Genomic DNA, 115,343 nt, shown 5'->3' on the forward strand with positions numbered 1-115,343 from the left:
TTTTTTCACCGATTCTGGCAAGCAGTTTCGTAGGTCCATCCGGTATCGTGAAAAGTACCATTATTTGTTTTGTACCAAGAATTTTAGTAGGTATTGTACCTTACTTTGTATACAAGGGAATTGTAAAATTAGTTTCCGGTGAAAGAGAAAAAGCAGGAAAGGTTGTCTGTAATCTGGTAATCAGTGCACTGTTATTAGTAGCAGTTCATGCGTTTATCGGAAAAGGAATCGAAATGAAAAATGCAAATACAATCGGATGGATTGTAGGAGCAGTAGTTGCAGTTATTTTCTTTGTAGTTGCACAGGTTGGTATCAAGGCAAAAGAAGGTGCATTTTTGGGATATTTGTATGCAGGTGTAAGCGGTGCCTTGGTAAATACATTATTAGTAATGCCAATGATTTATATTTTTTACAAAGAAGACTATGCAAAAGCGTTAAAAGTAAGTGCAAATGCAGTAACAGGCGTTATTTTAGGTGTTATTAGTTTTAACGGAATTATTGAAGCAGTAGTAGCTGCAATTTTAGTAGCAGCTATTGGAATGGTACTTCGCAAAATCAGCAGGAGGTAGTTATGTTAAAAGGAAAGCATGTATTACTTGGAGTAACCGGAAGTATTGCAGCATATAAGATTGCCAACTTAGCGAGCATGCTGGTAAAGCTTAATGCAGATGTTCATGTAATTATGACAAAGAATGCAGAACAGTTTATTTCACCGGTTACCTTTGAAACATTAACAGGAAATAAAGTAATTGATGATACCTTTGAGCGAAATAGCGGATATCATGTAGCACATATTGCCATGGCTGCGGAGGCAGATATTGTAATGATTGCACCGGCTACAGCCAATGTAATTGCAAAGTTAGCACACGGAATAGCAGATGATATGCTGACATCCACCATGTTGGCATGTACTGCACCGATTTTGTTATCTCCCGCCATGAATACACATATGTACGACAATCCTGTAACGCAGGAAAATATGAGAAAATTAGAAAGTCTGGGCTATCAGTTGATAGAACCGGCAGCAGGACATTTGGCATGTGGTGATACCGGAAAAGGAAAAATGCCGGAGCCGGAGATGTTATTAGATTGCATTTTACAGGAAATTGCCTGTGAAAAAGATATGGTAGGAAAAAAGGTGCTTGTTACTGCCGGACCTACCAGAGAATCTTTAGACCCGGTACGATATATTACCAATCATTCTACCGGAAAAATGGGATATGCTATTGCAGAAAATGCAGCAAGGCGTGGAGCAGAGGTTACATTAGTAAGTGGACCGACACAGTTGAAAAGACCACGTTTTATGAAGGTAATAGACGTTACAACAGCAGAGGAAATGTTTCAGGCAGTAAACGATGCATTTGATACACAGGATATTATACTGATGGCAGCAGCAGTGGCAGATTATCGACCTACCACTGTGGCAGACCATAAGATTAAAAAGTCAGATGGTGAAATGAACATTCCATTGGAACGCACAACCGATATTATTGGAACATTAACACAGAGGAAAAAACAGCAGTTTATTTGTGGATTTTCCATGGAAACCCAGAATATGTTGGAGAATTCCAGAGCAAAGTTGGCGAAAAAGAATCTGGACATGATTGTTGCTAATAATCTAAAAGTAGCCGGAGCCGGATTTGGAACGGATACCAATATTGTTACAGTGATTACAAAAGATGCTTGTGAAGAACTTCCGATAATGAAAAAAGAAGAAGTAGCAGGAGCACTGTTTGACCGGATTTTAAGCCAGTTATAGTGAGAAAATTATGAAATTTTATTTAGCACCATTAGAAGGAATTACCGGATATATTTATCGAAATGCTTACGAGAAATACTTTCATAATGTAGAGAAATATTTTACACCATTTATTAGTCCCCATACCAAGCGATGTTTGAACAGCAGAGAAGAAAAGGATATTCTTCCAGAGCATAATCAGGGAATGAAGGTAGTGCCACAGATATTGACCAATAATGCCACAGATTTCATTCGCATAGGAAAGACACTTCAAGAGTATGGATATGAGGAAATCAACCTGAATCTGGGGTGTCCTTCCGGAACAGTGGTATCCAAGGGACGTGGGTCAGGATTTTTAGCTTATCTGGAACAGTTAGATGCTTTTTTAGAGGAAGTTTTTGAAAATCTGCATATGAAGATTTCCATAAAGACCAGAATCGGAAAAGAAGATGCAGAAGAGTGGAACAGGTTGCTTTCCATTTATAATCAATATCCAATGGAAGAATTGATTGTGCATCCAAGGATTCAGACAGATTTTTATAAAAATAAGCCTGATTGGCAGGCATACGAATATGCAGTAAAGGAAAGCAAAAATCCATTATGTTACAATGGAGATATTTTTACCAAGTCCGATTATGAACAATTGTTGAAAGAGTTTCCAAACACAGAAAAAGTGATGCTAGGAAGAGGAATTATTTCCAATCCACAGCTAATAGATATGTTTGAATCACAAGAAACTAAGCTAGATAAGAAGAAATTGAAGGCATTCCATGATGAAATATGTAATGGATATGAAGAGATATTTTCCGGGGACAGAAATGTTTTGTTTAAAATGAAAGAGCTGTGGTTTTATATGGGAAACCTTTTTCAAAATAGCGAAAAGGATATGAAACAGATTAAAAAATGTCAGAGTCTCGCCCAATATCGTAGTATAGTAGATAGAATTTTTGCATAATAACTTAAAAATACATTGTATTTTTAGATATTTCAGGATATAATAGGTATATAGTACTGGAAACGATGCATGTAGGAGGAGGGGCTTTTTATGACGAAGTATAAGAGAAGTTCTTTTGAAGTAGAAGCAGAGTTATATGAAGTTGGAAAGGGTTTGGAAGATGGTTTTATGCCATGGACTTCCGTGGTGACAAATGGTTGGATTGTCACAGATAAGTTGGTGAAGATAAGAAGAGAAGATGGCGTAGTGGTGTGTCCTTTTATTCAAAATCGACGGGGACTTATTTTTGTTCGTGAAGGAGACTATATTATCAAGGAAAAAAACGATGAACGCCATGTATGTGGTTCTGATAAGTTTGCAGAACGATTTCAACCAATTTAAGACAGTGAAGTAAGTATAAAGGCTGTGCGCTAAGGTAGCGTACAGCCTTTTGTTATGCTATAATAATGTCTGCAATAGATAAAAGATGTGGCTGCTTGCAGTCTAAGGATTTTATCTATTAGCTGACTAAACAGACATGAGCAAGTAGGGCGAATAGCCCGAATTGTGAGTGGATGTTAGCAGTTTCGAAAGCTTGAAAAGCGGAGAAACTGCGTTATTATTATATGAATAGCCAGTAAATATAGAAAGAGGTTAGCAAAATGGCATTGCAAATGGTATTTGGAGGTTCCGGCAGCGGAAAGTCCAGTTATGTATATGAAAAAGTATTAGCACAGGCAAAGGAACAACCGGATAAAATGTTTTTTGTAGTAGTTCCGGAACAGTTTACCATGCAGACCCAAAGGGAACTGGTGAGCCGTCAGGAACAGCATAGCATAATGAATGTAGATGTGGTGAGCTTTCCACGTTTAGCATATCGTATCTTTGATGAACTTGGTCTTGGAAATATAAAGATATTAGAAGAAACAGGAAAGAATCTGGTACTTCGCCGCGTGGCAGAAGAGAAACAGGATAACTTGAAATTGATAAAAGCAAGTATGAAAAAGACAGGATATATTACAGAGGTAAAGTCTGTGATTTCTGAGTTGACACAGTACCGAATTTTGCCGGAGCAGTTAGATACCTTTGTGGAGGATGAACGTCAGACTCCATTGTTTCGCTATAAAATTGCAGATATTCAGACCATGTATCGGGGATTTCAGGAGTTCTTGAAAGATCGGTTTATCACAGCAGAGGAATTGTTAGAAGTATTAGCAGAAGAAGCACATCGTTCCAAACTTTTGAAAAATGCAGTTTTTGTATTGGATGGATTTACCGGATTTACCCCAGTGCAGTATTATCTGTTGGAGGAATTAATGAAAATAGCAGATGAGATTCTAGTGACGGCAGCATTGGATGAACGAGAGGATCCATATCAATGTGATGGAATCCAGGATTTATTCTATATGACAAAAAAGACGGTAGAGAACCTTGGAAAAATTGCAGAGAGAACCCATACAGAAGTATTGGAGCCTTATTGGACACATCATGGAAATCATACCAGATTTCGGGAGTCTGAGGCATTGTTGTGCTTAGAGCAGAATCTGTTTCGACAAAATCCAATACCTTTTTCTAAGAAAACGAAAGATATTTCTATGTTTTCTCTATTGAGTCCAAGACAGGAGCTTCATTTTATTGCACGAGAAATGAAGCGTTTAGTGCGTGAGGAAAATTATCGTTATAAGGATATGGCAGTGGTATGCGGTGACGTAGAAATGTACGGCAATTATGTACGAGAAATTTTTGAACGATATGATATCCCTGTTTTCCTGGACACTAAGAAAAATATTGTGTTCCATCCCATGACGGAATTTTTAAAGAGAGCATTACAGGTACTGGAACAGGATTTTTCTTATGAATCAGTAATTGGTTATCTGAGAAGTGGATTATCTGGTTTTAACATGGAAGAAACAGATTTATTGGAAAACTATCTTTTGGCAGGTGGAATCCGTGGATGGAACAAGTGGCAACGAAAATGGGTGCGCCGCGCGGGTACAAATAATGAGGAAGAACTAGAGCAGGTAAATGCTTTACGTGAACGTCTGATAGAACAGTTTACTTCCATGAGAGAAGTGTTTCAAAAGAAAACAAATATTACTGAGAAATCAAAAGCATTTTATCAGTTTATGGTGAATCTGCAAATTGAGGAACAGTTGCAGGAGTTCAGTAAACGTTTTGAAGAAGAGGGCGAAACTGCACTGGCAAAGGAATATGTACAGATATATCGAATTGTCATGGATTTATTAGATAAAATGGTAGAGCTGTTAGGAGAAGAACAGTTGACGCTTCGAGAATATCGAGAAATTCTGGAGGCAGGTATAGAAGCAGCGGCAGTAGGAATTATCCCACCGGGATATGACAGAGTGATTTTTGGAGATATTGAACGAAGCCGTTTATCTGACATTAAAGTGCTGTTTTTTGTAGGAGTAAATGATGGAATCATTCCAAAAGCAACGGAACACGGTGGAATTATTTCACAGTCTGATAGAGAATGGTTTGCGCAAAATGAAATGGAGCTTGCACCTACCGACAGAGAACGAAGCTTTATACAAAAGTTTTATTTGTATTTGAATCTTACAAAACCATCACAGAAGTTATATGTTACATGGTTTCGGGTAAATTCAGAAGGAAAAGAAACAAGAAAGTCCTATTTAGTAGGAATACTGCGAAAAATGTTTCCAAAAGTACAACCGGTAAAGGTGGAACAGGTTAGTGGCATGGAACAGATTGTAACACCGGAAAGTAGTATGGACTTTTTTGTGCAAGGACTTCGCATGGCAAAGCACGGAGATGTTTTGCCGGAATGGAGGGAATTATATCAATGGTATGCAGCCAGGGATGAGTGGAGTCAAAAAGCAGCGGACTTTTTGGCGGCGGCTTTTTATCAATATCATCCAATGCGTATGGGAAAAGAAATCACTCGTGCTTTGTATGGAAAAGTTTTGGAAAACAGTGTTACCCGATTGGAACAGTTTTCTACCTGTGCGTATAGTCATTTCTTACAGTATGGCTTGAAGTTAGAGGAGCGTAACTTAGGCGAGTTTGCGGCAGTAGACATGGGAAGTATGTTCCATGAGGCTTTACAACGATATTCCGTGGCAATGGAAAAGGCAGGCTATCATTGGTTTGATGTGCCAAAAGAGGCGCAGGAAAAGTTGATACAGCAGGCTGTGGAAGAAACCGTAAGTATGGCGGCAGACACTGTGCTATTAAATGATGCCAGAACAGCATATTTGGTGGAAAGAATCCGAAGAATTTTAAAACGAACCATAGAAACCATAGCAAATCAGATTGAAACAAGTCATTTTTCACCGGAGGGGTACGAGATTTCCTTCTCCTTTGCAGAAGATTTGCAGGCAGTAAACTTCTCCCTAAATGATGAAGAAAAAATGCGGCTAAAGGGAAGAATCGACCGTGTAGATACCCAAAAGACGGATCAGCAGGTTTATGTGAAGGTAGTGGATTATAAATCAGGAAATCGGGATTTTCAGTTGTTATCCCTATATCATGGCTTGCAGTTACAGTTGGTAGTTTACATGAACTCTGCATTAGAGCTTTTGAAAAAGAAGTATCCGGACAAAGAAGTAGTTCCGGGTGGAATGTATTACTATCATTTAGATGACCCGGTGGTAGAAGGAACCAGCAATCAGACAGAAATTGAGATTAAAGAAAAGATTTTAGAAGAATTAAAATTAAAAGGTGTTGCTGCGGAAGAAGCAGATGACAGTGTAAGTAAAAAATCACAGAAAGCGGAAAAAGAAGAGTTTCAAGTGCTTTCTAATTTTGTAAATCACAAAATACGAGACATCGGACAAAAGATTTTTGATGGAGATATCGAAACAAATCCATATCAATTAGGCGACAAGACGGGATGTGATTATTGTCCTTATGCGGGAGTTTGCGGATTTGAAACGGATATGCCGGGGCGGGAATACCATAAGCTTGAAAATATCAAGGATAAAGAAGAAATTTTAGCACGGATGCGAAAGGAGATATAAGATGGGATGGACAACAGAACAACAACAGGTAATTGACTTAAGAAACCGCAATCTCCTTGTATCTGCGGCGGCAGGTTCCGGGAAAACAGCCGTATTGGTAGAACGTATTATTCAAAAGATATTAGATAAGCGGCATCCGGTAGATATTGACCGTCTTTTAATTGTGACCTTTACCAATGCAGCAGCGGCAGAAATGCGAGAGCGTATCGGCGCAGCCATTGAAAAAGCATTAGAGCAGGAGCCGGAAAATGTACATTTGCAAAAGCAACAGACCTTACTTCATAATGCACAGATTACTACCATTCACAGTTTTTGTCTCTATGTGATACGAAATTATTTTCATCGTATCGAGTTAGATCCGGATTTTCGTGTTGCGGAAGAGGGAGAGTTAAAACTGTTAAAAAGTGATGTCTTAGATGCTGTATTAGAATCTTATTATGAACAGGGAAAGCCGGAATTTTTAGCACTTTCTGAAACCATTGCCACAGGGAAAACAGACGAACCGTTAAAGGAAGCCATTTTAAAACTGTATGAATTTGCCATGAGTTATCCATGGGTAGAACAGTGGTTAGAAGACTGTAAAGCACCTTATCAGGTGAAAAGTTTAGAAGAATTTGAGACACTTCCCTTGGCAAAAGAGTTAGAAATCTATCTAGGGGAACTGGCAGGACAGTGGAAGGCACAAATGGAAAAATGCCGTAATATCAGTATGGAATCGGATGGACCACAGATGTATACTCCATTGTTAGAGCAGGAAGCAGCGGCAATGGGGCAGGCGGTATCATGCAGCACTTATCAACAGTATTATGAGGCAATTCGGGGTATTTCCTTTGGAAGACTTCCGGGAGCAAGGAAGTTTGAGGGAGATGTACAAAAAAAGGATCAGGTACAAAAACTGCGTAATGAAGTAAAAGCCTCTGTGAAGAAAATTACAGAGCAATTCTTTTTTCAGGCACCGGAGATGATAGTAGAAGAACTGGGCAAAAATGAACCTATCGTTGCAATGCTAATCGAAGTAACGCTTACCTTTGAAAAGGCTTTTTCCGAAAAGAAACGGGAAAAGAATATGTTAGACTTTAATGATTTAGAACATTTTGCGTTGCAGATTCTAGTGGATAAAGAGAACAAAGAGCCTACCAAAACAGCAGTAGAATTGCAGAAAAACTACGAAGAAATCATGATAGACGAATATCAGGATTCAAATTATGTGCAAGAAACGATTTTAAAATCCGTAGCAGGAGAAGCCCAGAATTGTAACAATATGTTTATGGTAGGAGATGTGAAGCAAAGTATTTATCGATTCCGTATGGCAAGACCGGAGCTTTTTATGGAAAAATATCATACTTATACCTCCAAGGAAAGCGACAATCAAAAGATTGACTTGCACAAGAACTTCCGAAGTCGTCCACAGGTATTAGAGACAGTCAATGATGTGTTTTATAAGATTATGAAAGAAGACATTGGAAACATTACTTATGACCCACAGGCAGCATTATATCCGGGGGCACAATTTAAAGAGGCAGAACCGGGAATGTTTGATACAGAGGTTTTGGTAATAGAGCCGGACTCAGAAAATCAGGACACAAAAGAGCGGGAGCTTGAGGCAAAGGCAGTTGGAAATAATATCCGAAAGCTTATGAGACATCAGTTGGTGACAGATAAAGAAACCGGAGAGCTTCGTAGTGTAAGGTATTCGGATATGGTGATTTTACTTCGTAGTCTGAACGGTTGGTCAGATACTTTTGTGAAAATATTAGGTGAAATGGGGATTCCGGTAAAGGCAACTACTGGAACCGGATATTTTTCGGCAATGGAAGTGCAGACAGCATTGAATTTATTGCGCGTACTGGATAATCCAAGGCAGGATATTCCAATGGCGGCGGTACTGGCATCGCCTATCGTAGGGCTTAACGGAGAAGAACTTGCGATTATTCGAACTGAATTTCCAAAGCAGAAGTTTTATGAAGCAGTTATGCAATATCGTTTGGAAGAAGATTCTCAGGAGAAAAAGACTGCACTTTCCGAAGAAAAGCAAAAGCGGCTAATAAAGTTTTTAGAATTGCTGGAAAAGTATCGTTTTAAAATCAGTTATACACCAATTCATGATTTGTTGTATCAGGTGTTAGAGGAAACCGGATATATGGCGTATGTGTACGCGTTGCCGGGAGGAGAAGTAAAGAAGGCAAATCTTGAAATGTTAATGGAAAAAGCCATTGCTTATGAAAATACCAGTTATCGAGGTTTATTTCACTTTATCCGTTATATGGAACAACTGCAAAAATATGAGGTGGATTTTGCACTGGCAGATGTTGGCGAGCAGGAAAATGTAGTGCAGATAATGAGTATTCATAAAAGTAAGGGATTGGAGTTTCCGGTGGTGTTTGTATCGGGACTTGGAAAAATGTTTAATACCCAGGATATCCGGGAAAAAATTGTACTTCATCCACAGCTTGGAATCGGCATGGATTACTTAGATGTGAAACGCAGAGTAAAGACACCGGGAATTACCAGACAGTTTTTAGCAAGAAAAACCGGAATGGAAAATACCGGAGAAGAACTGCGAGTGCTCTATGTGGCAATGACTCGTGCAAAGGAAAAGTTGATTTTAACAGGAACCATGAAAAAGGCAGAAGAAAAACTGGCAGGAATGATGTCCGTAGAGATGGCAGATGGATTCTTGAGCTTTTTAACCCGACTGGGAACGAATACCTTTTTAAGTTTTCTGCTTCAGGCGTTTTTCTGTTATGGAGAAAAATATCCAATTACCATATTGAAACAAGCGGAGCTGGAAAAAGAGGAAGAAAAGCAGGTAGTAACAGATACATTAACGCAGTTAGAGGTATTAGCCCAGTTGCAGCAAAGAGATGAAATTCAGGCAGAACAAATAGAACGGCGTCTTTCCTATGAATATCCTTTTGCAGAAGAAGAGGATATGAAAACAAAGGTATCCGTGTCGGAGATTAAGCATCGCGCAATGGATCGAATTATGGCGGAGGAAACCATGGAGCCAGAACAGAAGTCAGAAAAAGAATTTGAACACTACATTCCTGCATTTATGGAAGGAGTGCAGGAAGAAAATCTAGGAGCAAAGAGAGGAACTGCAACGCATCGAATTTTAGAATGTTATGATTTCACAAAAGAACCAGAGGAACTGGCAAGCCAATTAGAGCAAATGGTGGAAGAAAAGTTAGTAGAGCCGGAAATGGTAGAATTGGTAGATAAGAAGAAACTGAAAAAGTTCTTAGAAAGTCCTTTGGCAAGAAGGATGCAGCAGGCAGCTAAAAATGGAAAACTTTATCGAGAAAAACCATTTGTTATGGGAGAAACTGCAAAAGATGTGTTAGTAGATTCTAAAAGTCAAGAAATGGTATTGATACAGGGAATCATTGATGTATTTTTTGAAGAAGAGGGAGAAATGGTGCTCTTAGATTACAAGACAGACCGAATCAGGACAGGAAAAGAGTTGGCAGAGCGTTATCGGGCACAGATTCAGTTATATAAGAGTGCTATCGAAAGAGCCACCGGAAAAAAAGTAAAGGAACAGCTATTGTATTCCTTCTGTTTAAGTGAGGTAGTAGAATTATAAAGAAACTGTAAATGAAAATTACAGAAAATAGCAAAAGGAAGATAGAAATAAAATAGAAACAGAAAATAAAAGAAAAACAGAAAAATAAAATAGAAACAGAAAAGTAAAAGAGAAACAGAGGAAGATAGAAGAGAAATGAAAAGTAGATTGATATTAGCATCCGGTTCTCCACGCAGAAAAGAATTATTAGAACAGATTGGGGCGGAATTTGAGATTATTCCTGCAAAGGGAGAAGAGGTCATTACCAGTGATATTCCATCTCAGGTAGTGATGGAACTTTCCACGCAAAAGGCAGAAGAAGTGGCAGGAAGATATAAGGAAGAATTAGGAGAAGGAAAAGGAAGTGGAGAAGAAAGAGGGAGCGTAGAACCCAAAGACACCGTGGTAATATTAGGTGCAGATACCGTTGTGGCATATGAGAATAAGATTCTTGGAAAGCCCAAGGATGAAGCAGATGCTGTTAGAATGTTGCAGATGTTAGCAGGGAATACCCACAGTGTATTTACGGGTGTTACCCTTATCATAGAAAAAGCAGGGAAAGTAGAAAAGAAAACTTTTTTTGCAGAAACAAAAGTAACAATGTATCCAATGTCAAAAGAGGAGATTCAGGCATATGTGGCAACAGAGGAACCAATGGATAAAGCAGGTTCTTATGGAATTCAGGGAAGATGTGCGGCATATATTGAACGAATTGAGGGAGATTACAATAATGTGGTAGGACTTCCGGTGGCTTTGGTGTACCAAACACTGAAAAAAATAATTGACTTTAATACGGTGGTGCACTAAAATGTAAGAAAACAAATTTTGGGTGAGTATAAGTAATTAAGTAAGAGGAAATTTCAAATATCTGCCAGTCGGCAGAGTGCTGATTCAGTAGAAGAATCCAAGGAAAGATATATTTGAATATAGTTACAATTCGCCTGAAATTGTGAAAACAGAAGGAAGGAGTAAAAAATCAGGTGACGATTTGCCAGTTACAGAATAAAATAAAAAGTTTGAAAAGAAAGATTACAGAACACGAAAGTGAAATGGCATCTTGCAGATATCAAATAGAATTACATGAGTGTGTGCTGGAACGTGTGCAGAATACCCGAAACCAGTTTGAAGAAGTTCTGTGTACCAGAAAAAATAAAGTCAAAGGTATGCAAGATAAATTCAGTCATATGTCATTTGTTGCCGGATATCAGCAAGATTTGGCAGGTTTCATGGAAGGAACGGAATATCAGCAGGCAATGGAAGGATATTGTCAGGCAGAGTGGAGTATCAGAAATAGCCTGAATCATTTAATCTGCCACGAAAATGATTTAAAATATGAAATTCATATAAAAGAGGAAGAAGTAGAACAACTGGAAAGAAAAGTAAGACAGATGGAGGGGATAAGATGAAAGCCGGAGAAACATTGGGTTATGATCTGATTGTTGAAGAAGAGGAATTACAGACACAGCTGCAAAGGATAAAAGTACAGGCGGAAAGTTATGAAGAAACCATAGGACAGTACATAGAAATGCTAAAGAATACTGTAAGTGTTTCGGTAACAGAAGGAAATACAGCCCAAAATCTGAAAGCCTTTTATCTGGAGACACTTGGTCTGAAAGGGGAAATCCAAGAGATTATCAATATGATAAATGGGCTTACCATGTCTTATCAAATCAGTCTGGATGAGGCAGACAGTTATTTATATTAGGAGAACAGAATGAAAAAGATACAGATTGACAAGCACAGGCTGAGATATGATATTGAAAGAATGCAGAGTCTGCAACAGACATTCGGGACAACTTTATCACAGTCAGCCCAGGCGCAGGAGCAGGAAAGCAAGGGAAAGATGCCACAACAGGTGCAGGATGCGGAAACAAATCTGAAAACAGTCTCGGATAACCTGAATCAGCTGATGATAAAAACAGTGGAGGCATTAAAGAAAGTAGAAACAAGAATGGAGAATGCAGATAAGGCAGCGGCACGCGCTTTTGAAACAACAAAATAGTCGGGAGGAAAAATGAAAAGGGATTTTTCGCAGGAAAAGATAGAAGAATTGTGGTCGGAAGCCACGGAGTCATGCAGTGTTTATCTAAAAAGTCTGGCAAATATTACAGATTTGGAGGAACTGGGACTGCCGGAAGTTGTTGTTAATATCAAAATCAGTGAGCGGTATGTAGAACAACTGGAAGAAAAGGAAGTTCTAACCATAAATAAGCTGGCAGAGATTATTACAAATGTAAAAGAGGTAGATAAGACATATGCTGGATATCTGAAAACACTGAATGAACAGTTAGAAGCGTATGGAAGAAAAGTACAGGCACTAACAGAAATGTTACAGCCGGAGAAACTTTCCATGAGTAATGGTTCCTATATGCGGGAACTACTTGCCATAGGAAGAGAATATCAGGAGGCAGCCAATAACAGTGAACTGATTAAGGTAGAGATATGGCTAACTCCCGGACATAAAATGAGTGAAGAAGAAATCGCGGAGGCACAGGAGGTATTAGACCGGTATTTTGCAGAAGGAACAGAAGCAGAAAGAAGGTTTTTTGCAGATGAATACACATTGATGGAAGAACTTGCAGAAGATGATTGGTCAGATGCAGAATGGCGAAGGTATCAGTTAATGTCTGCATTGTATACCAAACTGGATAGTATCAGAAGTGTTACTACAGGTGCAATAGAAGGAGTTCCTTTTTGCGGAAATCTGTTTGAATGGTCAGCAAGAACACAGGCAAGGGTTCGTGGGTATCAGTTTGAAGAATTATGTTCCATGGAAAATATTTTTATAAACAGTCATACACAGCACCCTTATGCTACATTTGTAGGAAATATGACAGGAGGTCTGCTGACCTATAACATGGCATCAAGTGTGGCAGGACATATACCGGGACTGGCACAGAGAATAGGAGGTTGGTCGGAAAGACTGTCTACCTTTCCCATTCTAAGGCGAATAGGACAAGACCACTTGAGTAATATCATAGGAGCTACCATTGTAGATACCGGAGCATTTACAGTGCCAAAGGCGATAATAGATATCTATAACGGAGAAAGTTCAGAGACGGTATTTCGAAATGCGGGGGTAGACATAGGGCGAAATGTATTGTTTAATATATTTGGTGAAGCGGTTAGCGGAGCTGTAGGGAGAGTAGTGCAGAGGTTTAATGGTGGCTTAAATTCTGTAGATGATATATTTATAGAAGGGAAGAAAGCATTCAATAATTTTGACATTGATAATGCGTATGTAAAGCCTAAACACTTATCAACAACAGGAGGAAATGGTCAAAAATTTATTGGAGCGAGTAAAGCAGAGGCTGAATGTATTTTGAAAGATGCATTATCAAATGGTAAAATTGTTTCGATAACTGATAATGGTTTGACTAAGTCAGGAAATGTAAGTTATGAAATTGTAATAGATGCATTAAAGACAGTAGGAACCAAAGGTGAGCATTTGGTGAAAATCGTAATTTCAAGTGATGGAGGAATGCTAAGTGCATACCCAATAAAATAATAAACAGGAAGGAAAAATATATGGACGTATTAAATAAATTTTTGCAGGCAGAAATAAATTCAAAAGAGTATTATAATAGTATTACAAATTTCATTAATCTATATGAGATAAGAAAGGGTGAATTTGAAGGAAATGAGTATATTATTATGAAGGTGGATAGAGATAATTTTATAATATTCCCTGAGTATGATGATGGAGAAGCTGGAATACAAATTCCGTTTTCATTCTCAATATATAAAGATAGATTGTTGGATGCGATTAATAGTTATGCTCAAGAGAAGGGAATTATATAATTAGGGTTAGATTTCGAAAGATGAACTATCAAAACATTTGAGATAGAGGTTAATGGAGAAAAGATTACTCAAGGTAATTGGAAATTTATATTTGCTCAGCCAAGACAAACAGGACAGTTGCCGGTAATAAAACATGCACAGTTTAATGGATGGCATTAGGAAGTACAAGAATATGCAAAACATAATAAATATGAAATTAGAAGAATATATTCCTTTGAAGATTATATTTACTAAGGATGAGGAAGCGGTTGAATATATTTCATATTCAAAAGATAAAACTTTTTCATTGGAATTTACAGTGGTATAAAGAGTAGGTTATTAAAAAGAATAACGCTACTACTTTGCAAGGATTTTGATAGTAGTATGTTAGAAGTAATAAGTAAATTATTTGGAGAGTAGGTGAAATAATGGAAGGGATAACACAATTTATAAATGATTGGGACTCTATTGGATTTTTTCCAATGGCTCCCCAAGATGAATACATTAATGAAATAAAAAAGATAAATGAATTTATTTGCTCTAATTACAGTTTACAAGTTCATACATTGGCACAAGAAATAAATAAAATATTTGCAGAAACATTTGGAACAGATGTTTATGATGAAGACTTAGAACAATGTGCAATAATTGCAAAAAAAATACTAATGGTGGAGATGTAATAGCGTTATTTGGCGAATTAGGGTGGAAATATTATGATTTGGAAAATAATATTGAATATTTGCCTTTAGGAGATAATGATAATTTTGATTGGCAAAAAAGAGTTATTTCAGATAGTGAATTAAAGGAAATAATTAATAATAAGCAAGAAAAATCTGAACAAATAGGTCTTAATTTGTATTATCAAAATTCTGGTGTAGGTATAACATTGTTAGCTAAAAATACCAAAGAACTAGTAATTGGTTTAAGTATTAATAGAAGAACAGTTGAGAATAGTCGTGACTCAATTACTGATGTAGGATGGTACTTTAAGCATATAATACAAGAGTTAAATAAAAAAGGGTGTCCTATTGACAATGTCAAATTCGAAGAATATGTAGATTAATATGTTTATTAAATTTAGAATGAGGTTCTGAGCAAGTAAAAGATGTGTTTGAAAAGTATGAAAGGGAATACAATATGGTTTGCTGAAAAACAAATTATATTTCAATGAAAAGATAGCAGAGATTGTAGAATTTGAAAAATGTGTGGTAATAAGAAATAAGTATTCCAATGAAAATCCTACAAATAATTTAGTTGCATTTGATTTTGATGGAAATAAAATATGGGAAAGTGATGATATCATTAAGCCTTTGGCACCTAAAACTATTGTTTCAATCGGAAAAAAAGATTGCAAGTGTATAAGTATAATTACATTTACAGGATTGAATTTGTTGATTGAAGTAGAAACGGGTAAAATTATGGATAAAAAAATAACAAAATAAAAGCACAATTTTTATGAGTAATGCGGTATATCATAGAGGATATTTTGGAGATGAAGTAGAAATGATTATAGATAATGATGAAGAAACTTGTTGGAAAATATGTTTTTCATTTTGCCACAAAGTATCGTATGAAACAGATGCTAATAAAAGAAAGATTGCTAAGGTAAATATGAAAAAATCACAACTTGGTTATTTTGGGCGAAATATTTCTGTTTGTGAAAGTAAAAATGCCAACTTCTTTCAACAAAAGGGGCAATGTATCGTAGATTTATAGAAAGTGTTGGCATAACAAGAAGACCTAATGCTAGACCATAGGAGAAAAGTTTATGTATGGAATTGATATTTTTGAAAATATAAATATGCTGATGCAATATTCATCTATTAATTCCCGAAACTTAAGAAATCAAGCATTGAATTTTTCTGCAAATCATATTATGATGAAATAAGTGAGTTTTGTCTCATAAAAAGACAAATAAAAGGAGAAAAATCCATGAATCAGTATGATAAAACATGTGTTACATATTTTTTTGAACATCAATCTCAACTTTTTGGGAAAAATATATTAGAAGATATAGAAGAGGCAGAAGAATTTTTAGAGGATTGCATGGCAGTGGTATGTAAGAATCTTAAAGAAGTCAGAGCTTTTTTTGAAGAAGAAGGAGCTGATATTGCAGAAATGAATAACGAGGAGCTAAAGGACGCAGCAGAAGTATTTACGTTGCCGGATGGAAGATTTCTAGTAGTAGAAGGATAGGTGAATCGGAATGAACGAGTATGATGTGATTATTATTGGTGCAGGACCTTCAGGAATTTTTTGCGCATACGAGTTGATTAATAAAAGACCGGATATGAAGGTCTTGTTAATTGAAAAGGGAAGAAGAATTGAAGAGCGTCAATGTCCAAAACGTAAGACAAAGGTTTGTGTGGGATGCCAGCCGTGTTCCATTACAACCGGATTTGCAGGTGCTGGAGCATTTTCAGATGGAAAATTATCTTTGTCACCGGATGTAGGTGGAAATTTACCGGAGATTTTAGGATACGAAGAAACCGTAGCATTGATTCATGAGTCTGATGATATTTATCTGAAATTTGGAGCAGATTCTAAGGTCTATGGTGTGGATAAGGAAAAAGAAATCCGTGAGATTCGCAGAGAAGCAATCAATGCGAACTTAAAATTAATTGAATGTCCAATCCGTCATCTTGGTACAGAAGAGGGATATAAAATATATAGCAGACTTCAGGAGTATCTGTTAGAACATGGCGTAGAAATGAAGTTTCGTACCATGGTAGAGCAGTTGATAGTGGAAAATGGCGAAGCGAAAGGTGTAGTTACGGAACAGGGAGAAACCTATCTGGCAAATGAAATTGTGTGTGCAGTAGGAAGAGAAGGTGCAGACTGGTTTAGTCATGTCTGTAAAGAGCAGGAAATTGAAACACAGGTGGGAACGGTAGATATCGGAGTGCGTGTAGAGGTGCGTGATGAAGTCATGGATTTCCTGAATAAAAACCTCTATGAGGCAAAGCTGGTATACCATACACCGACCTTTGATGATAAAGTGCGAACATTTTGTACCAATCCTTCCGGAGAAGTAGCTACCGAGTATTACGATAATGGTTTAGCAGTTGTAAATGGTCATGCGTATAAGTCAAAGGATTTGAAAACAAATAATACCAACTTTGCATTGTTGGTATCTAAGAACTTTACAAAACCATTTAAAACACCAATCGAATACGGCAAGCAGATAGCACAGTTATCCAATATGCTTTGTGATGGAAAAATTATGGTACAGACTTTTGGAGACTTTAAAAGAGGAAGACGTACTACAGAAGAAAGACTTTGTCGTAACAACTTGATACCTACCTTAAAAGATGCAGTACCGGGAGACTTATCTCTGGTATTCCCACATCGAATCATGGTGGATATTGAAGAAATGATTATGGCATTGGATAAGGTAACTCCGGGAATTGCCAGTGATGAAACTCTTTTGTATGGAGTAGAAGTTAAGTTTTATTCTAATAAGGTAGTAGTAAACAAAGATTTTGAAACAAATATCAGAGGACTTCGGGCAATTGGCGATGGAGCTTCTGTTACCAGAGGTTTGCAGCAGGCATCAGCAAACGGAATCAGTGTGGCGAGAAGCATTTTGGCAAAAATGGAAAAGTAGATAAAATAGGAGAGGCGAATGAAAAGAAATAAAGTAAGAGCAATGGCGGCAGCCCTTCTTATGAGTATAGCAGTTAGCGGTTGCAAAATAGGAAATACACAAATAGAAGTAAGTTCAGGATTTACCGGAAGTGAAGTGTTCAAGATAAAAGATGAAGTGTGTACTCTTTCGGAAGCAAAAGTATTTCTTACCAATTATCAAAATATTTATGCGGATATGTATGGAGTGAATCTTTGGAAACATAAATTTAAAGATAATGAATTAGAAAAGTATGTGAAAGATATCACAGTGTCTCAGTTGGCACAGATTATGGCAATGGATTTTCTGGCAGAGGAAAAGGACATTTCACTAACCGAAGAAGAACAAGGGAAAATTAAGGAGGCAGCGAAAGCCTACTATGACTCCTTAAACGATACAGAAAAAGAATATATGCATGTATCAGAGGGGGACATTGAAAAGTTGTATGAACGGTATGGCTTGGCAAATAAGTTATACACACAGTTAACCGGTGACGTGAATGCAGAGGTTAGTGATGATGACGCAAGAGTCATGGAAGCAGACTGGATTTATGTTACAGATGAAAATGTTGCCAATGAAGTTCAAAATCAGTTAAATAATGGTGCAGACTTTATTTCTGTAGCAGGAACATATAACGAAGCAGCAGAAATAGAAGTTTCTTTTGGACGAAACGATGTTCCAAAAGAGGTGGAACAGGTAGCATTTTCCTTAGAAAACAATCAGGTAAGTGGAATGATTCCTGTGGATAATGGCTGGTATTTCATAAAATGTATCAACAATTACAACCAGGAATTGACGGATGCTAATAAATCCGTGATTTTAGATCAACGAAGAAAAGAAGCCTTTGATGATGTCTATAGTGAATTTTTAAAAAAGCTCCCATCTAAATTTAATGACGATGTATGGAAAGAAGTAAAAATAGAGACAGATAAGAAAATCACTACAGATAGTTTTTTTAAAACCTACGAAAAATACTGCAATTGGTAGTATAAAAAGATGAAAGAATGCGAAAGGTTAGACATTTTTTCATCTTTTTTTAATTTTTTCCTAACCAAGTGAAAAAAACACCGACTATATATATGAAAAAACGTTTTTAGGAAGAATGAGTATGCATACAAAAGAGTTATTAGAACAATTAAACCAAGAGTTGTTGGACAAACTCTATGGTTTTTCTTATCCTAGATGTCAGAATCAGCATGAGGCAGAGGATTTATGTTCAGAAATCATGGTACAATTAGTAAAATCCATTCAACGGGGAATTCAAGTTGAAAAATTTGAACCCTTTTGTTGGAAAGTTGCACGAAATGTGTATGCTGATTTCTGTGAAAAAAGAAAAAAACAGCAGATGTTGGTAGTAACCCAAGAGGAGTTTGAACAACTACCGATGGTGCAGGTAAATCCAGTAGAAGATTACCTGACCGATAATCAGGAAAAAGAGCAAATGGAAGAAATCATGCATCAGATAGCATTTCTCGGAAAGATGTATCGGGAGGTTATGGTGCAATATTATCTGGAAGAAAAGAAAGTTTCAGAAATAGCCCAAAATCTTGGAATTTCAGAGACTACAGTAAAACAAAGATTGTTTGCAGCCAGAAATACCATAAAAAATGAAATGGAACAAGGAAGGAAAAAGAAGATGCCGGTATTATTAAAACCTATTTATATGTTCTTTGAGGGAACCGGAAATCCGGTGGGAAACGACCCAACAACAAAGGCAGAGCGGGTATTGTCTCAGATGGTACTTTATTTATGTCGAAAAGAAGAACAGAAAGCTTCCGATATTGCAAAAAAGTTAGGAATTCCTTTGATTTATATTGAAGATGAACTGGAAATTCTATGCAAAGGGGAAAACGGAACGTATGGATTACTTCGTAAGGTGGGAAAAGATAAGTACCTATCCAATATTATTGTATTAGAAAAAGCAGAATGTCAGGAAATACGAGAAAGTGTATCAGGAGAAATATATGAACTGATTGAACAACTTAAAGTATTTCTTAAGGTACATGGAGAACAAATTTTGGGATTGACTTATTACGGAACAGAATTTGAACTGCCATATATTTTTTGGACAATGGTTGTGGTGTTGGTCTGGAATATGATTCAGCCGGAGTATTTAGAAATTATGGAAAAAGAATACTTCCCCAATGTTTCGGCTCCGGACAGACCGTATACGTCAATCGCAATTATAGGAGGAGAAAATATAGAAGAAGAAATGCGAGAACTTTTCTATGGTGCAGATGGGATTGATGCTAAAAATATCTGTGGTTATCAAAAGGTATCATTTTATAATACCTATGGAAAGCGAGTAGAGGCAAAATTTCATTGCGGAGAAAATATTGCCTTAAATCAAAAGCTATTATTGACAATTCGTTCTGCTAAGGGACTTGCCATAGATAGTCTTACGGAAGAAGAAAAAGAGTATGTAGCTAAGGCAATTGCAGATGGATATATCATAAAAAAAGAAAATATGTTATATCCGGGAATTGTAACGGTACCGGGAAAAACCCATGATGAAATGGTTAAAATAGCTCAGACATTTATTGGGGAAAATATAGACATTTTGAAAAAAATGTATGGAAATCTTGCAAAGAAGATAAAAAAAGTAGTACCGAAACATTTAATCCCGGAGTATAAGATGTTAATAGCAATGGTAAGTTCTCAAATGACAGAAATGGTAATAGAAGAAGGAATTCGACAGGGAATCTTAAGTACACCGGTAGTGAATGGAAATGAAGGAACTCTATTGGTAATAGAAGAGTAAAAGAATAGAAACAGAAAAGCAGGAGGAATTTATGGAAGAAAAGAAGTATAAGACCCTTCCGATGGTAAAACGTTTAATGGTAAATACCGCAGAAAGGGACAAAAAGCAATTTGGGCGCATTGCAGTGTTTACCATTGCAGCAGCTATTTATCCATTTTTAGGAGTATTTTTACCTAAGATTGCCATTGGAATTTTAGAGCAAAATAAAAAAGATGCCGGAAAAACATTGCTTTTGGCAATGGCGGTTTATTTTGTAGTGGCAGGAATACTGGGATTTACCGTTAGTTATCTTCGTCAGGTGATTTCGGTACACAACATGCGAATTCGCATTCACTATTTAGGAGATACTTTCCGAAAACTAACTACCATGGATTATAAATATACCGAGAATGCAAAGTTTTTTGAGGAAAATGAGAGAGCATTAAATGCAGCGAATAACAATGAGGAGGGAATAGAAGGTGTTTCTAACCGACTGTTTCAATTACCGGCAAAAATAATTACCATTGTGGGAATGTTTGTATTGGCAGGAACCTTGAATCCCTGGATTTTGCTGGTATTGATTCTTCATGTATTTGTTACCATGTGGGTGTCTCGTATGAGTCATAATTACAGTTATTCTAAAAAGGAAGAGGAGGCAAAGGCATCTCGTAAGATAAATTATTATTATAGAACAACCCATGATTTTTCTTTTGGAAAAGATATTCGTATCTATAATTTTCGTGACCGTATTTTGAAAAATTATCAGGAAGAAATTAAAGCATTGACGGTTTTAAGAGGAAAGATTGCAGGACGAGAATATTTACTTGGATTTGCAGGGATTTTCACATTGTTACTTACCAACGTAGTGATGTATGGAATATTGATTTATCAGGCATATTACGGAATGCCGATTAGTTCCTTTACCATGTACATTTCTACCATCACAACCCTTATGGCATCTATGTTAGAACTAGGAACAGATGTTACATTTGTTATTAATCAGGGACAATATGTAGGGGACTTTTTCCGTCTTATGGATGAATCATTGATAGACGAAGGTGGAAGTGCTACAAAGCCAAATGAAACATTGGAAATTGTATTTGACCATGTAAGCTTTCGTTATCCCAATACAGATACCAATGTATTTACGGATTTGAACTTTACCATACATAAAGGAGAACGTCTTGCCATTGTTGGAGTAAATGGTGCCGGAAAGTCTACCTTAGTAAAACTGATGACAGGATTGTTTGAACCAACCGAAGGACATATTTATATTAATGGTACCGATATTGGAAATTACAGGAAAAAAGAACTGTATAGTCTGTATTCTGCTGTATTTCAGGATGTAAATATTCTGGCATTTACATTGCGTGAAAATGTAGCATGTAAGTCAGAAAATGTAGATGATGAGCGAGTAAAAACCGCCTTAGAAAAGGTAGGATTGTGGAAGAAAGTAGAAAGTTTTGAAAAAGGATTAGACCAGATGATGTTAAAGGTAATTGATGAAAACGGAACAGATTTTTCCGGTGGAGAACGTCAGAAATTGTCTATTGCCAGAGGGCTTTATAAGGATGCACCAATGGTTATTATGGATGAGCCAACAGCAGCACTGGATGCGTTAGCAGAAGCAGAGATTTATGAAAACTTCAGCAGTCTGGTAGAGGGAAAGACAGCCGTATATATTTCTCACCGTTTGGCAAGTACCAGATTCTGTGACAAAATTGCATTGTTTGACCATGACGGGTTAAAGGAGTATGGAACGCATGATGAATTGATGGAGCGTCATGGAAGTTATTATGAGATGTTTACCGTACAGGGAAAATACTATCAGGAGGAGGCAGAAGCAGTATGAAAAAACTAATACATTTCTTTAAAAGTGTGTGGAGTGTATCTCCGGGATATATTTTTCTTTTGGTAATCTCAGCACTGACAGATGGAGCAAAATTATTTTTGAATGTAATACTGCCAAAATATCTGGTAGATGAATTATTGGGAAACAGAGATGTAAATACCTTATGTTTCTTTGCAATTTTAATTGTTGCAAATAACGTAGGAATGACGTTGTTAGCCAATACCTGGAAATGTTTGATGGCAAAAAAAGAAACCTATGTGAAATACAGCATGAACAAAGTAATGGCAGAAAAAATTATGAATTTGGAATATTCTTACCTGGAAGATCCGTATTATCTGGATTTAAAGGAAAGAGCAGTATTTGCCATTGATAATCAGAATGCCATTGCCATGTTGATTCAGAGTTTCTCAGAGGCATTTAGCGGATTTGTAACGCTGATTGGTTTGATAGCAATTATGGCAACTCTTGGACCTGTATTACTTATTATTCTTGCAATTGGAATTGTAGCAATGCTTTTGATTTCTTCCGGACTTTCTAAGTATTATGTAAAAATGACACAGGAATTGATTCCCATTAACCGCAGATTTGGTTATTATCTGAATCTTGCATGGGATAAGCCATGTCAAAAGGATATCAGACTTTATGATATGGAAAATATGATGGAAGAACGATTGCGTGGATATACCGATGAGACTTGTGACTTATTTGAAAAAATATTCAAAAAAATGGGTTCTACTTCTGGTGGATTAAGTGTTATCAACGATGCAATAGCAGCCATTTGTTATGCTTATGTGGGAATAAGAACCATTTCTACCACATTTGGACCAAAGATTTCCATTGGTTCTCTTACCATGTATGTGTCTGCGGCAATTAACTTTTCTACCTCTGTCATGGCATTTGGACAAAGTGTCATTAGTACCATGCAGCATCTTTCCTTTTTAGATCCATATATGGAATTTATGTCTCTTGAAGAAGAAACTATGGACAAGGGAAAAGAGAAGTTTGAAGGACCGGTAGAAACCATTGAATTTGAGCATGTAACTTTTACCTATCCAAAAGCAGAAAAGCCGGTACTTCATGATATTTCTTTTTCTGTAAAGCGTGGAGAGAAGATTTCCATTGTGGGATTAAACGGTGCCGGAAAGTCTACCTTGGTAAAACTTATTTGTCGTATGTATCAGGCAGACAGCGGTGTTATTCGCATCAACGGAAAAAATATTTACGATTACGATTATCTGTCTTATATGAAGTGTATTGCAGCAGTTTTTCAAGATTATCGCTTATTTAACTTTACCATCGCAGAGAATATTTCCTGCCAGGAAAAGAATGCAGATTTGGAGAAAATCAATCATCTCATTGATGAAGTAGGATTACGTCAGAAAATAGATAACTTAAAAGACGGTGTGCAAAGTCGTTTTGGAAAAGAATATGATGAGAATGGTATTGAAATGTCAGGCGGAGAAGGACAAAAGATTGCTATTGCAAGAGCTTTATATAAGGAATCGTCCTTAGTTATCTTAGATGAGCCTGCCAGTGCCTTAGACCCCATTGCAGAGGCAGAAATCTATGAGAAATTTAACAATTTAGTAGAAGATAAGACGGCAATTTACATTTCTCACCGTATGTCATCTTCTATATTCTGCGATAAAATATTAATTATTGACGGTGGAACAGTAGCGGACTTTGATACACACGAAAATCTGATGAAGAAAAAGGAAAGCTTGTATTATAAGTTATTCCATTCACAGGCAGAAAATTATAAGTTAGAAGAAGTGTGATTCTTAACAGAATAGTATAATTTTTAGAATAGAAAAGAGCGGTAGTATTTCAGAATATCTCGGAAATGCTACCGCTCTTTGGGGGTTATTTTGCTAACAGCATCATAATTTCATTGCTTCGTGCAATGAATTTTGCCATAGCATCTGGAGTTAATGGCTGATTGCCTAACAGAGCTAAGTCATAAAGCTGTTCACAGAACATAGGAACATGTTCGGAGTCCTTATGCTCTAAGATGTATTTTACTAAGTCATTATTGGCATTTAAGACTAATGTGCAATCATTAGCACCAAAGTCCATACCTGCCATACCGTACATCTTCATCATATCCTGCATACGACGACCTTCTTCAGAAAGGGTGATGACAGAAGAGATAGAAGCATTCTTCAGTTTTTCTACAGAAATCTTTAAGTTATCATTCTGCAATGCCTTATGGAAGATTTCGGTTAAGGTTTCGTTTGCTTCTTTTAATTCATCTTCGGAAGTTTCCTCTTTCATCGAGTCTGTTACATCAGCATCGATACGAACAAACTTAATCTTTTCATTTCTACGCTCTAACTGTGTAATGAAAGAAGTATCAATGTTGTGGTCTAAGATAACAGCGTCCATACCTTGCTCTTTGAACATATTGATGTACTGTCCCTGCTGTTTGGTATCTGTTACATAGTAGATAGGTTTTCTGGTATCTTTTTCTTCCGCATTTTCATTTGATTCAGCGTTTGTATTTTCTGCATCTTTGTTCTCAGTGTCTTTATTTTCGGTATCTTCTTCTACCTTCAAGCACTCTGGAAGAGTAAGGTACTTATTATCTAAGTTTTTGAAAAGAATGTAGTCATTCATCTTGTCACAGAATTTTTCATCCTTTAAGCAGCCAAACTTGATGAATGGGCTGATGTCATCCCAGTATTTCTCATAAGTTTCTTTTTCTGTTTTGCACATACCGGTCAGTTTATCAGCAACTTTCTTGGTAATGTAATCAGAAATTTTCTTTACGAATCCATCATTCTGCAAAGCACTTCTGGATACATTCAAAGGTAAGTCCGGGCAGTCGATGACACCTTTTAACAACATTAAGAATTCCGGAATAACTTCCTTGATGTTATCGGCAATAAACACCTGATTGTTATATAACTTAATAGTTCCCTCAATAGAATCGTACTCTGTATTGATTTTCGGGAAGTATAAGATACCTTTTAAGTTAAATGGATAGTCCATATTTAAATGAATCCAGAACAAAGGCTCTTTGTAATCCTGAAATACCTTACGATAGAATGCCTTGTAGTCATCATCGCTACATTCATTTGGATGTTTTGTCCAAAGTGGAGCAGTATCATTTAAGGCAACCGGGCGTTTCAAGATTTTTGCCTTTTCCTGACGAGGAGAAACTTCTACCTGTTCTTTGGTTCCGTCTTCCTTTTCTTTTTCTTCGTATTTTGCTTCTTCTACAATATTTTCAATTACAGTATCTTTTTCAGTTACCTGATCGGCAGGAATGGTTTCATATTCCGGTTCTGCATTTTCTTTCTTTAAAAAGATTGGGGTAGGCATGAAAGAGCAGTATTTTTCAATGACTTCTCTTGCACGATACTCATTGGCAAATTCCAGACAATCTTCATTTAAGAAAAGAGTTATGGTAGTACCAACGGTATCTTTGTTACCATCCTGCATATCAAATTCCGTACCGCCGTCACATTCCCAGTGAACAGGAGCAGCGTCTTTCTTATAAGAAAGAGTGTCAATGTGTACTTCGTCAGCTACCATAAAAGCAGAGTAGAATCCCAATCCGAAATGACCGATAATCTGTTCATCGCTTGCTTTGTCCTTATATTTTTCTAGGAAATCAGTTGCTCCGGAAAATGCAATCTGGTTGATATATTCTTCTACTTCATCAGCAGTCATACCAATACCATTATCTACGAATTTTAACGTTTTTTCTTCTGGATTTACGAGTACCTGAATCTTAGGTTCATAGTCCTGAGGAAGTTCGTATTCGCCCATCATATCCAGTTTCTTTAATTTAGTGATAGCATCGCAACCGTTTGAAATCAATTCACGGTAGAAAATGTCGTGGTCAGAATACAACCATTTTTTTATAATAGGAAAAATATTGTCACTGTTAATGGAAAGGCTTCCATGTTTGTTACTCATTTGTCAACACTCCTTTGGGTTAATTGTTTTTTTATTGTTATGCTTATTACGATTTACAGAGTTTCCACGAACCAAAAATAACTATAAATCATAACTCTCTGAAAAAAATTGTAATACTGCATTTTGTAAAAGTCAATAGAAAATTAGCACTCTTTTACAATGAGTGCTAACAAAATGGCGGAAAGCCAGGAAACTAGCGGGATTATGAAATTATTAAAAGTTTATAAAGTGGAAAAGAGTTGACCGAAAAGCGTTGAGATAGTAAAATAAGAAACGGTTGGTTAGAGTTAGAAAGAGAGGCAGAAAGAGGAGAAAATGGAAAATCAGTTAAAAGGAAGTATGGTAACAGGTAATCCAACAAAGGCATTAATCGCATTTACACTGCCAATGGTAGGAGGAAATCTGTTTCAGCAGTTTTATAATATTGTAGATTCAATTATTGTAGGAAATGTAGTAGGGGAGGATGCGTTAGCGGCAGTTGGAGCATCTACGGCAATTACCATGTTATTTGTTATGGTAGCTATTGGAACAGGAATCGGGTGTTCGGTTGTGGTTTCCCAGTTGTTTGGTGCAAATCAACTTGCCAAGATGAAAACAGCTATTTCAACAGCCCTATTATCCATTCTTGGATTTAGTATTTTGTTAAGTATTCTGGGAATGGCAATTAACAAAGGGATATTAAGACTGATGGGAACACCGGATAATATTTTCCCAGAGGCATCGGCATATTTACAGATTTATTTTTACGGTTTTGTATTCTTGTTCTTGTATAATGCATTTTCCGCTATTTTTAATGCATTGGGAGATTCCACAAAGCCACTGTTGTTTTTAATGTTTTCTTCTATATTAAATATCGGATTAGATTTATTTTTTGTGGCGAAACTTCACATGGGAGTTGCAGGAGCTGCTTGGGCAACCTTGATTTCACAGGCAATTTCAGCAGTACTTTCCTTTGGATTTCTAATGAGTAAGTTAAAAGGAATAGAGACAGAGTACTTTGCAAAGTATGATGTTGGTATGTTAAAACGTATGGTAACAGTAGCAATTCCTACCATTGTTCAGCAGTCTATTGTGTCTGTGGGGATGCTTTTAATACAGTCCGTGGTAAATCGCTTTGGTTCTACTTTTATTGCAGGATATACGGCAGCAGTTAAGATTGATGGGATTGCCATTACACCAATGGTAGCAGTTGGAAATGCAGCATCTACCTATGTGGCACAAAACATGGGAGCAAGAAAACCGGAAAGAATCAGTCAGGGGTACCGAATTTGCCTTACCATGGCAGCGGGAATCGGACTTTTTATTGCAGTAGTATTGCATTTCGCAGGCGAAGAGGTTGTTGGGTTATTTATGGATTCTGCTAACAGTGCAGGAGCAATTTCTATTGGAGCAGAATACTTGAGTATTGTTTCGCTATTCTATTTCATTATGGGAATTATGAACGTAAGCAGTGGAATACTGCGTGGGGCAGCAGATATGAAGTGGTTCTTGGCATGCAGTCTGTGTAATCTGGCTACCCGTGTGGTTCTGTCCTATGCGTTGGCTGGAATAACAGCAGGAAAAATTATTATGTGGGCAAATCCAATCGGATGGTCTGTAGGATTGATAATAGCAGTATTCCGTTACTTCCAGGGGGGCTGGAAAAAGAGAGTGCTGATATAGAAAAAGTTGGTATGGAAAATCGTTATAGTAAAGTGATTCACACAGGAGGTTTGAAAACATGAAGGAAAAGGACAATTCTAAAAAGATAATAACTATTCCAAATGTGTTAAGTTTATTTCGGTTGATATTAGCAGTTGTTTTTCTGGTAGTATATTTACAGGTAAAAGACCAAAAAGGATATTATATTGCATTTGGTATTCTGGTATTATCGGCAATTACAGATGTAATAGATGGAAAAATAGCCAGACATTTTCATATGGTAAGTGATTTTGGTAAGATTTTAGATCCCTTTGCAGACAAGCTGACACAGGGATTCGTTATGCTGGCATTAGTTAGCAGATATCCGGCGATGGTAATAGAAGTGGGGATTTTTGTAATGAAGGAAGCTTACATGTCTTTCATGGAACTTAAGGTCATAAGTACAACCGGAAAAAATAATGGGGCGTTGTGGTTTGGAAAATTAAACACAGTGATTTTATATGGAACATCTATGATATTGATTTTGTTCTATAACATCCCGGTTGTGTTAGCAAATATTTTAATTGGTGTATGTTGTATTTCTATTTTGTTTTGCTTTTATAAATACCATAGGGAGTTTTTACGAATCTTAGCAGAACATGCAAAAAACAAGGAACAGTAAGGAGAAAAGGTATGGGAAAAACGATTAATTGGGCAATCTTAGGAACCGGTGTAGTAGCAAATGAAATGGCACAGGCTTTGAAAAATGCAGGAAAAAAAGTGTATGCAGTAGGAAATAGAACGCATGAAAAAGCCATAGCATTTGCAGAAAAGTATGGAATTGAAAAAGTATATGATGATTTTCATGAGATGTTTTCCGATGAGGAAGTAGATGTAATCTATATTGCGACACCACATAATACACATATAGATTTTATGACAGAAGCATTTTCTTACGGAAAGCATATATTGTGTGAAAAAGCCATTACGTTAAATCGTGAGGAATTAGAAAAGGCAGAAAAACTTGCAAAAGAAAAGCAGGTAGTGCTTGCAGAAGCCATGACTATATATCATATGCCGCTTCACAAAAAGCTGCGTAAAATGGTAGCAGATGGTACGATTGGTGATGTGGAAATGATTCAGATTAACTTTGGAAGCTTCAAAGAATATAATATGGAAAATCGTTTCTTTAACCCAAATCTTGCAGGAGGCGCTTTGTTAGATATTGGTGTGTATGCCATATCTTTAGCAAGATGCTATTTGAAATCCAAGCCTAGTAAGGTGATTTCCATGATGAGAAAAGCACCGAGTGGTGTAGATGAAATGTCCGGTATTGTGATGCAGAATGATGAAGGACAGATGGTAGTAATTTCCTTATCCTTACATACAAAGCAGCCAAAGCGTTGTAACATATGTGGAGAAAAAGGCTATATTGAAATATATGATTATCCAAGAGCAGAAGAGGCTAAGATTGTTTATACAGAAAGTGGAGCGGTTGAAACCATAAAAGAGGGAGAAATGAGCCGTGCACTTCAGTATGAAATGGAGGATATGGAAAAGGCAATTACAGGAAATGACGAAGATATTTTGCTGGACTATACAAGGGATGTCATGGAGCTTATGACAGATTTGCGAAAAGAATGGGAGATGTATTATCCGGAAGAATTACAGGAAAAATAGAAGAGAAGAAAGAATGTGGCTATCGGACTGAGTGATGATTTTCATCAGTGCGATAGCCACATTTGTTATATTAAATGCAAAGTATTCAGTTTGATTTACATGTGCAAACTTATAAATCTAGCATATATAGAAAACTGTTTCTATCAGGATAGACATATGAAATCGGCAAATCTATAGTGTCAATTTTACGAAATCTGGCATTTTCGTAGAACTTGTGTGTTGCATGAGCAACGGAAGGGGTATCCAAAATGATGTGCTCTACGTTTGCTGCTTTAGCAAATGCAATCAGTTTTCGATATAAAGCCAGCCCTACTTTTTGTGAACGAGTTTCTATTTGCATGGGAAAAACCTTCACAATTTTCAATTATTGCTACTTGCATTTTACAGTTTGTAATATACTCCTGTCAAGAAAGTAGTTTTGTTCTTCCAAGTCTGGATGGAAGATTGATAAGTAGAAAACAATGGAAGATATAGGAAAAAAACTAGGAAAACCTTATAATTAGAATAAATGAGATATTTGTCAACTTGATTACATGAGACATTTGTATATAATAAAAATAAGATTTCTTAATGGGAGAGAAGAAACAAATGAAGAAAAGTGTAGATGGGAAACGAATATGGGGAATCATAGAATTAGCTCTGTTTAATTTTATATTTTTAGGAACAGAATATATGTTTGATAATATGATAGCCTACACAACCAATTCAAAAGACGTAGTGTTGGCACAAAGTTATATTCTGGGAATCAGCGTGTTAGGATTTGTTCTTTATCCGGTGATACGAAAGATTTTAGCAAAACGGGCAAAGGAGATTGGCTTTTTTCTTATTTCCACCATTAGTATTGTGTGTATCTTTGTCATGCAGTGTCATACTTCTTACGGGATGACATTGACAGCAGGGTGTATAGGATTTGTATTATTGGGAGTTGTTGGAAGTGCCGTGCATTATTTATTGGCAGTTATTCTTCAAAATGATGAAAATCTGGCAAAGACAGTGGGAATAGCCTATGCAGTGGGATTGTTACTTCAGTTTCTTAATAATAATTTAGTACATAATGATACTGTTGAAGCCATTGTTCTATCAGTGTTTTGGGTAATATTCATTCTGATATTATTAAGACTGGATGACCATGAGCAAATAATGGTAAAAGAGGCAAAAAAAACGTTAAAAAATCCTACAATAGCAGGTGTTATTTTAATAGTAGGAGTAGTGTTGATGACTTGTATATTTGCAACATTAGATAATGCAGTAACGTTGATACATGCAGCGGGAAATGTAGATATTGAACAGTGGCCACGATTACTCTTAGCTGTAAGTGGACTGATAGCAGGAGTATTATTTGATATAAAAAAACGGCGTTACATGAATATCATTATGTATTGTGTCACACTGTTGTCTACCATATGTGTGTTGATTATTGTATCAGGCGGAACATTTTTAATTGGGCTAATAGTATTTTATCTTTCTGCGGGATTTTTTGTTGTGTTTTTTACGACGGGATTTATGGAATTATCTTCTTATATGAAAGTACCACAACTTTGGGCAGGAATGGGACGTGCAATTAATAATATCTGTGCAGGAATTATAGGTACAGCATCTATTTCGCTAATCCAATCTGGAAATAGTATGTTTATAAGTATGATAGCACTTGTTCTATTTGCACTAATTAGTGTGACTATGTTTTTATATGCAGGACAGTTGGAAAAAGAGGATTATCAGGAAGAAAAAACAGAAGTACAAGAGGAAAATGAGAAAGAAAAACTTTGGAAATTTTCCAAAGAGTTTGGACTTACGGTACGGGAGCAAGAAGTACTTCAAGTATTGCTTACCTCAGATGATAGTGTGCAGGAAATTGCAGAGCAACTTTTTATATCAAGGGCAGCATTATATCGACATATTGCAATATTGAATAAAAAAACAGAAACAAAGTCCAGAATAGGGTTAATGCAATTTTATTATGCCTGGAAAAATAAAAAATGATAGGAGATGGTTTTATGAAACAAAAAAGAAGGAGAATGGCGTGGATACTTTCTATGGTTATGATATGCTCTCTGTTTATGGGAAGTGTTCAGCTAAAGGCAGTAGCAAAAGGTGTGGGGACAACATTTACAGTAAACATAACGGATACCACAAATACATCAGGAAATCTGGTAGAGTATATGCTTGATGGAGAAGCGGATTGGAAAACGGCAACTTCTGGAACTTCAATTGATATTAGTGATAAGTCGAATATAACTGTAAAAGTTACCAAAGCAGAAGGAGTTCGAGTATCGGCTACCAGTACAACTTGGGTAGATTGCATGGGTGTGACAGGAAGTGTTGGCCAGAGATTTGATTTAGAAGATGGACAGTCTTATACATTGGGGATTGCATTTACAAAGGATGGTGGAAATAATCCGAATCCAGGAGAAAATCCGGAGCCGAATCCCAATCCACAGACTACCGGATTGAATTTTAGACTTTCTTATCAAAATCAGGCAACTGGAGAAGTTATTTATAAGTTGTCAAATGATGGAATTAATTGGACAAATGAAGAAAAATTAACAAAAAGTAAGGAAAATATTGATTTTGTAACAGATGGTTATAAATATATCTCTATTAGAGTTACAGGAGATTTTTTTGATGGGTACTTTAGAGAGAATGATAGGGGATTAAATATTGACTATAAAGCATTAATTAGCGAAAACGGTCAACAATTTGAATTAAACCCACAGTCTGTATATGAATTTCAGATAGACTTTGACAAGAAAAAGACGATTGTTTGGAGTGAAGATAGTAACTTTGGAGATGATGCTGTTGTAGCAAATGGAACAGTAGATATTTTAAAAATTAATGGTCAGGCTTGCAAGAATGAACAGAATGGAAATGGTGGGTATGTGCAACTTCTGCCGGGAGATGTTGTTACCATTCAGTTAAAACCAAACTATGGATATCAATTAAAAGAAGCATCTTTAAACGGAACAACCATCGTTGCCCAAAATGAGGTTAGCACATTTACATTTACTATGCCAGATACTAATTTGCATTTAGCAGCATTATTTGTAAAAACAGAAGATCAGGTAGATTGTTCTAAGAGTCAAGTGGTACAGAATGTGTCTATTACAAATGGGAAAAATGCGGCAGATAGCGGAAATTTAAAAATGACGGTAGCTGATAACAGTAATTATGCAATCGATGTAACAAGCGCAGTAAATGGAAATTCAGTTACGAAAGTGGCATCCGTAGATCTCACATTGGATAATGTGGTGAGCAAGGGAAATGATACTTATTGGGAAAATAATATTACCGAATTTCAGGACGATATTACTGTAGGTTTAAAATTAGATTCGGCTTCTCTTGCAGATGGAGAGACATATAGTGTAGTCAGAGATCATAATGGTAGTTTGACGGAACTTCCGGTAATATATGATGATTCCACAGGCACTTTATCCTTTGCAACCAATCAGTTTTCTACTTATACGATTGTGAAAAAGCAGGCAACGAAAACGACAATGCCTGGCACAGAAAGGAAAAATAGTGCTGGAATGAAAGCAGTAAAATCCGCACAGGCACCTAAGACAGGAGAGACAACTATTCCATATATGTGGTTTGTTATAGCAGTTTTAAGTGGAGTAGGAGCAGTATATTTTGGTAAGAAGAAAAAGATAGTGAAATAAAATGGAATAGGAATAAAGAAACTCCTCTGGATGTGTTATGTTAATGATAATGAACACATTCAGAGGAGTTTTATATTATCTGAGTTTATACATCTGCTTCTTCTTGTATTTTAGCTAAGTTCTTCTGTGCAGTAGAAAGCATTAACTTAATACGGTTCAACTGGTTTACTTCAGAAGCACCCGGGTCATAGTCAATGGCTACGATATTTGACAGCGGATACTGATGACGTAACTCCTTGATAACACCCTTTCCAACAATGTGGTTTGGCAGACACGCAAATGGCTGTGTACAAACAATGTTGTTGGTTCCTGTATGAATCAATTCTAACATTTCTCCGGTTAAGAACCAGCCTTCACCTGTTTGGTTTCCGTGAGAAACGATTGGTGCAGCATACTTTGCCAGTGTTTCAATATGAGCTGGTGGATCAAAATGTTTACTCTTTTCAAATTCGTCTCTGGCAGCACTTCTTAACCACTCAATTGCCTTAATTCCGAGGTTTGCAGTACGGGCAGAAGATTTCTTCATACCTAAGTTCTCTGCTTTGAAATTGGTGTTGTAGAAGCAGTAGAGGAAGAAGTCTGTAAGGTCAGGAACAACTGCTTCAGCACCTTCTGCTTCCAGTAATTCTACCAGATAATTGTTTGCAGCTGGTAAGAATTTAACCAGAATCTCACCTACCACACCGACTCTTGGTTTTTGAATATCCAGCATAGGAAGATTGTCAAAGTCACGAATGATTTCACGACAGTAACGTTTAAACTTCCGATGAGAAAGCATTTTTGTGGTAGATACAAAGTCAATACATTTCTTTTTCCATTTTTCATGAAGAGCATTAGCAGTACCAGGAACAGCCTCGTAAGGGCGAGTACGGTACAGGCAACGCATGAAAATATCACCAAATACTAAAGCATAAAGACCATGCTGAATCAATGGGATAGTGAGCTTGAATCCCGGGTTATCTTCCAAACCACTTAAGTTAATGGAGATAACAGGAATATCCGGGTATCCGGCTTTTTCCAATGCACGGCGGATAAATCCAATATAGTTAGAAGCACGACATCCACCACCGGTCTGGGAAATGATAATCGCGGTTTTGGTTAAATCATATTTGCCGGATAATACTGCATCCATAATCTGTCCAACGACCATTAAGGACGGATAGCAGGCATCATTGTTAACGTAACGTAAACCGATGTTGACAGCATCTCTACCATCATTGTCAAGCACCTCCAGATTGTAACCGGCAGCCTGGAAGGCAGGTTGAATCAATTCAAAGTGAATTGGAGACATCTGTGGGCAGAGAATGGTATAATTTTTTCTCATTTCTTCGGTAAATACTACACGGTTGTAGTTAGAAGGAACAATGGTACGCTTGGTATGTTGTTTTTCCTTTACACGAATAGCGGAAAGGAGAGAACGAATACGAATGCGCGCAGCTCCTAAGTTATTTACTTCGTCGATTTTCAGGCAAGTGTAAATCTTTCCTGATTTGGATAAAATATCATTTACCTGATCCGTAGTAACAGCGTCTAATCCACAACCAAATGAGTTAAGCTGAATTAAGTCTAAGTCATCTCTTGTTTTTACAAAATTAGCAGCAGCATAAAGTCTGGAATGATACATCCACTGGTCCATAACAATCAAAGGGCGTTCCACTTTCTGTAAGTGGGAAACCGAGTCTTCTGTTAAAACTGCAATACCATAAGAAGTAATAAGTTCCGGAATACCATGATTGATTTCTGGGTCTACATGATAAGGACGTCCTGCTAAAACGATTCCTCTGTGTCCGGTTTCTTCCATGTATTTTAAGGTTTCTTCTCCCTTACGGCGAATATCTTCGCGCATATCTGCCAGTTCCTGCCATCCGGCATCTACAGCAGCCTTTACCTCGGCAGCCGGAATAGAGAATTCTTTTTCAAAAACAAGCTGTAACTGTTTGGTTAATGCATCCTTATTACCAAAGGACATAAATGGATTCAGAAAACGCATTTGACCGGAAGTAATCTCATCTACATTGTTCTTAATATTTTCTGCATAAGAAGTTACAATCGGACAGTTATAGTGGTTGTTTGAGTCAGGAAACTCATTTCGCTCATAAGGAATACATGGATAGAAAATAAAGTCTGCATGATTCTGTATAAGCCAGGATACATGTCCGTGTGCCAATTTTGCAGGATAACATTCAGATTCACTAGGAATGGATTCAATACCCATTTCGTAAATCTTTCGTGTAGACTGCGGAGAGAGCAGTGTACGGAATTTTAAGTGTTTAAAGAAAACAGCCCAGAAAGGATAGTTTTCATACATATTTAACACTCTTGGAATACCAACAGTTCCACGGACTGCTTCCGTTTCAGATAACGGTTCATAATCAAAAATACGTTTATTCTTGTATTCAAACAAGTTTGGAATCTGTTCTTTGTTCTTTTCTTTGCCAAGACCACGTTCACAACGGTTACCGGTGATAAACTGACGATTACCGGAGAAACGGTTGATAGTCAAAAGACAGTGGTTGGTACATCCCTGACAACGTACTAATTTTGTATCTACTTCCAGATTTTCGATTTCCTCAATAGAAAGCATAGTAGTAGCAGGATTATCTTCAAAACGTTCTCGTGCGATAAGTGCGGCTCCAAAAGCTCCCATGATACCGGCAATATCCGGTCTTACGGCTTCACAACCGGAAATTTTTTCAAAACTTCTAAGTACGGCATCATTATAAAAAGTACCACCCTGTACTACAATGTGTTTTCCAAGGTCACTGGCATCTGCTACTTTAATAACCTTAAATAAAGCATTCTTAATAACAGAGTAAGCAAGTCCCGCAGAGATATCGGAAACCTCAGCTCCTTCTTTCTGTGCCTGTTTTACCTTAGAGTTCATAAATACAGTACAACGGGTTCCGAGGTCGATAGGATTTTTCGCAAATAAGGCTGCCTGTGCAAAATCTTCTACGGAGTAGTTCAAAGACTTGGCAAAAGTCTCGATGAAAGAACCACATCCGGAAGAACAGGCTTCATTTAACTGAACACTGTCTACGGTCTGATTTTTAATCTTAATACATTTCATATCCTGACCACCAATATCCAGGATACAATCTACATCCGGATTGAAGAATGCAGCAGCATAGTAGTGTGCAACGGTTTCAACTTCGCCATCATCCAGCATAAAGGCTGCCTTTAATAAAGCTTCACCATAACCAGTGGAGCAAGAATGGACAATATGAGCCTTTTCCGGTAATAAGTCGTAAATCTCACGAATGGCAGTTGTTGCGGTAGCAAGTGGATTTCCGTTATTACTGCTATAAAAAGAATAGAGTAAAGAACCGTCTTCCCCAACTAATGCAACTTTGGTAGTGGTAGAACCAGCATCAATTCCAAGGTAACAGTTGCCTTCATAAGTAGAAAGGTCACCGGTTACTACATGATGTTTGCCATGGCGTTTGGAAAAACTGTCATACTCTTCTTGAGAAGCAAACAGTGGTTCCATACGTTCTACTTCAAATTCCATATGAATATCAGAGGAAAGTTTGTCCAGAATCTCATCTAATTCCATAGTAACTTCCGGCTTGCAGTTTAAGGCAGAACCGATAGCAGCAAAAAGATGGGAGTGGTCCGGTGCAATTACATGTTCATCATCCAAATTTAAAGTACGGATAAAAGCCTTCTTCAATTCAGAAAGAAAGTGAAGAGGACCACCAAGGAAAGCAACATGTCCACGAATTGGTTTTCCGCAGGCAAGACCGGAAATGGTCTGGTTTACCACGGCTTGAAAGATAGAAGCAGACAAATCTTCCTTAGAAGCACCTTCATTAATCAATGGCTGAATATCTGTTTTGGCAAATACACCACAACGCGCAGCGATTGGGTAGAGTGCCTTATAATCTTTTGCATATGTATTAAGTCCAGGCGCATCTGTCTGAAGCAGGGATGCCATCTGATCGATAAAAGAACCGGTACCACCTGCACAGATACCATTCATACGTTGTTCTACATTACCACCTTCAAAGTAAATAATCTTGGCATCTTCTCCACCAAGCTCAATGGCAACGTCTGTCTGAGGAGCATAGTCCTGTAATGCTGTTGAGACAGAAATAACTTCCTGTACAAATGGAATTCCAAGGTGTTTTGCTAAGGTAAGTCCGCCGGAACCGGTAATTACCGGAGCTAAACGTAGATTACCAACTGCCTCCTTCGCCTTAGACAGTAAGTCAGAAAGTGTTTCGCGAATATTAGCAAAGTGTCGCTCATAATCAGCAAACAACATTTCATTTTGTTCGTTTAAAACAGCAATTTTTACGGTAGTAGAGCCAATATCAATGCCCAACTTGTGTAAATTTTGATTTTCCATAATATAACCTCCAACACTCAAACTGGCAAGAATATGCAGTTGAGCTATGTTTACAAAGTGTAAAAATATCATGTTTCTACCTATTTATATATCATAGTAGAAATCAAACAAAGTTTATTATACGACAGGAACTTACAAAAAACAATTTATTTCGTATTTTTTTATAGAATGTTTAGATTTTCTCTTGTCCAATATATGCAGTATATGCGAACATAGAACCGTTTTGGAGAAACAGAATATAATATGCTAAAAAGAAAAGTGGAGAATGTTATGGCAAGAGAAACTGGAAATATTCCAATTGGTCCGATTTATATGGGAAGAACCTGTAGGGGAATGGTACATGTAATTGAAGATGGAGATACACTTTATAATTTAGGGAAAAAATATCATGTAAGTGTAACGCAACTGATGTTTGCAAATCCCTATGTAAATGTATATAACCTTCAGGTAGGGGATGAATTGTGCATCCCAACCCGCATGCAACCAAGAAACGATATGCAACCAAGAAATGATATACAGTCAAGAAATGATATGCAGTCAAGAAATGATAATGATATGCGCACAAGACAGAATATGCAGCCGGAAGATGAAAGACGAATGAGAGACGAGGAACGCATGAGAGAAGATATGCGCATGAGAGAAGATATGCGCATGAGACAGAATATGCAGCCGGAAATAAATTCATATGAAGAAGGGGAAGAGTGAATTTATAAACTTTTTATGAAACAGTAATCGGTTTCGTTGACAAAGTTTTTGGCAAAACCTATAATAATACCTATATGAAAAATGAATGAAAAGACAAATGAGGTGTATTATGAAATTCTTAAATAAAATGGAGCGAAAATTCGGAAAGTATGCCATCCAGAATTTGACATTTTGGTTGATTGGATTTTATGTTTTGGGCTATATTATTGAGTTTACAATGCCAAATGTAGTTAGTTACTTAACATTGGAGCCATATTACATTATGCATGGAGAGGTTTGGAGATTAATTTCATGGATTCTGATACCGCCATCTACCAGTATGATTTTTTTAATTTTTATGCTAATGTGTTATTATTTTATCGGGATATCAATCGAAAGAGTCATCGGAACATTTCGATATAACGTGTATATGATTGGTGGAATATTGCTTACCGCTATTTCAGCTATGGCATTATATGGAATCAATTATTGGATAACAGGTAAATTATTAATTGGTATTGGAGGCTATTATAGCACAAATTATATCAATATGTCTTTATTCTTAACATTTGCGGTGTTATTTCCAAATGTTCAATTTCAATTATATTTCTTAATCCCAATTAGAGCAAAATGGATGGGATTGATAGAATTTATCTGGGCTGCGTTTTCCTTTATCAGTGGAAATTTAGCAGAAAGAGTAGCTATTTTAGCATCACTGGCAAACTTTTTGATTTTTTACCTAAGTACCAGAAATTATAATAGAGTATCACCAAAGGAAATTCATAGAAAACAGGTGTATCGGCAGCAAATGCGTCAACCACAAGGAGTTACCAGACATAAATGTGCGATTTGCGGAAGAACAGAAAAGGATGGAGACAATTTAGAATTTCGTTTTTGCTCAAAATGTGAGGGAAACTATGAATATTGTCAGGAACACTTGTTTACGCACCAACATATAAAGCGTAGTTAAAAAGGGTCATCCATTGACAAACAAGATATAAAATTTTATAATGGACATAATTGGTAAAAGACTGTTTTCCAACAGTCTTTTACATTTACGCGAGTAGCGAAGAAAATCGAGTGCTTGCATGAAGATTTGAAGAGTATCGCGATAACTTGAGAAACTCGCAAAGCGTGTTTCTCATAGTTTTTTAAAAATGTGCAGGACCAGGAGGAACACAAATGGAAAACGAAGTAGTTTCCAAGAATTTTATTGAACAGATTATTGAGGAAGATATCAGGGAAGGACATTGTAAGACGGTAAAGACCAGATTTCCACCGGAACCAAACGGATATCTTCATATAGGACATGCTAAGTCTATTTTATTAAATTATGGGTTAGCTCAGAAATATAACGGACAGTTTAATATGCGTTTTGATGATACCAATCCAACAAAAGAAAAAGTGGAATTTGTAGAATCAATCAAAGAAGATATTAAATGGCTGGGCGCAGACTGGGAAGATAGATTGTTCTTTGCCTCTGACTATTTTGACCAGATGTACGAGGCTGCGGTAAAGCTGATTAAAAAGGGAAAGGCATATGTTTCTGATTTGACAGCAGAAGAAATTCGAGAATATCGTGGAACATTAACAGAGCCGGGAAAAGAAGACCCAAATGCAAATAGAAGTGTAGAAGAAAATTTACAGCTTTTCACAGAAATGAAGGATGGAAAGTATGCAGATGGAGAAAAAGTATTAAGAGCAAGAATTGATATGAGTTCTCCGAATATCAACATGAGAGATCCGGTTATCTATCGTGTGGCACATATGACACATCACAGAACCGGAGATAAGTGGTGCATTTATCCTATGTATGATTTTGCACATCCAATCGAGGATGCTATTGAAGGAATCAGTCATTCTATTTGTACCTTAGAGTTTGAAGACCACAGACCTTTATATGATTGGGTGGTAAGAGAGTTAGAATATCCAAATCCACCAAAGCAGATTGAGTTTGCAAAACTGTATCTTACCAATGTAGTAACCGGAAAGCGTTATATTAAGAAATTGGTAGAGGATAAAGTGGTTGACGGATGGGATGATCCAAGATTGGTATCTATTGCAGCATTACGAAGAAGAGGTTTTACACCAGAGTCTATTCGTAAGTTCGTAGAGCTTTGCGGTATATCTAAGGCTAATAGTTCTGTGGATTATGCTATGCTTGAGTACTGTATTCGTGAGGACTTGAAGTTAAAACGTTCTCGTATGATGGCAGTATTAGATCCGATTAAATTAGTAATTGATAATTATCCGGAAGGACAAGTAGAATATTTAGATGCAGCAAATAACTTGGAAAATGAGGAACTGGGAACACGTCAGATTCCATTCTGCCGTGAATTATATATTGAACGTGATGACTTTATGGAAGAGCCACCTAAGAAATATTTTAGATTATTCCCGGGGAATGAAGTGCGTTTGATGCATGCTTATTTTGTAAAATGTGAAAGCTTTGTAAAAGACGAAAACGGAAATATTACAGAAGTACATTGTACTTATGATCCGGAAACAAAGGCAGGAAGCGGATTCACAGGACGTAAGGTAAAGGGAACCATTCATTGGGTACCGGCACCATATGCAAAGAAGTGTGAAGTACGTTTGTATGAAAATTTAGTAGACGAGGAAAAGGGAGTATACAATAAAGAAGATGGAAGCCTGAATGTGAACCCAAATTCCTTAAGAATACTAAATAATTGTTATGTAGAACCTGCATTAGCAGAAGCAAAAGCATATGACAGTTATCAGTTTGTGCGTCAGGGATTTTTCTGTGTGGATGCAAAAGATTCCAAACCGGATGCATTGGTATTTAATCGTATTGTATCATTAAAGAGCTCTTATAAGCTCCCTACTCAGAAATAGTAGGGCGTAACACCAAAGGAGGAAAATATCATGAATTTATTTTCAGGATTAGAGAAATTTGGATTGAATCCAACAGAGTCTATGAATCTGTTTGAAGAAGAGAAAAAGGAAGCAGCAAAAAAAGTTGCAGGTGAAAAAGTAGAAGAAAAAATTCCGTCAGAAGAAGAATTTATCTTAGAAAAAAGCGTACGTTGTAAAGTATGTGACAACGTATTTAAGACAAAAATGATTAAGAACGGAAGAGTAAAAAGACTTGAGCCGGATAAGGATTTACGCCCAAGATTTCAGTATATTGATACATTAAAGTATGATATTACTTCTTGTCCGACTTGCGGTTATACTGCAATGAATCGTTATTTTGACCAGTTATCTTCTGCGCAGGCAAAGTTAATACGTGAAAATATCAGCGCAAAGTTTCATAAGAATGAGGAGCCGGAGGTAGCAGTATATTCCTATGATCAGGCAGTAGATCGTTATAAATTAGCATTGATAAATACAATGGTAAAAAAAGGAAAAGACAGTGAGAAAGCATATACTTGTTTAAAAATTTCATGGTTATTAAGAGGAAAAGGCGAAACAATGCCGGAGAGTACACCAGAAGAAAAACAGTTAAAGGCAGAATGTAAGAAGGAAGAAGAAGCATTTTATCAACAGGCATTTGAAGGATTTATGAAAGCAACTGCCAAGGAAATGTATCCAATGTGTGGTATGGAACAAAGTACAGTGGATTATCTGATTTCTTATATGGCATATCATTTTGGAAAATATGAAATTGCTTCTAAGTTCCTTGCAAGTGTACTGACTTCAGCAGCAGCAAGTCGAAGAATGAAGGATATGGCATTAGAATTAAAAGAATTAATTATTGCACAACTGAGAAAAAAATAAGCTTGATATAGGAAAGAGTCCGCTGGTCGGACTCTTTCGCACACAACTTAGTAGGTTGCGTATTCTTAGAGAATGCGAAAAGACATATAGCTTGACTGTAAGACATATAATAAGCAAAGGTTTGTAATAGAAAATGGAGGTAATCTATGAGAAGACATATAAAGCTTTGGGCAACAGGAGTAGCAGTTGTGCTTACCATGGGTATGCTGACAGGTTGTACCAGTAAAGAACAGGAAAAGGCAGCTGCAAAGTATCAAAAAGAAGCAGAAAACTATGCAGCCGGAAATAATTATGAAGCTGCACAAAAATCAATGAAAAAAGCATTAGAACAGACACCAAAGGATGCAGATTTAAAAAAGGCGGCAGAAAAGCTTGATAAAGAGGCAAAAGAAAAAGCTGCTTATACCAAAACAATGGAAGCAGCAATTGCGGCAATAGAGGCAGACGATGCAAAAGCATTAAATGAATTGCAGGAAAGTGATGCCGGAAAAGCATTGGCAGATATGATTGGAAAAGAAGGAAGTTATATTTATATGCCGGAAGGTGGAACCAATGGAAAAGGAATCGGTTATTATTCTTTTGCGGACTGTGATTGCAATGAGTGGTATTACGGCGATTATCAAGATGGAGTTCGTGAAGGAACGGGTATTTGGTATTATGTAAACCCGGATATGGCAGATGGAAGTCTGTACAAAGAGGTATATAATGGTGCATGGAGTGGTGATAAGCCAAATGGAACCGGACACCAGTATGTAGCACAGGGAGACAATGTTCAGACGGATCAGGATTTTAATGTAAAAGATGGTTTGTTTGAAGGAACATATCAGATTAATAGTACATTAGATGATGGAACAGCAGTAACAGGAAGTTATACATTGGTAGATGGAAAATATCAGACAATCTCCGATGAAGAATTATTGGCAAATAGCTTTGCGGTTCCGACAGATCCACATCTTGCAATTGCTTTTTTGTATGATGGAACAGGTGCAATTCGTAGTTGCACTATGATATATGCACAGGATGTAACAGAAGGAGTAGCACATTTTCGTTAAGATTAAAATCAAAAGTGAGTGGTAATTTCTAAAAAGAAGCTGTATCAGAATACAGCTTCTTTTTTGCAAGTTTTTCAAATTGTATAGTTATTCTATAACTTTAAATTTTATTTGTTATTCTTTTCCACTTCTGCCATTTTCATAGCTCTTACTTTTAATGGAAGACCAAATAATGTAATAAATCCTTCTGCATCATGGTGGTCATATAAATCACCGGTAGTAAAGCTTGCAAGAGATTCATTGTACAGAGAATATGGAGAAGTAGTTCCGGCTTTGATAATGTTTCCTTTATAAAGTTTGAATTTCACTTCACCGGTTACATATTTCTGAGTAGAGGTTACAAAAGCCTGAAGTGCTTCACGAAGTGGAGTGAACCATTTTCCTTCATATACAACCTGTGCCATTTTGTTTCCAACGTCTTTTTTCATATTCATGGTATCACGGTCTAATACTAATTCCTCTAACTGTTTCTGAGCTTCCATTAAAATAGTTCCACCAGGAGTCTCATAAACACCACGAGATTTCATACCAACAACACGGTTCTCTACAATGTCAACAATACCAATACCATGTTTTCCACCAAGTTTATTTAATTTGCGGATAATATCAGCAACTTTCATTGCTTTTCCATTTAATGTCTTAGGAACACCTGCTTCAAATGTCATAGTAACATATTCAGGTTCGTTTGGAGCCTTCTCAGGAGAAACACCTAATACTAATAAATGGTCATAATTTGGCTCATTTGCAGGGTCTTCTAATTCCAAACCTTCATGGCTGATGTGCCAAAGGTTACGGTCACGGCTGTAGCTGTTATCAGCAGAGAAAGGAAGATGAATACCATGCGCCTTACAGTATTCAATTTCGTCTTCACGAGACTGCATACCCCATTTGTCATCTCTCCAAGGAGCAATAATTTTTAAGTCCGGAGCAAGTGCTTTAATACCAAGTTCAAAACGAATCTGGTCATTACCTTTACCGGTAGCACCGTGGCAGATAGCAGTAGCGCCTTCTTTTCTTGCAACTTCAACTAATTTCTTAGCAATTCCAGGACGAGCCATAGAAGTGCCTAATAAATACTTGTTCTCGTATACAGCACCCGCCTGAACACAAGGGAGAATGTAATTCTCTGCAAAGTCATCAATAATGTCTTCTATGTATAATTTAGAAGCACCGGATAATTTCGCACGTTCTTCCAAACCGTCTAATTCTTCTTCCTGTCCGCAGTCGATACAACAGCAGATAACCTCACAATCATAATTTTCCTTTAACCATGGAATAATGGCAGTAGTATCCAAACCACCGGAATACGCTAAAACTACTTTTTCTTTCATTTTGAATTCCTCCATTGAATTTATCGTAAATCTTATAACTAACTATACAATAGGATTGTAAAAAAGGCAAGTGAAAAAATATACATAAATAAATAATAAAAATGCACATATAAAGACAAAACGACGAAAAGGAAAAAGCAGGAAAGATAAAAGGTTAAGATATAATATAAGGAAATAAATCAAAATATATTAAAAAAAGAAACGAAAAAATATGCATAATACTATTGCATAAAATGGAAAATGAATGTATAATTATGCAATGTAGATTGAAAAAAACTCTTTACGAATAAGGAAAAGTATATTACTATGGTAAAGGACTAACGTTAAAGAATAAACAGGAAGGTGTGTTGATATGATAAAAGCAGGAATCATTGGAGCAACAGGATATGCAGGCGGAGAGTTAGTGCGTATTTTACTTGGACATAAGGAAGTAGAGATTAAGTGGTATGGCTCTAGAAGTTATATAGATGAGAAATATGCCAATGTATATCGTAATATGTTTCAATTAGTAGAAGACACCTGTTTGGATGATAATATAGCAGAGTTGGCAAAACAGGTAGATGTTATTTTTACAGCTACCCCACAGGGATTTTTGGCAGGAGTTTTAACAGAAGAAATATTGCAACATACCAAAGTAATAGATTTAAGTGCTGATTATCGTTTAAAAGATGTAAAGACTTATGAAGAATGGTATAAAATAGAACATAAAAGTCCGCAGTTTATTGAAGAAGCTGTATATGGCTTATGCGAAGTGAATCGCGAAAAGGTAAAGAAGGCAAGATTGGTAGCAAACCCGGGATGTTATACCACATGTTCCATTCTTACTGCATATCCATTGGTAAAAGAAGGATTGATTGATCCGAATACCTTAATTGTAGATGCAAAGTCAGGAACTTCCGGTGCAGGAAGAGGAGCCAAAGTACCAAATCTTTTCTGTGAAGTAAATGAAAACATGAAAGCATACGGAGTAGCGACACATCGTCATACCCCAGAGATTGAAGAACAGTTAGGATATGCAGCGGGAGAAAAAGTTTTAATTAACTTTACACCTCATTTAGTACCTATGAATCGCGGAATCTTGGCAACAGAGTATGCAACTATGAAGAAGATACAGCAGCCGGATGGAAGCGTTACATATCCAACCTATGAGCAGGTAAAGGCTGCTTACGACAAATATTATAAAGATGAATATTTTGTTCGTGTGTTAGAAAAAGACCAGTGTCCGGAGACAAAATGGGTAGAAGGAAGTAATTTTGTAGATATTGGATTTAAGATTGATGAACGTACCGGAAGAATTATTATGATGGGTGCCATTGATAATTTGGTAAAAGGAGCTGCCGGACAGGCAGTACAGAACATGAACTTATTATTTGGATTACCTGAAAAAGAAGGCTTGGAACTTGTTCCGATGTTCCCATAAATAAAAGCTTTATTATAGAAAAGGATGGAAAGTTAACATGGATATAGTGATACGAGAAATGAAACTGGAAGATTACGATGAGGTATATGCCCTTTGGAAAACAATAAAAGGATTTGGCATTAGGAGTATGGATGATTCCAGAGAAGGCGTAGAACGTTTTATCCGAAGAAATCCAACCACAAGTATTGTTGCCGAGGCAGAAGGAAAGATTGTAGGAGCGATTTTATGTGGACATGATGGAAGAAGAGGATGCTTTTATCATGTTTGTGTAGCAGAGGCATATCGTAAACATGGCATAGGAAAGCAAATGGCAGTGGCAGCTATGCGAGCATTACAAAAAGAGCATATTAATAAAGTTTGTCTCATAGCATTTAAAAGTAATGAAGTGGGAAATGCTTTCTGGAAAAGTGTGGGCTGGACATTTAGAGAAGATTTGAACTATTATGATTTCACCTTAAACGATGAGAACATTACAACTTTTCAATAAAGAAAAATAAGATAAATGCTGGAAAAAGCGTAGGAAGGAAAAGATTATGGAGGTTATCACAAGCGGAGTTACCGCAGCAAAGGGATTCAAAGCAGCTGCAACAGCAGCAGGTATTAAGTATAAAGACCGTACTGATATGGCAATGATTGTAAGTGCCGTACCGGCAGTATCGGCAGGAACGTTTACTACCAATGTAGTAAAGGCAGCTCCGGTAAAATGGGATAGACAGACGGTAGAAAGTCAGGAATATGCACAGGCAGTTGTAGTAAATGCAGGAATTGCCAATGCTTGTACCGGAGAAGAAGGCATGAGCTATTGCAAAAAGACAGCTGATATGGTGCAGGAAGTGTTAGACATTCCGGCAGAGCAGGTTTTGGTGGCATCTACCGGGGTCATTGGAATGCAGCTTCCGATTGATAGAATTCAAAACGGTGTGAAGGCATTGGCTCCAAAGCTTTCAGATAGCAAAGAAAGTGGACATGAAGCGGCTTGTGCAATTATGACAACAGATACAAAACCAAAAGAAGTTGCAGTAACTTTTGAAGTAGAAGGCAAGACGGTAACCGTAGGTGGTATGTGTAAAGGTTCCGGTATGATTCATCCCAATATGTGTACCATGTTAAGTTTTGTTACAACCGATTGTGCAATTTCCAAGGAACTGTTGCAGGAAGCATTGCGTGAAGATATCAAAGATACTTATAACATGATATCAGTAGATGGTGATACATCTACCAATGATACAGTGTTATTACTTGCCAACGGAATGGCAGAAAATACAAAAATAACAGAAAAAAATGAGGCATATCAGAAGTTTGTTGAAGCATTAAATTATGTGAATACTACATTGGCAAAGAAAATGGCAGGAGATGGCGAAGGTGCTACTGCATTATTTGAAACCCAGGTAATTAATGCAGATACCAAAGAGAATGCGAAGATTCTTGCAAAGTCCGTTATTTGTTCTTCTTTGACAAAAGCTGCTATTTATGGTCATGATGCAAACTGGGGAAGAATTTTGTGTGCGTTGGGATATTCCGGTGTACAGTTTGACCCGGAGGCAATAGAGCTGTTCTTTCAGAGCAAGTCGGGAAAGATACAGATTTATAAAGATGGTGTAGCAACAGATTACAGCGAAGAAGAGGCTACCAAGATATTATCAGACGAAGAAGTTACCGTACTGGTAGATATGAAAATGGGAAATGCCGGTGCAACTGCGTGGGGTTGCGATTTGACTTATGATTATGTAAAAATCAATGCAGATTATCGGTCTTAAGAATAGATAAGGGAAAGAGGATAAGAAGATGGAAGAAAAAAATATGCAGGAAATTTTGCAAAAGGCAGAAGTGTTGATTGAGGCACTTCCGTACATACAACGTTTTAACCGAAAAATCATCGTAGTAAAATACGGTGGAAGTGCCATGGTGGATGAAGAACTGAAAAAGAGCGTAATTCAAGATGTAACTTTATTAAAATTAGTAGGTTTCAAACCTATCATTGTACATGGTGGCGGAAAAGAAATCAGTAAATGGGTTGGCAAAGTAGGAATGGAACCGGAATTTATCAACGGTCTTCGTAAAACCGATGCAGCTACCATGGAAATCGCTGAAATGGTACTTGGAAAAGTAAATAAGTCTTTGGTTCAGATGGTAGAAGAGTTAGGGGTAAATGCCATCGGAATCAGTGGAAAAGACGGTGGATTGCTGAAGGTAGATAAGAAATATTCCAATGGACAGGATATCGGTTACGTTGGAGAGGTAAAAGAAGTAAATCCTAAGATTTTATTTGATTTATTAGAAAAAGATTTCTTACCAATTATTTGTCCGGTAGGCTTGGATGATAATTATGATACCTATAACATCAATGCAGATGATGCTGCATGTGCCATTGCAAGAGCGGTTAATGCAGAAAAATTAGCATTTTTAACAGATATCGAAGGTGTATATAAGGACCCGGCAGATAAATCTACTTTGATTTCAGAATTAACAGTTTCCGGAGCAAAAGATTTAATCGAGGGGGGAAACATTGGCGGAGGAATGTTGCCAAAACTTAATAACTGTATTGATGCGATTGATAATGGAGTTTCCAGAGTGCATATTTTAGATGGACGTATTCCACATTGCTTATTGTTGGAAATCTTTACAAATAGGGGAATTGGAACTGCTATTTTAGGAGATAGCGATGAAAAGTTCTACAAGGAGGAAGCATAATGGAACGGGAATTATTTATAGATAGTGCGGAACGTCACATATTACATACTTATAATCGAAATCACATTGTACTTGACCGTGGAGAAGGAGTTTATCTTTATGATACGGATGATTGTAAATATTTAGACTTTGCAGCGGGAATTGCAGTGCAAGCATTGGGATATGGAAACAAAGAATACAATGATGCATTAAAGCATCAGGTAGATAAATTATTACATACCTCTAATTTATATTACAACTTTCCGATTATACAGGCAGCTCGTAAGTTATGTGCAGCATCAGAAATGGATCGTGTATTTTTTACCAACAGCGGAGCGGAAGCCATTGAAGGTGCATTGAAAACAGCTAAGAAATATGCGTATGAAAAAGATGGTTGTACAGACCATGAAATTATTGCAATGGAACATTCCTTCCACGGAAGAACATTAGGAGCATTATCTGTTACCGGAAATGCACATTACAGAGAGCCATTTGAGCCATTGCCGGGAATTGTAAAGTTTGCGGAATTTAATAATTTAGATAGTGTAAAAGCATTGGTAAATGGAAAAACCTGTGCCATTATCATGGAAACGGTACAAGGTGAAGGCGGTATTTATCCGGCGGAAAAAGAATTTTTAGCAGGAGTTAAGAAAATCTGCGAAGAAAATGATATTTTACTGATTTTAGACGAAATTCAGTGTGGAATGGGAAGAACCGGAAACATGTTTGCATGGCAAAGTTATGGAATTAAGCCGGATATTATGACTTGTGCAAAGGCATTAGGCTGTGGTGTACCGGTGGGAGCATTTGCCATGACACAAAAAGTTGCAGATCATTCTTTGAAACCGGGAGATCATGGTACTACTTATGGCGGAAATCCATTTGTAGGAGCGGCAGTCAGCAAGGTATTTGATATTTTTGAAGAAAAGAATCTGGTAGAACATGTGAAAGAAATTTCTGCTTATCTGGAAGAAAAATTAGATGAGCTGGTGGAAGAATATCCTTTCGTAACAGCCAGAAGAGGAATGGGATTAATGCAGGGATTAGAGCTTACGATTCCGGTAGGCGATGTAAGTGCCAGTGCCTTAGAGCATGGATTAATCATTATTACAGCAGGAAGTAATGTACTTCGTTTTGTGCCACCTCTTGTTATTGAAAAAGAACATGTAGATGAAATGGTAGAAAAATTAAAAAAAGCATTTTACGATTGTAAATAACGTATAAAAATTCCAATCATGGTATATCCTACTAAAAAAGGAAAGCGGGGTACTTGAAATGATTGGAATTTTTATTGCTCTTTTATCCGGGGCGTTAATGAGTGTGCAAGGAGTGTTTAATACAGGGGTAACGAAAAGTACCAGTATGTGGGTAAGCAATAGCTGGGTACAGTTTTCTGCATTAATAATTTGTTTAGTAACCTGGTTTTTTACAGACCGAAAAAGTTTTGCAGGAATATTACAGGTAGAACCGAAATACATGTTGTTTGGAGGAGTAATAGGAGCACTTATTACTTATACGGTAATAAAGAGTATGGCAGCACTTGGACCGGCGCAGGCAGTAATGTTAATCGTAGTCTCACAGTTAATTGTGGCGTATATTATTGAAGTATTTGGAATTTTCGGAGTGGACAAGCAACCCTTTGAATGGAGAAGACTTTTAGGAATGGCAGTCTGTATAGGAGGAATTATCTTATTCAAGTGGGAATAAAATATTTTTGAAATACTCTTGTAATAAATGAAAAATTTCGTTACAATAGAGAAGATTCGTGAATAAGACTTTTCCCATAATTGAAAGGTGGGAAAGGCATGAAAAGAAATAGAATAGAAATTATAATGTTGTTTTTCTGTATGCTTGTAATTGGAGGATGTGGCCAAAAACCGAAAATGGAAATACAGCAGACAGAAAGTTTAGAAGAAACAAAACAAACTGAAACTGAAAAAGCAGAAGTATCTGAAACTAAAATTTATGTACAGGTATCAGGAGCGGTGGCTTCTCCGGGGGTTTATGAATTACCGGAGGGCAGTCGTATTTTTGAAGCAGTTGCGCTGGCAGGTGGTGTCACAGAAGAAGCAGATGCAAGTCAGATGAATCAGGCGCAGAAGCTTTCTGATGGTGAGATGATTTATATTAGACATCAGGGAGAAGAAGAGCCAGAAGGTACTGTGATAGAGCAGCAGACAGATGATAGAATCAATCTCAATACTGCCACGGAAGAACAGTTGATGACATTACCGGGAATTGGTCAGGCAAAGGCAAAAAGCATTGTTGCATGGCGGGAAGCAAACGGAGGTTTTACCCAAATTGAGGATCTCATGAAGATAGAGGGAATCAAAGAGGGGATTTATTCTAAAATAGAGAACAACATTAGGGTTAATTGAGGTGAAAAAATGGCGAAAAAGGTTCTTGTAGTAGACGATGAAAAGTTAATAGTAAAAGGAATTCGTTTCAGCTTGGAACAGGATGGAATGGAAGTAGATTGTGCCTATGATGGTGAAGAGGCGCTGAAGATGGCAACAGAAAATCAATATGATATGATTTTGTTGGATATTATGCTTCCAAAACTGGATGGTTTTCAGGTGTGTCAGCAGATTCGTGAATTTTCTCAGGTTCCCATTGTTATGTTGACTGCAAAAGGGGATGACATGGATAAGATTCTGGGATTAGAGTATGGCGCAGATGATTACATAACAAAACCATTTAATATTCTGGAAGTAAAGGCAAGAATTAAGGCTATTATGCGAAGAACTGCACAGAGCCATCCGAAGGAAGAAAAACAAAAAGTAATTGAAAACGGAGACTTAAAGTTGGATTGCGAGAGCCGTCGCTTATTTATCTTAGGAAGAGAGATTAATCTGACAGCAAAGGAATTTGATTTGTTAGAACTCTTGGTGTTAAACCCAAATAAAGTGTATAGTAGAGAAAATCTGCTTAACATGGTCTGGGGATATGAATATCCGGGAGATGTTCGTACCGTAGATGTGCATGTAAGACGTTTGCGTGAAAAGATTGAAAAGAACCCAAGTGAACCAAGATATGTCCATACCAAATGGGGTGTGGGTTACTATTATCAAGGATAACAGATAAGGGGTAAAGAAATGAAAAAAATGAAATTTTTACACAGCCTGAAGTTCAGGCTGTTTGTAATTTTGGTGATTGTAGGAATATTACCAAATATTATATTAAAAATAGGAATTTTAAAAACATATGAGAATCGTGCGGTATCCAATCGCAGTATTGATATCCTAAGTCAGGCAAAAATGCTTGGGAATCAGATTGTTACATATAATTATATCCAAGATACCTCTTCTGAGGTGATTAATACACAATTAGAATTGCTTTCTAATATTTATGATGGAAGGGTTCTTATTATCAATAATGGATTTCAGGTTGTAAAAGATACTTACGGATTAGATACTGGTAAGACAATTATTTCCGAGGAAGTGGTAAAAAGTTCTAAAGGACAGGAAATTTCAAAGTATGATTCAAAATATCGTTATATTGAAATGACAATTCCATTGAAAGATACAAGTACCAAGGAAGTACAGGGAATTATGCTGGTAAGTGTTTCCACAGATAGTATACTTTCTAATTATGATTATCTGAATAATAATGCACTTGTAATTGAAATTGCCAATGCCATTATTATTTTGGCTGTAGCGTTGTTTTGGGCAAATCATCTATTAAAGCCGTTTGGCAGAATGACTCATTCACTGGAAGAGATTCAGACTGGATATGGGGAAGAACAATTGATGATTTCCGATTATTCAGAAACAGAAGCAATCTCTGATGCATTTAACCAGATGTTGGGGAGAATGCGTGTCATCGATGAGTCCAGACAGGAATTTGTATCAAATGTGTCCCATGAATTAAAAACACCGTTAACTTCTATGAAAGTATTGGCAGATTCCCTGTTGGGGCAGGAAGATGTACCGGCAGAGCTTTATAAGGAGTTTATGGGTGACATTGCGGAAGAAATTGAACGAGAGAATAAGATTATTAATGACCTGTTGTCACTGGTAAAAATGGACAAGTCGGCAGGAAGCTTGAATATTTCTGTAGTAAATGTAAATGAGCTTTTAGAAACAATTATGAAACGATTGCGTCCAATTGCAGAAAAGCAGAATGTTGAGTTGGTATTAGAAAGTTTCCGACCGGTTAGTGCGGAAATTGATGAGGTAAAGATTTCGTTAGCATTAACGAACTTGGTAGAAAACGCCATTAAATATAATAAGCCAGAAGGATGGGTACATGTGTCCTTGAACGCAGATCATAAGTATTTCTTTGTTCGTGTGGAGGATTCAGGAATAGGAATCCCAGAAGAATCGTTAGAACATATTTATGAACGATTTTATCGTGTAGATAAGTCTCATTCCAGGGAGATTGGTGGAACAGGACTTGGACTTGCGATTACCAGAAATGCAGTGCTGATGCATCGAGGAGCAATCAAGGCACATAGCAAGGAAGGGGAAGGAACAATATTTACCGTTCGTATTCCTTTGACATATATTGCATAGGAGGATAGCATGAAAAAAAAGGTAACTGGATGTGTGCTGTTGATTTTTCTGTTGCTGCTTAGTACAGTAGTAGCCTGTGGGGAAAAGAAACAGAAAACATCAGATTATTATATTTACTATTTAGATAAAGATAAAACAAAGATTGTGGCAGAAGGATTTGAGCCGGAGGCATCAGATACTAAGGGAATGATAAAAGAAATGCTAAAGGCTCTTTCTAAGAATACCAATAGTCCGGATTATCAGACGGCGATGCCGGAAGAAGTGAAGGTGAATGATTGGAACTTAGAAAATGCACAGTTACGTTTGTATTTTAACAATGCGTATGGAGAAATGGATAATGTTGCGGAAGTATTATGTAGAGCAGCAGTAGTACGAACATTGACTCAGATAAAAGGTGTGGATTGCATTTCCTTTTATGTAGGTGATTCTCCATTAATTGATGCAAACGGAGCTCCGGTAGGTTTGATGACAGCAGAAAGTTTTGTAGAGAATCCGGGAGAGCAGATTAATGCAATTTTAAGTTCAGAGATTACGCTTTATTTTGCGAATAAAGACGGAACCAAATTGGTGCCGGAGGTACAGGAAGTTCATTATAGTAGCAATATTTCTATGGAAAAACTGATTATGGAACACTTGTTAAAAGGACCGGAAAATAAGGAACTTCGTTCCGCCGTTCCTCAGGGAACAAAGCTAGTGAGTGTTTCAGTATTGGATGGCGTATGCTTTGTGAACTTAGATGAGGGATTCTTGGACCAGAACTATGAAATATCAGAACCAATCGTTATCTATTCTATTGTGGATTCCTTAGTGGAGTTGCCCAATATTAATAAAGTTCAGATTGCGGTAAATGGTGATAGTGACAAAGTGTATCGCGATAAATATGACTTAAGCGTTATGTATGATCGAAATCTGGATTATCTGGATGCAGGAGCAGAAACAGAGGCGGGGCAAAAAGAAGAAAATGCGGGGGGGACAGGTGACTAATAGAACGGTTTTATGCCTGGTAGCTTCTTTCGCTGCCGGGCTTTTGTATGGAAAGGAAGAAATGTTCGGTATTTTCCTGTGCTTGTTTGTTTTTTGCTTGTTTCGGATATTTTATTTGAAACAGCAACGGGGAAGAGAAACAATTCCTAGTACCATATTACATATGGTATTGTGTATGGTACTTTTTGTGGGTGGTATATTTCATTACATGGATTATCAGGCGAAGTTTCAAGAAGTACAGCAGTATGCTAAAAGCCAGAAAACCATTCAGGTTCAGGGAAGAATTTACCAGAAAGAACAAAAACAGGAACAATTCATTTATTATCTAGAGGATGCTTGGATTTTGAAAGAAGAAGGATATGAATCTTCCAATAAAATTCAGGTATACACTTCAAAAGATTCATATAATATCGGAAACTACGTTCAAGTGGTTGGTGAATATGAAGCATTTCAACTTCCTCGAAACGAGGGAAATTTCAATGAACAACAATATTATTATAGTAAAAAAATCGGCTTGCGCATGACAGTATATGAAGAAAGACTAATAGATGCCAGTGTGCATAAGTATAAGATATGGTTGCTGGAAAAAAGACAGGAGATGGAGCAGGTCTTTTTAAAAGCTATGCCTCAACAGACAGCAGGAATTATGGCAAATATGACGTTAGGCAGCAAAAATCTCGCAGATAAGGAAATAAAAGCACTGTATCAAAAAGCAGGAATATCACATGTTTTGGCAGTTTCAGGACTTCATGTATCCATTTTCGGAATGGGATTGTATCGACTGCTGCGACGTTTGTATTGTCCAATTCCTCTGGCTTCTTTGCTGGCATCCGGAATTGTATATAGTTTTGGAATTTTGACAGGGATGGAGTTATCTACCTGTCGGGCAATTGTTATGTTTTTTCTCATGATGTTTGCAGGAACAATTCGTTATACTTATGACACCATAACAGCATTGAGTGTGAGTGCCCTGTTACAATTGTGGGACAATCCCTTTGTCTTGTGGTATGCAGGATTTTTACTTTCTTATTCGGCGGTTTTAGGGGCTGTGGTCATTACCGGAATAGTCCGAAATCTTCAAAGAAAAAGGAGAGGAGCGTTCATAGGAACGATGCAAAGTAGTCTGTGTATTCAGATGGCAACATTGCCGGTTTTATTGTATTTCTATTATGAAGTGTCTCTTTACAGTATTGTGGTAAATGCAATTATACTTCCAATTATGGGAGTATTACTTTTTCTGGGAGCAGTTGGTGGTATCGTTGGACTGTTTCATATGGGGCTGGCAGCAGTGATATTGAAAATTCCTGCGGGAATTTTATGGATGAGTCAGGAAATCTGCCAATTCTTTACGAAGTTACCAAGGAGTAATTTAATCACAGGACAACCTTCTATGGAAAAAATCCTAGTGTATTATGTTGTTTTGATACTGTTCATGTATATTGTATACAAGACAGAGAAGAAACGGTATTTTTTGTGTGGAATAGCCTGTATGTGTATATTGTGCATGGCAAATGGAAAAAGAGGCGCAGAAGTAGACTTTTTAGATGTAGGTCAGGGAGATGGTATCTATATACAATCAGAGCAGGGAAATGCTGCATTTATCGATGGAGGAAGTACCGATGTAGGAAAGGTGGGTACTTATCGAATTTTACCGTTTTTAAAATATTATGGAAGAAAAGAAATCTCTCTGTGGTTTGTTTCACATATGGATGCAGACCATGTGAGTGGATTAAAAGAGATACTAGAGGAAGGATATCCGGTAAAAAATATTGTATTTGCTAAAGGAGTTGTAAGGGATGAAGCCTGGGAGGGCTTGGTGGATTTAGCAGAAAAAAATGGCAGTCAGATACATTATCTCAAGGCAGGAGAGTCTATTACATTAGATGACCTACAGTTCACGCTTGCTTATCCGTGGAAAGAGGGAACAGACCGCAATGCAAATTCCATGGTGTTATTAGCAAAGATAGATGGAATGAAAGGTGTTTTTTCGGGAGATATAGGAAAGGAGCAGGAACAGGAGCTATTAGCGGATAAGAAGATGCAGCAGTATCTTAACGAACCAATTACCTTTTATAAAGCGGCACATCATGGTTCAAATGGTTCCAACAGTCTGGAATTTTTAGAAGCAATGGCTCCAAGACTTACGGTGGTATCTTGTGGGAAAAATAATTCTTATGGTCATCCCGGGAAAGAGGCAGTAGCCCATATGGAACAGGCAAAAACAAAAATTTATTACACTATGGAAAATGGACAGATAAAGTTGAAAAAGGGTGATAATGGTATTAGCATATGGAAATTTCAAAATTGACAGCATAGGTAAAATAATATTATACTAGTAGCTGGTACAACCTTTGGAGGAATGATTGTGAAGAGCATAGACGAAGATATTAAGAATGGAACATTTCAGAAAGTATACCTGCTATATGGGGAAGAGACTTATCTGAAAAAACAATATAAAAATAAATTGAAACAGGCTTTATCAAAGCCGGACGATACGATGAATGCCGCATTTTTTGAAGGAAAAGACATTAATCCGGGAGAAATCATTGACTTAGCCGAAACAATGCCTTTTTTTGCAGACCGCAGATTGATTATGCTAGAAAACAGTGGTGTATTTAAAAGTGCCAATGATGAATTGGCAGCCTATATGAAAGAAATCGCAGAAACCACCTGCTTTGTATTTGTAGAAGAAGAAGTGGATAAGCGTAACAAGATGTTTAAGGCAGTGAAAGAGGCAGGGAGAATTGTAGAATTTCCAAGGCAGACCGAGGCAATATTGACACAGTGGATTTTGGCAAGATTGAAGCGAGAAAACAAAAAGATTACCCAGTCCGTATTGCAGTTATTTTTAACAAAGACCGGAAACGATATGGAAAATATAGATAGGGAATTAGAAAAACTGTTTTGCTATACCTTAGAAAAAGAAGTAATTACAGCGGAAGATGTGGAGGCAGTTTGTGTAACCCAGACCACAGGCAAGATATTTGATATGGTAAATGCCATAGCAGAGAAAAAGCAAAAACAGGCATTGGACTTATATTACGACTTATTAGCATTAAAAGAGCCACCCATGCGAATCTTATTCTTGATTGCCAGACAGTTTCAGATATTGCTTCAGGTAAAGGAGCTAAGTGGACATGGATATGACAATAAATTTATTGCATCTAAGGCAGGTATACCGGAGTTCACAGTACGAAGAAATCAGGCGCAGGCGCGAAGTTTTTCCAAGGAACAGTTGCGCGAAGCGGTAGGAGATTGTGTCCAATCCGAAGAAGATGTAAAGACAGGAAATATGAATGATCGTATGGCAGTAGAATTACTGATTGTAAAATACAGTGCAAAGTAGGAAGGTGCGTCTCCCTAGCAGGTGCTTTTTATATCATAGGAAAATCATATACTTTCGTATTTTAATGTAACACGGTATTTCCTATTGCATAAAAAAAGAACGTTGACATGACGGCATCAACGTTCTTTTTTACTTTATTTACACTAATAACTAAGCGATTCCATTAACTGCTTTGGTTAAACGGGAAACCTTTCTAGCTGCATTGTTCTTGTGGTAAACACCCTTAGAAGCAGCCTTGCTGATCTCAGAAGTAGCAACTAATAATGCTACCTGTGCAGCGTCCTTATCTTTTGCTGCAACAGCAGCTTCTACCTTTTTAATAGAAGTCTTAACAGCAGATCTGATAGACTTATTACGAGCTGCTCTAGTCTCAGTTACTAAGATTCTCTTTTTTGCTGATTTAATGTTAGCCAATCCGTACACCTCCAATATTAAAAATTGATTTTGTTAATTATATTGTTTCATTAAAGCCGGACACGGACGTTCTAATGTAAACATACTCATATAGTTTAGCCCGAAAATTTATATCTGTCAATACATATTTTGGGATTTTTTGCAAAAAATAATTACAATTCACAGGGATATAGACAGAATAAAGAGCCAATGGAGGAAAAAATATGGAACAGCTTCAGGTAAGAACAGACTTGGCATTAGAGACACGAGAAAAATTTGAAGAGGATAATGTAGAAATTAAAGGAGTAAAAGTAGACGAAAAATATTTAGAAGAGACAGAAATCAAAGTTACCACTATGGTAATTGAAACAGAAAACGGTGCGAAGGCAATGGGACGGCCAAAGGGAAACTATATTACCGTAGAGGCATCGGATATGGATGGACAGGACGAGGAATATCATCAAAGAATTTCTATGGAACTGGCAAGAATCATTAAAAATCTGTTGCCAAAGACAGAAGAAAAATTATCCGTGTTAATTGTAGGACTTGGAAATCGAGAAGTAACACCGGATGCATTAGGACCACGGGTAGTAGATCAAATGATGATTACACGTCATGTATTAAAAGAATTTGGAAAATATGCATTTGGAGAAGAAGAAGTAACTTCCGTAAGCGGAATTGTTCCGGGAGTAATGGCACAGACAGGTATGGAGAGTCAGGAAATCATCCGCGGAGTTATCGAAGAAACAGCACCGGATGTTTTAATAGCGATTGATGCATTGGCAGCACGAAGCACCAAACGCTTGAGCCGTACCATACAGATTACCGATACCGGAATCAATCCTGGGTCAGGTGTGGGGAATCATCGTCATGGACTATCAAAGGAAACAGTAGGAATTCCGGTCATTGCAATAGGTGTACCAACGGTGGTAGACGCGGCAACCATTGTAAGTGACACTATGCAAAATCTGATACAGGCAATGGAAGAAAGCGCACATTTACAGTCTTTAAGTACCGGGTTAAATGCATTGAATGCTATGGAAAAATATGAGTTGATAAGGGAATTATTATCCCCACAGTTGAATACAATGTTTGTAACACCAAAGGATATTGATGAGTCAGTCAGAAAATTAAGTGATACCATTTCAGAGGGGCTTAATATTGCATTAGCATAAAAGAAATGGTACAGGCATATACTTAACTATTGACGACGAAAATGAAAATTATAAGAAATGAGGAATGATTTGATAAAAAGAAGAAAAAAAACAGGAAAACGGTTGCAATGTCTATTGGGGGCAACCTGTGTTCTGTTGGTATTTGTGTGTTATCAAAACATGTCGGTACTTGGAAAGGGACCGGCAATTCATCAAATTGGAAGTTATTTGCAAGAAAAAATAGCAATCAGTGCTTGGAAAAATTGTATGCCGGCAATGCTAGAACAGATAGAAGAAAAGAAAGACAAGAGGAGTATGGGAGAAATTTTCATGGCAAAGGTGGAAACACTTTTCCCGATTTCTGAATATACAGATGAAGTAGAAGAATATCCCACTCAGATTGAAAGTGAATTAAGTTATGAGGCAGCCAGTGCAGCAGAAGGGGCAGAAGAATGTAAGATGTTAGAGGAAAATCAAAGGGCAGGACAGATACAAGAAACAGCCAAAGGAATTGCAGGAACACCTGTGCTGCAAAATGTTTTGGTGACACCCCAACAACAGGAAGGAGTGACAGGGGATACCATGCAGAAGGTAGTGGAAATTCCAAGAGAAAAACTCTATGACTTTGATTTTTTGATTCATAACTTTTACCAGGTGGATCGGACTACCACTATTGATAGTAGTAAATTAAATCCGGATGTACTTTTAGGAAAAAGTATGAAATTGCAGGGAGGGAGCGAGTCCCCACAGATTTTAATCTACCATACCCATTCACAGGAAGGATATAGTGATTCTACACCGGGGGATGCCAATGCAAGTGTTGTAGGAGTAGGAGAGTATTTAACCAGTCTTTTGCGGGAAAAATACGGATTGAATGTAATACATCATACAGGGGAATATGATGTAAAAGACAGAGATAATGCATATTCATATGCGGGACCCGCATTGCAGCAGATATTAGTGGAAAATCCATCTATTGAGGTAGTGATTGACTTGCATCGTGATGGAGTAGCAGATACCACAAGACTGGTGTCGGAAGTGAATGGAAAACAGATGGCACAGGTGATGTTTTTTAACGGATTAAGCCATACTACAAAAAATGGAGATTTAAATAATCTGCCGAATCCGTATTTAGCAGATAACCTTGCATTTTCATTTCAAATGAAATTGGCAGCAGAGGAGTATTATCCGGGATTTACCCGTGGCATTTATTTAAAAGGATATCGCTATAATCTGCATTATTGCCCGAAGAGTTTATTGGTGGAAGTAGGAGCACAGACCAATACCTTGCAGGAAGCCATGAATGCCATGGAACCATTGGCAGATTTATTACATAAGGTTTTGACAGAATGATAGAGAAGAGATGAATAAATGGAGAAGGTTCGAATCGTAGCGTTGAAAGACATGGAGGAAGAAAAATATCTGGAAACATTGAAAAAAATCAAACTAGATTACTGGAATGGTGTAAAAACTACAGAACATGGAATTTGCGGAAGTTTTCAAATGCATAACGGAAAAAGAGTCAAGCCGTTGTGGATGGTGTTTTTCTTAAACAGGCAGGAATTTTTGTTGGTGACGTTAAAGGACGAAACAGATATTTTAAAAGAAGTGAAAGAGCAAAAAAGCGGTATAACACAACAGGAGGGAGTGGCCATTATCTTTGACACAATTTTAACAAGGGGACAAAAAGTGGTAGAAGAAATGGAACAATATCTTATCAATATGGAACGGGAAATTGTGGCAGGACAGATTGAACGAAATCGAAATCAGGCGATTTTTGAGTGTAAGCGTACTTTGGCATTGTGGAAAAATGATTATGGACAGCTTCTAAGTGTGGTAGAAGGAGTTACGGGAAGAAAGCAGGAGATGTCGGAAGAATGTGCCTGTTATTTTCGGATTTATGAAAATAAGGTAAGAAGGATGAACGAACAGATACAATTTTTATATGAAGAGTTGGTACATGTACGAGAAGCCTTAGATGCGGCAATCGCATATGAACAGAATCGAATTATGAAAGTATTTACCACTGTTACTACGGTTTTTATGCCATTGACACTGGTGGCGGGGTGGTATGGAATGAATTTTGTGAGCATGCCGGAACTAACTTGGCAGTATGGATATTTGTTCGTGACAGTTTTAAGTGTGGCGGTAGTAATTGCCTGTATCCTGTTTTTTAGAAAAAAGAAACTTCTGTAAAGATTGTCAAGCCTCAAAGAGTTGTGTTATACTAGTTGCACGATAAGAAATTTGGAGGAACGGAAATGACAATAGAGCAGAATAAAATCAGAAATTTTTGTATCATTGCACATATAGATCATGGAAAATCAACCTTGGCAGACCGTATTATTGAAATGACAGGTTTGCTTACCAGCAGGGAAATGCAGGCGCAGGTATTAGATAACATGGAATTAGAGCGGGAACGTGGAATTACCATTAAGGCGCAAACTGTTCGTATTGTCTATAAGGCAAAGGATGGAGAAGAGTATATTTTTAACTTAATTGATACACCTGGGCATGTAGACTTTAATTATGAGGTTTCCAGAAGCCTTGCAGCTTGTGATGGAGCGATTCTGGTAGTAGATGCAGCACAGGGAATTGAAGCACAGACGTTAGCAAATGTATACTTAGCATTGGATCATGACTTGGATGTACTTCCGGTAATCAATAAGATTGACCTGCCAAGTGCAGACCCGGACAGAGTGGTAGAAGAAATTGAAGATGTAATCGGAATCGAAGCACAGGATGCTCCTAGAATTTCTGCAAAAACCGGATTAAATGTAGATCAGGTGTTGGAGCAGATTGTATCTAAGATACCGGCACCGGGTGGAAGTCCGGACAACCCATTGCAGGCATTGATTTTTGACTCCTTATATGATTCTTATAAGGGAGTGATTGTATTCTGCCGTATTAAAGAAGGAAGAGTGAAGCCGGGGACAACCATCAAAATGATGGCAACCGGAGCATCAGCAGAAGTGGTAGAAGTTGGATACTTTGGTGCAGGCCAGTTTATTCCATGTGAAGAATTAAGTGCGGGAATGGTTGGTTATATTACCGCAAGTTTGAAAAACGTAAGAGATACTCGGGTAGGTGATACGATTACCGATGCCAATCGTCCATGCAGCGAACCACTTCCGGGATATAAGAAAGTAAATCCAATGGTATATTGTGGAATGTATCCTGCCGATGGCGCAAAATATCCGGATTTAAGAGATGCATTGGAAAAATTACAGTTAAACGATGCAGCTCTTCAATTTGAGCCGGAGACTTCGATTGCTTTGGGATTTGGTTTCCGATGCGGATTTTTAGGATTATTACATTTGGAAATCATTCAGGAACGTTTAGAGCGAGAGTACAATCTGGACTTGGTTACCACCGCACCGGGAGTTATTTATAAGGTGCACAAGACCAATGGAGAAATGATTGAATTGACCAATCCATCTAATTTGCCAGATCCATCAGAGATTGAATATATGGAAGAACCAATGGTAAGTGCAGAAATCATGGTAACCAGTGAATTTATAGGTGCTATCATGGATTTGTGTCAGGAAAGACGTGGTATTTACATTGGAATGGAATATATGGAAGAAACCAGGGCGTTGATTAAGTATGACTTGCCATTGAATGAGATTATATACGATTTCTTTGATGCCTTAAAATCACGTTCCAGAGGATATGCCTCCTTCGACTATGAAATGAAAGGTTATGTTCGGTCCGAGTTAGTAAAACTGGATATTTTAATTAACAAAGAAGAAGTGGATGCACTTTCCTTTATTGTGCATAGCGATAGTGCTTATGAACGCGGAAGAAAAATGTGTGAGAAGTTAAAAGAAGAAATTCCAAGACATTTATTCGAGATTCCTATTCAGGCAGCCGTAGGCGGAAAAGTAATTGCCAGAGAAACAGTAAAAGCTATGCGAAAAGACGTATTAGCAAAATGTTACGGTGGTGACATCAGCCGAAAGAAGAAACTTCTGGAAAAACAGAAGGAAGGTAAGAAACGAATGCGCCAGATTGGAAATGTAGAGATTCCGCAAAAAGCATTTATGAGCGTATTGAAGTTGGATGATAAATAAAAGATAACCGTAGAGAGGTTTGAAAAGAATGAAGGAATTAGAACTTTATATACACATTCCTTTTTGTGTACAAAAATGTTTCTATTGCGATTTTTTGTCAATGCCTGTGGATGAAACTGTCCGCAGGCATTATGTGCGTAGATTAATAGAAGAAACAGAATATAAATCACAACAGTATAAAGGATATGAAATAACTTCCGTGTTTTTTGGAGGTGGTACACCATCTATTCTTATGGAAACTCAGATAGCAGAAATTATGGAAGCGTTGCAACAGAATTTTTCCATACAAAAAGAAGCAGAAATTACCATCGAATGTAATCCGGGAACTTTAGCGCGTCAGAAAATCATAACATATAAGGAATCAGGTATTAACCGAATTAGTATGGGATTGCAGTCAGCCAATAATCGAGAACTGAAAATGCTGGGAAGAATTCATACTTATGAAGAATTTTTACATAACTACGATTTGGTGCGAAAAGGTGGAATTGAAAATGTAAATGTGGATCTTATGTCGGCATTACCGGGACAAACCGTTTCAGATTGGGAGCGTACATTAAAAGAAATTTTGAAACTGCGTCCGGAACATATTTCTGCATATAGTCTAATTATAGAAGAAGGAACACCATTTTATCAAACATATGAAGAAGACGAACAACGCCGAGAAGAGGGAGAGGAACCTAAATATCTTCCAAATGAAGAGACAGAGCGGGAAATGTATCGATTAACAGGGGCATTATTAGAAGAAAAGGGATATATGCAGTATGAAATTTCCAATTATGCCAAAAAGGGACGAGAATGCCAACATAACATTGGGTATTGGACGAGAAAGAACTATTTAGGTCTGGGACTTGGAAGTGCTTCCCTGGTAGAAAATGTGCGTTTTTCCAATACATCTGATTTACAGGAGTATCTTGCGGGGGATTTTGAAGAACGAGAAAGGGAAGTATTAGAACGAAGAGAACAGATGGAAGAATTTATGTTTTTAGGACTTCGGATGATAAAGGGTGTCAGCAGAGGTGATTTTAAAAAAGCTTTTGGTGTGGAAATCGAGGCTGTTTATGGAGAAGTGATAAAGAAAATGGTTTCACAGGGATTATTGCAGCAGCAGGCAGGAAGAATTTTCCTTACCGAAGAGGGAATTTCCGTAAGCAATTATGTAATGAGTGAGTTTTTGCTGAAAATCTAAAAAAAATATAAAATATGAAAAATACTATTGACAAGAAAAAGTGATAGTGCTATGTTAAGTACATAGATATTAGCACTCTAACTAAATGAGTGCTAACAAAGAAAAAGGAGGGTGCAGATTGACGGAGTTAGATGACAGAAAAATAAAGATTCTGGATGCAATTATTCGTAATTATCTGGATACAGGAGAACCGGTAGGATCTCGGACAATTTCCAAGTATTCTGATTTGAATTTGAGTTCTGCGACCATCCGAAATGAGATGTCTGATTTAGAGGAAATGGGTTATATTCTTCAGCCACATACTTCAGCAGGAAGAATTCCTTCTGATAAGGGTTATCGATTTTATGTAGACAATCTGATGAAGGAAAAGAATCGGGAAGTTACAGAAATGAAGGAGTTCATGATTGAACATACCACCAAGATGGAACAGGTTTTGCAGCAGATGGCAAAGGTATTGGCAACCAATACCAATTATGCCGCAATGATTACAGCTCCATCCTATCAGAGAAATAAGGTAAAGTTCCTTCAATTATCCCAGATGGACAACGATCAGATACTTGCAGTTATCGTAATGGAAGGAAACATTGTAAAGAATAAAATGATTCCTACCAGGGAAGCCTTGGACAGTGAGACAATATTGAAATTAAATATTTTGTTGAATACAAGTCTCAATGGTCTTTCCGTAGAACAGATTAACCTTAGTACCATATCAAAACTGAAAGAACAAGCTGGAATTCACAGCAATATTGTAGGCGATGTATTAGATGCATTGGCAGAAGCAATTCAAGAAGATGAAGATTTGGAGATTTACACCAGCGGTGCAACCAATATTTTGAAATATCCGGAATTGAGTGATTCAGGAAAAGCAAGTGAATTGTTATCAGCTTTTGAAGAAAAACAACAGTTAGTAGGCTTGGTAAATGATACGTTAGCATCCGAAGAAAACGGAATTCAGGTTTATATCGGTGATGAATCACCGGTTAAGAATATGAAGGATTGCAGTGTGGTAACAGCCACATATGAGTTAGGTGAAGGGATGCAGGGAACAATAGGTATTATTGGACCAAAGCGAATGGATTATGAAAATGTTATGGACAATCTGAAAACTTTGAAAGTACAACTAGATACCGTATTTAAGAAACCGAAAAAGGAATAGGAAGGTGATTAGAGAATGGCTGAAAATCAAAATAAGGATATAAATGAAGTAGAAAATGAAGAAACAGCAGAAGAAGTAAAAGAAACTACAGAGGCAGAAGCAACAGAAGAAGCTAAAGAAACAACAGAAACAACAGAAACAACAGAAACAACAGAAACAACTGAGAAAGCAGAGAAAACAGAAACTTCCGAAGGTGACGAAGAGAAAAAGGGATTTTTCAAAAAGAAAGAAAAAAAGAGTAAGCAGGAAGAAAAAATTGAAGAACTTACGGATCGTGTGAAACGTCAGATGGCAGAATTCGATAACTTCCGTAAGCGTACAGAAAAAGAAAAGACCCAGATGTTTGAAGTTGGAGCAAAAAGTGTAATTGAAAAGATTTTGCCGGTAGTAGATAACTTTGAAAGAGGTTTGGCAGCAGTTCCGGAAGAACAAAAAGAGGATGCTTTTGTTCAGGGAATGGAAAAAATATACAAACAGTTAATGACAGAGTTAGAAGCTTTGGAAGTAACTCCAATCGAAGCAGTTGGAACAGAATTTGATCCAGAATTTCACAATGCGGTAATGCAGGTAGAAAATGATGAATTAGAATCCGGTATGGTAGCACAGGAATTACAAAAAGGTTACATGTACCGTGATACAGTAGTAAGACACAGTATGGTAGCTGTAGTACAGTAAGCATACTGATGGAATAAATAGCAAACATTTAAGTTTTTAGATAATCAATTTATAGGAGGTCGCTATTATGAGCAAAATAATTGGTATTGACTTAGGAACAACAAACAGCTGTGTAGCAGTTATGGAAGGTGGTAAGCCAGTAGTTATCGCCAATACAGAAGGAGCAAGAACAACACCATCTGTTGTAGCATTTACAAAAACAGGTGAAAGATTAGTTGGTGAGCCGGCAAAACGTCAGGCTGTTACAAATGCAGAAAAGACAATTTCTTCTATTAAGAGAGAAATGGGAACAGATCATAAGAGAACAATTGATGATAAGAATTATTCTCCACAGGAAATTTCTGCAATGATTCTTCAGAAGTTAAAAGCAGATGCAGAAAACTACTTAGGAGAAAAAGTAAGCGAGGCAGTTATTACTGTACCTGCATACTTCAACGATGCTCAGCGTCAGGCAACTAAGGATGCCGGTAAAATCGCAGGACTTGATGTAAAACGTATTATCAACGAGCCTACCGCAGCAGCTTTAGCATATGGTTTGGATAACGAAAAAGAACAGAAAATCATGGTTTACGACTTAGGTGGTGGTACATTCGATGTTTCCATTATCGAAATCGGTGAAGGTGTTATCGAAGTATTATCTACTTCCGGAGATAACAGATTAGGTGGAGATGACTTCGACCAGAAGATTACAGACTACATGTTAGCTGAATTTAAGAAAACAGAAGGTATTGACCTTTCTAACGATAAGATGGCACTTCAGAGATTAAAAGAAGCAGCAGAAAAAGCAAAGAAAGAATTATCTTCCGCAACAACAACAAATATTAACTTACCATTCATCACAGCAACAGCAGAAGGTCCAAAGCACTTTGATATGAACCTGACCAGAGCAAAATTTGATGAATTAACACATGACTTAGTAGAAAGAACAACAATTCCGGTACAGAATGCATTAAAAGATGCAGGACTTACTGCTTCTGATTTAGGTCAGGTATTATTAGTAGGTGGTTCTACTCGTATTCCGGCAGTTCAGGATAAGGTAAAACAGTTAACTGGAAAAGAGCCAAGTAAATCCTTGAACCCAGATGAATGTGTTGCTTTAGGTGCATCTATTCAGGGTGGTAAATTAGCAGGTGATGCCGGTGCAGGTGAAATCTTACTGTTAGACGTAACACCATTGTCTCTGTCTATTGAAACAATGGGTGGTGTAGCAACCAGATTGATTGAAAGAAATACAACAATCCCTACTAAGAAGAGCCAGATTTTCTCTACTGCTGCTGATAACCAGACAGCCGTTGATATCAACGTAGTACAAGGTGAAAGACAGTTCGCCAGAGATAACAAGTCCTTAGGACAGTTCAGATTAGACGGAATCCCACCAGCAAGACGTGGAGTACCTCAGATTGAAGTAACATTCGATATCGATGCAAACGGTATTGTTAACGTATCTGCAAAAGATTTAGGAACTGGAAAAGAGCAGCATATTACAATTACAGCAGGTTCCAATATGTCTGATGAAGATATCGATAAGGCAGTAAAAGAAGCAGCTGAATATGAAGCACAGGATAAGAAGAGAAAAGAAGCAATCGATACAAGAAACGATGCAGATTCCTTCGTATTCCAGACAGAAAAAGCATTAGAAGAAGTTGGTGCTAACATTGATGCGAACGATAAGGCAACTGTTGAGGCAGACCTTAAAGCATTAAAAGACATGATTGAGGCACATCCAAATGCAGAAGAAATGACAGATGATCAGGTTGGCGAAATGAAAGCTGCAAAAGAAAAACTGATGGAAAGTGCACAGAAGTTATTTGCAAAAATGTACGAAAATGCACAGGCAGCTCAGGGAGCAGCAGGAGCAACAGGAGCAGGTCCGGATATGGGAAATGCATCCTATAACAATGCAGATGATGATGTAGTAGATGCTGATTATAAAGAAGTGTAGAAATTGAACACTTAACGAGGTGTTTTCGGGCTTAGTGCAGCGTAACTACCTTGCAGAGTTGTTACAGTAACTTTAGGAGCCATGTTAGGAGTTCATCCTAATATGACTCCTTACAGTGTAAGAGGGAATTAATCATGGCAGAACAAAAAAGAGATTATTATGAAGTCCTGGGTGTGGATAAGAATGCGGATGAAGCCACTATTAAAAAAGCATACAGACAGTTGGCAAAGAAATATCATCCGGATATGAACCCGGGAGATGCGGAAGCAGAGAAAAAGTTTAAAGAAGCATCAGAAGCGTATGCCGTATTAAGCGACCCGGAGAAAAAACGTCAGTACGATCAGTTCGGTCATGCAGCCTTTGATGGAGGCATGGGTGGAGGAGCCGGTGGCTTTGACTTCTCCGGTATGGATATGGGAGATATCTTTGGAGATATCTTTGGAGACTTCTTTGGTGGAGGCAGACGTCGTTCAGCAGACAACGGTCCAAGAAAGGGAGCTAATTTGCGTGCAGTAGTTCGTATCTCCTTTGAAGAAGCAGCGTTTGGATGCGAAAAAGAAATAGAGATTACATTAAAGGATGATTGTACCACTTGTCATACAACCGGAGCAAAACCGGGGACCTCACCGGAGACTTGTACAAAGTGTGGCGGTAAGGGAAAAGTTGTTTATACACAACAGTCCTTCCTTGGAATGGTACAAAATGTACAGAGTTGTCCGGATTGTGGCGGAACAGGAAAAATTATCAAAGACAAGTGTCCAGATTGTCATGGAACAGGCTATATTGCAAAACGTAAAAAGATTAAAGTTAAGATTCCGGCAGGAATTGACAACGGTCAGAGTGTAAGAATTCGTGACAAAGGTGAGCCGGGAACAAACGGCGGACCAAGAGGAGATTTGTTAGTAGAAGTAAACGTATCCAGACATCCGATTTTCCAGCGTCAGGATATGAATATTTATTCTACAGCCCCAATTTCTTTCGCACAGGCAGCATTGGGCGGAGAAGTTCGTATTAGTACCATAGATGGAGATATTTTATATGATGTAAAACCTGGAACACAGACAGATACTAGAATTCGTCTGAAAGGAAAGGGAATCCCATCTTTGCGTAATTCTAATGTACGAGGAGACCATTATGTTACCTTGGTGGTACAGGTTCCGACAAGCTTAAGCGAAGAAGCAAAAGAAGCACTTCGGAAGTTCGACGATGCAAGCGGTCAGTCTTTAAAAAAACAGGATGGAGCAGCCGGTAATGCGAGGCACAAGAAAAAGGGCTTCATGGATAAAATAAAAGAGACCTTTGAAGATAATTAGAAAAATGTCACTGGTTTTAGTGTGCCAGTGACGTTTTTATATCAGGTGAAAGTATTGACAAACTAAGCTATAAAAAATATAATAGCAGTTAATGAGTTTTAGCAAATATAGTTACAGGAGAGGATACTAAAATGGACATAAAGGAAGAAATAGCCCAGTTGAAACAGCAGAAGGATTTTGTAATCCTGGCACATTATTATGTGGATGGAAAAGTGCAGGAGATTGCTGACTATGTAGGAGATTCCTATTACTTAAGTAAAGTTGCAACTGAGATTCCGAATCAGAATATTTTATTTGCAGGTGTTTCATTTATGGGCGAGAGTGCCAAGATATTGAACCCTGAGAAGAATGTTTATATGGCAGATTCAGCAGCAGACTGTCCAATGGCACATATGATTGATGTTGACAGAATTGAACAGGTAAGAAAAGAATATGAGGATGTAGCAGTAGTCTGTTATGTAAATTCTACAGCCGAAATAAAAACACATTCAGATGTTTGCGTTACCTCTTCTAATGCAATTAAAGTTGTAAAAAATTTAAAGAATAAGTATATTTTCTTTATACCTGATAATAATCTTGGACATTATGTGGCACAGCAGTTACCGGAAAAAGAATTTATCTTCCATGATGGATTTTGTCATGTACATAAGAGTATTGAGGCAGACTTAGTGCAAAAAGCAAAGGAATTACATCCGGACGCATTGATTCTTACCCATCCGGAATGTACTGCGGATGTACTTGAAATGTCAGATTTTATCGGAAGTACATCACAGATTATTGACTTTGCAACCAAAAGTACCAATGAAAAATTCATTATTTGTACTGAAATGGGTGTTTTTTATGAATTATCTCAGAAAAACCCTAATAAGAAGTTTTATTCTGTAGGGCATCGTCAATTTTGCCCTAATATGAAAAAAATATCATTAGAGAAAGTTTTGGATGTATTAAAGAATCCAAAGAATGAAATGATATTGGATGAAGAAACCATTGAAAAGGCAAATGTTCCGTTGGAACGAATGTTAAAATTAGCAGAACAGTAATATGATAATGAATGGCAATAGGAAAATTTTCTTATTGCCATTCATTATTGTATATTGTATAATATCGTCGGATGGTGCATAGACTACATCAAAATATGGGAGTTTATAGTTGAGCCGGAACAAACAGAGTTTGTTCGTATATATGGTAAAGGAGGCGGAGTGATGAGCCAGTCTGGAGCAATGACAGCTCAGTGGCTATTCCATGACACTGCGGAGGCAGAAGGGGAATATCAGAGACAGAATTTAAAAGAAGAGAAACGAAGGCTTGCGGAAGAGAAGCGAAAATTCGAGAAAGAAATGAGAGATTTTCGTAGCAAGAAGCAGTTGGAGGAAAAGCGTCTTGTGCAAGAACGGCAATTATTTGAAATGAAGTGGAAGATACTGGAAGAAGAATTGCAAAAACTTGCAAAAGACAAGCAAGATATGGAAATAGAGAAGGAACAATATTATAGCCAGAAAAATACAGAGACTTATACCCAAGAGCCAGGAAAAAGAATTGTGCGAGGCGAATTGTTCTTTTCAGGAGTATGCAATGAGCGAGGTTTGAAAAAACGATACAAGGATTTGATTAAGATTTTTCATCCGGATAATGCGGATGGGGATAATGATACCTTGCTTGAGATTAATCGGGAGTATGACAATTTGAGAAAAGTATTTGAGTAAACAAAAAGCTGATGTAGAAAATGCTACATCAGCTTTTTTATGCAATAGAAAATTAATCTTCTGTAAAGTGTGATTCTAAGTCAGAAGAAAGGTTAGAAAGAAGTTCAATCTCAGAAGAAATGTTCTTGATGGAATCATTTTGGGAAGAGATAGTTTCTGTAATATTTTGAATTGTAGCGGAATTTTCTTCTGAAGTAGCAACCAGTGTTTCGATTTCATTTTGAATATGGTTGAAATGATCCTTTACATGGTCAATGATTTGATATTCTTCAGCTACAATTTTGTTTGCATCCTCTGTGGTAAGATTGATGTTGGTAAAGACATTTAAAAGTCCATCCACAACCTGTACACTGGAGGCAGCTTCTGTTGCGCCGGCGGTGATTTCCTTAGATACATGGCTGGTAGTATCTACTAGCCAGCTTAAAATTCCTTGGATATTATTTGCAGCTTTGGAACTTTCTTCCGACAAGCTTCGGATTTCATCGGCAACAACAGCAAATCCACGTCCGTGTTCACCGGCTCTGGCAGCTTCAATGGAAGCATTTAAGGAAAGTAAGTTAGTCTGAGAAGCAATAGAATTGATTTCATCCAAAATAGAGTTGATTTTGCTCATTTCAGTTAAAAGGGAATCTGTAGATTCTCTGGCAGCGTTTACTGTTTGTTCCATAGTAAGAATAGATTTTTTTGCGTCAGAAACAGCAACATTTCCATCAGAAACGGCATCTTGTACCTTTTTAAATCCATCATCTAATTGAACGGCTAGTTCATGGTTGTGATTGATTTCAGCAGTAGCAGCATGAATTTTATCCATAACAATAACCGTAGCATTGGTGGTATCTTCTACCACTTGTCCCATTTGTTGCGCAGCAGAATGGACGTTGGTACTTCCATTGGCAAGCTCGTGAACAGCGGACATACTTTCGTGAATAGAAGAATTTAAGTTAGAAGAAATATGGTTGGCAACCTTTGAATTCTCCTGAACTATTTTTAAAGTGTTTTCCGTTCTTTGAACAATCTTAGAACCGCGACTAATAGCAAAGTAAAGAAGAATAGAAGTAACAACAAATAAAACAACTTTAGCGGTTGCTCCTGCAATAGTATAATCTGATCCATCAATTACTTTTGGATCAAATAGAAGACATAAAAGTGAAATAACAGAAAAAGGAATCGAAAAATAAATAATAATATTTTGAATAAAATAGGAAGTAGTCATAGCAAGTAATACATAGTTTGTAATATATGCAATAGAGTTACCACCTACAATAGAAGCGAAAATCAAAGTAGCAATTGCAGGTGGGAAAATAAGCATTAAAGCCTTTTGTGTTTCATTTAGCGGTGCAGCATAGCCAATAGTAGAAATCACACCTGCAATAAGTACGGTGAGCATTCCGGAGATACCCTTGGTAGAAAATCCAAATCCAACTAAGGACAGAATACATAGGGCAACAATGGAGCACCAGATGATAATTAAATTGTTCTTGTGTAGTTTTTTCATAATAAATAATCTCCTCTTCTTTAGAAAAACGATTACATGCTTGGGGGTTACAAAAATAAAAATCCGGTTCCTATTATAGTAGCCATACGGAAATAAAACAAGGTGTTTTTGGTGATTTCTTGCTTTTTCCGGGAAGGTATGGTACTATTATGAATAGTTTTGTCCGTTAATCATAAATTTTAGGAAGTAAGAGGAAAAGAGAATGAAGTGGAGTAAATATACCATTAAGACCACAACAGAAGCAGAAGATTTTGTAAGCAGTATGTTAGCTGATTTGGGTGTAGAAGGTGTGGAAATAGAAGACAATGTACCATTATCCTTAGAGGATAAGGGAGAAATGTTTATAGATATTCTTCCGGAACTTCCACCAGATGAAGGAATCGGCTATGTGAGCTTTTTCTTAGATTCTGATGACGATAATGAAGAATTACTTGCAAAGGTCAAGGAAGAATTGGAGAACCTTCGCGTTTTTGTAGAAGTGGGAGAAGGAACTATTACAGAAAGTGAAACAGAAGATAAGGATTGGATTAACAATTGGAAACAGTATTTTAAATCCTTTGCCATTGAAGATATTTTCATCAAACCGACTTGGGAAGAAATGCCGAAGGATGCCAATTATGAATGTACCATTGAGATAGATCCGGGAGCATCTTTTGGAACAGGAAAGCACGAGACAACCCAGCTTTGTATTCGTCAGTTACGCAAATATATGAAGGACGGAGATAAGGTATTAGACGTAGGATGCGGAAGTGGAATTTTATCTATTGTATGCCTAAAACTTGGAGCAGGACATGTAGTAGGAACAGATATCGATCCTATTTGTATGGATTCTGCAAAGGAAAATATGAAAGTAAATCACTTAGAAGAAAATCTGTTTGATTTCTATCATGGAAACCTTATTGATGACAAAGAGTTACAGGAAACAGTAGGAACAGAATGTTACGATATTGTAGTTGCAAATATTTTAGCAGAAGTAATTATTCCCATGGCACCGGTAATCCCTGCAAGATTAAAAAAGGGTGGAATTTTTATTACATCCGGAATCATTGATTTCAAAGAACAGGTAGTAAGAGAAGCGATAGAAGCCCAGGGACTTGAAATCTTAGAAATCAATCATCAGGGAGAATGGGTCAATATTACTGCAAGAAAGAACTAGGTCAGCGAAGACAGTAGGAGAGAAGCATGTTTCAGTTTTTTGTAGAGCCAGAGCAGATTCGGGAAGACATTGTAATAATAACAGGTAGTGATGTAAATCATATTCGCAATGTTTTACGCATGAAGTCAGGAGAACAGGTTCGAATTAGCGATAATTGTGGCGGTGACTATTTGTGTGAGATTCAGGAAATAACAGCAGAACAGGTAGCACTTCATATATTAGAAACTTGTGCGAATACGGAACTTCCGGTGAAAGTCACATTGTATCAGGGATTGCCCAAAAGCGATAAAATGGAATTAATTATTCAAAAGGCAGTAGAACTGGGAGTGAGTGAAATCGTACCGGTTTCCATGAAAAACTGTGTAGTAAAACTAGACGAGAAAAAAGCTAAATCTAAGCAGAGTCGTTGGCAGAGTATTGCAGAAAGTGCTGCAAAGCAGTCAAAGCGAAGTGTAATCCCTACAGTGGGAGCAGTAATGACTTTTGCACAGGCAGTAGAACAGGCGAAAAATATGGATGTACGTCTAGTGCCTTATGAACAGGAACGAGGAATGGCATATACCAGAGCGAGCCTTGACAGTATAAAAAAAGGTGATGAAGTGGCAATTTTTATAGGACCGGAGGGTGGATTTGCACCTTCAGAAATAGAACTGGTAAGAGATGATATGAAGTTGATTTCTCTGGGAAATCGTATTTTAAGAACAGAAACAGCAGGACTTGCAACCCTTGCTATGTTGATTTTTGCAATAGAAGATTAGAAAGAGTGAATAGAATGGAAGCATATTTTGATAATTCGGCAACTACAAAATGTTCTGCAAAAGCAGTAGAACTTATGACAAAAGTGCTGTTGGAGGATTATGGAAATCCATCTTCTTTACATTTAAAGGGCGTAGATGCAGAAGATTATATCAAAGAGGCACGAAACCGAATTTGTAAGACAATGAAAATCAATGAGAATGAATTGATTTTTACTTCTGGTGGAACAGAATCGAACAACTTGGCAATCATAGGTGCGGCTATGGCAAATAAGCGTAGCGGAAAACATCTGATTACGACCAAAATAGAACATGCAGCTGTAGGAAGTCCTATGAAGTTCTTAGAAGAACAGGGATTTACAGTGACATATTTGGACGTGGATAAAGACGGAATCATTTCTCTGGAAGAATTAGAACAGGCAATTACACCGGAAACCATATTGGTATCTATTATGTATGTAAACAATGAAATCGGTGCAGTAGAGCCTATTGAAGAAGCTGCTAAAATCATAAAAGAGAAAAATCCAAATACATTGTTTCATGTAGATGCGATTCAGGCATATGGAAAATATCAGATTTATCCAAAGCGTATGGGAGTTGATATGATGTCTGTAAGCGGACATAAGATTCATGGACCAAAGGGAATCGGATTTTTGTATGTAAAAGAAAAAACAAAGCTAAAACCGATTATATATGGCGGAGGACAACAAAAAGGAATGCGTTCCGGAACAGAAAATGTTCCGGGAGCAGCAGGACTTGGACAGGCTGCTATGGAAGCATATGAGAACTTTGCTGAGAAGCAGAATTATTTATATGAGTTAAAACAGGCGTTCATTGAAGGAATTGAAGATTTTGAATGGGCACATGTAAATGGAAAAACGGGAAGAGACAGTGCACCACATATTGTAAGTGTCAGCTTTGATAATGTTCGCAGTGAGGTGTTACTTCATACATTGGAAGATAGAAATATTTTTGTTTCAGCAGGAAGCGCATGTTCTTCCAATAAACCGGCGGTAAGCGCAACATTACAGGCGATTAAAGTAAAAAAGGAATACTTGGATTCTACGGTGCGATTTAGTTTTTCTACAGAAAATACCATGGACGAAGTAGATTATTGCTTGGAAGTGTTAGGAGAAATTGTACCGGTATTACGAAGATATACACGTCATTAGAAGCACCCTTCGGGTATACCTGTATGGCGTTGAAAGCACGCCGATATAGTAGAAAGGAAAGAAATATGTTTAAAGCATTTTTAATTAAGTATGGAGAAATTGGAATCAAAGGGAAAAACCGCCATTTATTCGAAGATGCCTTAGTGCATCAGATAAAATATGCACTTAAGCCGGTGGATGGTGAATTTCTGATTACAAAAGAGCAGGGACGTATCTATATTGAAACATTAAGTGACTATGATTATGAAGAAACCATGGAGAGCTTGCAAAGAGTATTTGGTATTGTAGGAATCTGTCCGGTTGTTCAGGTGGAAGATGAAGGATTTGAAAAATTAGCTGCGGATGTAATTGATTATATCAATAAGCGTTATCCGGATAAAAAGAAAACCTTTAAGGTAAATGCAAGAAGAGCAAGAAAGAATTATCCTATGACATCCATGGAATTAAATGCAGCGTTGGGAGAAAAAATCATAGATGCATTTCCTGAAATGACAGTAGATGTACACAATCCGGATATTATGTTGAATATTGAGATTCGTAAGCAAATCAATATTTATTCTGAAATTATTCCGGGACCTGGAGGAATGCCGGTAGGAACCAACGGAAAAGGAATGTTATTACTATCCGGTGGAATTGACAGTCCGGTTGCAGGATATATGGTAGCAAAACGTGGCGTAAAAATTGATGCAGTATATTTCCATGCACCACCATATACCAGTGAACGAGCAAAACAAAAGGTAGTAGATTTGGCAAAAATCGTAGCAAGATATACCGGACCAATTCATTTAAAGGTGGTTAATTTTACAGATATTCAGTTGTATATCTATGAAAAATGCCCACATGATGAATTAACCATTATCATGCGCCGTTATATGATGAAAATAGCAGAACATTTTGCAAAAGAGACAGGTTCTTTAGGATTGATTACCGGAGAAAGTATTGGACAGGTAGCAAGTCAGACCATGCATTCTCTGGCAGCAACCAATGAAGTATGTACTATGCCGGTATACCGTCCGTTGATTGGATTTGACAAACAGGAGATTATAGAAGTATCGGAAAAAATCGGAACCTATGAAACTTCGATTTTACCATTTGAAGATTGCTGTACAATTTTCGTGGCAAAGCATCCGGTGACAAAACCAAATGTCAATATTATTAAACGTTCTGAAACAAAACTTGCAGAAAAAATTGATGAAATGATGAAAGAAGCTATTGAAACAGCAGAGACCATTGTGGTAGAAGGAGAACTGTAAGAAATACCCTTTGTTGCGGTTTTTTCAAGTTCTGCGTAAAAGAAAAGGGTTATCACACAAGCAATATTGCAAAATGTGACAACCCTTATCAAATGCGAAATCTAAACCATGTAAGGTTTTAAAATCTCTAAAATTTCATCCATGTTTGCTTCAGAATCAGCATGAATTGCTAAATCGATTGGCTTGGATAAATCTAAACTGAAGATACCCATAATGGACTTTGCATCAATGACATATCTTCCGGAAATTAAATCAAAGTCAGTTTCGAACTGAGTGATTGCGTTTACGAAAGATTTTACTTTGTCAATAGAATTTAAAGAAATCTGTACTGTTTTCATGTAAAAGCCTCCTTCATTATAATTGATAATATATTTGAAAAGATATCAAATATTTTCTTTATAGTATCGTCTTTTGAACGAAAAGTCAATAGCACCATAACCAATTTAAAGAAAGAAAAAAGGCGGATTTTTCGGCAGATTTACTCAAATATAAATTTAGCAACAAAAACATTAAATTTATCTGGAATACAAGCAGAAAAAATAAGAAAAAGAAAGGAAACTGTGAAATGAAAAAAGCAGCATTACACAATCTTGGATGTAAGGTAAATGCTTATGAGACAGAAAGTATGCAGCAGTTGTTAGAAGAAGCAGGATATGAAATTGTACCCTTCGACCAAAAGGCAGATGTGTATGTAATTAATACCTGTTCTGTAACAAATATTGCAGACAGAAAATCACGGCAAATGCTTCATCGGGCGAAAAAAATGAATCCGGACAGTGTGGTAGTGGCAGCAGGATGTTATGTGCAAACTTCAAGGGAACAGGCAGAAGCAGACGAAGCTATTGATATTCTGATTGGAAATAATAAAAAGCATGAACTTCCAAAACTTTTGGAACAATTTTTCGCAAAGGAAAATGAAAAAACAACAGAAGTAGAAGATATTGCAAAAGATAGATCTTACGAGACATTAAATTTAAATAAGACCGCAGAACATACCAGAGCTTTTATAAAAGTGCAGGATGGATGTAACCAGTTTTGCAGTTATTGTATCATTCCTTATGCAAGAGGAAGAGTCAGAAGCAGAGAATTATCAGATGTTTTAAGAGAAGTAAAAACATTAGCGCAAAATGGTTATCGTGAAATAGTATTAACAGGAATACATTTAAGCTCCTATGGGGTAGATATCAACGAGACACTGCTGCATTTAATACAGGAAGTACATGAAATTCAAGGAATTGAGCGGATTCGTTTAGGTTCCTTAGAGCCAAAGATTGTAACAGAGGAATTTGCAAAAAGTTTGTCAGAGCTTCCCAAAGTATGTCCACATTTTCATTTATCATTGCAGAGTGGATGCGATGCTACCTTAAAGAGAATGAACCGAAAGTATACTTGTGAAGAGTATGCCTTAGGGTGTGAACTTTTACGAAAGTACTTTGAACATCCGGCAATTACCACAGACGTTATTGTTGGATTTCCGGGAGAAACAGAAGAAGAATTTGAGACAACCAGAAAATTTTTAAAAAGCATTGATTTTTTTGAAATTCATATTTTTAAATATTCTGTGCGAAAAGGAACAAAGGCAGCAGAAATGAAAGACCAGGTGCCGGAAGAAATAAAGACACAAAGAAGTGATAAATTATTTGAAGATTTAGCACCGATGAATCGTGAATTTTTAGAATGGCATATTGGAAAAAAAGCAGAAGTTCTAATGGAGGAAAAAGTAACCTTCAGTGGCAAAGAATATTTCATGGGACATACCAAAGAATATGTAAAAATAGCGGTTCCTTATAAAGAAAATTTAGAAAATAAATTAGTAACAGGAACGGTAAAAGGAATATTAAAAGAGCATATCTTATGGATGGAAGAAAATTAACGTTGAATTTTCTAACCATATATATTAAAATAGATAATAGAAATATTTTTTAGAACGAAAGAGCAATAAATTAAGGGCGTGAAATTATGCAGGATAAAAGTAATACACAATATTTTAAAGTGGAAAAAGAGCAGCAGATAAAAGTTGATGAAGTGCTGGAAATCGTATATAGTGCGTTAAAAGAAAAGGGATATAATCCGGTGAACCAGATTGTGGGTTATATTATGTCAGGAGACCCTACTTACATTACCAGTCACAAGAATGCCAGAAGTCTGATTATGAAAGTAGAAAGAGACGAACTGGTAGAAGAGATTCTGCGGCAATATATCAAAAGTAATTCCTGGGAGTAGGAGGAAATATATGAGAATTATGGGACTGGACTTTGGTTCCAAGACAGTAGGTGTTGCGGTAAGTGATGCCTTATTAATAACTGCCCAGGGAGTAGAAATCGTACGTCGAAAGTCACCTGGAAAGCTTCGACAGACCCTTGCAAGAATACAGGAATTGGTGGAAGAATATCAGGTAGATAAGATTGTACTTGGATTTCCAAAGAATATGAACAATACCGAAGGGGAACGTTGTGAGAAGACCTTAGAGTTTAAAGAGATGTTAGAAAAGCGATGCGAATTAGAGGTCGTTTTATGGGACGAGAGGCTTACAACTGTTGCAGCAGATCGTGCTATGATGGAAGGCGGAATACGCAGAGAAGAACGGAAACAGTATGTAGATAAACTGGCAGCAGTATTTATTTTGCAGGGATATTTGGACTCTCAGGCATTTGAAAAGAAATAATTTGGAAAGATAGGAAAGATAGAATAAGAGGAATAAAATATGGAAAAAGTAATATTTCAGGCTCCCGACAGTGACGAGAGTATAGAATTTTATGTAGTAGAACAGACACGCATCAATGGAACAGATTATTTGTTAGTGTCAGTAGAAGAAGATGGAGATTCTGATGCATTTATATTAAAGGATGTATCAAAGCAGGAAGAAGAAGATTCTGTGTATGAAATGGTGGAATCTGAGGAAGAATTGGAATATATCTCCAAAATTTTTGCGGAAATTTTAGAGGATGTAGATATCACATTATAATAAGCGAATTTTACAGAAAGGTGTTTCAGGATGCTTCAGGACGATTTTAAGAAAATATTAAAAGAAAAAGGGCTTAAAATAACGAAACAGAGAATGGTGGTATTGAAAGCTCTTGCATCTTGTGAAGATAAACATCTGACTGCGGAAGAAATATATGAAATAGTAAAAGCGGATTTCCCGGAAATCGGACTGGCGACTGTTTACAGAACCATACAGTTGTTAGTAGGGCTTGACTTGGTGGAAAGTATTCAATTAGGTGATGGGTATGTGCGTTATGAAATTGGAAAGTTTCAGGGAGAAGAGACACATCATCACCATCATTTAATATGCTTAGAATGCGGAAAGATTATTTCTTTCCGAGATGATCTGTTGGATGAATTAGAGGCACGGATAATGGAATCAGCCTCTTTTCAGGTTATCAACCATGAAGTAAAGCTTTACGGCTATTGTAAAGAATGTTTGGAAAAGCGACAGAAGAGCCAGTCATAAGATGCGGTGAAATGGCAACTTATGGAGGTGCAATTTGAAGAAACAACAAACAACAAATCATTCAAAATTAAAAATTATTCCATTAGGCGGATTAGAGCAGATTGGAATGAACATTACTGCCTTTGAATATGAAGACAGTATTATTGTAGTAGACTGTGGATTATCATTCCCGGAAGATGACATGTTAGGGATTGACTTGGTAATTCCGGATGTTACTTATTTGAAAAACAATATTGATAAAGTAAAGGGATTTTTTATTACCCATGGTCATGAAGATCATATCGGTGCGATTCCGTATGTATTAAAGGACATCAATGTTCCGATTTATGCTACCAAGCTTACCATTGGTATTATTGAAAATAAATTGCGTGAGCATAACATGCTGACAAAGGTAAAACGTAAGGTAGTAAAATACGGACAGCATATTAATTTGGGATGCTTCCGTGTGGAATTTATTAAAACAAATCATAGTATTCAGGATGCGGCAGCACTTGCTATTTACTCCCCGGCGGGAATTGTGGTGCATACAGGAGACTTTAAGGTGGATTATACACCGGTATATGGTGATCCAATTGATTTACAGCGTTTTGGAGAAATTGGGAAAAAAGGCGTACTTGCCTTGATGTGTGACAGTACCAATGCGGAACGTCCGGGATTTACAAGTTCAGAACGTACCGTAGGTAAAACCTTTGATAATATTTTTGCAGATCATCCAAACACTAGAATTATTATCGCAACTTTTGCATCTAATGTAGACCGTGTACAGCAGATTATTAACTCTGCTTACAAGTATGGCAGAAAAGTAGTTGTAGAAGGTCGTAGTATGGTAAATATTATCAATACAGCAATTGAACTTGGATATTTGCAGATACCAGAAAATACGTTGATTGATATTGAACAGTTGAAAAATTATCCGGATGAACAGACAGTGCTTATTACAACAGGAAGTCAGGGAGAGTCTATGGCAGCATTATCCCGTATGGCATCCAATCTGCATAAGAAGGTAACAATTAAACCGGGAGATACTATTATTTTCAGTTCCAACCCAATCCCGGGAAATGAAAAAGCAGTTTCAAATGTAATCAATGAGTTATTTATGAAAGGTGCAGAAGTTATTTTTCAGGATGCACATGTATCCGGACATGCTTGTCAGGAAGAGATAAAGTTAATTTATTCTTTAGTAAAACCCAAATATGCGATTCCGGTGCATGGGGAATATAAGCATTTGACAGCGCAGGCGAAAGTTGCAGAAGAATTAGGAATCAATAAGGATAACATATTTATTTTATCTTCTGGCGATGTGTTAGAACTAGATGAAGACGGAGCAGCTGTAACCGGTCAGGTTCCAGTAGGTGATATTTTAGTAGATGGTCTTGGTGTAGGTGATGTAGGAAACATTGTATTAAGAGATCGTCAGCATTTAGCAGAAGATGGTATTATTATCGTAGTAATGACATTAGAAGCCGGCAGCGGACAGGTATTAGCCGGACCGGATATTGTAAGCCGTGGTTTTGTGTATGTAAGAGGTTCTGAAAGTCTTATGGATGAAGCAAAGCAGGTATTAGATGATACCATGGAACATTGTATGGAAAAAAATATTACAGATTGGGGTAAAATTAAAACTTCGATTAAAGATGATTTAGGTGAATTTGTCTGGAAAAAGACAAAGAGAAGACCAATGATTATGCCAATTATTATGGAAGTGTAGGGATGTGTATGAGTCGGGTAGATGAATGTATTGGACTTTTGGTAGAAGCATTAAAAGAAAGTCCAGAGTATCAAAAATATCAGGAAATGCGTGGAAAGATTCATCAGGATCCGGAAAAAGAGCGACAGGTAAATGAATTTCGAAAGAGAGCATATTTGTTGCAAAATAGCAGAGAGCAGATTGACCTGTTTAACGAGATTGATCGTTTACAGGAAGAAGCTGCGCCTCTGCAGGCACAGCCCGATGTAAGTGAATATTTGGCAGCAGAGCTGGCGTTATGTCGTATGGTGCAACATATTAATTACCGCCTGATGCAGGAAATAGATTTCGATTAAGAAAAGTCAATTGGGAGAGTGAGGGATAGGATGAAAAGCAAAACAACAGCGTTACATCTCATGGGATTTATTTTAAATATATTGATGATGGTTTTAGTTGTATTTGTAGTAATACAATTAGCAGCCGTTGCTTATAATTTGGGGTATCGTGTTTTTACAGAACCGGCAATGGACGAATCTCCGGGAAGAGATGTTATGGTAGAAGTGGATCAAAATATGTCTGACTGGGATTTGGGAATTGAATTAGAAGAAAAAGGATTGGTAGAGAATCATTTGCTCTTTACCATACAATTAAAACTATCTTCTTACAAGAAAGATATTAAACCAGGGTTATATACCTTAAATACGTCCATGACTGCAAAAGAGTTAATGCAGGTTATGGCGAAGGAAGAAAACGAGGAAATTGACGAATGATAGTAGAAGAACGTCTGATTACCTATATCAATTCTCTGGATAATGGGAATACGGAATTTTTAGAAGAAATAGAAAAAGAGGCACGCAAAAACTATGTGCCTGTTATACGAAAAGAAACACAGAATTTATTGAAACTCCTGCTTGCCATGAACCGCCCAAAACGTATCTTAGAGGTGGGAACGGCAGTGGGATTTTCTGCATTGTTAATGGAAGAGTATAATCCGGTAGCATGTAAAATTACTACCATTGAAAATTATGAGAAAAGAATTCCAATTGCAAGACAAAACTTTTTGTCCGCAGGCAAGCAGAATGTGATAGAATTATTAGAGGGAGATGCAGCAGAAGTTTTAAAAACATTGCAGGAACCCTATGATTTTATTTTTATGGATGCGGCAAAGGGGCAATACATAAATTTTTTACCGGAAGTCATGCGTTTGTTAAAAACAGGCGGGGTACTGGTATCAGATAATGTATTGCAGGATGGAGATATTATAGAGTCTCGATTTGCAGTTACCAGAAGAGACCGCACCATTCATAAAAGAATGCGGGATTATCTTTATGAGATTACCCATATGGAAGAACTGATGACATCGGTATTGCCTGTGGGCGATGGGGTAACAATCAGTGTGAAAAAGGAAGGAAATAAAGTATGAGAAAGCCAGAATTGCTTGTTCCGGCAAGCAGTCTTGAAGTATTAAAAGTTGCAGTTATTTTTGGAGCAGATGCCGTGTATATCGGTGGTGAAGTATTCGGACTTCGTGCCAAGGCAAAGAATTTTTCCAAGGAAGATATGAAAGAAGGAATTGCATTTGCGCATGCACATAATGTAAAAGTGTATGTAACGGCTAATATTCTTGCACATAATTATGATTTAGAAGGTGTGAGAGAATATTTTGAAGAATTGAAAGAGATAAAGCCGGATGCACTGATTATTTCAGATCCCGGAGTATTTACCATAGCCAAGGAAGTCTGTCCGGAGATTGAGATTCATATCTCTACTCAGGCAAATAACACCAATTACGGAACCTATCAGTTCTGGTACAAGCAGGGAGCAAAACGAGTAGTTTCAGCAAGAGAGTTATCTTTAGCAGAAATTAAGGAGATTCGCCAAAATATTCCGGAAGAAATGGAAATCGAAACATTTATTCATGGAGCAATGTGTATTTCCTATTCTGGTAGATGTTTACTTAGCAATTTCTTCACCGGACGTGATGCAAATCAGGGAGCATGTACACATCCTTGTCGCTGGAAGTATGCAGTAGTAGAAGAAAAACGTCCGGGAGAGTATTTACCGGTATATGAAAATGAGCGAGGAACTTATATTTTCAATTCCAAGGATTTATGTATGATTGAGCATATTCCGGAAATGATAGATGCAGGTGTAGATAGTTTTAAAATTGAAGGCAGAATGAAAACAGCATTGTATGTTGCAACAGTGGCCAGAACTTATCGCAAAGCTATCGATGATTATTTAGAATCAGAAGAAAAGTATCGTGAGAATATGCCGTGGTATTTAGATCAGATTTCCAACTGTACCTATCGTCAGTTTACAACTGGATTTTTCTTCGGAAAGCCAAGTGAAGAGGCACAGATTTACGATAGCAATACCTATGTGAAAGAGTATACTTATCTTGGAATTGTAGGAGAACAGAATGCACAGGGATTTTACAGAATTGAACAGAGAAATAAATTTTCTGTTGGGGAAGAAATCGAAGTAATGAAGCCAGACGGCGATAACATCACTGTTACAGTAAAAGAAATACAGGATGAAGAGGGCAATCATATGGAATCTGCACCTCATCCAAAGCAAGTACTATATATTGATTTAGGGTATCCATTAGAAAAGTTTGATATATTACGCAGACAGGAGAAGGAGGAAATGTAATATGAGTCAGGAGAAGTATGTAGCTTATGTGGGTACATATACCCATGGAAACAGTGTTGGAATTCATATCTATGATGTAGATGTGGAGCAGGGGAAAATGGAAGAAAAAAAGGTGGTTCCAATCAATAATCCGTCACATTTGACGGTATCGGCAGATGGAAAGTTTTTATATTCCATTGCAGATGAAGGTGTGGCAGCATTTAAGATTCTTCCGGATGGTGATTTAGAGCCAATCAATGAAAAATGGATTGGTGGTATGCGTGGCTGTTATGTAGAAGTAGACAAAGAGAACAGATACTTGTTTGTAGGTGGATACCATGATGGCCGTGTTACTATGATGAATATTGAAAAGGATGGAAGTATTGGTGAAATTGCAGATGGTATTTTCCATACCGGAATGGGAAGAAGTATTGCAGAGCGCAATTACCGTCCACATGTAAACTGCGTAAAACTTACACCACATGAAAACTATCTTTGTGCAGTAGATGGTGGATTAGATCAGGTAAAGATTTATAAAATTGACCGCAAAAATGGAAAACTTAAAATGGCAGATATTCTTAGAGAACATCTAGAGTCAGCACCTAGAATGATTCGTTTTTCTAAGGATGGCAATTATGCTTATGTATTGTGTGAGGAAAGCAATGCCATAGATGTGTACCGATATGCATGTACACAGGATGGTCCACAGTTTGAAGAGGTTCAATCTATTCCAACTGTAGATGCCCAAGAAAAGGCAAATTGCGGTGCATCTGATATAGAAATAACAGAAGACGGAAATTATCTGTTTTGTTCCAATGCAGGAGTGAATACCGTAGTAATTTATCAGATAGATAAAAAGACGGGTATGTTAGAAGAAATATGTGATTCCAAGATTAGTGGAAACTATCCAAAGAGTATTGCGGTATTCCCGGATGACAAGCACTTTGTAAGTTTGAACCACGATACCAATCAAATTACAATTTTCGCAATGAATTATGAGAAGAAATACTTTTTGATGGAAGGAAAGCCAATTTCCATTGACCAGCCAAACTGTATTTATATTCATAAGTTAGGATAAAACAAAGCGTCCTATGATATAGAAAATAAGAAAAGAGCCACATGACAACCGGAGTAAAAACACAGTTGTTGTGTGGCTCTTATTTACGCAAGTAGCAATGAAAAACTTTTATGTAGATAAGGGTTTAATATAATTTCTCTAAGTTTTCTACCTTACTTCCTATATTGCAAAGCAGTGCATCTAAAATAGTCAAAGCTGCCATAGATTCTACTACTACTACAGCTCTGGGAACAATAATCGGGTCGTGTCTTCCGTGAATGGAAATATCAATTTCTTCGCCGGATTTATTTACCGTTTGCTGTGTAGATGCAATAGAAGGAGTTGGTTTAAAAGCAGCACGGAAGATAACAGGTGCTCCGTTACTGATTCCACCTAAAATACCGCCGGCATGATTGGTAGCGGTAGTAACTTTTCCAGCCTTCATACGAAAAGCATCATTGTTTTCAAGACCGGTAGCAAAAGCAACACCGAAGCCGTCACCGATTTCAAATCCCTTTACAGCTCCAATAGAAAAAATAGCTTTTGCAAGGTCTGCATCTAATTTATCAAAGACAGGGTCACCAAGTCCGGCAGGAACTCCGGTGATAATACATTCTACAATACCACCGGCAGAAGTTTGCTGTGCAATACAGTCATCTAAAAAGTCTTGTGCTTTTGTGGAAGCATTATCTTCCGGCATGTACAGCGGGTTAGAAAGAATTTGCTGTTTTAATGTGCTCATATCCTCTTGTAATAATTCATCTGCCGTTTTTGAAATACTTACCGGACCGATAGAACGAGAGTAGGTAAGAAATGAGATGCCAAGTTGTGCTAATAGTTTAGCGGCAACAGCTCCGGCAGCTACGCGACCAATGGTTTCACGACCGGAAGAACGACCGCCACCACGGTAGTCGCGAAATCCGTATTTCATATCAAAGGTGTAGTCTGCATGACCTGGACGATAATAAGTAGCAATATCGCCATAATCCTTTGAACGTTGATTCTCGTTGAAAACAACTAGACTAATGGGGGTTCCGGTTGTTTTTCCCTCAAATACACCGGAAAGAATCTGAACGGCATCATCTTCCTTGCGTGGGGTAGAGTAGCGGGATTGACCCGGTTTTCTGCGATTTAAAAATGCTTGTATATCTTCTTCACAAAGAGAAAGTCCCGCAGGGCAGCCATCAATAACAACGCCGACACCTTTTCCGTGGGATTCCCCCCATGTGGTAATTTTGAATTGTGTTCCAAAAGTTGAACCAGCCATAGCAACCTCCTATTTTGTATAATGTCTAAAGCATACTTATTTTATTATAATAAACCTTTGAAAAAAAGAAAAGTATTTTGTTGAGAAAGTGGAAGAATTTTGATATAATCGTTACTGTTCATATTATTGTTTATTATGGAAAGGAAATCATATGTATAAGTTATTAAAACAGGAAGGCAGAGCAAAGCGTGGAGAATTTCATACAGTACATGGTGTGATTCAGACACCGGTATTCATGAATGTTGGAACAGTAGCAGCCATAAAAGGTGCAGTATCTACGCAGGATCTGCATCAGATAAAAACACAGGTAGAATTATCCAATACCTATCACCTTCATGTAAGACCGGGAGATGAGAAAATTAAGGCAATGGGTGGTTTGCATAAATTTATGTCATGGGACAAGCCGATTTTGACAGATTCCGGCGGATTTCAGGTATTTTCTTTAGCAAAGCTTCGCAAAATCAAAGAAGAGGGAGTATATTTTAACTCCCATGTAGATGGACGTAAGATATTTATGGGACCGGAGGAAAGTATGCAGATTCAGTCTAATCTGGCATCTACCATTGCAATGGCATTTGATGAATGTCCGTCCAGTGTGGCAGAACGTTCTTATGTAGAGAATTCAGTGGCGAGAACCACACGTTGGTTGGAACGTTGTAAGAAGGAAATGGCAAGATTGAATAGCTTAGAGGATACCATTAATAAGAATCAGTTACTGTTTGGAATCAATCAGGGAGCTATTTTTGAGGATATTCGTATAGATCATGCAAAGCGTATTTCTGAATTAGACTTAGACGGTTATGCAATTGGTGGATTAGCTGTTGGAGAGTCTCACGAGGAAATGTATCATATTCTGGATGTAACAGTGCCGCATCTTCCGGTAAATAAGCCGACTTACCTGATGGGAGTGGGAACCCCTGCCAATATTTTGGAAGGGGTAGAACGCGGAGTAGACTTTTTCGATTGTGTATATCCAAGTAGAAATGGCCGTCACGGTCATGTCTATACAAACCATGGGAAATTAAACCTGTTCAATCAGAAATACGAATTAGATACCAGACCGATTGAAGAAGGATGCCAGTGTCCGACCTGTCAGCACTACAGCAGAGCTTATGTTCGCCATTTGCTGAAGGCAAAAGAGATGCTTGGAATGCGTTTGTGCGTACTTCATAATCTTTATTTTTATAATAATATGATGGAAGAAATTCGAGATGCCCTAGATGAAGGAAGATTCCATGCTTATAAGGAAGAAAAACTTTATCAGATGCAGCAGGGTGAAAACAGTTAAATCTAAAATAAGTATAAAATATTAGAAAATGACTTGCCCTTATATTATATTTTGTGTACAATAAAAGAAGTGTATTTATAGATGCAGGAGGAAGAAAAATGTCTATTTTAGCAACACAGAGCAGTGGTGTAGGTATTGGAATGTCCGTTTTATGGATTGTAATTATGTTTGTGGCATTATATTTTATGATGATTCGTCCACAGCAGAAGGAAACAAAAAAGAAAAATGCTATGCTTGCAGATTTAGCAGTTGGAGATACTGTTCTTACAACCAGCGGATTTTACGGAATGGTAATTGATATTAACGATGACACAATTATCGTGGAATTTGGTAATAACAAGAACTGCCGTATTCCAATGCAGAAGGCAGCAGTTTCTATGGTAGAAAAGCCAGAAGACGCAGCTGAATAAGAAGTGTAAGTAATACAAGACCTACAAAATTAATATGATTCCCCTTAAGGAGACAAGGTAAATAACCAAAATCTACTTAAGGGGAATTTCTTATATCATAGGAAATAACGCTCGGACTCTTTTAAAGTAATATACTAAAAAGTTCTGATTTATTTCGATTCTTTTTGTTTTTTAGACACCAACATATCAATCTCCACATCATTTGGTTGCGTTAGTACGCTGTGGGGAAGGAAGTCATAAGTATCAAGATAAGAATCTAATTCTGCGCTGGTTTGTGGTGGAGTAGGAACAACTCCGGTACAATCTGTAACAGAAGATGCCTTGGTATAGTTATAATTTTGAGATAAATCGGGTACAGGATGTTTAGAAGAAAAATTGTTTTTATCACTCATGTTTCAATACCTCTTTTTTGCTAATAATGTATAAAAGTAGTATGGAGGGAACGTTTGACTTTTATGCGCTAAATCGTTATAATTATGTGAAATGTGTAATAAAGACAGGATAGGAAAATGAAGGTAGATAAAAAGGAAACATTGAGATACTTAGGGTATCGGGGAAACACACCGGATGCTCAAATAGAAAAGTTAATTCAGGAAGTGACAGAAGAATTAGAGCGCGAAAGTCTCCCCAAAAGTGTATACCGTGAATTTCCATGTGAGGTTGTTGGAAATCAGGTGAAAATAGGTCCGTTTTCAGTAGAGAGTAATCACCTTTCTAAAAACTTACATGGGTGTGAAAGAGCGATTATATTAGCAGCAACCATTGGAAGAAGTGCTGATTTGCTGATAAAAAAATATTCCGTTATCAATTTGGCAAAGGCAACGATTGTTCAGGCAGCAGGAGCATCTGCAATAGAAAATTATGTAGATGAAGTAGAAGAGGAGATTCGGAAAAATGCAGAAGAACGAGGTTTTTATTTGCGTCCAAGATTTAGTCCGGGATATGGGGATTTTCCGTTGGAGTGTCAAAAAGAAGTGTTCCAGTTATTAGAGTGTAGTAAGCGCATTGGAATTACACTGACTAAGGGAAATCTTATGATGCCTACCAAATCTGTAACAGCAGTTATCGGACTTACCAGAGAAAAATATCAATCCTGTCATCAGAAAAATTGTAGTAGATGTGAAAAGACAGATTGTGAATTTAGAGAAGAATAGAGGAAACATATGGAATTTAAAGAACGTTTAGGAAAAGAAATTTTATTTTTTGACGGAGCAATGGGAACCATGCTTCAGGAAAGAGGATTGCAGACGGGAGAAATTCCTGAGTTGTGGAATGTAACTCACGAAGATATTATATTGGATGTACATAAGTTGTATCTAGAAGCCGGATGTGACATTGTAAAGGCAAATACCTTTGGTATTAATCCATTCAAAATGGAAGGGACAGGATATACCTGTGAAGAGTTGACAAAAAAAGGAATTGCACTGGTAAAAAGAGCAATCGCAGAGACAGGAAAGAAAGCCTATACAGCATTAGATATTGGTTCTTTGGGTAAATTATTAGAGCCATTGGGTGAATTGCCATTTGAAGAGGCATATGAGGCGTTTAAACCGGTATGTATTGCAGGAGAGCAGGCAGGTGCAGATTTGGTTTTAATTGAAACCATGAATGATACCTATGAGATTAAGGCAGCAGTATTGGCAGCAAAAGAAAACACTAATTTGCCGATAGTTGTGACGATGGTATTTGACGAAAGCGGAAAGCTTTTGACAGGAGCAGACATGGAAGCGGCAGTTGCAATGCTAGAAGGTCTCAGAGTAGATGCAATCGGTTTGAATTGTGGATTTGGACCGGATGTTATGAAAGAATTTCTTCCAAAGTTGCGGGAAGTATGTTCCGTACCGATTGTGGTAAATCCAAATGCAGGACTTCCGGTAGTAGTAGATGGAAAAACCTGTTTCCATGTAGGACCGGAAGAATTTGCAAGCATTATGACAGAAATTGCAGAGGAAGGAATTTCTGTCATGGGTGGATGTTGCGGAACAACACCGGCACATATCAAGGCATTGGTAGAAAGTTGTAAGGGAAAAAAGCCATTGGAGCTTTTTGATAAAGGACGTTCTGTGGTATCTTCTTATACCCATGCAGTAGTGTTGAATGAAAGACCGAAGATTATCGGAGAGCGTATTAATCCGACTGGAAAGTCCAGATTGAAACAGGCACTTCGTGAAAATGACTTAGAATATATTTACAAAGAAGCATTAGCACAGCAGGATATGGGAGCACATATCTTAGACGTAAACGTGGGATTGCCGGAAATTGATGAAGTAGAAATGATGAAATCAGTTCTTACAGGACTACAGGGCATCACAGACCTGCCTTTGCAGATTGATACTTCGGATATGGTGGCAATGGAACAGGGAATGCGTCTATATAACGGAAAGCCATTGATTAACTCTGTAAACGGAAAGAAAGAGTCTATGGATGCAGTATTTCCATTGGTTGCCAAGTATGGCGGAATGGTAGTTTGTCTGACATTGGATGAAAATGGAATTCCGGAAACCGCAGAAGGCAGAATTGAAATTGCAAAGCGTATCATTGCAGAAGCAGAACGCTATGGAATCCATAAAAAAGACTTATTAATGGATACTTTATGTATGACCATTAGTACCGGACAGGAAAATGCGAAAATTACATTAGACGCATTGGACTATGTGAGAAATACCTTAGGGGTACATACAACCTTAGGTGTATCCAATGTTTCCTTTGGACTTCCACAGCGTGAACTGGTAAATACAGCATTTTATACCATTGCATTATCAAGAGGATTAAGTGCGGGAATTATTAATCCAAACAGCGAAAAAATGATGGCAGCATATCATGCATATTGTGCATTAAATGCAAGTGATGTGCAGTGTGCCGATTATATTAATATCTATTCTCAACAGGCAGACGCACCGAAAAAGACATCAGATAAAAAAGAGGTTACGCTTTATGATGCAGTAGTAAGAGGATTGATTGACAGTGCTTATCAGGCAGCAAAGAAGGAATTAGAAACAAGAGAGCCATTAGCTGTCATCGACGAAGATTTGATTCCGGCGTTGGATAAGGTTGGACAGGGATTTGAGAAAAAGACCGTATTCCTGCCACAGCTTTTAATGAGTGCGGATGCAGCAAAAGCAGGATTTGATGCTATTAAGGAATTTTTACAGGCCAAGGGTGATGCTTCCGAATCCAAGGGAACCATCGTAATTGCCACAGTAAAAGGCGATATCCATGATATTGGAAAGAATATTGTAAAAGTATTGTTGGAAAATTACGGATTTGATGTAATAGACCTTGGAAAAGATGTTCCACCGGAAACAGTAGTGGAGACAGCAAAAGAGCATAATGTAAAATTAGTAGGATTAAGTGCATTGATGACTACTACGGTAGTAAATATGGAGACCACCATAAAGATGTTAAAGGAAGAATTACCTGACTGTAAGGTTATGGTAGGTGGTGCGGTATTAACCCAGACATATGCAGATATGATAGGTGCGGATTTCTATTCCAAAGATGCTATGGGTTCTGTACGTTATGCCAATGAACTATTTGGTGTATAAATATTTGCACTATCTTAACTTGTAATTTATGAAGTTATCAGATATAATGAGAAAAGAAAAAGGGAGTAGCTGGAGCCTACGGCTTGTGCTTTATCGTCAATACGATTTTAGAATCCGGTAAGTTACCTAAGTAGCGAGACTTTTTTGTAACAGACTATATGTTGCAAAAAGGTTTCGCTGCTTTTTTGTGCATATGTCAGTATCAGTAGTTAGAAAAAGGAGGACATTATGAGACAACAAGGAAAGGGACTTTCCACATTACAGGTACAGGAGAGGCAGAAGCAATATGGTTTCAATGAGTTGGCAGAAAAGAAAAAGCAAAGTACATTTATAATTTTTCTTTTGCAGTTTAAGGATTTTTTAGTAGGACTTTTGATTGCAGCAGCAATCATTTCCATAATGTTAGGTGATATGGAAAGTGCATTGGTGATTCTTTTGGTAATTACCATGAATGCCATATTGGGAACAGCGCAACAAAAGAAGGCAGAACAGTCCTTAGAGGGGCTTAAGAAGCTGGCAAGCCCAAGAGTAAAGGTGGTACGAGATGGTGAGATAAGAGTGGTACAAGGGCGAGAGTTAGTACCGGGAGATGTGGTATGTTTCGAAGCAGGAGATGCCCTTTGTGCAGATGGAATTCTTATGGAAGCAGAGGCAGTTACCGTCAATGAAAGTGCTCTTACCGGAGAAAGTATCGGAGTAGAAAAGAGTGTGAAAGATATAACAAAGTCCATGGTATATTCCGGCTGTATTGTAAATACGGGACGAGGAGAATATGAAGTAGTACGAACCGGAATGGATACAGAGGTAGGAAAGATAGCCAATCTGATTCAGACAGCAGAGGAGAAGAAAACACCGTTGCAGATAAGTCTGGATGATTTTGGAAAAAAGCTTTCTGTGGTGATTATAGCAATTTGTGCATTGGTGTTTGCAGTCAGTGTATGGCAGGGAGAAAAAGTGCCGGATGCATTTTTGTTTGCAGTAGCACTTGCGGTGGCAGCAATTCCGGAAGCATTAAGTTCCATTGTTACCATTGTTTTAGCTTTTTGTACCAGAAAAATGGCAAAAGAAAATGCAATTGTACGGAAATTGGCATCGGTGGAAAGTCTTGGAAGTGTATCGGTAATTTGTACAGATAAGACAGGAACGCTGACACAGAATAAAATGACAGTAACCGGAAGATTTACATTTGATGCGCAAGAGAAAAGGGTATTGACCTATAGCGGAATTCTCTGTAATGATGCAGTGATAGAGGGAGAAAAGCAAATCGGAGATCCAACGGAAACAGCACTTTTAAATTTTGCAGAGAAAAAAGAGGCAGGAAGTGTAGAAAAGGTAAGAAAGCAGTTCCTAAGAAAAGCATCCATTCCGTTTGATTCAGAGCGAAAACTTATGACTGTATTGTGTAGTCAAAAAGGTGCAGAGGATTTTACCATTACAAAGGGCGCAGTAGATGTGTTGTTAGGGCGTTTAACGAAGGTGTTAGAAAAGGGTGAAGTAAGGAAAATTACGAATCAGGATATGGAAAAGATTCAAAAAGCCAATCAGGAATTTTCCCAGAAAGGTCTTCGTGTACTTGCATTTGCAGCCAGAAATGCCAAAGATGGAAGTATGCAGGAAGAAGATTTATGTTTCTTAGGAGTCATGGCAATGGCAGATCCGCCAAGAGAAGAAGCAAAAGAGGCAGTAGCACTTTGTACACAGGCAGGAATTAAAACAGTTATGATTACCGGAGACCATCCACAGACAGCATCAGCCATAGCAAGAGAAATCGGAATTTTGCGTGAGGGTGAACTACAGGGTGTAATGACCGGAACAGAATTAGAGCAAATCAGCGATGATGAGTTGCAAGAGAAGGTAAAAGATACCAGAGTATATGCAAGAGTTTCCCCGGAGCATAAGATACGAATTGTAAGAGCATGGCAAAAACTTGGAATGATTACTGCAATGACAGGGGACGGAGTGAATGATGCACCGGCATTGAAACAGGCAGATGTGGGAGTTGCCATGGGAAAATCCGGCACAGAGGCAGCAAAGGAGGCCTCGGATATGATTCTTGCGGATGATAACTTTGCAACCATTGTAAAAGCAGTAGAAAGCGGAAGAAATATTTATGGAAATATCAAAAAATCCATAGGATTTTTATTATCGGGAAACATGGCGGGAATTCTTAGCGTTTTAACTGCCTGTCTGGCAGGAATGTCTCTACCTTTTGCACCGGTTCATCTGTTGTTTATCAATTTACTGACGGATTCTTTGCCGGCAGTAGCACTTGGTATGGAGCCACATTCTGTAGAGGTAATGAAAGAAAGTCCAAGACCTGCAAAAGAAGGAATTTTGACAAAAGAATTTATGAGTAATCTACTGATAGAAGGAATTGTAATTGCAGTAAATACAATGACGGCATTTGTTATTGGTGGTGCAAGTGTATATGCCTTTGGAGTACTTTGCCTTTCCAGATTGCTTCATGGATATACCTGTAAGAAAAAGCAGACAGTGTTGGGAACCAGAGCCATGTGGGACAATAATTATATGAATGGAGCTTTTTTACTGGGGTTTGGATTGCTGAATCTGGTACTTTTAGTTCCTGCTTTTACCCAGTTATTCCAGACAGCGGGAATTACAGGCTGTGGATTATTGATGATTTATGGATTTAGTTTGTTGAGCTTTTTGGAAAATCAGTTCATTCGCTGGATAAAAGAAAAAATACATAAAGAAGAATAGAAACGAACCCTGCCGTCCTTTCTGAATATATTAATAGTGACAGAACAGAAAGGATGGAGGAATATGAATATAAAATGTATAGTCTATGGGTGCATAGCACTGATATTGGTATTGATAATTGTTATCTGCTGTTTGCGTCATCAGCGGCACAAAAAGGCGAAATGCAAAGTACAGTCCAGAAGTGACCAGGAAAAGTTAAGAGACATCAATGAGGTACTGAAAAGATTTGGATTTGCCTATTCGCTACCGAAAAATATTTTTTATTCGTTAGAGGATAGTTGGCAGAGAAAAATGGGCTATGGAAAAATATATGATGAAATGGCTCCGACTATGAATATGGTCATTGATTGTGAGCCGATTTATTTTGAATATGATAACCACAGGTATTTAATTGAGCTATGGAAAGGGCAGTATGGAATTACAACCGGAGCAGAAGTTGGAATCTATAAGGCAGACCTTTCCGAGAAAGAGCCGGAGCGGATATTTTATCAGGCAGTTTCGGATGAAGAACAGTTGCTTGTGAATATGACTTTGTGGAAAAACGGAAAGAAGTTGTTTCAGCGGGGAAAATTTCATTGGTGGTTGACAGGTTTTGTATTAGGGGAATTTTCCTATCCGGGAGAGTTAATGCTAGAGGTATCTATCAGCTTTACAGAGCCGGAAATGCTAGAGGCTTTTGTGAAAGGATGTTATCGAGCCGGATATTTACCGGATAATTTGCATATTTGGTGTAATCGGGTAGAATTTCGTCTTGCAGTACCAAAGACCAGACAGCCATCCAAGAGAAGGTGTCGAAGAAAATTGGCACAGTGGCAGAACTATTGGTACTGCAAATTGTATTGCAGGGTAACCAAAGGATTTGAACGTACCATAGACAAATTAGATTATCTTATGCAGGCATATCCAATGATAGTTCGAATGATTCTCAAAAAAGGAAGAATCGGGTCGAAAAGAAAATGAACAGAACATGGAAGAAGTTAGAAAAAGCCTATAAGAAAGCCCCATGTATTCCAATGAAAAATGATAGTCGCTTTGTTTTTATGAGTGATTGTCATCGCGGTGTTGGAAACTGGGGCGATAATTTTCAACCCAATCAAAATTTATTTTTTGCTGCATTACAGTATTACTATCAGCGTAAGTTTACCTATATCGAATTAGGAGACGGCGATGAACTGTGGGAAAATCGCAAGTTGGAAGAAATTATTCAGGTGCATAGTAACCAATATTGGTTGATGTCTGAACTTTATCGGAATCACCGTTTTTATATGATATATGGAAATCATGACAGAAAAAAGTGTCAGGAGCAGTTTTTCGGAAAAGTTTGTAATGCCTATTATTGTGAAAGCGAAGGGACAAAGCGTGATTTGTTTCCTGAAATGAAGGTACAGGAGGCAATTCGATTGCAGAACTGTTGTGATGGACAGGAAATCTTTTTAGTCCATGGGCATCAGGGAGATTTTTGGAATGATACATTGTGGAAAGTGACACGTTTTTTGGTGCGCTATGTATGGAGAAGACTGGAACTGGCAGGGTGTAATGATCCCACCAGTACGGCAAAAAACTATCGACGGAAGGAAAAAACGGAGAAAAAATTAGAACATTGGGCAAAGGAACATCAAACGATTCTCATTGCAGGGCATACACATCGTCCGGTATTTCCAGCACCGGGAGAAGGTTATTATTTTAATGATGGCAGTTGTGTTCATCCAAGGTGTATTACGGCAATAGAACTAGAGAGTGGAGCATTATCTTTGGTAAAGTGGAGCATGGAGGTGCGAGAGGACAATTTGCTATATATCGGAAGACAGGTGCTGGAAGGACCAACACCTGTTAAAGCATATCAGAGAGAAATAAGAAAAACTTAAGAAATTTTAGAAGAAAAACTAAGGTTTTCCTGCGATAATAATATCAGAACAAGGGCGAAGGTATTTGAACGTTAGGAAAGCAGGGGTGTTATATGAAGATAACCAATGAAAACTTGGCAATGCAGTTACAGGCTCATAATGAAAAAGCCATGGGATTTTTGATAAATGAATATAGTCTTTATCTTAATTCTATTATAAAAAAACATCTTTTTACACTTCCACATTTGCAGGAGGAGTGCCTTGCAGAAACATTAGTAACTATTTGGAATCATATAGATGCCTATGAGAAGAGTAATGACTTGGAAAACTGGATAGGTGCGGTTGCACGTTACTGTTGTTTGGAGTTTTTGCGAGAACATCAAAAAGAAGCTACCATAGCGTGGCTCATTGAAAAAGAGATAGTGGAAGAACGGGAGGTACTGATTAATAGTTTAGAAGAGGAGTACCAAGAGCTGTTTTACCGTTTTTATGTGGGAGAGACATTATATAAGGGAAGCCGCGAATATGAAAAGTACTCATATCACAATATGTATGAATTATTAAATAAAATTGATACAGATATTTGCGAGTATGAGAAAGAACCTCTGACAGAAGAGGAAGAAAAACAAGTGGCAAAAAGAGTACAGGAAGCTATTAGAAAAAGAAAGGGAATTAATTGGAAGAAGAATTTCGATAATCTGTTTCGCTTTGGAGAATGTAAGCAAGTAGTATTTTGAATAAAACATTTATATCATAGAAAAAAATCACATTTTAATGCAACGCAGTATTTCCTATAATAGGACGCAATTTCCTATTGCATAAAAAAGAACGATTACGAATATTCAGGTAATCGTTCTTTTTTTTGAGGAAACCGGTTATATAGTAGTTTCACCGGCGTATTTATCGCGAAAAGCGCATAAAATGTCACGTCTTGTAATAATACCGATAAATTTATTGCGGTCATCTACCACAGGAACAAAGTTCTGGTTGATAATGCGGTCAAACAGAACTTCAAAGGACACATCAATGCTGACAGCAGGATTCCAGTCAGTACGCATAATATCACGAATAAAAACACGTTCTAAAGACTTACGGTCACATTCCAGGTTATTGGAAAGATACCAGAGAAAATCTCCTTCACTAATGCAGCCTACATAATCCCCTTCGTCTGTGATAACAGGAATTGCAGTATAGCCGTGTGCTTTCATTTTTTCTAGCCCCTGGCGTAATGTATTTTCAGCAAATAAATAAGATACTGTGTTTTTGCTTTTTAAAAGAGAAATAATATTCATAATTAATACCTTCTTTATGTAGATTCTTGTCTTAATGTATACAGTATATCATTTTTATTGAAAAAATAATAGTAAATAATACGAAAGAAAGTGTGAAAAAATTGCGACGAAAAAAAGAATGGTGTATAATTATGAAAAATAAAAGAATAGGAATACGTTAATATGACATTACAGCAATTAAAATATGCAATTACAGTTGCGGATCATCAGTCTATGAATGAAGCAGCAAAGGAGCTGTTTATTTCACAGCCCAGCTTATCAAATGCAATAAAGGAATTGGAAAAGGAAATAGGAATTAGTATTTTTACAAGAAGTAATAAAGGAATTACCATATCTTCAGACGGAGCAGAGTTTCTAGGCTATGCAAGACAGGTGGTAGAGCAGGCATCACTTTTAGAAGAAAAGTATTTAGGAAAGAGTCCGGCAAAAATAAAGTTTAGTGTTTCTACACAGCATTATTCTTTTGCGGTAAATGCTTTTGTAGATTTAATCACAGCATATGATTCTGAATATTATGATTTTATGTTACGGGAAACACGGACATATGAGATTATTGAAGATGTAAAAAATCTCACCAGTGAAGTGGGGATTTTATACTTAAATGAATTTAACCGCAAGGTAATTTTAAAGATGTTAAAGGAAAACGATTTGGAATTTCAGGAGTTGTTTACCGCAAAGCCACATGTATTTATCGGACGAAATAATCCACTTGCAGAAAAGAAAATAATTACTTTAGAAGATTTAGAAGATTATCCGTTTTTGTCCTTTGAACAGGGGGACTATAATTCCTTTTATTTTGCAGAAGAGATTTTAAGTACATTACCACGAAAGAAATCCATAAAAGTCAGTGACCGTGCAACATTGTTTAATCTGCTGATTGGCTTGAACGGTTATACTCTTTGTAGTGGTGTCATTAGTGAAGCATTAAACGGAAAAGATATTATAGCCTTGCCATTAGCGGTAGGAGATGAGCAGATGTGTATCGGATATGTAACGCATAAAAACGCCACATTGAGCCGTTTAGGAGAGTTGTATATTGAGAAATTAAAAGCAGCAGTAGAGGCACAATAATAGATATAACAAAAAACTATAACAAATATAAAAAATTAAATATACCTTATTACCATAAAGATGTGATATAATGAGTGTAAGTGAAAAGAGCACACTGCGGAGTAGATTATTCTAATACTTATATAAAAAGACGAGGAGAAAAACATGAAAGTAGAAAGTATATTTCGAGAAAAAAGACCGGTAATATCTTTTGAGATATTTCCCCCAAAGCGTGACACAGAGTTAAAAAATATAGATGGAACTTTAGAGATTTTAAGTAGATTAAATCCTGATTTTATCAGTGTAACATTTGGTGCCGGCGGAAGTGCTACCAATAATAAAACAATTGCATTGGCAAAGAAAATTAAGAATCAATATGGAATTACACCGATTGTACATTTAACCTGCTTAAATTACAGTAAAAGTGAAATTGATGAGATTCTTTCTGAGCTGAATCAAAACGGAATAGAAAATGTATTGGCATTGCGTGGTGACCGTAATCCGGATATTGAACCAAAGAAGGAATTCCATTATGCAACAGATTTGGTAAAATACATTAAGGCACATGGAAATTTTGATGTCAGTGGGGCATGCTATCCGGAAGGACATTTGGAAGCAGAAAACATGGTGGCAGATATTCATCATTTAAGAGAAAAGGTGGATGCAGGTGCCAGCCATTTGATTTCACAGTTGTTTTTCGATAATAACATGTTTTACAGTTTTCAGGAAAAGGCAAAATTGGCAGGAATCAATGTACCGATAGAAGCAGGAATTATGCCGGTTATCAATAAAGCCCAGATTGAGCGCATGGTAAACTTATGCGGAGCATCCTTACCGGAGAAGTTCAGACGTATCATGGATAAGTATGAGAATGATAAAGAAGCCTTATTTGATGCAGGAATGGCATATGCAGTAAATCAGATAGTAGATTTATTAGCGCATGATGTAGATGGAATACATATTTATACTATGAATAATACAAGGGTAGCAGAGGAAATCTGTAAGAGAATTGAGCATTTAATATAAAGGAAAATGTACGAAATTTCCTATTACAAAACTATGAGAAACACGCTTTGCGTGTTTCTCAAGTTATCGCAGTGCTCCTCAAATGCCTGTGCAAGCACAGCATTTTCATCGCTACTCGCGTAATAAAAGAACGGCATAGCCACAATGGCTATGCCGTTCTTTCGTTTCGTTAAGCTGTTGCTGTAGCATTATTTTTTTCTTTAAATACAATTTTTAATAGGATTGGTGTAATAATAGTAGTAATAACAACGGTGACAACGACAGGAGCATATAAATCATCGCCAATCAATCCTAATGATTCGCCTTTGTTTGCTACAATCAATGCAACTTCACCACGGGAAATCATACCAACACCGATTTGTAGAGCTTGACGGTTTGTATAACCCATAATCTTTGCACCCAATCCACAACCAATAATTTTAGTAAGAATTGCGATAATAACAAGCAATACGGTAAAGATAATAATATTGTTCGTCATAGAACTGAGCTTTACTTTAAGACCGATGCTTGCAAAGAAAACAGGTGCAACTAACATATAAGATACCGTGTCAAATTCACGGTAGATAAATTCACGCTTAGAGCTGTAACTGATAACAAGACCGGCAACGTAAGCACCGGTAATATCGGCAACACCGAAGAATGCTTCGGCGCAAAATGCCATAATTAAGCAGAAAGCAAAACTTACAACAACAAAGCGTCGTTTCATACCCGGATGAATAAGATTCCATTTTTTGAAGAAAAATCCGTAAGCAACACCGAAAACAATAGCAAAAACAAAGAAACCTAAAATTTTCAGTAATACAAGTCCGATGTTAGTACTTGGATCAGCAAGACTGGTAACTAAAGTAAGAGCGATAATACCTAAAATGTCATCAATTAAGGCAGCTCCTAAAATAGCAGTACCGGCTTTGGTAGATACTTTTCCAAGTTCCTTTAATGTTTCTACTGTAATACTTACAGAAGTTGCAGTTAAAATAATACCGATAAATATGTATTGTAATAATTTGCTGGTAGGAAGGTTTGCATCAGCAACATTACATACATATGCAATTCCCAAACCTCCAAGTAAAGGAACAATTACACCGATTAAAGCGATGATAAAGGAAGCAAGTCCCGATTTTTTTAACTCCTCGGTATCTGTTTCCAAACCGGCCATAAACATTAATACAATAACACCGATTTCAGATACCTGACTTAAAAATTCTGTTCCCTGAATTAAATTAAGACAAGCAGGTCCGAGAATCAGACCAGCCAGTAGTGCACCTACAACTTGTGGCATATGTGCCTTGCTGGTTGCCAGTCCCAATAACTTTGTGCTTAGCAAAATAATCGCTAAATACAATAAATAATCGTAGTTCATAATTTTTCCTCCATACCCAATATAAAAAACCTATCATTCTTATGGAATTATACTCCTACGGAGAAAAAAAAACAAGATATAAATCCGCTAAGAAACGACAAAAACAGTTGCTATTTTTTTGAAATTTTACTATTATGGTAAATAGCATTTTCAGGAGGAAATACAGATTATGAAAAAGAAGATTTTACTAATTGCAACAGGTGGAACCATTGCTTCTTTAAAGGCAGAAAATGGACTCACACCATTGATAAAGGCAGATGAGATTTTATCTTATATTCCTACGGTATACGAATTTTGTGAGCCGGAGGCAATTCAGATATGTAATATAGATAGTACCAATATGGAGCCAAAGCACTGGAAATTGATAGTACAGACCATTCAAGAACATTATGAGGAATATGATGGTTTTGTAATTGCCCATGGAACAGATACCATGGCATATACAGCGGCAGCTCTTTCCTATATGATTCAAAATTCAAATAAGCCAATCGTATTGACAGGAGCGCAAAAGTCCATTGATTTAGAAATTACAGATGCAAAAACCAATTTGTTAGATAGTTTTCGTTATGCCAGTGATGAGAAGTCTCAGGGAGTACAGATTGTATTTGGAGGAAAAGTAATAGCAGGAACAAGAGCCAAGAAAATTCGTTCCAAGAGCTACAATGCATTTGAAAGTATAGATTATCCGGCACTTGCAATGATACAGGACAATCGAATCATGCGTTATATTGAACCGATACCATATCAGGAACCGGTTACTTTTTACGAAGAAATGAATCAAAATATATTCTTGATGAAATTAATTCCTGGAATTTCACCTAAGGGATTACAATTCTTCTTTGAACAATACGATGCCATAATTGTGGAAAGCTTCGGCGTGGGAGGGATTCCGGCATCTATTGCAGATGTGTTTTATGAGTTAAATGAGAAATATCCGGAAAAAGTAATTATTTTGGCAACGCAGGTCGCTCATGAGGGTAGTGACATGACGGTATATGAAGTGGGAAACAAGATAAAAAAGGATTGTAGTATTTTAGAATCATATGATATGACTTTGGAGGCGGTTATTGCGAAAACCATGTGGATGTTAGGGGACAATAACCGTGGAAACTCCAAAGTAGAAGAAATTTTTTATAAAAAAATTAACTATGATTTGATATTTGAACCTTAATGGGTCTGACGATTAATAAATTCTGTTTTATATTTAGAATATACAATTTTTTGGCTGTGGTATAGTCCGTAGTAACCAGAGAGCATATAGCTGAAGGCAATAGATAAAAGGAAGTAAGGCATTGCCTGAAAACCAAATAATTCAAAGCAGATAAGCAGAGAACTAATCGGGCAGTTGGTAACGCCGCAAAAAACAGATCCCATTGCCACAGCAGTACAAAGTTCCGGTGAGAATCCAAGGAGATTTCCAAAGGTAAATCCAAAGGTTGCACCAATGAAAAAGGAAGGAACGATTTCGCCACCTTTATAACCGGCACCTAAAGTAAGTGCGGTAAACACAATCTTAAGAAGAAATGCATAAGGAACACAATTTCCCTGAAAACACCGTTCAATGATAAACATACCGGCACCATTATATTCCTGATTTCCTATGAACAATGTAAGAAGGAGTACGAGAGCACCTCCTACAAATACACGAAGATACGGATTTTGAAAAAAGTGTTTGTATAGTTTTTCCGAGGTATGAAGTGCAACACAAAAAAGAATACTTACTACCGCACAAAGGACAGCAAGAATAGCGATGATAATTGCACTTTTTATAGAAAATGCCGGAAGTGATTGAATGACAAATTGTTCCGGGACAATTCCAAAGTATGTGGCAATTCCATGAGCAATAAGTGAAGAAACCACGCAGGGAACCAGAGCTGAATAGTGCATAATTCCAACACTTACCACTTCCATAGAGAAAATAGCAGCAGCCATAGGAGTGCCAAAGAGGGCAGAAAAGGCTGCACTCATGCCACACATAATCATAATATGCTGGTCTTTTTCATCAAAGCGAAAAACACGCCCAAGAGAATTACCAATGCTGCCGCCTAACTGAAGAGCGGCACCTTCGCGACCGGCAGAACCACCGAAAAGGTGGGTTAAAACCGTAGAGATAAAAATTAAGGGAGCCATTTTTAAAGGAATGGATTCCCCGGAGTGGATGGCAGAAAGCACCAGATTCGTACCGGTGTCTTTTTCATCATGCATGATGCGATAAGCACCAACAATAAAAATACCTGCAATGGGCAGGAAAAAGATAAGCCACGGATAATCGGAACGAGTATTGGTAGCATAAGCCATACAAAAATAGAAAAGAGTACCAATTCCGCCCACAATAATTCCGGATAATATCGAGAATATAAGCCATTTGAAAAAGACAAAAAGGCGTGAACTAAAATGTTTTATGTAGTATGCTAATTTTTCTTTCATAAAAAACTCCCTATGTCATTTGTAATAAAATCTATTTCATATTATCATTACAGGAAAAAAATAACAAGGTAGTATTTTAAGGTTAAGTTAAGAAAAAGCGAGAATGCATTTAAGAAAAGCACGTTATGATAACGTTAAGAAAATAAAGAGATATCCAAAGGGAGGAATTCTTATGTGGACTAGAAAAGAGTTAAAAAGAAAATCTAAAATAAGATTTAAAGCGAATTATTGGAAGTCTGTTTTGGTGGCATTGATATTGTTTATAGTTCTAGGTGGAAGTGGAACCGGAGCAGCAGGAACTTTCACAGACTTTATTGGTAATAATACAGAGGATACAGAAGATATAGAGGATATGGAAGATGTGAAAGACGCTGCGAATATTGTAGACGTAATACATGACAGTGTAGATGAAGAAGATATTCCCATTGTTATAGCAGCAGTGATTCTTGTGATTGTGGTTGTGGTGGCGATTGCTTTAATCATTATAATTCCGTTACAGGTCTTTGTATTTAATCCATTAGAAATTGGATGTAAACGATTTTTTGCAAAAAATTTAAAAGAAGATGCACAGATGCGAGAAATATGTTATGCTTTTGATAATGGGTATAAAAATGGTGTGAAGACAATGTTCTTCCGAGATTTTTATACATTTTTATGGATGTTGCTTTTCATAATACCGGGAATTATCAAGTCCTATGAATATCAGATGATTCCATATATTTTAGCTGAGAATCCGGAAATTAGCAGAAATGAGGCATTTCAATTAAGCAAAGATATGATGTATGGAAACAAATGGAAGTCCTTTGTACTGGATTTATCATTCCTTGGCTGGGAGATATTGAATATATGTACTTTTGGAATATTAGGAATTTTTTATGTGAATGCTTATGAAGACCAGACGGAAGCAGCACTTTATGAAACCATAAAAAATCAGCAGGAAAGAGGCGAGTAATGTGGCTTACAAAGTATTAGTTGCAGATGATGAAAGCGAAATTCGAAGTCTGTTACGTTTGTATTTAGAAAAGGATGGATATCAGGTAATTGAAGCTGAGGATGGATTACAGGCAGTAAAGTTACTGGAAAATGAAGATGTGGATTTGGCACTTTTGGATATTATGATGCCGGGAATGGATGGATATCAGGTGCTAAGAACCATTCGGAAAGAAAGCAATATACCTGTTATGATGATTTCAGCCAAAAATCAGGACGTAGATAAGATTCTTGGATTAGATTTAGGCGCAGATGACTATTTGACGAAACCATTTAATCCATTAGAGGCAATGGCAAGAATCAATTCCAATATTCGCAGATTCTATTCCTTAGGAGCTAAGGGAAAGGAAGTTAAGGAACTTAAAGTCAAGGATTTGCGTTTGGATACAGAAGCATGTGCCATATATAAGAATGATACATTAATTGATTTGACTTCTGTGGAATATCGAATTATGCGTATGTTTATGGAAAATCCAGGAAAAGTATTCACCAAGCAGCAGCTTTATGAAGAAGGCTGGGGGGAAGCATACTTTGTAGCGGATAATAGCATTATGGTATGCATTAGTAAATTGCGCGCAAAACTCTCAGAGGAAAATGACGAGTATATTAAGACTGTGCGGGGACTTGGATATCGTATGGAGCGAGAATGAAAAAGGATCATATTCAAGAGTTAAAAGGATTTTTAATACAGAAATTTTTAATAATATTAGTATTTATAGCAGGTAGCGAAGCACTGATTAATCTATTGTATAATAGGGTAGTTTATCCATGGCTTTCTACCACGATGCAAATCAATTTTTTTATGCCGGAAATTACAACAGGAGAATCTTTTGCAACGCTGGGTAAGGGAATTTTATGGATATTAGGGCATGGGATTGCAGCAGCAATCCCTTATGGCTTAGGAAGAGAGTTGGCAGAGTTTTCAGATAAGTGGGCTGGAAAATATATTGTGAATCAGTTGATGAACCAAACAGCGAAAATGTCCGGATTAGAACAGAAAATATATTTTCTGAGCGTAGTAGTTGTATCTGTATTATTGGTATTGGGGTTACTGATTCCTTATATTTTAGCGGCAATTGGATTTAGTAAGCTGGTAGCCCAAAGAGTGGCAGAATTAGAGCAGATAGAGAAGGAAAAACGTGAGGAATATGAAAAAAGACGTAATCTGCTCTTATCGGACGTGGCACATGATTTAAAGACACCGATGACTACGGTAACAGGATATGCAAGTGCATTAGTAGACGGAAAAGTAGAGGAAGAAAATCAGCAACAAGAGTATTTACAGGTGATTTATAATAAATCCATGCAAATGAGCGGATTGATAACCCTGTTATTTGAGTATGTAAAGTTGGATAGTGAAGGATTTAAATTGAAAAAGAGTAAGAGTGATATACCGGAAATTCTTCGCGAAAGTGTGGCAGCATTATATACTGATTTTGAAAAAAAGGATATGGAAATTGAAATTGATATACCGGAAGTATCCATTTATTCTGTTGTAGACCGCATTCAGTTTCAGCGAGCTATTACCAATCTTTTAAATAATGCGATAAAGCATAATCCCCCGGGAACAAAAACAGGAATTACAATGAAGGTAAATGGTGATATAATAGAAATTCGGGTGTGTGACAATGGAGTTCTTATACCACCGGAGACAGCAAAGTATGTTTTTGATCCATTTGTTATGGGGGATGAATCCAGAAACAGTCGTGGTGGAAGTGGATTAGGACTTAGTATTGTACAGAAAATTATTTCCATGCACGGAGGAACCATTCAATTGCAGCAGGATTTACAGGGGGAATTTAAGAAGGCATTTGTTATAAACATGAAGATAGAACTAGAAGAGGAGAAAAATGGAATATCAGTATGAAATACCAGATAGCTTTTATAGTCTGTTCCGGTCACCGAACCGGGACACATATATAGAAGCTTTATTGATTATTAATGAAGAATATGAATATCAAAGTTACTTTTTAAGCCGGGAAGCATGTGTGCGGATTCTGAGCGAGTATTTTTCCCAGAAAAAAATCCGAATGGAGAGGGAAGAAAATGAGACAGAACTGGACATTTTGGAAACCCCGGCAAATCGTATTTTAAACTGGTTGTTAAAAAGTCAATGGCTGAAAAAGTTAGAAGATTATTATGCGCAGGTAACGAATATTATTATTCCTGATTATGCGGCGATTTTCATAGAAGCATTTGAAAAGCTTACCAGTGAAGATATGGACGATACAGAAATTTATATACAAAACGTGTATGCGATTTTATTTTCCCTAAAAAATGATGGAAGGGCGAATATGGGATTGTTAAAAACAGCTTTGGTAAATACCAGAAAGCTGAATAAATCCCTACAGGACATGCTTCATAATATGGACAAGTTTTTTTCCAGTTTGTTGGAAAAAGATTTTTACGGAGATTTGTTAAAAGACCATTTGGAAGGATATGTAGAAGAAATTATTCGCAAGAAGTACCATATTTTGAAAACCAGTGATAACTTTTATATTTATAAGACAGATATCAAGCAGTGGCTTCGAGAAATGCAAAATGACTATGACTGGATTATGGCAATGAAGAATCGGGAACAGGGAAATGTAACAGAACAGGAGATTATCGAGACTCTGGAACGAATAGATCATGGATTTGATGATATTGAGCGAAGAATTGCCAATATGGATAAGGAACATATGAAGTATGTAAAGGCAACGGTAGTGCGTTTGAATTACCTGTTAGACGGAGAAGACAGTATGAAGGGAATGATTATACAGCTTTTAAATGAAATCGCATCTCATGAACAACAGGAAACCATGTTAGCACAAACAGCACAACATATGAATTTGGCAAATTTTGAAACCTTAACAGAAAAATCCTTGTATCGCAAACGTGCACCAAGAAAGAATTTTATCGAGAATCTGCAACCGGAAGAGGAGCATGAGGAACTTTCCAAAGAAGAAATCTTGCGTCTGAACCAAATTCATCGAAGATATAGTAAGCGTCAGATAGAAGAATTCTTAGAAATGCATGTGGATATGGATGGCAATGTTAAGGTAAATGAGAATACCGTAAAGAGTGATGAAGATTTTGAAAAACTGATTCTTGCTTATGATTATGCAGGAAAGAAAAATAGCAGATTTATGGTAAATGTAAAAGAAGAGGAAGTAGTAGACAACGGAACTTATGTGTATCCAAAACTTACGTTTATTAAGAAAGGAACGATATGATAGAGTATTTTGAGTTATTAGCAGAAGAGGAACAACAGCAGTTGACAGAAGTAATACAAACGGTGTTGAAACAGACTTTTGTGTTAGAAAAAAAATATGAAAAGCGTACCGGACGGTTTGTTTTTAATCGTGAATATCGCATTTTAAGTAAACATTTGGAATTCTTAAAAGAATATTTTAAAATCGCAGGAATGGAGCTTGTAGAGAATATACCGGGAGGTGTTATCTACCTTAGAGGAGAAGGCATTGCACCGGAGCGTCTTTCCAAACTTTCTACGATTTATTTGTTGATTTTAAAATTGATTTATGATGAGCAGATGGCATCCGCATCTACCAGTATCAACATTTATACCACATTGGGAGAAATTAATGAGCGAGTAGGAAGTTTTAATTTGTTAAAGGACAGACCGTCTCTTACAGAGATAAAACGTACCCTTACCTTGTTAAAAAAATATCAATTAGTGGAAGTGTTAGACCCTTTAGAAGAGTTAGAATCAGAAAGCAGGATTATTATTTATCCATGTATCAATATGGTGCTGTTAGGAGAAGAAGTAAAGCATTTGATAGAAAGCTTTCAAGAGGATGTTCCCAATGAAACGGAACAGGCAGAAGTATTCTCAATAGAAGAAAACGAAGCAGCGCGGGAAATGGAAACAACACAAGAAATGGAAACAGAGACTTTGGAAGAGGCAGAGGAGGAAGAATAATCGATGGAAAACAGTAAAAATAAAGACCGATTTGAAGCACTGTCTCGCATGTGTTTGAATAACTGGCATTATATAGAACGGAAAGTATTATCTTTTCATAAAGAAATCAATTTTTTTACAGGACATTCCGGAAGTGGAAAATCAACAATCATTGATGCACTTCAGATTGTGCTGTATGCAAACACAGACGGAAGAGGATTTTTTAATAAAGCAGCAGCAGAGGACTCGGACCGAAGCCTGATAGAGTACTTACGAGGAATGATAAATATTGAAGATAACAATGAAAATGCATATCTTCGGAACCGGGATTTTTCCAGTACTATTGTATTAGAGTTAGAACGCAGTGATACAGGAGAAAAACAGTGCGTGGGGATTGTATTTGATGTAGAAACTGCAACAAATGAAATTTCCAGATATTTTTTCTGGCATAGAGGTCCATTATTAAAAAATCATTACCGAATGGAAAAGCGTGTGATGTCCACAGAGGAAGTAAAAGAATATCTTACAAGAAAGTTTGATAAAAGCGAGTATTTTGTAACATCAAGAAATGAAACATTTCGTCGGAAACTTTATGATGATTATCTGGGTGGACTGGATATGGAGAAGTTCCCAATGCTTTTCAAACGTGCCATTCCATTTAAAATGAATAGTCGGTTAGAGGATTTCGTAAAAGAATATATTTGTATGGAGCAGGATATTCATATTGAAGATATGCAAGAGAGTGTCATTCAGTATGGAAGAATGCAAAAGAAAATTATGGATACCGCAGAAGAAATCAATCGCTTGCAGGAAATTTCTGATGCGTATAAAGAAGTAACACAAAAGCGAAAAGAAATTGAAAAGTACGAATATTTTACAAAGAAGCTGGAAATATTACGTGGCAGAGAAGAAATTACAGAATTAGAAGACAAAATACAGCTACACAAAAAGGACTTGGAAACATTAAAAGAACAAATTCAAGTGTGGGAGCAGGAACGCAGGGAAATCAATCAGCAAAAAGAAGAACTGATACGACTCATTGCAGAAACCGGATATGAAGAAGCAAAAGACCAGTTAAAAAATGTCAATGAACTGTTAGAACGTTTAGAGCGCAGCAAGGCAGAATGGGATAAAACTGCGGCAGGACTAAAGGAATGGGCAGATAATGATATGGCAAGTAATGCCATATTGTGGGATGTAGAAAAGTTCTGCAAATATGAGATAGAAAAAGAAGAGTTAGAGACTTTAAAACGTTCTATTCAGGAACTGCGAGAAGAAGTTATAGAAGAAAGAGAAGAAATTGTTACGAAGGTAAAAGAGCTTCGAAAGTCATATAAAGAAGTAACTGTGGAGTTATCAGAACTTCACAAGGGAAGTAAGGCTTATCCACGTGAAGTTGTAGAGGCAAGACAATTCTTGTTCCAGACTCTTTCTGAAAAAAACGGAAAGGCGGTAAAGGTCAGCGTACTTGCGGATTTATTGGATATCGCAGAAGAACGTTGGCGCAATGCAGTGGAAGGTTATATGGGCAGTAACAAGCTGCTCTTAATAGTAGAACCGAAATACGCAAAACAGGCAATGGAACTGTACCAGCAGATGGATAAGAAAAAATTCTCAAGAGTTGCCGTTTTAGATACAGAAAAAGTATTAGAAACAGAACATAGAGTAAAAACAGGAGCATTAGCAGAAGCAGTAAAAACAAAAGAAGATTATGTAAAAAGCTATATCGCCTTTTTACTTGGAAATGTTATAAAATGCAATTCAATTGAAGAGATGCGTGAGCATGCTATTGGAATCACAGATGATTGTATGTTATATCAAGGATATAAATTACAACATATGAATCCCAATAACTATACAAAGTTTGCATACATTGGAGCGGAAAGTTTAAAACGACGTATATCTATGCTGAAAAAACAGCGCGTTGAAATCGAGAAAAAACAGATGCCATTGGAGGAAGAATTACAAAAGTTAGACAAGCTTCTTGCAATGGAGGCATTAGAAAAAGAAGTAAGCCATTATACAGATTGGCTTTCTGATATTGGCAGAATTTCTAAGCAGAAGAAAGAAAAAGAACGTTTAGAACGCCGTATCATGGAATTGCAGCAAAAGGATGTAGCAGGTCTGAAATTACAAAAAGAAGAGGTTGAGGGAAAACTTCAGAAAAAGGAAGAAGCTATTCGAAATGCCAGAGCAGGAGAAGTGCGTCAAACCGATCAGATTGCCAATGAAGAACGAAACTATATTCAAGTAAATCAAGAAGTGGTCTTATTAGAACGCGAGCTTAAAGTAAACAATGATTTAGAAAATGAGTTATCTCACATTTTAGAAAATGAAAAGAGAAAAAGATTGCAGCAATTAAGAAACGAATATGCTGTAAGTAAGGAAAAATCTGTTGAAAAGGAAGAGGAGTTATTCCAAAAATTGGCCGAGGTTCGCAGTGACTATCTGAGAAAATATCCAAATCGGGGATTTGGAGCACTCAGTAAAGACAATGCACAGTATGAAAAGTTGTTAGAAGAACTTCAGTTTAATGATTTGGAACGTTTCCAACAGCTTGCAAAAGAACAGGCGAAATCCGCTATTGAGCACTTTAAAGACGATTTTATGTTTAAAATTCGCAGCGCAATAAAAGATGCGATGACCAGAAAAGACGAGCTGAATAAGATTATTGCAAAATTAGATTTTGGTAAAGACAAGTATCAATTTGTATTTAATCGAAACAACGGCGAAGATGGAAAGTATTACGATATGTTTATGGATGAAGATTTAGATATCAATCCGGCACAGCTTAATGATAACATGGATAATCAGATGAATATGTTTACCATGAAGCATGAAGATAAGTACGGAGACTTGATTAACGAGTTAATGTCCATTTTTATACCGCCGGTAGATGCAACTCCGGAAGAACAGGAAGAAGCAAAGCGAAACATGGACAAGTATGCAGACTATCGTACTTATCTGTCCTTTGATATGCAGCAGATTATCAAAGGGGATGATGGACAGTCCATGAAATTAAAGCTTAGCAAGATGTTAAGAAAAAATTCCGGTGGAGAAGGACAGAACCCACTTTATGTTGCATTGCTTGCAAGTTTTGCGCAGGCATATCGTATTACTATGAACACAAAGTACTTACGAACACCAACGATTCGTCTGGTAGTGTTAGACGAAGCATTCTCTAAAATGGATGGGGAAAAGGTGGCAAGTTGCATCAGTCTGATTCGTAGTTTGGGCTTTCAGGTAATTATCAGTGCAACCAATGACAAGATACAGAACTATTTGGAAAATGTAGATAAGACATTTGTATTTGCCAATCCAAATAAAAAGAGTATTTCCATACAGGAGTTTGAAAAAAAGGATTTTGAACAGTTAGAAGAGGAAAGCTTGGATTAGCTTTGAAGGAGAACATTTATGGTGATAGAGAATCCGGTATTAAAAGAGATGCTTCAGATTATTGAAAAGAACGATAATTGGAGAGAAGAAAAGACTGGTAATAAGTCATTTAAGGATATTCAAAAAATTTATGGAAAACACAATGAACAAAAGGAGTTGTGTAATAAAATACTTAAAGAGTGGCAGGAGAAAGGGTATGTTAATGTAGATTGGCATACCTATCCAAAGGAAGTTGGCAGAAAGGGATTTCAGTTTTCGTTAAAGAAGAAAAATTTCTTTTATGAAATGGCAGGAGTTGTACCAAAAGAGCAAAGGATTGCAAAGTATACGGAGTGGGTACGAGGAAGAATGTCAGAGGCATCTAAAGGCTGGACGTTTAATTATTACAAAAAAATTCTTGAAAATTTAGAAAGTGGAAAAATATCAACGGACTTAGAGAAGGATTATGAGCCGATTTATCAAACAGAAAATAAAGAATTATTTCAATGTATAGATGAACTTAATCGGTTAGACGTATTAACGTACAAGCGTGTTTTTAGTAAAAAGGTATTTAATAATTCTAAAAAATTTGAAAAGCAATATGAGAAAAAAATAATTTCTAAAGCAAAAGAATGGGGAGAAGAAGGATTTTTTCAAGAAACACATAATAAGGATATTCTAAGATTGATGAACTTAGATGATTATAGTACAAATTTATCCGTAAAGGGAACATTGCGTATTAGATTGAATGGAAAAGAGATAGATTATGGAGCATTTATTTTTGGATGTGATATTACAACCAAAACATTAGAAGAGATGGAAATATTGAATGAACAAGATATAGAGAAAGTGATTACGGTAGAAAATAAAGCAAATTTTGTATCTATGCCAATGGAAGAAAAAACATTAATTATTTTTACACATGGATATATGTCGCCGTTGGAATGCAGAGTGCTGCAAAGTTTGGAATCTGTTTTAGGAGAGAAAACAAAGTATTATCATACCGGGGATTTAGACTTGGGGGGAATTCAAATTTTTAGATTTATTAAAAAAAATGTATTTTCCAAATTAGAACCATTGAATATGAATGGAACAATTTATAAGCAATATGTCCAATACGGAGAAAAGCCTGATGTAAAAAATCAGAATGATTATTGGATGAAATTAGAAAAAGAACGAAGTGAGCCTTTTGAGAAACTTGTGGATGCAATATTGGAAAAGAAACTAGTTATCGAACAGGAGGCATTTTTAATAAGATAAAGAAAAAGACGCCCTGAATCTCTAAAAAAAGGAAGGCAGTGTATTGAACATAGAAAACTGAGGGTCTTTCCCATGTTTATGCTATATCAATACCACTATCAGAGACAGGGCGTTTAGACAAGTCCCGCAGATACATTTCGTGCATCACCGGGCGAAAGACGTTTGCCTTTGGCAAACAAAGACTATAAAGTGAACTTATAGTGAAGAGGAAAATGTTTAAAAACATTTTTTCTACCACGGTATTTTACAACAAAATGAAAAAAGAGACCACGACATTTGCGGAACATTTTTATAAAATAGTTTCTTCATCGTCAGTCATACGATATCCAACACCCACTTCGGTAAAAATATAAATCGGTTCAGCCGGATTTTTCTCTAATTTACGGCGAATATTAGCCATATTTACACGAAGAATCTTATTGTCAGATTCCGCATAAGGCCCCCATACATTATTCATAACAGCAGAATAGGTCATAACTTTTCCGGAATTTTGAGCTAGAAAAGCAACTATTTTATATTCTACAGGAGTTAAATGAATAAATTCGCCATTGAGAGAAATGGTACGTTTATAAAAATCAATTTTAAGTCCTTTCGCAGAATAAGGTTTTTGTGAAAAACTCATTCCGTTTTGAATCTTATTACTGTGTCGCAAGGAAGTACGGATACGGGCGAGTAATTCAGAAGTTCCGAAAGGTTTGGTAAGATAGTCGTCAGCTCCGGCATCAAGGGCCTGAACCTTATCTTCTTCCTGCGTACGCGCAGATACTACAATAATGGGAGTCTCAGACCAGGTACGAACCTGTCGTATAATTTCCATGCCGTCTATGTCAGGAAGACCAAGATCCAGTAAAATAACATCCGGGCAGAGAGAAGTAACCAAGGATAGTGCAGCAGCCCCGGTGGTTGCAGAGACAGTATGGTATCCGTGTGCGGTAAGTGTTTTACTGATAAAATCAGAAATATTTTTTTCATCTTCAATTACTAATATATTAAATTTTGTCATTTGGTTCCTCCTTAGGTAATGTGAATACAAATTCTGCACCATGCTCATGGTTACGAGCAATAATAGTACCATTGTGAGCAGTAATAATAGTCTTACAGATGGAAAGCCCAACCCCCATTCTATTTCTTACATCAGAGGGGGTGGAACCGCAAATTCCATCAAAAATCGTATCTAAATATTCAGGATTAATTCCAATACCGTAATCAATAACATGAAAGCATACAGTATGAGGCTGATTTTCTACAAATAGTTTTATTGGCTTTTGGCTTTGTGAGTGAACAAGAGCATTTTCTAAAAGATTCATAAGAACTTGTTCAATCAGGGTGGCATCCATAGGAATCAATAAAATTTCATCGGGAATGGAGGTTTCAACCTGGGCAGCAGGAAAACGTTTCTTAAACCGAATGACAGACTCTGATATAACTTCTTCTACCAGTTCAGGTGAAGTTTTTAACTTAGAATCTGTTCCCTGCATTCGTGTAATGGAAAGGAGATTATCCCCCATATTTAAAAGCCAGTCGGCATCATCATAAATATTATGAATGATTTTTTTTCGTTCTTCCAGTGAGTAATCTTCATTTTCTTCTAAATCAGAAAGAAGATTAATAATACTGGTTACAGGGGTGCGCAAATCGTGTGAAATCGCCCGAAGAAAATTAGCGCGCATTTTTTCTTTATTGGCTTCTGCTAATTGTTTTTCATGAAGCGCAAGTGTCTTTGCCTGTTTCGTTAAGTGAGAAGTGAGAGTGCTTGTTATTAAAGAAGCACACAATATAAAAAGAAAGGTAAAGGGATAGTCAGGAAGAATAAAATTCAAATGAAAATAAGGGTAAGTAAAAAAGTGATTGATAAATATTACTCCTACAAAAGAAGCTAAAATGCCATAAAAATATCCATTCGTATAATAGGCAATGGCAATGGTTCCAAGCAAGTATAGAAGTGCAATGTTTACAGGATTTTCTGAAATGCAGAAAAACAATAGAAAACACAGTATAGTAGTTAAAAATAACAAGAAAGTTGCTGTTAAAAGGTCATGTAATTTTTGAGAATGAAATATATGTTTCATATGAACCCCCTCTATTCCTAAGTATAATACTAATTAAATGTACCATGACTGCAAA

General features: G+C 37.1%; 103 protein-coding genes (1 of these 103 only partly in view). 89 read left to right on the top strand and 14 right to left on the bottom strand.

Annotation, left to right across the window (positions count from 1 at the left end; genetic code table 11):
* From KQI83_RS02975 to KQI83_RS03080, 23 genes are all read left to right on the top strand, one after another.
* Positions 1-569 carry the 3' portion of an ECF transporter S component gene (locus tag KQI83_RS02975; RefSeq protein WP_216554651.1) on the top strand. The gene continues 244 nt to the left of window position 1, outside the view, so 569 of the gene's 813 nt are visible here — the last part of the coding sequence; the start codon falls outside the window, past its left edge; it ends in the stop codon at positions 567-569.
* Positions 570-571: 2 nt separating this feature from the next.
* The gene (gene coaBC, locus KQI83_RS02980; protein ID WP_216554652.1) at positions 572-1,759 is read left to right on the top strand and encodes a bifunctional phosphopantothenoylcysteine decarboxylase/phosphopantothenate--cysteine ligase CoaBC; all 1,188 of its coding nucleotides are present in this window, start codon (positions 572-574) and stop codon (positions 1,757-1,759) included.
* Positions 1,760-1,769: 10 nt separating this feature from the next.
* A complete protein-coding gene (locus KQI83_RS02985; RefSeq protein WP_216554653.1) occupies positions 1,770-2,693 on the top strand; it encodes a tRNA dihydrouridine synthase in 924 nt (307 codons plus the stop codon).
* A gap of 90 nt (positions 2,694-2,783) precedes the next feature.
* On the top strand, positions 2,784-3,074 hold the full coding sequence (locus KQI83_RS02990) for a hypothetical protein (RefSeq protein ID WP_216554654.1): 291 nt from the start codon (positions 2,784-2,786) through the stop codon (positions 3,072-3,074).
* A gap of 260 nt (positions 3,075-3,334) precedes the next feature.
* Positions 3,335-6,670 carry a helicase-exonuclease AddAB subunit AddB gene (gene addB, locus KQI83_RS02995; protein WP_216554655.1) on the top strand — a complete coding sequence of 1,112 codons (3,336 nt, stop codon included), beginning with the start codon at positions 3,335-3,337 and terminating at the stop codon, positions 6,668-6,670.
* A 1-nt stretch (position 6,671) separates the two neighbouring features.
* Positions 6,672-10,256: a helicase-exonuclease AddAB subunit AddA gene (addA, locus tag KQI83_RS03000; RefSeq protein WP_216554656.1), complete on the top strand. Its 3,585-nt coding sequence runs from the start codon at positions 6,672-6,674 to the stop codon at positions 10,254-10,256.
* Positions 10,257-10,391: 135 nt separating this feature from the next.
* Entirely contained in the window at positions 10,392-11,042 is a 651-nt protein-coding gene (locus tag KQI83_RS03005) for a Maf family protein (protein ID WP_216554658.1), read from the top strand.
* A gap of 173 nt (positions 11,043-11,215) precedes the next feature.
* Positions 11,216-11,641 carry a hypothetical protein gene (locus KQI83_RS03010; protein ID WP_216554660.1) on the top strand — a complete coding sequence of 142 codons (426 nt, stop codon included), beginning with the start codon at positions 11,216-11,218 and terminating at the stop codon, positions 11,639-11,641.
* Positions 11,638-11,940 carry a hypothetical protein gene (locus KQI83_RS03015; protein WP_216554662.1) on the top strand — a complete coding sequence of 101 codons (303 nt, stop codon included), beginning with the start codon at positions 11,638-11,640 and terminating at the stop codon, positions 11,938-11,940. The genes KQI83_RS03010 and KQI83_RS03015 overlap by 4 nt, the downstream gene beginning before the upstream one ends.
* 9 nt (positions 11,941-11,949) lie before the next feature.
* Complete coding sequence (locus KQI83_RS03020; protein WP_216554663.1) at positions 11,950-12,237, top strand: hypothetical protein; 288 nt, start codon at positions 11,950-11,952, stop codon at positions 12,235-12,237.
* Positions 12,238-12,249: 12 nt separating this feature from the next.
* Complete coding sequence (locus KQI83_RS03025) at positions 12,250-13,743, top strand: hypothetical protein (RefSeq protein ID WP_216554664.1); 1,494 nt, start codon at positions 12,250-12,252, stop codon at positions 13,741-13,743.
* Between the two features lie 20 nt (positions 13,744-13,763).
* Positions 13,764-14,036, top strand: a complete 273-nt coding sequence (locus tag KQI83_RS03030; protein WP_216554665.1) for a hypothetical protein — start codon at positions 13,764-13,766, stop codon at positions 14,034-14,036.
* 172 nt (positions 14,037-14,208) lie between these two features.
* Positions 14,209-14,343 carry a hypothetical protein gene (locus tag KQI83_RS16930; RefSeq protein ID WP_256447801.1) on the top strand — a complete coding sequence of 45 codons (135 nt, stop codon included), beginning with the start codon at positions 14,209-14,211 and terminating at the stop codon, positions 14,341-14,343.
* 100 nt (positions 14,344-14,443) lie between these two features.
* A complete protein-coding gene (locus KQI83_RS03035; RefSeq protein ID WP_216554666.1) occupies positions 14,444-14,695 on the top strand; it encodes a DUF1871 domain-containing protein in 252 nt (83 codons plus the stop codon).
* A gap of 38 nt (positions 14,696-14,733) precedes the next feature.
* Positions 14,734-15,078 (top strand): hypothetical protein, encoded by a 345-nt coding sequence (locus tag KQI83_RS03040; RefSeq protein WP_216554667.1) that lies wholly within the window; start codon positions 14,734-14,736, stop codon positions 15,076-15,078.
* A gap of 79 nt (positions 15,079-15,157) precedes the next feature.
* Positions 15,158-15,457: a hypothetical protein gene (locus KQI83_RS03045; RefSeq protein ID WP_216554668.1), complete on the top strand. Its 300-nt coding sequence runs from the start codon at positions 15,158-15,160 to the stop codon at positions 15,455-15,457.
* Positions 15,458-15,470: 13 nt separating this feature from the next.
* Positions 15,471-15,731 (top strand): hypothetical protein, encoded by a 261-nt coding sequence (locus tag KQI83_RS03050; RefSeq protein WP_216554669.1) that lies wholly within the window; start codon positions 15,471-15,473, stop codon positions 15,729-15,731.
* A 216-nt stretch (positions 15,732-15,947) separates the two neighbouring features.
* Positions 15,948-16,211, top strand: coding sequence for a glyoxalase (locus KQI83_RS03055; RefSeq protein ID WP_216554670.1), 264 nt, complete (start codon positions 15,948-15,950; stop codon positions 16,209-16,211).
* 10 nt (positions 16,212-16,221) lie between these two features.
* Positions 16,222-17,622 (top strand): NAD(P)/FAD-dependent oxidoreductase, encoded by a 1,401-nt coding sequence (locus KQI83_RS03060; protein ID WP_216554671.1) that lies wholly within the window; start codon positions 16,222-16,224, stop codon positions 17,620-17,622.
* 18 nt (positions 17,623-17,640) lie between these two features.
* Positions 17,641-18,627, top strand: coding sequence for a peptidylprolyl isomerase (locus tag KQI83_RS03065; RefSeq protein WP_216554672.1), 987 nt, complete (start codon positions 17,641-17,643; stop codon positions 18,625-18,627).
* Positions 18,628-18,748: 121 nt separating this feature from the next.
* A complete protein-coding gene (locus KQI83_RS03070) occupies positions 18,749-20,401 on the top strand; it encodes an RNA polymerase sigma factor (RefSeq protein WP_216554673.1) in 1,653 nt (550 codons plus the stop codon).
* A 31-nt stretch (positions 20,402-20,432) separates the two neighbouring features.
* On the top strand, positions 20,433-22,232 hold the full coding sequence (locus tag KQI83_RS03075) for an ABC transporter ATP-binding protein (protein WP_216554675.1): 1,800 nt from the start codon (positions 20,433-20,435) through the stop codon (positions 22,230-22,232).
* Positions 22,229-24,010 (top strand): ABC transporter ATP-binding protein, encoded by a 1,782-nt coding sequence (locus KQI83_RS03080; RefSeq protein WP_216554676.1) that lies wholly within the window; start codon positions 22,229-22,231, stop codon positions 24,008-24,010. Before KQI83_RS03075 ends, KQI83_RS03080 begins: the two co-directional genes overlap by 4 nt.
* Before the next feature lie 85 nt (positions 24,011-24,095).
* Here the strand turns inward: KQI83_RS03080 and htpG are convergent, their stop codons facing one another.
* Entirely contained in the window at positions 24,096-26,156 is a 2,061-nt protein-coding gene (gene htpG, locus KQI83_RS03085; protein ID WP_216554677.1) for a molecular chaperone HtpG, read from the bottom strand.
* Positions 26,157-26,471: 315 nt separating this feature from the next.
* On the opposite strand from htpG, the gene KQI83_RS03090 reads away from it, so the two are divergent.
* The 3 genes from KQI83_RS03090 to KQI83_RS03100 are packed head-to-tail and all read left to right on the top strand — an operon-like array spanning position 26,472 to position 29,456.
* On the top strand, positions 26,472-27,818 hold the full coding sequence (locus tag KQI83_RS03090) for an MATE family efflux transporter (protein ID WP_216554678.1): 1,347 nt from the start codon (positions 26,472-26,474) through the stop codon (positions 27,816-27,818).
* Positions 27,819-27,876: 58 nt separating this feature from the next.
* Positions 27,877-28,458, top strand: a complete 582-nt coding sequence (locus KQI83_RS03095) for a CDP-alcohol phosphatidyltransferase family protein (RefSeq protein ID WP_216554679.1) — start codon at positions 27,877-27,879, stop codon at positions 28,456-28,458.
* A gap of 11 nt (positions 28,459-28,469) precedes the next feature.
* The gene (locus KQI83_RS03100) at positions 28,470-29,456 is read left to right on the top strand and encodes a Gfo/Idh/MocA family protein (RefSeq protein ID WP_216554680.1); all 987 of its coding nucleotides are present in this window, start codon (positions 28,470-28,472) and stop codon (positions 29,454-29,456) included.
* 109 nt (positions 29,457-29,565) lie between these two features.
* On the opposite strand, the gene KQI83_RS03105 is transcribed toward KQI83_RS03100, so the two are convergent.
* Positions 29,566-29,796 (bottom strand): hypothetical protein, encoded by a 231-nt coding sequence (locus KQI83_RS03105; protein WP_216554681.1) that lies wholly within the window; start codon positions 29,794-29,796, stop codon positions 29,566-29,568.
* 248 nt (positions 29,797-30,044) lie between these two features.
* Here KQI83_RS03105 and KQI83_RS03110 point away from each other — a divergent pair, with 248 nt between their 5' ends.
* Together KQI83_RS03110 and KQI83_RS03115 are read left to right on the top strand one after the other, a co-directional pair.
* Positions 30,045-31,436, top strand: coding sequence for a LuxR C-terminal-related transcriptional regulator (locus KQI83_RS03110; RefSeq protein ID WP_216554683.1), 1,392 nt, complete (start codon positions 30,045-30,047; stop codon positions 31,434-31,436).
* A 14-nt stretch (positions 31,437-31,450) separates the two neighbouring features.
* A complete protein-coding gene (locus tag KQI83_RS03115) occupies positions 31,451-33,112 on the top strand; it encodes an InlB B-repeat-containing protein (protein ID WP_216554685.1) in 1,662 nt (553 codons plus the stop codon).
* Positions 33,113-33,197: 85 nt separating this feature from the next.
* Here the strand turns inward: KQI83_RS03115 and KQI83_RS03120 are convergent, their stop codons facing one another.
* On the bottom strand, positions 33,198-37,463 hold the full coding sequence (locus KQI83_RS03120) for a 2-hydroxyacyl-CoA dehydratase (RefSeq protein ID WP_216554687.1): 4,266 nt from the start codon (positions 37,461-37,463) through the stop codon (positions 33,198-33,200).
* Positions 37,464-37,733: 270 nt separating this feature from the next.
* Here KQI83_RS03120 and KQI83_RS03125 point away from each other — a divergent pair, with 270 nt between their 5' ends.
* From KQI83_RS03125 to KQI83_RS03145, 5 genes are all read left to right on the top strand, one after another.
* On the top strand, positions 37,734-38,168 hold the full coding sequence (locus KQI83_RS03125; protein ID WP_253295478.1) for a LysM peptidoglycan-binding domain-containing protein: 435 nt from the start codon (positions 37,734-37,736) through the stop codon (positions 38,166-38,168).
* Between the two features lie 109 nt (positions 38,169-38,277).
* Positions 38,278-39,117: an FUSC family protein gene (locus tag KQI83_RS03130; protein ID WP_216554689.1), complete on the top strand. Its 840-nt coding sequence runs from the start codon at positions 38,278-38,280 to the stop codon at positions 39,115-39,117.
* 212 nt (positions 39,118-39,329) lie between these two features.
* Positions 39,330-41,003, top strand: a complete 1,674-nt coding sequence (locus tag KQI83_RS03135) for a glutamine--tRNA ligase/YqeY domain fusion protein (RefSeq protein ID WP_216554690.1) — start codon at positions 39,330-39,332, stop codon at positions 41,001-41,003.
* A gap of 30 nt (positions 41,004-41,033) precedes the next feature.
* A complete protein-coding gene (locus tag KQI83_RS03140; protein ID WP_216554691.1) occupies positions 41,034-41,888 on the top strand; it encodes a DUF2225 domain-containing protein in 855 nt (284 codons plus the stop codon).
* 146 nt (positions 41,889-42,034) lie between these two features.
* Positions 42,035-42,940, top strand: coding sequence for a hypothetical protein (locus tag KQI83_RS03145; RefSeq protein WP_216554692.1), 906 nt, complete (start codon positions 42,035-42,037; stop codon positions 42,938-42,940).
* A gap of 107 nt (positions 42,941-43,047) precedes the next feature.
* Here KQI83_RS03145 and KQI83_RS03150 read toward each other — a convergent pair whose 3' ends face one another.
* A complete protein-coding gene (locus KQI83_RS03150; protein WP_216554693.1) occupies positions 43,048-44,271 on the bottom strand; it encodes an argininosuccinate synthase in 1,224 nt (407 codons plus the stop codon).
* A 352-nt stretch (positions 44,272-44,623) separates the two neighbouring features.
* On the opposite strand from KQI83_RS03150, the gene argC reads away from it, so the two are divergent.
* The 12 genes from argC (at position 44,624) to holA (ending at position 57,205) form a co-directional block, all read left to right on the top strand.
* Positions 44,624-45,691: an N-acetyl-gamma-glutamyl-phosphate reductase gene (gene argC, locus KQI83_RS03155; protein WP_216554694.1), complete on the top strand. Its 1,068-nt coding sequence runs from the start codon at positions 44,624-44,626 to the stop codon at positions 45,689-45,691.
* A gap of 37 nt (positions 45,692-45,728) precedes the next feature.
* Positions 45,729-46,178: a GNAT family N-acetyltransferase gene (locus KQI83_RS03160; RefSeq protein WP_216554695.1), complete on the top strand. Its 450-nt coding sequence runs from the start codon at positions 45,729-45,731 to the stop codon at positions 46,176-46,178.
* 46 nt (positions 46,179-46,224) lie between these two features.
* On the top strand, positions 46,225-47,448 hold the full coding sequence (gene argJ / locus KQI83_RS03165) for a bifunctional glutamate N-acetyltransferase/amino-acid acetyltransferase ArgJ (protein ID WP_216554697.1): 1,224 nt from the start codon (positions 46,225-46,227) through the stop codon (positions 47,446-47,448).
* 28 nt (positions 47,449-47,476) lie between these two features.
* Positions 47,477-48,382: an acetylglutamate kinase gene (gene argB / locus KQI83_RS03170; RefSeq protein WP_216554699.1), complete on the top strand. Its 906-nt coding sequence runs from the start codon at positions 47,477-47,479 to the stop codon at positions 48,380-48,382.
* Positions 48,382-49,578, top strand: coding sequence for an aspartate aminotransferase family protein (locus KQI83_RS03175; protein WP_216554701.1), 1,197 nt, complete (start codon positions 48,382-48,384; stop codon positions 49,576-49,578). Before argB ends, KQI83_RS03175 begins: the two co-directional genes overlap by 1 nt.
* A 58-nt stretch (positions 49,579-49,636) precedes the next feature.
* Positions 49,637-50,068 carry a DMT family transporter gene (locus tag KQI83_RS03180; RefSeq protein ID WP_216554702.1) on the top strand — a complete coding sequence of 144 codons (432 nt, stop codon included), beginning with the start codon at positions 49,637-49,639 and terminating at the stop codon, positions 50,066-50,068.
* Positions 50,069-50,166: 98 nt separating this feature from the next.
* Positions 50,167-50,739: a helix-hairpin-helix domain-containing protein gene (locus KQI83_RS03185; protein ID WP_216554704.1), complete on the top strand. Its 573-nt coding sequence runs from the start codon at positions 50,167-50,169 to the stop codon at positions 50,737-50,739.
* Positions 50,740-50,748: 9 nt separating this feature from the next.
* Positions 50,749-51,438, top strand: coding sequence for a response regulator transcription factor (locus KQI83_RS03190; RefSeq protein WP_216554706.1), 690 nt, complete (start codon positions 50,749-50,751; stop codon positions 51,436-51,438).
* A gap of 18 nt (positions 51,439-51,456) precedes the next feature.
* Positions 51,457-52,875: a sensor histidine kinase gene (locus KQI83_RS03195; protein WP_216554708.1), complete on the top strand. Its 1,419-nt coding sequence runs from the start codon at positions 51,457-51,459 to the stop codon at positions 52,873-52,875.
* Positions 52,876-52,884: 9 nt separating this feature from the next.
* Positions 52,885-53,859, top strand: coding sequence for a GerMN domain-containing protein (locus KQI83_RS03200; protein ID WP_216554710.1), 975 nt, complete (start codon positions 52,885-52,887; stop codon positions 53,857-53,859).
* Entirely contained in the window at positions 53,852-56,167 is a 2,316-nt protein-coding gene (locus KQI83_RS03205; protein ID WP_216554712.1) for a DNA internalization-related competence protein ComEC/Rec2, read from the top strand. The genes KQI83_RS03200 and KQI83_RS03205 overlap by 8 nt, the downstream gene beginning before the upstream one ends.
* A 57-nt stretch (positions 56,168-56,224) precedes the next feature.
* Positions 56,225-57,205 (top strand): DNA polymerase III subunit delta, encoded by a 981-nt coding sequence (holA, locus tag KQI83_RS03210; protein ID WP_216554714.1) that lies wholly within the window; start codon positions 56,225-56,227, stop codon positions 57,203-57,205.
* Positions 57,206-57,355: 150 nt separating this feature from the next.
* On the opposite strand, the gene rpsT is transcribed toward holA, so the two are convergent.
* Positions 57,356-57,619, bottom strand: a complete 264-nt coding sequence (gene rpsT, locus KQI83_RS03215; RefSeq protein ID WP_253295480.1) for a 30S ribosomal protein S20 — start codon at positions 57,617-57,619, stop codon at positions 57,356-57,358.
* A gap of 203 nt (positions 57,620-57,822) precedes the next feature.
* Here rpsT and gpr point away from each other — a divergent pair, with 203 nt between their 5' ends.
* The 11 genes from gpr to KQI83_RS03270 all read left to right on the top strand — a co-directional run bounded on the left by gpr (position 57,823) and on the right by KQI83_RS03270 (position 70,800).
* Positions 57,823-58,773 (top strand): GPR endopeptidase, encoded by a 951-nt coding sequence (gpr, locus tag KQI83_RS03220; protein WP_216554717.1) that lies wholly within the window; start codon positions 57,823-57,825, stop codon positions 58,771-58,773.
* A 69-nt stretch (positions 58,774-58,842) separates the two neighbouring features.
* A complete protein-coding gene (gene spoIIP, locus KQI83_RS03225; RefSeq protein ID WP_253295481.1) occupies positions 58,843-60,105 on the top strand; it encodes a stage II sporulation protein P in 1,263 nt (420 codons plus the stop codon).
* An 18-nt stretch (positions 60,106-60,123) separates the two neighbouring features.
* Positions 60,124-60,948: a CorA family divalent cation transporter gene (locus tag KQI83_RS03230; protein WP_216554718.1), complete on the top strand. Its 825-nt coding sequence runs from the start codon at positions 60,124-60,126 to the stop codon at positions 60,946-60,948.
* A 65-nt stretch (positions 60,949-61,013) separates the two neighbouring features.
* Positions 61,014-62,825, top strand: a complete 1,812-nt coding sequence (lepA, locus tag KQI83_RS03235) for a translation elongation factor 4 (protein ID WP_216554719.1) — start codon at positions 61,014-61,016, stop codon at positions 62,823-62,825.
* A 28-nt stretch (positions 62,826-62,853) separates the two neighbouring features.
* Entirely contained in the window at positions 62,854-64,011 is a 1,158-nt protein-coding gene (gene hemW / locus KQI83_RS03240; RefSeq protein ID WP_216554720.1) for a radical SAM family heme chaperone HemW, read from the top strand.
* 118 nt (positions 64,012-64,129) lie between these two features.
* Positions 64,130-65,167, top strand: a complete 1,038-nt coding sequence (hrcA, locus tag KQI83_RS03245) for a heat-inducible transcriptional repressor HrcA (protein ID WP_253295482.1) — start codon at positions 64,130-64,132, stop codon at positions 65,165-65,167.
* 15 nt (positions 65,168-65,182) lie between these two features.
* Complete coding sequence (gene grpE / locus KQI83_RS03250; RefSeq protein WP_216554722.1) at positions 65,183-65,842, top strand: nucleotide exchange factor GrpE; 660 nt, start codon at positions 65,183-65,185, stop codon at positions 65,840-65,842.
* A 67-nt stretch (positions 65,843-65,909) separates the two neighbouring features.
* Positions 65,910-67,784 (top strand): molecular chaperone DnaK, encoded by a 1,875-nt coding sequence (gene dnaK, locus KQI83_RS03255; RefSeq protein ID WP_216554724.1) that lies wholly within the window; start codon positions 65,910-65,912, stop codon positions 67,782-67,784.
* 134 nt (positions 67,785-67,918) lie between these two features.
* Entirely contained in the window at positions 67,919-69,097 is a 1,179-nt protein-coding gene (gene dnaJ / locus KQI83_RS03260) for a molecular chaperone DnaJ (RefSeq protein WP_216554726.1), read from the top strand.
* A 131-nt stretch (positions 69,098-69,228) separates the two neighbouring features.
* Positions 69,229-70,137 carry a quinolinate synthase NadA gene (nadA, locus tag KQI83_RS03265; RefSeq protein ID WP_216554727.1) on the top strand — a complete coding sequence of 303 codons (909 nt, stop codon included), beginning with the start codon at positions 69,229-69,231 and terminating at the stop codon, positions 70,135-70,137.
* A gap of 162 nt (positions 70,138-70,299) precedes the next feature.
* Positions 70,300-70,800 (top strand): molecular chaperone DnaJ, encoded by a 501-nt coding sequence (locus KQI83_RS03270; protein WP_216554728.1) that lies wholly within the window; start codon positions 70,300-70,302, stop codon positions 70,798-70,800.
* A 52-nt stretch (positions 70,801-70,852) separates the two neighbouring features.
* On the opposite strand, the gene KQI83_RS03275 is transcribed toward KQI83_RS03270, so the two are convergent.
* Positions 70,853-72,295, bottom strand: coding sequence for a methyl-accepting chemotaxis protein (locus tag KQI83_RS03275; protein WP_216554729.1), 1,443 nt, complete (start codon positions 72,293-72,295; stop codon positions 70,853-70,855).
* Positions 72,296-72,497: 202 nt separating this feature from the next.
* Here KQI83_RS03275 and prmA point away from each other — a divergent pair, with 202 nt between their 5' ends.
* The 4 genes from prmA to thiI all read left to right on the top strand — a co-directional run bounded on the left by prmA (position 72,498) and on the right by thiI (position 76,631).
* The gene (gene prmA / locus KQI83_RS03280) at positions 72,498-73,451 is read left to right on the top strand and encodes a 50S ribosomal protein L11 methyltransferase (protein WP_216554730.1); all 954 of its coding nucleotides are present in this window, start codon (positions 72,498-72,500) and stop codon (positions 73,449-73,451) included.
* 26 nt (positions 73,452-73,477) lie between these two features.
* Positions 73,478-74,209 carry a 16S rRNA (uracil(1498)-N(3))-methyltransferase gene (locus KQI83_RS03285; protein WP_216554731.1) on the top strand — a complete coding sequence of 244 codons (732 nt, stop codon included), beginning with the start codon at positions 73,478-73,480 and terminating at the stop codon, positions 74,207-74,209.
* Between the two features lie 14 nt (positions 74,210-74,223).
* Positions 74,224-75,378, top strand: coding sequence for a cysteine desulfurase family protein (locus tag KQI83_RS03290; RefSeq protein WP_216554732.1), 1,155 nt, complete (start codon positions 74,224-74,226; stop codon positions 75,376-75,378).
* Positions 75,379-75,443: 65 nt separating this feature from the next.
* Positions 75,444-76,631 carry a tRNA uracil 4-sulfurtransferase ThiI gene (gene thiI / locus KQI83_RS03295; protein WP_216554733.1) on the top strand — a complete coding sequence of 396 codons (1,188 nt, stop codon included), beginning with the start codon at positions 75,444-75,446 and terminating at the stop codon, positions 76,629-76,631.
* A 101-nt stretch (positions 76,632-76,732) separates the two neighbouring features.
* On the opposite strand, the gene KQI83_RS03300 is transcribed toward thiI, so the two are convergent.
* Positions 76,733-76,969 carry an HPr family phosphocarrier protein gene (locus tag KQI83_RS03300; protein WP_216554734.1) on the bottom strand — a complete coding sequence of 79 codons (237 nt, stop codon included), beginning with the start codon at positions 76,967-76,969 and terminating at the stop codon, positions 76,733-76,735.
* A gap of 227 nt (positions 76,970-77,196) precedes the next feature.
* Between KQI83_RS03300 and mtaB the strand changes: the two genes are divergently transcribed.
* The 11 genes from mtaB (at position 77,197) to KQI83_RS03355 (ending at position 85,484) form a co-directional block, all read left to right on the top strand.
* Positions 77,197-78,504, top strand: a complete 1,308-nt coding sequence (mtaB, locus tag KQI83_RS03305) for a tRNA (N(6)-L-threonylcarbamoyladenosine(37)-C(2))-methylthiotransferase MtaB (protein WP_216554735.1) — start codon at positions 77,197-77,199, stop codon at positions 78,502-78,504.
* Positions 78,505-78,590: 86 nt separating this feature from the next.
* Positions 78,591-78,854: an IreB family regulatory phosphoprotein gene (locus KQI83_RS03310; RefSeq protein ID WP_216554736.1), complete on the top strand. Its 264-nt coding sequence runs from the start codon at positions 78,591-78,593 to the stop codon at positions 78,852-78,854.
* 10 nt (positions 78,855-78,864) lie between these two features.
* Complete coding sequence (ruvX, locus tag KQI83_RS03315) at positions 78,865-79,296, top strand: Holliday junction resolvase RuvX (protein ID WP_216554738.1); 432 nt, start codon at positions 78,865-78,867, stop codon at positions 79,294-79,296.
* A gap of 39 nt (positions 79,297-79,335) precedes the next feature.
* On the top strand, positions 79,336-79,596 hold the full coding sequence (locus KQI83_RS03320) for a DUF1292 domain-containing protein (protein WP_216554740.1): 261 nt from the start codon (positions 79,336-79,338) through the stop codon (positions 79,594-79,596).
* A 30-nt stretch (positions 79,597-79,626) separates the two neighbouring features.
* Positions 79,627-80,085 carry a Fur family transcriptional regulator gene (locus KQI83_RS03325; protein WP_216554741.1) on the top strand — a complete coding sequence of 153 codons (459 nt, stop codon included), beginning with the start codon at positions 79,627-79,629 and terminating at the stop codon, positions 80,083-80,085.
* Between the two features lie 34 nt (positions 80,086-80,119).
* Positions 80,120-81,793, top strand: a complete 1,674-nt coding sequence (locus tag KQI83_RS03330; RefSeq protein WP_216554742.1) for a ribonuclease J — start codon at positions 80,120-80,122, stop codon at positions 81,791-81,793.
* 8 nt (positions 81,794-81,801) lie between these two features.
* Positions 81,802-82,128, top strand: coding sequence for a YlbF family regulator (locus KQI83_RS03335; protein ID WP_216554743.1), 327 nt, complete (start codon positions 81,802-81,804; stop codon positions 82,126-82,128).
* Between the two features lie 30 nt (positions 82,129-82,158).
* A complete protein-coding gene (locus tag KQI83_RS03340; protein ID WP_216554745.1) occupies positions 82,159-82,542 on the top strand; it encodes an endolytic transglycosylase MltG in 384 nt (127 codons plus the stop codon).
* On the top strand, positions 82,539-83,195 hold the full coding sequence (locus tag KQI83_RS03345; protein ID WP_216554747.1) for an O-methyltransferase: 657 nt from the start codon (positions 82,539-82,541) through the stop codon (positions 83,193-83,195). Before KQI83_RS03340 ends, KQI83_RS03345 begins: the two co-directional genes overlap by 4 nt.
* Positions 83,192-84,427: a peptidase U32 family protein gene (locus KQI83_RS03350; RefSeq protein WP_216554749.1), complete on the top strand. Its 1,236-nt coding sequence runs from the start codon at positions 83,192-83,194 to the stop codon at positions 84,425-84,427. The genes KQI83_RS03345 and KQI83_RS03350 overlap by 4 nt, the downstream gene beginning before the upstream one ends.
* 1 nt (position 84,428) lies before the next feature.
* A complete protein-coding gene (locus KQI83_RS03355) occupies positions 84,429-85,484 on the top strand; it encodes a lactonase family protein (RefSeq protein WP_216554751.1) in 1,056 nt (351 codons plus the stop codon).
* 124 nt (positions 85,485-85,608) lie between these two features.
* On the opposite strand, the gene aroC is transcribed toward KQI83_RS03355, so the two are convergent.
* Positions 85,609-86,730, bottom strand: coding sequence for a chorismate synthase (gene aroC / locus KQI83_RS03360; protein WP_216554753.1), 1,122 nt, complete (start codon positions 86,728-86,730; stop codon positions 85,609-85,611).
* A gap of 151 nt (positions 86,731-86,881) precedes the next feature.
* On the opposite strand from aroC, the gene tgt reads away from it, so the two are divergent.
* Together tgt and yajC are read left to right on the top strand one after the other, a co-directional pair.
* Positions 86,882-88,018 (top strand): tRNA guanosine(34) transglycosylase Tgt, encoded by a 1,137-nt coding sequence (tgt, locus tag KQI83_RS03365; RefSeq protein WP_216554754.1) that lies wholly within the window; start codon positions 86,882-86,884, stop codon positions 88,016-88,018.
* Between the two features lie 98 nt (positions 88,019-88,116).
* Entirely contained in the window at positions 88,117-88,428 is a 312-nt protein-coding gene (gene yajC, locus KQI83_RS03370) for a preprotein translocase subunit YajC (protein WP_216554755.1), read from the top strand.
* A 149-nt stretch (positions 88,429-88,577) separates the two neighbouring features.
* Here yajC and KQI83_RS03375 read toward each other — a convergent pair whose 3' ends face one another.
* Positions 88,578-88,820 carry a hypothetical protein gene (locus KQI83_RS03375; RefSeq protein ID WP_216554756.1) on the bottom strand — a complete coding sequence of 81 codons (243 nt, stop codon included), beginning with the start codon at positions 88,818-88,820 and terminating at the stop codon, positions 88,578-88,580.
* A gap of 117 nt (positions 88,821-88,937) precedes the next feature.
* On the opposite strand from KQI83_RS03375, the gene KQI83_RS03380 reads away from it, so the two are divergent.
* From KQI83_RS03380 to KQI83_RS03405, 6 genes are all read left to right on the top strand, one after another.
* Positions 88,938-89,582, top strand: coding sequence for a vitamin B12 dependent-methionine synthase activation domain-containing protein (locus KQI83_RS03380; RefSeq protein WP_216554757.1), 645 nt, complete (start codon positions 88,938-88,940; stop codon positions 89,580-89,582).
* A gap of 9 nt (positions 89,583-89,591) precedes the next feature.
* Positions 89,592-91,973 carry a homocysteine S-methyltransferase family protein gene (locus KQI83_RS03385; protein ID WP_216554758.1) on the top strand — a complete coding sequence of 794 codons (2,382 nt, stop codon included), beginning with the start codon at positions 89,592-89,594 and terminating at the stop codon, positions 91,971-91,973.
* A 228-nt stretch (positions 91,974-92,201) separates the two neighbouring features.
* Positions 92,202-94,694, top strand: a complete 2,493-nt coding sequence (locus KQI83_RS03390) for a cation-translocating P-type ATPase (protein ID WP_216554760.1) — start codon at positions 92,202-92,204, stop codon at positions 94,692-94,694.
* Positions 94,695-94,757: 63 nt separating this feature from the next.
* Positions 94,758-95,654: a DUF4474 domain-containing protein gene (locus KQI83_RS03395; protein ID WP_216554762.1), complete on the top strand. Its 897-nt coding sequence runs from the start codon at positions 94,758-94,760 to the stop codon at positions 95,652-95,654.
* Complete coding sequence (locus KQI83_RS03400) at positions 95,651-96,559, top strand: metallophosphoesterase (protein ID WP_216554763.1); 909 nt, start codon at positions 95,651-95,653, stop codon at positions 96,557-96,559. Before KQI83_RS03395 ends, KQI83_RS03400 begins: the two co-directional genes overlap by 4 nt.
* Before the next feature lie 92 nt (positions 96,560-96,651).
* Positions 96,652-97,275, top strand: a complete 624-nt coding sequence (locus KQI83_RS03405; protein WP_216554764.1) for a sigma factor — start codon at positions 96,652-96,654, stop codon at positions 97,273-97,275.
* A 138-nt stretch (positions 97,276-97,413) separates the two neighbouring features.
* Here the strand turns inward: KQI83_RS03405 and KQI83_RS03410 are convergent, their stop codons facing one another.
* Positions 97,414-97,830 (bottom strand): CBS domain-containing protein, encoded by a 417-nt coding sequence (locus KQI83_RS03410; protein WP_216554765.1) that lies wholly within the window; start codon positions 97,828-97,830, stop codon positions 97,414-97,416.
* Between the two features lie 162 nt (positions 97,831-97,992).
* Here KQI83_RS03410 and KQI83_RS03415 point away from each other — a divergent pair, with 162 nt between their 5' ends.
* Both KQI83_RS03415 and metF read left to right on the top strand, forming a co-directional pair.
* Positions 97,993-98,901, top strand: coding sequence for a LysR family transcriptional regulator (locus KQI83_RS03415; protein WP_216554766.1), 909 nt, complete (start codon positions 97,993-97,995; stop codon positions 98,899-98,901).
* A gap of 144 nt (positions 98,902-99,045) precedes the next feature.
* Positions 99,046-99,906 (top strand): methylenetetrahydrofolate reductase [NAD(P)H], encoded by an 861-nt coding sequence (gene metF, locus KQI83_RS03420; RefSeq protein ID WP_216554767.1) that lies wholly within the window; start codon positions 99,046-99,048, stop codon positions 99,904-99,906.
* A gap of 169 nt (positions 99,907-100,075) precedes the next feature.
* Here metF and KQI83_RS03425 read toward each other — a convergent pair whose 3' ends face one another.
* Positions 100,076-101,266 carry a cation:proton antiporter gene (locus tag KQI83_RS03425; RefSeq protein WP_253295483.1) on the bottom strand — a complete coding sequence of 397 codons (1,191 nt, stop codon included), beginning with the start codon at positions 101,264-101,266 and terminating at the stop codon, positions 100,076-100,078.
* A 169-nt stretch (positions 101,267-101,435) separates the two neighbouring features.
* On the opposite strand from KQI83_RS03425, the gene KQI83_RS03430 reads away from it, so the two are divergent.
* Positions 101,436-102,437: an asparaginase gene (locus tag KQI83_RS03430; RefSeq protein WP_216554769.1), complete on the top strand. Its 1,002-nt coding sequence runs from the start codon at positions 101,436-101,438 to the stop codon at positions 102,435-102,437.
* Here the strand turns inward: KQI83_RS03430 and KQI83_RS03435 are convergent.
* Positions 102,434-103,693, bottom strand: a complete 1,260-nt coding sequence (locus tag KQI83_RS03435; protein ID WP_216554771.1) for a chloride channel protein — start codon at positions 103,691-103,693, stop codon at positions 102,434-102,436. The genes KQI83_RS03430 and KQI83_RS03435 overlap by 4 nt on opposite strands.
* Before the next feature lie 172 nt (positions 103,694-103,865).
* On the opposite strand from KQI83_RS03435, the gene KQI83_RS03440 reads away from it, so the two are divergent.
* The 7 genes from KQI83_RS03440 to KQI83_RS03470 are packed head-to-tail and all read left to right on the top strand — an operon-like array spanning position 103,866 to position 113,219.
* Positions 103,866-104,645 carry a DUF975 family protein gene (locus tag KQI83_RS03440; RefSeq protein ID WP_216554772.1) on the top strand — a complete coding sequence of 260 codons (780 nt, stop codon included), beginning with the start codon at positions 103,866-103,868 and terminating at the stop codon, positions 104,643-104,645.
* A gap of 1 nt (position 104,646) precedes the next feature.
* Positions 104,647-105,333: a response regulator transcription factor gene (locus tag KQI83_RS03445; RefSeq protein WP_216554773.1), complete on the top strand. Its 687-nt coding sequence runs from the start codon at positions 104,647-104,649 to the stop codon at positions 105,331-105,333.
* Positions 105,330-106,550 carry a sensor histidine kinase gene (locus tag KQI83_RS03450; RefSeq protein WP_216554774.1) on the top strand — a complete coding sequence of 407 codons (1,221 nt, stop codon included), beginning with the start codon at positions 105,330-105,332 and terminating at the stop codon, positions 106,548-106,550. Before KQI83_RS03445 ends, KQI83_RS03450 begins: the two co-directional genes overlap by 4 nt.
* On the top strand, positions 106,534-107,898 hold the full coding sequence (locus tag KQI83_RS03455) for a Wadjet anti-phage system protein JetA family protein (RefSeq protein WP_216554775.1): 1,365 nt from the start codon (positions 106,534-106,536) through the stop codon (positions 107,896-107,898). Before KQI83_RS03450 ends, KQI83_RS03455 begins: the two co-directional genes overlap by 17 nt.
* Positions 107,895-108,605, top strand: coding sequence for a DUF4194 domain-containing protein (locus tag KQI83_RS03460; protein WP_216554776.1), 711 nt, complete (start codon positions 107,895-107,897; stop codon positions 108,603-108,605). The genes KQI83_RS03455 and KQI83_RS03460 overlap by 4 nt, the downstream gene beginning before the upstream one ends.
* A gap of 3 nt (positions 108,606-108,608) precedes the next feature.
* Positions 108,609-111,980, top strand: coding sequence for an ATP-binding protein (locus tag KQI83_RS03465; protein ID WP_216554777.1), 3,372 nt, complete (start codon positions 108,609-108,611; stop codon positions 111,978-111,980).
* 18 nt (positions 111,981-111,998) lie between these two features.
* A complete protein-coding gene (locus tag KQI83_RS03470; RefSeq protein WP_216554778.1) occupies positions 111,999-113,219 on the top strand; it encodes a Wadjet anti-phage system protein JetD domain-containing protein in 1,221 nt (406 codons plus the stop codon).
* A gap of 289 nt (positions 113,220-113,508) precedes the next feature.
* Here the strand turns inward: KQI83_RS03470 and KQI83_RS03475 are convergent, their stop codons facing one another.
* A complete protein-coding gene (locus KQI83_RS03475) occupies positions 113,509-114,222 on the bottom strand; it encodes a response regulator (protein ID WP_216554779.1) in 714 nt (237 codons plus the stop codon).
* Complete coding sequence (locus KQI83_RS03480) at positions 114,209-115,288, bottom strand: sensor histidine kinase (protein WP_216554780.1); 1,080 nt, start codon at positions 115,286-115,288, stop codon at positions 114,209-114,211. The genes KQI83_RS03475 and KQI83_RS03480 overlap by 14 nt, the downstream gene beginning before the upstream one ends.
* Between the last annotated feature and the right edge of the window lie 55 nt (positions 115,289-115,343).

This window comes from Roseburia sp. MSJ-14 (assembly GCF_018918225.1).
GTDB lineage: Bacteria > Bacillota > Clostridia > Lachnospirales > Lachnospiraceae > Petralouisia.

Bases quoted from the DNA above. Each gene is read 5' to 3' on its own strand.
- coaBC (WP_216554652.1), top strand. From the start codon at position 572: ATGTTAAAAGGAAAGCATGTATTACTTGGAGTAACCGGAAGTATTGCA.
- KQI83_RS02985 (WP_216554653.1), top strand. From the start codon at position 1,770: ATGAAATTTTATTTAGCACCATTAGAAGGAATTACCGGATATATTTAT.
- KQI83_RS02990 (WP_216554654.1), top strand. From the start codon at position 2,784: ATGACGAAGTATAAGAGAAGTTCTTTTGAAGTAGAAGCAGAGTTATAT.
- addB (WP_216554655.1), top strand. From the start codon at position 3,335: ATGGCATTGCAAATGGTATTTGGAGGTTCCGGCAGCGGAAAGTCCAGT.
- addA (WP_216554656.1), top strand. From the start codon at position 6,672: ATGGGATGGACAACAGAACAACAACAGGTAATTGACTTAAGAAACCGC.
- KQI83_RS03005 (WP_216554658.1), top strand. From the start codon at position 10,392: ATGAAAAGTAGATTGATATTAGCATCCGGTTCTCCACGCAGAAAAGAA.
- KQI83_RS03015 (WP_216554662.1), top strand. From the start codon at position 11,638: ATGAAAGCCGGAGAAACATTGGGTTATGATCTGATTGTTGAAGAAGAG.
- KQI83_RS03020 (WP_216554663.1), top strand. From the start codon at position 11,950: ATGAAAAAGATACAGATTGACAAGCACAGGCTGAGATATGATATTGAA.
- KQI83_RS03025 (WP_216554664.1), top strand. From the start codon at position 12,250: ATGAAAAGGGATTTTTCGCAGGAAAAGATAGAAGAATTGTGGTCGGAA.
- KQI83_RS03030 (WP_216554665.1), top strand. From the start codon at position 13,764: ATGGACGTATTAAATAAATTTTTGCAGGCAGAAATAAATTCAAAAGAG.
- KQI83_RS16930 (WP_256447801.1), top strand. From the start codon at position 14,209: ATGCAAAACATAATAAATATGAAATTAGAAGAATATATTCCTTTGAAG.
- KQI83_RS03035 (WP_216554666.1), top strand. From the start codon at position 14,444: ATGGAAGGGATAACACAATTTATAAATGATTGGGACTCTATTGGATTT.
- KQI83_RS03050 (WP_216554669.1), top strand. From the start codon at position 15,471: ATGAGTAATGCGGTATATCATAGAGGATATTTTGGAGATGAAGTAGAA.
- KQI83_RS03055 (WP_216554670.1), top strand. From the start codon at position 15,948: ATGAATCAGTATGATAAAACATGTGTTACATATTTTTTTGAACATCAA.
- KQI83_RS03060 (WP_216554671.1), top strand. From the start codon at position 16,222: ATGAACGAGTATGATGTGATTATTATTGGTGCAGGACCTTCAGGAATT.
- KQI83_RS03065 (WP_216554672.1), top strand. From the start codon at position 17,641: ATGAAAAGAAATAAAGTAAGAGCAATGGCGGCAGCCCTTCTTATGAGT.
- KQI83_RS03070 (WP_216554673.1), top strand. From the start codon at position 18,749: ATGCATACAAAAGAGTTATTAGAACAATTAAACCAAGAGTTGTTGGAC.
- KQI83_RS03075 (WP_216554675.1), top strand. From the start codon at position 20,433: ATGGAAGAAAAGAAGTATAAGACCCTTCCGATGGTAAAACGTTTAATG.
- KQI83_RS03080 (WP_216554676.1), top strand. From the start codon at position 22,229: ATGAAAAAACTAATACATTTCTTTAAAAGTGTGTGGAGTGTATCTCCG.
- htpG (WP_216554677.1), bottom strand. From the start codon at position 26,156: ATGAGTAACAAACATGGAAGCCTTTCCATTAACAGTGACAATATTTTT.
- KQI83_RS03090 (WP_216554678.1), top strand. From the start codon at position 26,472: ATGGAAAATCAGTTAAAAGGAAGTATGGTAACAGGTAATCCAACAAAG.
- KQI83_RS03095 (WP_216554679.1), top strand. From the start codon at position 27,877: ATGAAGGAAAAGGACAATTCTAAAAAGATAATAACTATTCCAAATGTG.
- KQI83_RS03100 (WP_216554680.1), top strand. From the start codon at position 28,470: ATGGGAAAAACGATTAATTGGGCAATCTTAGGAACCGGTGTAGTAGCA.
- KQI83_RS03105 (WP_216554681.1), bottom strand. From the start codon at position 29,796: ATGCAAATAGAAACTCGTTCACAAAAAGTAGGGCTGGCTTTATATCGA.
- KQI83_RS03110 (WP_216554683.1), top strand. From the start codon at position 30,045: ATGAAGAAAAGTGTAGATGGGAAACGAATATGGGGAATCATAGAATTA.
- KQI83_RS03115 (WP_216554685.1), top strand. From the start codon at position 31,451: ATGAAACAAAAAAGAAGGAGAATGGCGTGGATACTTTCTATGGTTATG.
- KQI83_RS03120 (WP_216554687.1), bottom strand. From the start codon at position 37,463: ATGGAAAATCAAAATTTACACAAGTTGGGCATTGATATTGGCTCTACT.
- KQI83_RS03125 (WP_253295478.1), top strand. From the start codon at position 37,734: ATGGCAAGAGAAACTGGAAATATTCCAATTGGTCCGATTTATATGGGA.
- KQI83_RS03130 (WP_216554689.1), top strand. From the start codon at position 38,278: ATGAAATTCTTAAATAAAATGGAGCGAAAATTCGGAAAGTATGCCATC.
- KQI83_RS03135 (WP_216554690.1), top strand. From the start codon at position 39,330: ATGGAAAACGAAGTAGTTTCCAAGAATTTTATTGAACAGATTATTGAG.
- KQI83_RS03140 (WP_216554691.1), top strand. From the start codon at position 41,034: ATGAATTTATTTTCAGGATTAGAGAAATTTGGATTGAATCCAACAGAG.
- KQI83_RS03145 (WP_216554692.1), top strand. From the start codon at position 42,035: ATGAGAAGACATATAAAGCTTTGGGCAACAGGAGTAGCAGTTGTGCTT.
- KQI83_RS03150 (WP_216554693.1), bottom strand. From the start codon at position 44,271: ATGAAAGAAAAAGTAGTTTTAGCGTATTCCGGTGGTTTGGATACTACT.
- argC (WP_216554694.1), top strand. From the start codon at position 44,624: ATGATAAAAGCAGGAATCATTGGAGCAACAGGATATGCAGGCGGAGAG.
- KQI83_RS03160 (WP_216554695.1), top strand. From the start codon at position 45,729: ATGGATATAGTGATACGAGAAATGAAACTGGAAGATTACGATGAGGTA.
- argJ (WP_216554697.1), top strand. From the start codon at position 46,225: ATGGAGGTTATCACAAGCGGAGTTACCGCAGCAAAGGGATTCAAAGCA.
- argB (WP_216554699.1), top strand. From the start codon at position 47,477: ATGGAAGAAAAAAATATGCAGGAAATTTTGCAAAAGGCAGAAGTGTTG.
- KQI83_RS03175 (WP_216554701.1), top strand. From the start codon at position 48,382: ATGGAACGGGAATTATTTATAGATAGTGCGGAACGTCACATATTACAT.
- KQI83_RS03180 (WP_216554702.1), top strand. From the start codon at position 49,637: ATGATTGGAATTTTTATTGCTCTTTTATCCGGGGCGTTAATGAGTGTG.
- KQI83_RS03185 (WP_216554704.1), top strand. From the start codon at position 50,167: ATGAAAAGAAATAGAATAGAAATTATAATGTTGTTTTTCTGTATGCTT.
- KQI83_RS03190 (WP_216554706.1), top strand. From the start codon at position 50,749: ATGGCGAAAAAGGTTCTTGTAGTAGACGATGAAAAGTTAATAGTAAAA.
- KQI83_RS03195 (WP_216554708.1), top strand. From the start codon at position 51,457: ATGAAAAAAATGAAATTTTTACACAGCCTGAAGTTCAGGCTGTTTGTA.
- KQI83_RS03200 (WP_216554710.1), top strand. From the start codon at position 52,885: ATGAAAAAAAAGGTAACTGGATGTGTGCTGTTGATTTTTCTGTTGCTG.
- gpr (WP_216554717.1), top strand. From the start codon at position 57,823: ATGGAACAGCTTCAGGTAAGAACAGACTTGGCATTAGAGACACGAGAA.
- KQI83_RS03230 (WP_216554718.1), top strand. From the start codon at position 60,124: ATGGAGAAGGTTCGAATCGTAGCGTTGAAAGACATGGAGGAAGAAAAA.
- lepA (WP_216554719.1), top strand. From the start codon at position 61,014: ATGACAATAGAGCAGAATAAAATCAGAAATTTTTGTATCATTGCACAT.
- hemW (WP_216554720.1), top strand. From the start codon at position 62,854: ATGAAGGAATTAGAACTTTATATACACATTCCTTTTTGTGTACAAAAA.
- grpE (WP_216554722.1), top strand. From the start codon at position 65,183: ATGGCTGAAAATCAAAATAAGGATATAAATGAAGTAGAAAATGAAGAA.
- dnaK (WP_216554724.1), top strand. From the start codon at position 65,910: ATGAGCAAAATAATTGGTATTGACTTAGGAACAACAAACAGCTGTGTA.
- dnaJ (WP_216554726.1), top strand. From the start codon at position 67,919: ATGGCAGAACAAAAAAGAGATTATTATGAAGTCCTGGGTGTGGATAAG.
- nadA (WP_216554727.1), top strand. From the start codon at position 69,229: ATGGACATAAAGGAAGAAATAGCCCAGTTGAAACAGCAGAAGGATTTT.
- KQI83_RS03270 (WP_216554728.1), top strand. From the start codon at position 70,300: ATGAGCCAGTCTGGAGCAATGACAGCTCAGTGGCTATTCCATGACACT.
- KQI83_RS03275 (WP_216554729.1), bottom strand. From the start codon at position 72,295: ATGAAAAAACTACACAAGAACAATTTAATTATCATCTGGTGCTCCATT.
- prmA (WP_216554730.1), top strand. From the start codon at position 72,498: ATGAAGTGGAGTAAATATACCATTAAGACCACAACAGAAGCAGAAGAT.
- KQI83_RS03285 (WP_216554731.1), top strand. From the start codon at position 73,478: ATGTTTCAGTTTTTTGTAGAGCCAGAGCAGATTCGGGAAGACATTGTA.
- KQI83_RS03290 (WP_216554732.1), top strand. From the start codon at position 74,224: ATGGAAGCATATTTTGATAATTCGGCAACTACAAAATGTTCTGCAAAA.
- thiI (WP_216554733.1), top strand. From the start codon at position 75,444: ATGTTTAAAGCATTTTTAATTAAGTATGGAGAAATTGGAATCAAAGGG.
- KQI83_RS03300 (WP_216554734.1), bottom strand. From the start codon at position 76,969: ATGAAAACAGTACAGATTTCTTTAAATTCTATTGACAAAGTAAAATCT.
- mtaB (WP_216554735.1), top strand. From the start codon at position 77,197: ATGAAAAAAGCAGCATTACACAATCTTGGATGTAAGGTAAATGCTTAT.
- KQI83_RS03310 (WP_216554736.1), top strand. From the start codon at position 78,591: ATGCAGGATAAAAGTAATACACAATATTTTAAAGTGGAAAAAGAGCAG.
- ruvX (WP_216554738.1), top strand. From the start codon at position 78,865: ATGAGAATTATGGGACTGGACTTTGGTTCCAAGACAGTAGGTGTTGCG.
- KQI83_RS03320 (WP_216554740.1), top strand. From the start codon at position 79,336: ATGGAAAAAGTAATATTTCAGGCTCCCGACAGTGACGAGAGTATAGAA.
- KQI83_RS03325 (WP_216554741.1), top strand. From the start codon at position 79,627: ATGCTTCAGGACGATTTTAAGAAAATATTAAAAGAAAAAGGGCTTAAA.
- KQI83_RS03335 (WP_216554743.1), top strand. From the start codon at position 81,802: ATGAGTCGGGTAGATGAATGTATTGGACTTTTGGTAGAAGCATTAAAA.
- KQI83_RS03340 (WP_216554745.1), top strand. From the start codon at position 82,159: ATGAAAAGCAAAACAACAGCGTTACATCTCATGGGATTTATTTTAAAT.
- KQI83_RS03345 (WP_216554747.1), top strand. From the start codon at position 82,539: ATGATAGTAGAAGAACGTCTGATTACCTATATCAATTCTCTGGATAAT.
- KQI83_RS03350 (WP_216554749.1), top strand. From the start codon at position 83,192: ATGAGAAAGCCAGAATTGCTTGTTCCGGCAAGCAGTCTTGAAGTATTA.
- KQI83_RS03355 (WP_216554751.1), top strand. From the start codon at position 84,429: ATGAGTCAGGAGAAGTATGTAGCTTATGTGGGTACATATACCCATGGA.
- aroC (WP_216554753.1), bottom strand. From the start codon at position 86,730: ATGGCTGGTTCAACTTTTGGAACACAATTCAAAATTACCACATGGGGG.
- tgt (WP_216554754.1), top strand. From the start codon at position 86,882: ATGTATAAGTTATTAAAACAGGAAGGCAGAGCAAAGCGTGGAGAATTT.
- yajC (WP_216554755.1), top strand. From the start codon at position 88,117: ATGTCTATTTTAGCAACACAGAGCAGTGGTGTAGGTATTGGAATGTCC.
- KQI83_RS03375 (WP_216554756.1), bottom strand. From the start codon at position 88,820: ATGAGTGATAAAAACAATTTTTCTTCTAAACATCCTGTACCCGATTTA.
- KQI83_RS03380 (WP_216554757.1), top strand. From the start codon at position 88,938: ATGAAGGTAGATAAAAAGGAAACATTGAGATACTTAGGGTATCGGGGA.
- KQI83_RS03385 (WP_216554758.1), top strand. From the start codon at position 89,592: ATGGAATTTAAAGAACGTTTAGGAAAAGAAATTTTATTTTTTGACGGA.
- KQI83_RS03390 (WP_216554760.1), top strand. From the start codon at position 92,202: ATGAGACAACAAGGAAAGGGACTTTCCACATTACAGGTACAGGAGAGG.
- KQI83_RS03395 (WP_216554762.1), top strand. From the start codon at position 94,758: ATGAATATAAAATGTATAGTCTATGGGTGCATAGCACTGATATTGGTA.
- KQI83_RS03400 (WP_216554763.1), top strand. From the start codon at position 95,651: ATGAACAGAACATGGAAGAAGTTAGAAAAAGCCTATAAGAAAGCCCCA.
- KQI83_RS03405 (WP_216554764.1), top strand. From the start codon at position 96,652: ATGAAGATAACCAATGAAAACTTGGCAATGCAGTTACAGGCTCATAAT.
- KQI83_RS03410 (WP_216554765.1), bottom strand. From the start codon at position 97,830: ATGAATATTATTTCTCTTTTAAAAAGCAAAAACACAGTATCTTATTTA.
- KQI83_RS03415 (WP_216554766.1), top strand. From the start codon at position 97,993: ATGACATTACAGCAATTAAAATATGCAATTACAGTTGCGGATCATCAG.
- metF (WP_216554767.1), top strand. From the start codon at position 99,046: ATGAAAGTAGAAAGTATATTTCGAGAAAAAAGACCGGTAATATCTTTT.
- KQI83_RS03425 (WP_253295483.1), bottom strand. From the start codon at position 101,266: ATGAACTACGATTATTTATTGTATTTAGCGATTATTTTGCTAAGCACA.
- KQI83_RS03430 (WP_216554769.1), top strand. From the start codon at position 101,436: ATGAAAAAGAAGATTTTACTAATTGCAACAGGTGGAACCATTGCTTCT.
- KQI83_RS03435 (WP_216554771.1), bottom strand. From the start codon at position 103,693: ATGAAAGAAAAATTAGCATACTACATAAAACATTTTAGTTCACGCCTT.
- KQI83_RS03440 (WP_216554772.1), top strand. From the start codon at position 103,866: ATGTGGACTAGAAAAGAGTTAAAAAGAAAATCTAAAATAAGATTTAAA.
- KQI83_RS03450 (WP_216554774.1), top strand. From the start codon at position 105,330: ATGAAAAAGGATCATATTCAAGAGTTAAAAGGATTTTTAATACAGAAA.
- KQI83_RS03455 (WP_216554775.1), top strand. From the start codon at position 106,534: ATGGAATATCAGTATGAAATACCAGATAGCTTTTATAGTCTGTTCCGG.
- KQI83_RS03460 (WP_216554776.1), top strand. From the start codon at position 107,895: ATGATAGAGTATTTTGAGTTATTAGCAGAAGAGGAACAACAGCAGTTG.
- KQI83_RS03465 (WP_216554777.1), top strand. From the start codon at position 108,609: ATGGAAAACAGTAAAAATAAAGACCGATTTGAAGCACTGTCTCGCATG.
- KQI83_RS03470 (WP_216554778.1), top strand. From the start codon at position 111,999: ATGGTGATAGAGAATCCGGTATTAAAAGAGATGCTTCAGATTATTGAA.
- KQI83_RS03475 (WP_216554779.1), bottom strand. From the start codon at position 114,222: ATGACAAAATTTAATATATTAGTAATTGAAGATGAAAAAAATATTTCT.
- KQI83_RS03480 (WP_216554780.1), bottom strand. From the start codon at position 115,288: ATGAAACATATATTTCATTCTCAAAAATTACATGACCTTTTAACAGCA.